Origin of the sequence: Micromonospora sp. NPDC047738, assembly GCF_040642675.1 — a bacterium.
Taxonomy (GTDB): Bacteria; Actinomycetota; Actinomycetes; order Mycobacteriales; family Micromonosporaceae; genus Micromonospora.
Map to the genome: position 1 here is coordinate 56,579 of NZ_JBEYSO010000019.1, position 92,763 is coordinate 149,341.

Genomic DNA, 92,763 nt, shown 5'->3' on the forward strand with positions numbered 1-92,763 from the left:
GGTGAGCACCTGGTAGGTGGCGATGGTGACCGGGCGGATCTCCTTGCGCTCGCCCGAGTACTCGCCGATCTCGTCCTCGGTGAGCGAGGTGCGGGCGATCAGCTCCCGCTTCCACTGCCGGCCGGCGACCGTGTTGGTGACCAGGATCAGGGTGGTCGCCTGCGCCTCGGCCATCGCCGCCGCCCCGACCAGCGTCTTGCCGGCGCCGCAGGGGAGCACCACCACCCCGGACCCGCCGGCCCAGAACGCCTCCACGGCCTCCCGCTGGTACGACCGCAACGTCCACGGCTTCCCGCCGTCCTTGCCAGCTTCGGCCAGCTCGATCGGGTGCGCCTCGCCGTCGACGTAACCGGCCAGGTCCTCGGCCGGCCAGCCGAGCTTGAGCAGCGCCTGCTTGAGCCGGCCCCGCTCGGACGGGTGCACCGCGATGGTGTCGTCGTCGAGCTTCGCACCGAGCATCCCGGCCAGCTTCTTGCTCTTGGCGACCTCGATCAGCACCACCCGGTCCAGCGCGCGCAGCACCAGGCCGTGCACCGGGTCGTTGACGAGCTGGAGCCGGCCGTACCGGTCCATCGTCTCGGCCACGTCGACCAGCAGCGCGTGTGGCACGGGGTAGCGGCTGTATTTGATCAGGGCGTCCACCACGCCCTCGGCGTCGTGGCCGGCGGCCCGGGCGTTCCACAGGCCCAGCGGGGTGAGCCGGTAGGTGTGCACGTGCTCGGGAGAGCGCTCCAGCTCGGCGAACGGCGCGATGGCCATCCGGCACGCCTGCGCGTCGGGGTGGTCGATCTCCAGCAGCAGGGTCTTGTCCGACTGCACGATCAGTGGTCCACCGCTCACGCCAGCGTCCTTTCGCTTGCCGGGATCTCCTCGCCCGCACGACGCTGACCTGCCGAAGGCGGACCATCCAGTGTTGCACGTCCGGAGGTGTCCGAAAAAAGTCACGCCGAGAAGGCAACGGGACATCCGTCTCGTACGTCTAGGAAGGGAACGCCTTGCCAGGGGAGGGCCCATGAAGCGTGTCCGGTTCGCTGCCCGGGTCGTCAGCCTGGCGGCGGTCGTGCTGGTCGGCGTCGGTGCGTGCGCGCTCGATCCGCAGGGCGACGACGGATCCGGGGCCGCGGCTCCGGCACCCGTCGCCGTGACGGAGAAGGCATCGGGGGCGAGCGGGCACGCACCGACACCGGGCCAGCCGTCGCCGTCCCCGTCGGTGTCGCCGAGCCGGACGGCCACGCCGAAGCCCAGCCGGTCGACGAAACCGAAACCGAGCGCCACGCCGAAGCCGGTCTGCCCGCAGGGCGAGCGCCAGCGGGAAGTGGAGACGTACCTGGCCAAGCTGGGTGGGTTCGGGACGGTGACCGTGGACGGGCAGCAGTCGGCCGCCGACTGCGCCGCGATCAAGAAGTTCCAGCGCCGGTACGGGATCAGCCCCGCCGCCGGTCGCGCTGGCGCCACCACCTACGACGTGGCGCGCCGCCTGGCCACCACCGACGTACACCGTTGCCGGGCCGGCTCCGGCCTCACCTTCTGCGTCGACCTGACCCGGCAGACGGTCTGGGCGATGCGGGGCGGCAAGGTGGTGATGGGCCCGACGGTCACCCGCACCGGCATGAGCGGGTACGCCACCCCGACCGGCACCTACCGGGTGGGCGGGCGGAACCTGAAGGAGTGGTCCAACCCGTACGAGGTGTGGCTGCCGTACTGGCAGCAGTTCAACGGTGGCATCGGCTTCCACGAGACCACGACGTACCTGCACAACGGGTCGATCGGTTCGCACGGCTGCGTGAACCTGCTGCACCAGGACGCGGTGCGGCTCTGGGAGCTGGGCTCGATCGGCACCCGGGTGGTCGTCTTCGGTCACCGTTCCGGCACCTGAGCAGGCCCGGCCGCCCGTACCCCTGACCCTCCCCGGGTGGAATGAGGGTTTTCTCCCCTGTTCGGTGGCCGATTCCGGTGCCACCCTGGAAATCGGGTCCGGCGGGGCGGGAGGGGCTGACGATGACGGTCGATCACGAGGCGCTCCCCGAGGACGACCGGGCGACGGGGGACGAGGTCTCCCCGGCGGCCCTGGTCGGGTATGCGGCCGCTGCCGTCGGCGTGGTCGGCTGGTTCTTCTTCGGTCTGCTGGTGCAGCGCCAGGGCTTCGTCGACTCGTTCGGCGAGTCGGCCGGCGCGGCGTTCGGCCTGCTGCTCGCGGTGTCGGTGATCGGCACGATCCGCCGCAACGGGCGCTGAGCGGGGCTCGGGTCGAGCCCCGGCCCGTTCAGTCCTCCCGCACCGCCGCAGTGATCCGGTGCAGGGCGAACGTGTGCAGCATCTCCGTGCGCTCGTCCTCGGCGCGCAGGTAGCCCGCGCCGATCGACACCGGCCGGACCAGGCGGGACGCGGTCGCCCCGTGCGCGTCGACGTAACCCACCCAGACCAGCGCCTTGTCGCGTACCGCCTGCTGGAGCACGGCCAGCGCGTCGCTGTGGCTGTGCGCCGGCACCGGACCTGTACGCGCCGCGCCGCCCCGGACCACCGCCGGCGCCCGCCGGGCCGCCCGCGCCGCCGCCTCGCCCCGCCGGATCTGCTCCACCACCCCGAGCAGCCGGGGCATGGGCAGCCGGGGCGCCGCCAGCGGGTCCAGGCTGCGGGTGGCGGCCGGCATCCGGGCCGGCGCCCGCCGGGTCTTCGGCCGGGCGAGCACCGTCGCGCCGCTGGCGTCCTCCGGCACCGGCGCGTAACCGGCGTCGCGCAGCGCGGTCAGCATCCGCCCCACCTGGTACGGGGTGGCGAGCACCGTCGGAGCCAGCCGGCGGAACGACAGCGCCTCCAGCCGCTTGTCGGACAGCACCTCGGTGAGCAGTGCCTCGTCGTCGCTGCGCACGTACCCACCGGCCGAGCCGACCCGCAGCCCGCCGTGCTTGCGCGCGACGTCGTCCACCAGGTAGCTCAGGCCCTGCGGCACCGGGGTACGCGACCGGCGGCGGAAGAGCGCGTGCAGGTCGTCGGCGGAGTAGCCGGCGTCCAGGGCGCGCCGGACACTGGCCGTGGTGACCCGGTGCACGCTCGCGCCGCCGGCCGACTCGTGCTCGGCCACGGCGTCCAGTTCGCCGGCGAGCGTCGGGTCGGGCGGGCCGGGCACCACCACAGTCAGGTCGGCCTGCACGAGGAAGTGGTCGACCGGGGCGGGGAGCAGCGCGTCCAGCGCGCGTACGGCGGTGGACGGCTCGCCCGACTCGGCCTCGGAGAGCAGCCCGAGCGGGTCATCCGCCCGTTCGTCGGCCTCGGTCACGTCGGCCAGCAACAGCCGCCCGTACGAGGTGAGCGCGCCGAGCCCGGTCACCCCGAGCTGGGCCGCCTCGGCGAGCACCTCCCGGTGCGCGGCCTCCCGGCCCCGGGCCCGCCGGGGCGCCCGCCAGTCCAGCAGCTCCAGCACCTCGTCCGGGGTCGGGGCGGTCGCCGGAGCCAGGTCGGCCAGGGTGGCGAGCACCGCGTGCCGGGCGGCCGGCGCGCCGGCCCGCTCCGCCTCGGCGGAGAGCACCGAGATCGGCCGGTCCCGGTCGTCCCGCTGGCCGACCAGGCCCACCTGGCGGGTCATGGTCAGCCAGGCCCGGGCCAGCTGCTCCCAGCGCTGGGCCAGGGAACTGGCCCGCCACACCTCGTACCCGCCGGTCGGCAGGATCTGCTGGTCGCCGCCGTACCGGGTGGTGGCGGCACCGGTCAGATCCAGCTCACCAACCAGCCCGGCCGCGTACGCCACCTCGAAGAGCAGGGCCGTGGTCTGGTCGTCCAGCCCGAGCCCGCGGGCCAGCCGGCGCAGGTCACGCACGCCGACGCCGCCGGAGCGCAGCACCGGGGCCGGCTCGGCGGCCAGGCTCTCCAGCAGCGCCTCGGTCTGGCGTACCACCTCCATGGTCTGCCCGGCCCCGGCGGAGTCCACGGCCTTTGCCTCCCGCGGCGGGCTGGCCACCACCGGCGGGCTGGTCCGTAGCGGGCCGAGCGGGCCGCTGTCCCGGCGCAGCAGCAGCCCCACCTCGCGGGGCAGCTCGACCGTGCCGGCGCCGCCCTTGCCGCCGGACATCCGAACCAGCAGCCGGTGCTCGACCAGCCAGCGAATCGGGGAGCCGGTCGGCGCGCCGCCGTTGACCAGGTCCGGCGGGAGCGTGTCCTCGGTGCCGGTGGCGGGGGCCGCCAGCGCGCCCGGGGGCACGGTGCCGACCGGCGGGCCGGCGGCCAGCCGGTCCAGGATCGCCCGGGCCGAGGGCGGCGCGGCCAGCAGCGTCCGCCGCAGCTTCGCCGGATCGGTGCACACGGCCGCCGCCCGCGGGTCCAGCTCCGACGCCGGTCGGCCCAGCCCCGCCGGGTACGGCGACACCTCGTCGACGCCGCCGACCACGTGCAGGTCGTGCTCGGGGCCGTACAGCAGGAAGAGCGCGCGGAGCCGGTCCACCGCGCTCCGGACGGCGGTCGGGGCGGGCGGGTGCGGGCCGGCGGTGGCCAGCGCCAGGATCTCTGCGGTGCTGGTGCCGCCCTCCTCGGGGTGCCGGGTGAGCCGGGCGGCGTCCAGGATCAGGAGGGTGAACTGGTCCAGCCCGTCGAGGGCCCGGGCCACGGATACCCGCGACTGGGCGCGGATGGCGAGGGCGGAGACGTCGGCCGGCACCGGTACGACGAGGTCCGGCCGCAGCCGGAGGAGGGCGGCCAGGGACTCGTCGGAGAGCGTCCGCAGCTGGTCGGCGAGTGAGGTGGTCATCGTCGTTCCACGCTAGCCCGGCCGGGGGGCCTCCCGCCCCTCGGACGTCCGGCTCGGCTCGGCGGCCGGGTAGGTTCGCGGCATGCCTCCACTGATGGTCGGCTTCGACCTCGACATGACCCTGGTCGACTCGCGCCCCGGCATCGCCGCCGCCTACCGGGCGTTGACCGCGCTGACCGGCGTGCCCGTTGACGCGGACCTGGCGGTGTCCCGGCTCGGCCCGCCGCTGCGTACGGAAATCGCCCACTGGTTCCCGCCGGAGCGGGTGGAGGAGGCGGTGGTCGCCTATCGCGAGCTCTACCCGGCGTACGCGATCACGCCGACGCTGCCGATGCCCGGCGCGGAGGCCGCGATCGACGCGGTGCATGCGCGCGGGGGCCGGGTGATGGTGGTGACTTCGAAGATCGGGCGGCTGGCGAAGCTGCACCTGGATCACCTCGGGCTGGCCGTCGACGAGCTGGCCGGGGACCTCTTCGCCGAGCAGAAGGCGACCGCGCTGCGGGAGCACGGTGCGACCCTCTACGTCGGGGATCACGTCGCCGACATGGCAGCCGCGCAGGCCGCGGGAATCCCGGGCGTGGGAGTGACAACCGGGCCCTGCTCGGGGAACGAACTGGGGGACGCGGGTGCCCACGTGGTGCTGGATGATCTCACCGGATTCCCGGCGGCGCTGGACCGGATCATCCGGCTAGCCTTGAAGGGGTAGTTATCTCGAGCGAAGCAGGGGTTGTCAGGTGCCGACGGGTCGAGTGAAGTGGTATGACGCGGCCAAGGGATACGGCTTTGTCACCAGTGACGAGGGTGGCGACGTGTTCCTGCCCAAGGGCGCGCTACCGGCCGGCGTCGCCGACCTCAAGGGTGGCCAGCGGGTCGATTTCAGCGTGGTCGACAGCCGCCGGGGCGCGCAGGCCATGGGCGTGAAGCTGCTGGAGGCGCCGCCGTCCGTGGCGGAGCTGCGCCGCCGGCCGGCCGAGGAGCTGCACGGCCTGGTCGAAGACATGATCAAGGTGCTGGAGGCGAAGGTCCAGCCGGACCTGCGCCGGGGTCGTTTCCCGGACCGGAAGACTGCGCAGAAGATCGCTCAGCTGGTCCACGCGGTGGCGCGCGAGCTGGAGGTCTGAGGGACGAGCCCGGCGTCGGCGGCCCGACCCAGCAGCGCCTCGACGGCGGCGAAGCCGGCGTCACCCAGGTCGGCGGTGAACTCGTTGACGTAGAGGGCGATGTGTCGGTCCACCACGTCGGGCTCCATCTCCTGCGCGTGGGAGAGGACGTACGCCCGGCTGGCCTCCGGGTCGGCCCAGGCCTGGCGGACCGACTCGCGGATCCAGGCGGCAGCCTCGACCGGGTCGACCGCGCCCTTGCGGGCCAGGATCGCGCCGAGCGGGATCGGCAGGCCGCTGTCGCCCTCCCACCACTCGCCGAGGTCGACCAGGGCGGTCAGCCCGTGCCGGGGGTACGTGAACCGGGCCTCGTGGATCACCAGGCCGGCGTCGTACCGGCCGGCGGCGACGCCCGGCATGATCTCGTGGAACGGCACCACCTCGATCCGCGCCGGCGGCCGTTCCGCCGACCAGAGCCGGAACAGCAGGTACGCCGTGGTCCGCTCGCCCGGCACCGCGACCGTCGCGCCGGTGAGGTCGGTCCGGTCGCCGCGGGTGAGCACCAGCGGGCCGCAGCCCCGGCCCAACGCGCCGCCGCAGGGCAGCAGATGGTAGTCGTCGAGCAGCCAGGGCAGCGCCGCGTAGCTCACCTTCACCAGGTCGAACGCCCCGCGTTCGGCGGCCGTGTTGGTCACGTCCACGTCGGCGTAGGTCACCTCGACGGGCGGCGCGCCCGGCACCCGGCCGTGCACCAGGGCGTCGAAGACGAAGGTGTCGTTGGGGCACGGGGAGATCGCCAGGGAGAGGGCCACGCCCCCACCGTAACTCCGCGCTGCGGACCACCCGCCACCCCGGTCCCGCCACCGTGACGCCGCAGTGGTGTGCCGTCCTTCGACGGCGGGTGGCCTGACCGGAACCGGGCGTTGCCTCGCGCTGGCGGAGACAAGACTCGCTGCTCGCTTTGGAGCTGACATCGCAGACGATTCACGGATGGTCGTCGGCCCCTCTTCAGCTATGGCTGGGCGGCGCGCGCTTCCGGCTCTGGCTGGGTGGCGAGCCGGCGATATCACCAGCGACTCGGCTCCAAAGCGCTTCGCTATCCACACCTCGCCACGTCACGAAGCGGATGTCCACAGGGTTATCCACAGGTGGGTATGCGCTGTTGAAAGGGCGCGTGAGGCTGGGGCACATTTCGGGTGTGGTGGAGTCGCATTCTTCGATCGAGCCGGGCATAGACCTGGGTGATCTGCTACGCCGGCTGCGGCGGCGGGCCGACCTGAGCCAGCGTGAACTGGCTGCCCAGGCACGCGTGCCTCAGGCTACGGTCGCGCGGATCGAGTCCGGCCGGGCCATCGACCCCCGGTACCGGACGGTGGAGCGGTTGATCAGGGCCGCCGGGGGTGAAGTCCAGTTCTCCTGCCACGAACCGACATCCGGCGACTCCACGGTCGCCGGACCCGCCGGACCACGCCAGCTGCCAGCGCCGGTGCCGCACGATGAGCTGCGTGACCAGGCCGGGCGCCGGTATCCGGCCCACCTCGACGTGTGGGAGGTCCGCGAGCCGAAGGACTGGCCCGGGGCGTGGTGGGCGGAGTGGTACAACCTGCCGCCGGAGAAGTGGCCGCTGCCGCTGCCACCGGCGACGTACGAGATGAACCGGGAGTACCGGGATCGGCGGCGCGAGGCGGAATGGGTGCGTGGGTCGGTGACGGTTCGGCGGGTGACCGGGACCCAGACGGCCACGTCCTGGCGGTTCGTGGCGGAGTTGCCCGGCGGCGACCTGGTCGGGGAGCTTCGGGCGCACGAGCAGAGCCCGCATCTCTACTGGGGCGGCGAGGAACGCCCGGGGGAACGGGAGGCCGTCCTGGATGGGCTGCTCGTCGCCGCCCGGCACCGTCGGCTCGGGATCGGCCGTCGGCTGTTGGAGGCGCTCGCCGGGGAGTTGGCGAGGGCCGGCATCGGGGTGGTGCGGGCGCTGACCCAGGAGCCCGGCATCAGCTTCCTGCTGAGGTGCGGGTTTGAGCTGGAGGCGAGCCGGCCGGCCGCGTTGCGGCTGGAGCGGCCGGTCAACGCAGGGCGGCCGCCGCCGCGGTGAGGGCGGCGAACGCCTCCCGCATCCGCCAGGAGCCCCGGTCCCGGGGCCCGATCGGGTTGGAGACCGTGCGCAGCTCGGCGAAGGGCAGGCCGGCCTGGGCGGCGGCGACGGCGACGCCGTACCCCTCCATGGCCTCGGCCACCGCGTAGGGGTGCCGGGCGGCGAGGGCGGCTGTGCTGGCGGCCGTGCCGGTCACCGTGCTGACCGTGAGCACCACGCCGACGGTGGCCTGCGGCAGGGCCGTACGCAGGGCACCCAGCAGCTCCGGGTCGGCGGGTACGCCACTCCCGACGCCGAGCAGCTCCGCCGACATGCCCAGCTCCTCGATCGGGAGGAAACCCTCCGGTGACTCGGCGCCCAGGTCCGCCGCGACGCTGCGGGTCGCCAGCACGGCGCCGCCGATCTCCACCCGGTCGACGAATCCGCCGGCGATGCCCGCGCTGACCACCGCCCGGTACGGCCGCCCGGCCGCCTCGGCGAGCGCCAGCAGCCGGGCGGTGGCGGCTCCGGCGACGGCCGGGCCCACCCCGACCGGGGTGACCGTGACCGCCGGGTCGGCCAGCCCGGCCCGGATCGCCTCCGCCTCGGCAGGTACGGCGGTCACCACCAGCAGTCCCCTCACGCCGCCGCCTCGCTCCGCTCGGCGGCGGCGCGAGACGCCACGCTGCTGAGCCGAATGGTTCGCTCGCTCCGCTTGCTCACGCCACCGGCCCTCGCGGACCCTGTCGGTTCTCCTCCTCGGCCCCGCCCGGCCCGCCGACCGGGGAGGAGGACGGGCGGTAGATGTGGAACCCGGGCGGCGCGAGCCCGTCGTCGTCGGCCGGGGCGGGCGTGGCGGCCTGGGCGGGGGCCGGCGAGGTGGGCGTGGAGTCGGCCACCCCCTCCGCCGGCTCGGCCTGCTCGGCGGCCAGCTCCTCGTCCCCGAGCGGCCGGCCGACCAGGCGCTCGTTACGCAGCCGGCTGGCCACCAGCACGCCGCGCGCGGCCACCAGCGCCGCCACGCCGGCGGCCACCGCGACCCCGACCCGGCCGGTGAAGGGGACCAGCCCGAGCCCACCGCCCGCCACGAAGGCGAGCATGAGCGCGGTCTCCGAGTGGGCGAAGGAGCTGGCCCGCAGCCGCTCCGGGATCCGCTCCTGGATCGACGCGTCGACCGCGAGCTTGGCGATCCCGCTCATCAGCGAGGCGACCAGGCAGAGCAGCGCCACCAGCGGCAGCGAGAACTTCAGCGCGGCCAGCACCCCCACCCCGGCCACGACGATCGTGCCGCTGGACTGGATCGCGGCCGGCCGGTGGATGCGCAGCCGGGTGCCGACCGCGGTGGCCAGGAAGGTGCCCACCGCCAGCGCGCCGCCGACCAGGCCCAGCGCACCCTGGGCGCCCAGGTCCCGGCCGAAGAAGTCGGTGGTCAGGTCGCCGGCCTTGATGGCGAACGCCAGGAAGAGCAGCAGGAAGCCGTACACCCCGCGCAGCGCGGCGGCGCCGATCAGGGTGGCGATCACCAGGCGGCCGGCCGGGCGGCCCCGACCCAGCGGTCGTTCCCCGTCCCGGCGGCGCAGTGCCCGGAACGGCTGCGGCACCCGCTCCGGCGGCTCCGAGTCCGCCCGCGGCGGCAGGCGCAACGCGATCACCATGCCGACCAGGAAGATCAGCGAGGCCACCCGGAGCGGCCACTGCGCCCCGAACCAGAACGTGGCCAGCCCGAGCGGGGCGACCAGGCCGCCCGCCACCGTCCCGTAGACGCTCGCCCGGGCACCCACCTGGGACAGCCCCAGCCCCTCGGGCAGCAGCCGGGGTACGGCCGCCGAGCGGGCCACCCCGTACGCCCGGGAGAGGGCGAGCACGCCGAACGCCGCCGGGTAGAGCCCGAAACTGCCGAGGTAGTCGGAGAGCAGCCAGGCGAGGAAGGCCCGGCCGAGCATGGTGGTCGCCAGGGCGTACCGGCGGCCGTGCCGGAAGTGGTCCAGCAGCGGCCCGACCACCGGGGCGAGCATGGCGAACGGCACCATGGTCACCAGCAGGTAGAGGGCGACCTTGTTCCGCGCCTCGCCGAGCGGCACGTCGAAGAAGATCGTCCCGGCCAGGCCGATGGCGATCAGCGTGTCCCCCGCGCAGGAGAGGGCGTGCAGGTCGAAGAGGCGGACCATGCCCACCTCGTTGCCGGCGCTGCGCGCCCGGGCCGAGCCGGCCCGCCGGGTCATCCACCGTCCGCCGTGCAGCGAGCCGCGGAGCAGCAGGCGGGTGGCACGGATGCCGGTGCCGACGGTCCGCCCGAGGAGGGACCGGCCGGAGCGGGAGGACAGCGGCATGTCTCCCATCCTGGCCCATCTGATCGGCCCGCGCCGCACCACCTGTGGAGAACGACTCCGGGGAGTGCCTGACAGCCGACCGTGGGCATGGGGAACAATGGGCGGGTGACCAGGCCCGCCTCCGCCCGCGCTCCCCGGCTCGACCAGGTCTGCGCCGCCGCCGTCGAGGTGGCCCGCGCCGCCATCACCGAGGTGGACCCCGCCGACGTCGGCGAGCACCTCCAGGCCGTCGCCGAAGGCGACCGGCTCGTCACCCACTACTTTGACTGCCGGCTGGCGGGATACCGCGGCTGGCGCTGGGCCGTCACGGTGACCCGGGTGCCGCGCAGCCGGCACGTCACGATCTGCGAGACGGTCCTGCTGCCCGGCCCCGACGCGCTGCTCGCCCCCGGCTGGGTGCCCTGGCAGGAGCGGCTCAAGCCGGGCGACCTGGGCCCGGGCGACCTGCTGCCCACCCCGCCGGACGACGAGCGCCTCGCCCCGGGCTACCTGCTCTCCGACGACCCGGCGGTCGAGGAGACCGCGTGGGAGCTGGGTCTGGGCCGGCCCCGGGTGCTGTCCCGGGAGGGCCGCTCGGACGCCGCCCAGCGCTGGTACGACGGCGACCACGGCCCGAACGCCGCGATCTCGGTGGCCGCGCCGGCCGCCGCCCGCTGCGGCACCTGCGGCTTCTACCTTCCCCTCGCCGGCGCGTTGCGGCAGTCCTTCGGCGCGTGCGGCAACTTCTACGCCCCCGACGACGGCCGGGTGGTGAGCGCCGACCACGGCTGCGGGGCGCACTCGGAGACGCTGGCAGAGACGGCCGAGACGCCGGTCGACGAGCTGCCCACGGTCTACGACGACAGCGCGGTCGAGGCGGTGTCGGTCAGCCGGGCTCCCGGCTCGGTGGAGGCGGCCGAGCCGGCGGAGCCGTACGGGCACCCCTGACGGGCTGTCCTGACCGCCGCCCGGGTCAGTCCCGGCGGGCGGTGGCCTCTCGGCGGCGGCGCCGGTTGGCGTCGTGCCGCATCATCACGGCGAGACCGGGAAAGCCCCACAGGAAGCCGGCCAGGCAGGTCCAGAGCCAGTTCTGGTGCCCGTGCTCGGTGAGCCAACCGCGGAAGAAGATCAGCAGCACCAGCCCGACCACCGCCCAGACGATCAGCCCGGCGACGGCGAACGGCACCATCGGCGGGTCGAGCGGTTCGGGCCGCGGCGGTTGCTCCTGAGGCACCGGCACAGCGTACGCGAGGCCACGGACATCCACCCCCTGTTGTACGCCGCGGCGTTGTTGTTCATCCTGTACTTCCCGCGTGGGCCGATCGGGTCCGCGGTGTTCTGACGCGGGGAAAAGTCGATCTTCTGGTGAGCCTGGTCATATCGCATGTCGTTAGCCAGGCTCATTAGTTAAGCTAACTAGTGTGACGGAGCGGACGGTGACGGCGAAACGCGTGCCACCGGCGCAGCTGGCCCCTCAGCTGCGTAATGCGATCACCCGACTCAACCGGCGGGTCCGGCAGGCCCGCCCGGTCGGCGACCTGACGGGCAGCCAACTCTCGGCGCTCACCAGCCTCAACCTGGCGGGTGCCCTGACGCCCCGGGAGTTGTCCGACGTCGAGCGGGTGCAGCCGCCGACGATGACCAAGATCGTCGCAAAGCTGGAGGAGCGCGGCCTCGTGCAGCGCACCCCCCACCCGACCGACGGCCGGCAGGTCATCCTCGCGGCGACCGAGGGGGGACGGGCCGTGCTCGAGCAGTTCGAGCGGGCCCGCAACCAGTGGCTGGCCGACCGGCTGGCCGAACTCACCGAGGAGGAACGCGACACGCTGCGGCGGGCCGCCGACATCCTCCAGGAGATCGCTCGCGCCTGAGCCGACCGCGTCGTGCGGTCCGCCCCGTCCGCCGTGGATGAGGCGTACCCGACGCGAGGAGGCGCACTTAGCGTGCAGGCCAGGCTGAGCACGATGTTCCAGTCCCTACGAGTCCGCAACTACCGACTCTTCGCCACCGGACAGCTGATCAAGTTGATCGGCGTCTGGATGATGTTCATTGCCCAGGACTGGCTCGTCCTCGAGCTCAGCGACAACTCGGCCACCGCGCTCGGCGTGGTCACCGCGTTGCAGTTCACCCCCGTCCTGCTGCTGACCCTGCTCTCCGGCCGTCTCGCCGACCGCTACGACAAGCGGCTGCTGCTCTTCATCGCCAACGCCTTCTGGACCGCGCTGGCGCTGGTGATGAGCCTGCTGGTGATCACCGGCCTGGTGCAGTTGTGGCACGTCTTCGCGTTCGCCGCCCTGCTCGGCGTCGCCAACGCGGTGGAAACCCCGGTCCGGCAGGCGTTCGTCTCCGAACTGGTCGGCGTACCGCTGCTGCCGAACGCGCTCTCGCTCAACGCGGCCACCTTCAACTCGGCCCGGATCATCGGCCCGGCCGTCGCCGGTCTGGCCATCGCCGCCTTCGACGTCGGACCGGTGTTCCTCTTCAGCGCGCTCAGCTCGATCGCCCCGCTGGTCAACGTGGTCCGGATGCGTACCTCCGAGCTGCACCGCAAGGACCTGCTGCCGGCCGGCCAGCGCGACCAGGCCCGGGTGGTGGACGGCCTGCGGTACGTCGCGCGCCGGCCGGACATCCTGCTGCCGATGGCGCTGATGTCGGTGATCGGGATGAGCCTGTTCAACTTCCAGCTCACCCTCGCCGCGCTGGCCAAGACCGTGTTCAACACCGGCGCCGCCTCGTTCGGCCTGTTCAGCACCGCGCTCGCGGTCGGTGCGCTGACCGGCGCGCTGGCCGGCACCGGGCGGCGCAGCCGCCCCTCGGTCTGGCTGGTGCTCGGCGCGGCGGTCGGCTGCGCCACCTTCGGCACCATGGTCGGGCTCGCGGGGGCGTACTGGCTGGTCGTGGCGCTGCTGCTGCCGACCGGGTTCTTCATGGTCTTCTTCGCCCAGGCCGCGAACCAGCGGGTCCAGCTCAGCGTCGACGCCGCGTTCCGGGGCCGGGTGATGGCGCTGTGGGTGCTGGTCTTCCTCGGCACCAACCCGGTCGGCGCGCCGATCATCGGCTGGGTGGCCGAGACCTTCGGCGCCGGGGCGAGCATCTGGATCGGCGGGCTGATCTCGCTGGCCGCCGCGCTCCTCGCGCTCACCTGGCAACTGCGCCGCTCCGGCGCCCGGCTGCGGATGCGGGTGCTGCCGATGCCCCGCTTCTACGTGGTCTCGCCCGGCGCCGAGTGACCCGGTGACCACCGGAAGGACCGGTTTCCGCCCCGGGGACCGGTCCTTCCGTTTGCGCATTCCGGCCCGATCTCGCCAAACGGGTAGCGGGCCGCCACGAGGCGGCTTAGCGTCGATATGTGGGAGTGGGGCGGGGACTTCTGTTGATGCTGGCGATCCTCGCCGTCTGCTGCCTGCCCGCCGTCTTCGCGCTGCTCTTCTGCGCCGACGAGATCATCGACCGGGTGGCCTGCGGCTGGGCCGAGTGGCGGGAGCAGCGCCGCGAACGCCGGACAATCGCCCGGCTGGACCGGGCCATCGAGGCGGACTCGCTCACCCGCGACATCGACCTCACCGAGTTCGACCGGGGGGACCGCCGCCCGCTGGAACAGCTCGCCGTTGACCTGCGCCGGCTCGGCGGCCACCGGCTCGCCGCCGCCGACCGCTCCGTGGTGTGGCACGGCGCGGTCATCGACGCGTACGACGAGCGGCTGCGCGCCGCCTGCCGGGCACTCGACATCACCGAGCATCTGGCCGACCTGGAGGGCGTCGACCGGGAGATCGAACGCGTCCGGGTGGAGGGACTGGTGCACGCGGCCGGGCTCACTCTGCCCGCGGCCCGGCCCGGGCACCATCAGCGGCACCGCTGACGCCGGTGCGGCTCTTCGTCGCGGTCTACCCGCCCCGGACGGCGGTCGACGACCTCGCCGCCCAGGTGGCCCGGCTGCGGGTCGGTGCCGCCACCGCCGCCGGCACCAACGTCCGACTGGCCGACCCGGCGAACGCCCACCTCACCCTGGCCTTCCTCGGCGACGTGCCGGACGACCGACTGGTCGACGTGGAGAGCGCGCTCGGGCTGGCCACCGAGACGTTCCGGGACGGCCGGGACAACTCACCCCGGCTTCGCCTGGGCGGTGGGGGCAGCTTCGGGCGCGGTCGGTTCACCGTGCTCTGGGTGGACGTCCGGGGCGACGTCGAGGGGCTGGCCGTGCTGGCCCGGCTGATCCGGTTCGGGCTGCGCCGCGCCGAGCTGCCGCACGACGAGAAACCGTTCCGGGCCCACCTGACGATCGCCCGGCCCGGGGACCGGATCGACCGCGCCGACATCCTGGCCGACCGGGAGGCGCTGCACGACTACCTCGGCCCGGAATGGCCGGCGGAGGAGCTGGTGCTGGTCCGCAGCCATCCCGGCCCCCGCCCCACCTACGACCGCCTGGCCGCCTGGCCGATCTGATCCAAGCCAGCGCCGCCGGGGGATCGCGCCAGGTCGGCGATCGGGCGGTGTCCTCGGTGCATCCACCCCGCCAGATCGCCGACCTCGCGGCGCAGGCACGCGCCCGGTCGGCCGGAACGCGTCCGGCCGGCCCGGGACGGGTCACCAGGCCCAGGCCTCCGGGCCGGGGCCGCCGTTGCCGAGCGGCGGGAAGAGCCCGTCCAGCCGCTGCAGGGTGGCCTCGTCGAGGTCTACGTCCAACGCGCCGAGGGTCCGGTCGAGTTGGTCCAGCGTGCGCGGACCGACGATCGGGGCGGTCACCCCGGGCCGGGAGAGCAGCCAGGCCAGCGCCACGTCGGCCGGGTCGTGGCCGAGGTCGGCACAGAGCTTCTCGTACGCCTCGATGGTGGACCGGTGCGCGGCGAGCGCGTCGGCCGACCGGCCGGTGGTGCCGCGCGCCGCGCCGCCCTCGGCCATCTTCCGGATGACCCCGGAGAGCAGCCCGCCGTGCAGTGGCGACCAGGGGATGATGCCCAGCCCGTACTCCTGCGCGGCCGGGATCACCTCCAGCTCGACGTGGCGGGTGAGCAGGTTGTAGATGCACTGCTCGGAGACGAGGCCGAGGAAGTTGCGCCGGCCCGCCGCCGCCTGCGCCCGGGCGATGTGCCAGCCGGCGAAGTTGGACGACCCGACGTAGAACACCTTGCCCTGGGCGACCAGGGTCTCCATGGCCTGCCAGATCTCCTCCCACGGCGTGGTCCGGGAGATGTGGTGCATCTGGTACAGGTCGATGGTGTCGGTCTGCAGCCGGCGCAGCGACTCCTCACAGGCCCGGATGATGTGCCGGGCGCTGAGGCCCTGCTCGTTGGGCCAGTCGCCCATCTTGCCGTACACCTTGGTGGCCAGGACGACCTTGTCGCGGCGCCCGCCGCCCTGGGCGAACCAGCGGCCGATGATCTGCTCGGTGACGCCCTCGCCGAGCTTCCAGCCGTAGACGTTCGCGGTGTCGAAGAAGTTGATCCCGTGTTCCAGAGCCCGGTCCATGATGGCGAAACTGTCCGGCTCGTCGGTCTGCGGACCGAAGTTCATGGTGCCGAGGCAGAGCCGGCTCACCGAGAGACCGGTGCGTCCCAGGTTCGTGTACTCCATGGGTCCACCCTGGCACGCGGGCACTTCGAGTGCCTTGCGACGACTCCAGCTCGGCTGGCGGCCATGATTCGGCCTCCGCGCCGCTTGGCGGCGCTCCGGACCGAATGAAGGCCGGTCTGACGCCGCGCTGCGACCTGGAGCCGTCGCGCGCCAGGGTGGACCGGGTGGATCAGGATGACTCGCGGGCCGCCGGGCCGCTGCCGAAGAGGACGTCGTCCCAGCTCGGCAGCCGCTTGCGCGGCTTGCCGCCGGCTTCCGCCGACTCGCCGCCGCCGGCCGCTGCCGCCGGGCCGGTGCGCCGCGGCCGGAGCACGGCCAGCGACGGTACGGCCGGGACCTCCTTCGGCGCGTCCGAATCGTCGTCGAAGGCCGAACCCGGACCGCCGCCGAGCAGCGCCGCGGCGCCACCGGAGACCGGCCGCTGGCGGGGCGCCTCCGGCCCGGCCAGGGCGGCCGGGGACCGGGTGTCGAGACCCCGCCCGGACGCACCGCCGAGCGGCCGGTCCAGCGAGGCGAGCAGGGCGTCCCGGCCGGCGCGGATCGGGTCCCGCCCCGGACGGGCGTGCTCGGCGGGCGCCGGCAGGCCGTGCCCGCCCCGGCTCGGCTCGCCGCGCGACGGGCCGGGCAGCGCGTGGCCGCCCCGCTCCGGTGCCGGCTCCTGGCCGAGGATCGGCGTGGGCCGCTCGGCGCAGAGGTATTGCGCCATGTCGTCGTGCGGGGTGACGTGCTGCCGGGTCTTGTCGAGATCCCAGACCGCCTGCGCGGTGGCCTTGCCCGACGGCCAGGTGGCGATGATTCGCCAGGTGCCGTCGTCCCGCCGGTACGCGTCCCAGGAGATCTTCTCGGTGTCGATCCCGTGCTGGCCCAGCCGGCCGTTGACCACCTCGGCCAGCGGGGTCGGCTTCTCCGCGCCCTTGAGCCTGGTCCGCCGGGCGTGCTGGGCGAGCATGGCCCGCTCCTGGAGCACCGGGCCGGCGTAGCGCAGGACGCGGTCGACCGGGACACCGGCGATCCGGGCGACGTCCTCGGCGGACTCGCCGGAGCGGATCCGGGCCTGGATGTCCCGCGGCGAGAGCGACGGCGTCGGGTCGGCGGCGGTCGCCACGACCGCGAGGGGCGCCGCGCCGGGATCGGGGTGCAGCACCGAGGCGACGCGTTCGTCGATCGGCAGGGCGAGCAGGCGCCCGACCTCGTCGGCGAGCACCAGAGCCTGGCCGTCCTCGGAGAGGGCGACGAAGCGTACTGGGCGCATGGGCTTGCCTCCGTCCCGCTTCGCTGGCCGTCACGCCACGAGCCGGCCACCCGGGCGTCTCGCACCACCGTACGCGCATCTACCCGAAGGTGGGGGATGTGACACCCCGGCATGTCGCGACTGACCTGCGGCGATGATCACGGTGGGTGGCCGTCGGGGCGTCGGCGGCCACCCAGCGTCACGAGGTGATCAGAGTCGCTCGACCACGTGGTCGACGCACGCGGTGAGCGCCTCGACGTCGGCCGGCTCGACGGCCGGGAACAGCGCGATCCGGAGCTGGTTGCGGCCCAGCTTCCGGTACGGCTCGGTGTCGACGATGCCGTTGGCGCGCAGCACCTTCGCGATCGCCGAGGCGTCCACCCCGTCGGCGAAGTCGATCGTGGCGACCACGTTGGAGCGCAGCGCCGGGTCGGCCACGAACGGCGTGGCGAACGCGGACCGCTCGGCCCAGCCGTACACGATGCCGGCGCTCTCGGCGGTGCGCTTGGCCGCCCAGGCCAGGCCGCCCTGGGCGTTCATCCAGTCGGTCTGCTCGGCGGCCAGGAAGATGGTGGCCAGCGCCGGGGTGTTGTACGTCTGCTCCAGCCGCGAGTTGTCGATCGCGGTGACCAGGTCGAGGAAGGCCGGGATGTAGCGACCCGACTCCTTGATCTCGGTGGCCCGGGCGAGCGCGGCCGGCGACATCAGGGCCAGCCAGAGACCGCCGTCGGAGCCGAAGCACTTCTGCGGGGCGAAGTAGTAGACGTCCGTCTCGCCGACGTTGACCTCCAGGCCGCCGGCGCCGGAGGTGGCGTCGACCAGCAGCAGCGCGCCCTCGTCGGCGCCCGGCACCCGGCTGATCGGCACGGCCACGCCGGTCGAGGTCTCGTTGTGCGGGGTGGCGTAGACGTCCACGCCGACCTCGGCGACCAGGGTCGGGGCGCTGCCCGGCTCGGACTTGCGGATCGTCGGCTCGCCCAGGAACGGGGCGTCCTTGACCGACTTGGCGAACTTGGCCCCGAACTCGCCGAAGCTGGCGAACTGGGCCCGGTCGCGGACCAGGCCGAAGGTGGCGACCTCCCAGAAGGCGGTGGTGCCGCCGTTGCCGATGACCACCTCATAGCCCTCGGGGAGGGAGAAGAACTCGGCGATGCCCCGGCGCAGCCGGGCCACCTGGTCCCGCACGGTCTGCTGCCGGTGGGAGGTGCCCAGGTAGCTGGTGGCGACGTCGGCGAGGGCGGAGACCGCCGCCGGACGGACCTTGGACGGCCCGCAGCCGAACCGCCCGTCGGCGGGCTTGATGTCGTCGGGAATCCGGATGGTCGGTGCGTCAGCCACGGTTGTCTCGATCCTTCCGCGTGGGCTGCGAGGAGGGGCCCTTCAGCGGGCGCGGACCGACGACGGCCGCGCGTGGGCGCGCGGGGGAGCCGGGATCCGAGCCCGGGCCGGCGGCACTGCCGGCCTTCATCCTCCCACCCGGGCCGGCCCGCCCGGCGGCTGGTCCCACACCCCGCGGTGAGGGATGCGCCACAGCGATGCGCGAAGGGCCCCGTCCGCGGCGGACGAGGCCCTTCGAGGGGTACGCGGGGGATCAGACGCCGTGCGGGATGGCGTCCCAGCCCTCGACCTCCTGTGGCTTGCGCGGGCCGTGGCCGACGTACCGGGCCGAGGGGCGGACCAGCCGCTGGAGCTTCTTCTGCTCCAGGATGTGCGCGGACCAACCGCCCATCCGGGCACAGGTGAACATCGAGGTGAACATGTGCGCCGGCACCTCGGCGAAGTCCAGCACCACGGCCGACCAGAACTCGACGTTGGTGGCGAGCACCCGGTCCGGGCGGCGGGCCTGCAGCTCGGCCAGCGCGGCCTTCTCCAGCGCCTCGGCGACCTCGAAGCGGGGTGCGCCCAGCTCCTTGGCGGTGCGCCGGAGCACCCGGGCGCGCGGGTCCTCGGCCCGGTAGACCCGGTGGCCGAAGCCCATCAGCCGCTCGCCCCGGTCGAGGACGCCCTTGACGTAACCCTCGGCGTCGCCGCTGCGCTCGACCGACTCCAGCATGCTGAGCACCCGCGACGGCGCGCCGCCGTGCAGCGGACCGGAGAGCGCGCCGATGCCGGAGGAGATGCAGGCGGCGGCGTCGGCACCGGTGGAGGCGACGATCCGGGCGGTGAAGGTGGAGGCGTTCAGGCCGTGCTCGGCGGCCGAGATGAAGTAGGCGTCGACGGCCTTGACGTGCCGCGGGTCGGGCTCACCCCGCCAGCGCTTCATGAAGCGCTCGACGATCGTCTCCGCCTTGTCGATCTCCTTCTGCGGCACGGCGGGCAGGCCGAGGCCGCGGGCGGACTGGGCGACGAAGGAGAGCGCGGTGACCGACACCCGGGCCAGGTCCTCGCGGGCCTGCTCGTCGGAGATGTCGAGCAGCTGGTCGAGGCCCCAGTACGGGGCGAGCATGGCGACCGCGGACTGCACGTCGACGCGGATGTCGCCGGAGTGCACCGGCACCGGGAACGGCTCGGCCGGCGGCAGGCCCGGGCCGAAGCGCCCGTCGACCAGCAGCGCCCAGACGTTGCCGAAGGAGACCTGGCCGATCAGATCCTCGATGTCCACGCCGCGATAGCGCAGCGAGCCACCCTCGCGGTCCGGTTCGGCGATCTCGGTCTCGAAGGCTACGACGCCTTCCAGGCCCGGTTTGAAGTCGGACATGTCGTCTCCTGGCTTCCGGCTCGGTGCGCCCGCGCGGGCTGATCCGGCCCCGCTCCTTAGGCGACCCTCAGGGATGTGTTCGTGCCATCTTGCCTGCTCGGTAACCAAGTGCGCGACCCGCGGCGACTGTGCTGCACGCCTCATCCCCGCGGGTGGACAAGCTCACGGTCTGGGCCAGACTGGGCGGTGGGGTCTGGCCAGCGTCGGGGGACGCGGTCGCCTCGACGAGGGGGAGACGGAGTGACGGGCGACACACCGGCCCCGGCGGGCATGCGTAACGAGTACGCCGCCGACCTGGGCCTTTCCGAATCGGACCTGGCACCGGACTGGCACACCCAGTTCGGCCGCTGGTTCGCCGACGCGGTGGCGTACCCGCTGCCCGAACCGAACGCGATGGTGGTCGCCACCGCCGACGCCGAGGGCCGCCCGAGCGCCCGCACCGTCCTGCTCAAGGGGTACGACCCGGACGGCTTCGTCTTCTACACCAACTACGGGTCCCGCAAGGCCGCCGAGGCGGCCGCCAACCCGTGGGCCAGCCTGGTCTTCCCCTGGTTCCCGATGCAGCGCCAGGTGGTGGTCACCGGGCGGGTGGCGCGGGTGGACCGGGCCGAGACCGAGGCGTACTTCGCCAGCCGGCCGCGCGGCTCCCAGCTCGGCGCCTGGGCCAGCAGCCAGTCCCAGGTCGTCCCGGAGCGGGCCGCGCTGGACGCGGCGTACCGGGCGGCGGCGGAGCGGTTCGCCGACGTGGACCCGATCCCCGCCCCGCCGCACTGGGGCGGGCTGCGGGTCCGGCCGGAGACGGTGGAGTTCTGGCACGGCCGGGTCAGCCGGCTGCACGACCGGCTGCGGTTCCGCCGTACCGAGGGCGGCGACTGGATCACCGAGCGGCTGGCGCCGTGACCGGAGTGAAGGAGGCCCGGCCGCGCGGATCGCGCCGCTGGGCGATCGACCTGCGTCCGCTGAGCGTGCCCGCGTACCGGCGGGTCTGGCTCGGCAACGGCGTGGCGATGTTCGGCTTCCAGTTCACCGCGGTCGCCGTACCGGTCGAGATGTTCGCCCTGACCGGCGGCTCGTTCTGGGTCGGGCTGCTCGGCGTGGCCGGGTTCCTGCCGCTGCTGGTCTTCGGGCTGTGGGGAGGGGCGGTCGCCGACGCCCGGGACCGGCGCCAGGTGCTGCTCGCCGCCGGCGGGCTGCTCTGGGCGTCGACCCTGGGCCTGCTGCTCCAGTCGGTGTTCCGGGTGGGCAGCCCGACGCTGCTGCTCGCCCTGGTCGCGGTGCAGTCGATCGCCTTCGCGATCACCTCACCGGCCCGCAGCGCGATCCTGCCCCGGCTGGTGCCGGCCGAGCTGGTGCCGGCGGCCAGCACGCTGAACTTCACCACGTTCACCGCGACCTCGGTCTTCGGGCCGCTCACGGCCGGCCTGATCTTCGCCACCTGGCGGATCGACGTCGGGCTGCCGATCGCGTACGCGGTGGACGCGCTGCTGTTCACCGTCTCGCTCTGGGCCACCCTGCGCCTGCCGGCGATGCCGCCCGAGCCCGACGCGGACGGCGACGGCACGCCGCGGAAGGCGGGACTGGCCAGCATCGTGGACGGGTTCCGCTACCTGGCCACCACGCCGGTGCTGCTGCTGTCGTTCGCCATCGACCTGATCGCGATGGTCCTGGCCATGCCGCGGGCGCTCTTCCCCGAGGTGGCGCAGGAGCGGCTCGGTGGTGCCGGAGCCGTCGGCTGGCTCTACAGCGCCATCGCCATCGGCGCGATGGTGGGCGGGCTGACCTCCGGCTGGATCGGCCGGCTGCGGCGGCAGGGGCTGGCGCTGGTGCTGGCCGTGGTGGGCTGGGGCATCGCGATCGCCCTGGCCGGGCTGGCCCGCCAGCTCTGGCTGGTGGTGCTGCTGCTCGGCCTGGCCGGGGCCGCCGACCTGGTCAGCTCGGTGTTGCGGCAGTCGATGCTGCTGATCTACGCGCCGGACCGGATGCGCGGCCGGCTCCAGGGCGTGAACACCGTGGTGGTCGCCGGTGGTCCACGCCTGGGCGACCTGCGCGCCGGCACGATGGCCGCCGGCTTCGGCGCCGGCGTCGCCTGGGTGGGCGGCGGCCTCGTCTCGGCCGTCCTCGCCGTGCTGCTGGTGGTGGCCTTCCCGGCCCTGCTCCGCTACCGGGCCGCCAGCACGGCGGAGGCCGAGCGGAAGTGAGCCGCCTCCCGTGCCGGCCGGCGGGCTGAGTCCGGCGCGGGTTGGGGCCGACGGGCTAAGGTCGCCGGCATGGAGAACGCCGTGAACCGGTCGCCCTCGGGGGCACAGTGGACCATCGCCGCCGACGGCCACGAGGCGGTCGTCGTCGAGGTGGGTGGCGGGCTGCGCGCGTACCGGCACGACGGGGTGGACTACCTCGACGGGTACGGGACGGACGAGCTCTGCCCCGGCGGGGCCGGCCAGGTGCTGGCCCCGTGGCCGAACCGGATCCGGGACGGCGCGTACACCTTCGCCGACCGGTCGCTGCAGCTCGACCTGAGCGAGCCGGCCCGCAACAACGCCCTCCACGGGCTGGTCAACTGGGCGTCCTGGCACCTGGTCGAGCAGGCGGCGGACAGCGTCACGGTCGGGTACGAACTGCCGGCGCGGCCCGGCTACCCGTGGCCGCTGCGGCTGCGTACCCGGTGGCGGGTCGGGACGGGCGGGCTGCGGGCCGAGCACGAGGTGACGAACCTGGCCGGCGAGCCGGCGCCGTTCGGCTTCTCGGTGCACCCCTACCTGCGGCTGCCGAAGACCGGCGTGGCGGAGTCGTCGCTGCGGGTGCCGGGGCGGATCCGGGTGCTGGTGGACAGCCGGCTGCTCCCGATCGGGGCGACCGGGGTGGCCGGCAGTGAATACGACTTCACCGCGCCCCGCCCGATCGGCGACGCGGTGCTCGACGTGGCCTTCGGCGACGTCGAGCGGGATGCCGACGGCGGCTCGGCGGTGACCCTCGCCACGCCGGACGGCTCGGCCCGGCTGCACGTCTGGGCGGACCGCGAGTTCGGCTGGTGGCAGGTCTTCACCGGCGACACGCTCAGCGGGGAGCGGCGCCGCCGCTCGGTCGCCATCGAGCCGATGACCTGCCCGCCGGACGCGTTCCGCTCCGGGCGGGACCTGATCGTGCTGGCTCCCGGCCAGACCTGGCGGGGTGCCTGGGGCGTCCGGCCCGAGGCCTGAGCATGGAGTTCGCCGACGTCGTCCGGCGCCGCCGGATGGTCCGCAACTACGACCCGGACCGGCCGGTCCCGCCGGAGGTGGTGGACCGGCTGCTGGCGCACGCGATCCGGGCGCCCTCGGCGGGCTTCGCCCAGGGCTGGGGCTTCCTGGTGCTGGAGGAGCCGGCGGACCGGGAGCGGTTCTGGGCGGCGGCCACCCCGGGCGGTGGCGGCCGGGAACGCTGGCTGGCCGGGATGCGCCGGGCCCCGCTGATCGTGGTGCCGCACGCCAACCGTTCCGCCTACCTGGATCGCTACGCCGAGCCGGACAAGGGGTGGGCGGACCGCGCCGAGGACCGCTGGCCGGTGCCCTACTGGTACGTGGACACCGGCTTCGCCGCGTTGCTGATGCTGCTCACCGCGGTGGACGAGGGCCTGGGGGCGTGCTTCTTCGGCATCCCGCCGCAGCGGATCGGGGCGTACCGGGAGGCGTTCAAGGTGCCGGACGACTACCAGCCGATCGGCGCGGTCACGATCGGTTACCAGGCGCCCGACCACCGGTCACCGTCGCTGCGCCGCGGACGGCGACCGGTGGACGAGGTGGTCCGGCGCGGCCGCTGGAGTTGAGCTGGTTCCCCGGTCCGGCGCGGGGTGTCGGCGGGGGAGAAACCGACATGAGGGAGTAAAACGCGGTGTGGCGGGTGCCGCTAGGCTGGCACGGACATCATCAGCTGCCCCGGAGCGCCCGCCGCGATCGGCGGGGCGTCGGGGTGGATCCGGCCTTGGGGGAGGGGAGCGTGCCGTGATCTTCAGAGCGGTCCGGGACGGGCGTCCCTACCCGGAGCACAACCTCACGCTCAAGCAGTGGGCGGAGATCCCGCCGCGCCCGCTCCGGCTGGACCAGCTCATCACCACCAAGCGGGAGTTGGCGCTGGACAAGCTCCTCGCCGAGGACTCCACCTTCTACGGCGACCTCTTCCCACACGTGGTGCAGTGGAACGGCGGCCTCTACCTGGAGGACGGCCTGCACCGGGCGCTGCGCGCGGCGCTCCAGCAGCGCAACCAGATCCACGCCCGGGTGCTGGTGCTCAGCGGCCAGCCCGAGTGACGGCTTCCTGAGTCTTCGTTAAGGTGGCGGCCATGAGCGAGCGCGAGCGAGCGAATCATCAAGCTCAGTTCCGGGCCGGTCATTCCGGCGCCGAGCGGAGCGAGGCGACGGCATGACCGTACTGGACCTGCTCGACGTCGACGCCTCGCTGAGCGAGGAGGAGCGGCAGATCCGCGCCGTCGTGCGCCAGGTCGTGGACGACCGGGTACGCCCGCACGTCGCCGGCTGGTACGAGGACGGCCAGGTGCCAGCCCGCGAGCTGGCCCGGGAGTTCGGCAAGCTCGGCCTGCTCGGCATGCACCTGACCGGGTACGGCTGCGCCGGCGCGTCGGCCGTCGCGTACGGGCTGGCCTGCCTGGAACTGGAGGCCGGCGACTCCGGGGTCCGCTCGCTGGTCTCGGTGCAGGGTTCGCTGGCCATGTACGCGATCTGGCGCTACGGCAGCGAGGAGCAGAAGCAGCGCTGGCTGCCGGCCATGGCGGCCGGCGAGGCGATCGGCTGCTTCGGGCTGACCGAGCCGGACCACGGCTCCGACCCGGCCTCGATGGCCACCCGGGCCCGGCGGGACGGCGACGACTGGATCCTCAACGGCACCAAGATGTGGATCACCAACGCGCCGATCGCCGACGTCGGGGTGATCTGGGCGCGCACCGACGACGGGGTGCGCGGCTTCGCCGTACCGATGGACACGCCCGGGGTGACGGCGCGCGAGATCCGGCACAAGATGTCGCTGCGCGCTTCGCTGACCGGGGAGGTCGTCCTCGACGACGTCCGGCTCCCGGCGGACGCCCGGCTGCCCGAGGCGATCGGGCTGAAGGCGCCGCTGAGCTGCCTCACCGAGGCCCGGCACGGCATCGTCTGGGGGGCGCTCGGCGCGGCCCGCGACTGCCTGGAGACCGCCCTGTCGTATGCGACCACCCGGACCCAGTTCGGCCGGCCGCTGGCCGGTTTCCAGCTCACCCAGGCCAAGCTCGCCGACATGGCCGTCGAGTGGAACAAGGGCCTGCTGCTGGCGCTGCACCTGGGCCGGCTCGCCGACGCCGGGAAGCTCCGCCCGGAGCAGGTCAGCGTCGGCAAGCTGAACAACGTCCGGGAGGCGTTGGCGATCGCCCGGCAGTGCCGGACCATCCTCGGCGCCAACGGGATCTCCGGCGAGTACCCGGTCATGCGGCATGCCAACAACCTGGAGAGCGTGCTGACCTACGAGGGCACCTCGGAGATCCACCAACTGGTCATCGGGCAGCGCCTGACCGGGCTCTCCGCGTTCGCCTGACCTGCGGTTTTCGATTGCGCCCCCGCTCGGCGGGCGGGTGTCGTACCGGGGCCTTACCGTCATTCTCAGACACTGTGTCTGACGAGGACGGTGAGGGCGATGGCCCGCGACGGTGACATCAACGAGCCCACCAGGGAGTTCCCCGGCTACCCGACCAGTGACGATCTCAGGGCCCGGTCGGACGGCACACCCGATCCCGCTCCGGGCGTCCCGCCGTCGGCGGGTGGCCCGGTCCGTGGCCTGCTCTGGGTGCTCGGCGCGGCTGCGCTGGCCGTGGTGGTGCTGCTCGGCGTGCAGGCCACCGGGATCCTGCCGGAGTTCCGCAACCCGTTCGCCAAGGAGCAGACCGACCGCAGCCAGCCGCCGCTGCTCAAGTCGATCCGGGATCTCAGCCGGTACGTCGCCGCCGAGGGCGACTTCCAGGTCGTGGTCGACCTGCAGAACGACCGGAGGAACGTGCCGGACTTCCTGCTCAACGAGCGGACCCTGTTCGTCGGGGCGGGCCGGGTCGAGGCGTACGTCGACTTCTCGAAGATCGCCGAGGGGGCGATCGTGGAGTCCGCCGACAAGAAGTCGGTGGAGATCAAGCTGCCCGCGCCGCAGCTCGGGGAGACCAACCTCGACCTGGAGAAGAGCTACGTCTTCGCCGAGCAGCGTGGCCTGATCAACCGGCTCAACGACCTGGTGGCCGGCAACCCCAACCGGCAGCAGCAGGTCTACCAGCTGGCCGAGGACCGGATCACCGCCGCCGCCCGGGACAGCGGGCTCACCGCCCGGGCCGAGGAGAACACCCGCAAGATGCTGGAGGGCCTGCTCCGCTCCCTCGGCTACCAGAAGATCACGGTCACCTACACGGCCCCCTGACCCTTCCGACGTCGACACCCGCCCCGGGATTCGGGGCGGGTGCCCCGCTGTCCCCTGCCCCCCGACACGCGCACCGCGCTGCCCGCCCGTCCAGGCGCGCCCGCAACGGCGGCAGTTTCGGGAAGTTGCTGCCTCAGGCGTGGGCGGAGCCAGCAACTTCCCCGATGTTGCTGGCCGGGCCGCCCTCCCGGGCGGGCGGTGGCGGGGTGGGGTGGGGTGGGGTGGGGTGTCAGTGGCGGGTGGGGGCGAGGTAGCGGTCCTCGTTGGGCATCAGGATCCAGAGGATCAGGTAGATGATCACCTGGGTGCCGGGCAGCAGCAGGGACAGCAGGAACAGCAGCCGGACCAACCCGGCCGACATGCCGAACCGCTGCGCCAGGCCGGCGCAGACACCGGCGAGCATGCGCCCCTGGCGGGGCCGGACCAGTTTGCGACTCATCGTCGTACTCCCACTCTGCGGCGGATCCGCCGCGCTGATTCCACGCTAGGAACGGGTGGGAGCCGCGCCCTCGGCCCCGAGGAGGATCGGTGGCCTGGGCACCCGTAGGTGCTTACCCCGCCGGGTCCCGCCGACCCACGCCGGGCAAGGACCTCGCTGGCGGGTCCACCACTCACGTCTGGCCGAGCGTGCTACGCCGGGCGGCCACTGCCTGCGCTCGCTGGCGGCGCGGCACCGCACACCGCGCGTGGATCGCTGAAGATCGTGCTCGATCCTGGATCGAGTGCCATCCCGGTTGCGCCGAGGCCACTACTTCCTGGATCGAGCACGATCTCGGCGCGGTGCGCGGTGCGCGGTGCGCGGTGCGCGGTGCGCGGTGCGCGGTGCGCGGGGCGCGAGGGCGCGAGGGCGCGGTGACGCGGGGGAGACGAGCCGGGGTGCAGGGTGGCGGTGTGCGGGGTCGCGGGCGGGGGCTGACCTGGGCGGGTAGGCTCGCCGGTCGGGCGCCCACACCCCGGGTGCCGCCCGCCGTCCCCGGACCGGGGTCGGCACCACCGGGCCGGACCCGCACCCGGGTACGACGGCGAGGAAAGTGCAGCCATGATCAGTGTTTTCGACCTCTTCAGTGTCGGCATCGGGCCGTCCAGCTCGCACACCGTGGGGCCGATGCGCGCCGCCCGCACGTTCGTGGCCGGGCTCAAGGCGGACGGGCTGCTCACCGACACCGCCCGGGTGCAGGCCGAACTCTTCGGCTCGCTGGGCGCCACCGGACACGGCCACGGCAGTGACCGCGCGGTGCTGCTCGGGCTGGAGGGCGAGGCGCCGGAGACGGTCGACACGGACGCGGTCGGGCCGCGGGTCGAGCGGATCCGGGCCGAGCGCCGGCTCAGCCTGCTCGGCACCCACGAGATCGACTTCGACCCGGACCGGGACCTGGTGCTGCACCGCCGCCGCTCGCTCCCGTACCACCCGAACGGGATGACCTTCGTGGCGTACGACGCGGCCGACGCGGCGATCAGGGCCCGGACCTACTACTCCGTCGGCGGCGGGTTCGTGGTCGACGAGGCGGCCGCCGGGGCGGACCGGATCAAGCCGGACAGCACCCGCGTCCGGTACCCGTTCCTGACCGGCGCGGAGCTGCTGGCGGTCACCACCGGCAACGGTCTGTCGATCAGCGAGGTGATGCTCGCCAACGAGCTGTCCTGGCGCAGCGAGGCGGACGTCCGGGCCGGGTTGCTGGAGATCTGGCGGGTGATGCGGGACTGCGTCACCCGCGGCTGCGAGCGGGACGGCGTCCTGCCGGGCGGGCTGAAGGTCCGCCGCCGGGCGGCCGAGCTGCGCCGGAGCCTGGAGGCGGAGGCCGACGCCACCGATCCGCTGCGCGCGATGGACTGGGTCACCCTGTTCGCGCTCGCGGTGAACGAGGAGAACGCGGCCGGCGGGCGGGTGGTGACCGCCCCGACCAACGGCGCCGCCGGGATCATCCCGGCCGTGCTGCACTACTACACCCGGTTCGTGCCGGGCGCCTCCGAGGACGGCGTGGTCCGCTTCCTGCTCGCGGCCGGCGCGATCGGGGTGCTGTTCAAGGAGAACGCGTCGATCTCCGGGGCCGAGGTCGGCTGCCAGGGCGAGGTCGGCTCGGCCTGCTCGATGGCCGCCGCCGGGCTGGCCGAGGCGCTGGGCGGCACTCCCGCCCAGGTGGAGAACGCGGCCGAGATCGGTATGGAGCACAACCTCGGGCTCACCTGCGACCCGGTCGGCGGCCTGGTGCAGATCCCGTGCATCGAGCGGAACGCGGTGGCCAGCATCAAGGCGATCACGGCCACCCGGCTGGCGCTGCGCGGTGACGGGGTGCACGCCGTCTCGCTGGACAAGGTCATCAAGACCATGCGGGAGACGGGCGCGGACATGAAGGTCAAGTACAAGGAGACGGCGCGGGGTGGCCTCGCGGTCAACGTGATCGAGTGCTGAACCCGAAGGGGTGACCCGACCGGTAGCCCTGCCGGCGGACGCCGGTGAGGGTGACGATGGGACGGTGACGACAGGCGTCGCCGCGCTCTGGTCGGCCCGCAACTCGCTGCGCATCCTGGTCAAGCGGGACCTCGCGGTGAAGTACCAGCAGTCCGTGCTGGGCTACTTCTGGTCGCTCATCGAGCCGCTCGGCATGGGCCTGATCTACTGGTTCGTCTTCGGCGTGCTCTATTCCGGCGCCACCCGGGGGCACCTGGGCGACGCGGCCGGGTCGTACCCGCTCTTCCTGGTCACCGGGATCTTCGCCTGGATGTGGGCCAGTTCGGCGCTCACCGAGGCGACGAACGCGCTGACCGGACAGGCTCGGCTGATCACCACGATGAATCTGCCTCGGCAGGTCTTCCCGATCGGCCGGGTCACCGGCCGGTTCGCCGAGTACGCCGCCGGCCTGCCCATCCTGGCCGGCATCGCGGCGGTCTACGCGATGCACGGGAAGATCCACGTCGGGTGGACGCTGCTCGCCCTGCCGCTGGCCGTGTCGGTGCAGTTCGTGCTGCTGGCGGGGGTCGCGTTGCTGCTGTCGGCGCTCAACGTGCTGATGCGCGACATCGAGCGCTTCATGCGGCTGATCATCCGGGTGCTCTTCTACGCCACCCCGATCATCTACCCGCTCGGCCTGGTCCGCGGCTCGGGCATGCCGGCCTGGATCAAGCTCCTCTACGAGTTGAACCCGCTGGTCGGCATCTTCCAGTTGCACCACGCGATCTGGTATCCGGACCAGTTCCCCGACGCCCGGCTGCTCACCATCACCGTGGTGGGCAGCGTGCTGGTGCTGGCGGTCGGCTGGTGGTCGTTCCGCCGGCTGGAACCGGCCGTGCTCAAGGAACTCTGAATGACGGCCCGCATCGAGGCGACATGACGGCCATCATCGAGGCGGCGGGGCTGGGCATCCGGTTCGTCCGGAACCGGCGCCGCCAGCTGCGGCTGCGGGAGCTGCTGATCCACCGGGGCGGGCGGAACTCGGACGCCGGCCAGTTCTGGCCGCTGCGCGACGTGTCGTTCCGGATCCAGCCGGGCGAGACGGTCGGCGTGGTCGGTCGCAACGGCACCGGCAAGAGCACCCTGCTGCGGCTGATCGCCGGGGTGCTGATCCCGGACGAGGGCCGGATCCGGGTACGCGGCGAGGTGGCCCCGCTGCTGGAGCTGTCCGCGGGCTTCTCCAACGACCTGACCGGCCGGGAGAACCTGTATCTGGTGGGCGGGCTGCACGGGCTGTCGACGGGCTACCTGCGGCGCCACTTCGACGAGATCGTGTCGTTCGCCGGGGAGCAGGTCGAGCGGTCCATCGACACCTCGGTCCGGCACTACTCGTCGGGGATGAAGGTGCGGCTGGGCTTCGCGGTCATCGCCCACCTGCCCCACCCCATCCTGTTGGTGGACGAGGTGACCGCGGTCGGGGACGCGGAGTTCCGCGCGAAGTGCTATGCGACCATCGAGCGACTTCTCGCGGAAGGGCGCACGCTGGTGCTGGTGTCACACAACGAAAAGGACCTCACCCGGTTCTGCCGTCGGGGGCTCTACCTCGACGCGGGGCGGCTGACCGTCGACGGGACCATCGACGAGGCGCTGCACGCGTACGCCAGCGCCGCGCAGCGGTGACCCTCGCGATCGTGCTCGCCGCCGACCCGGCGGCGGGCCTGACCACCGAGGCCGGGGAGCGCCTCGTCGACCGGCTGGCCGGGCAGTGGCGGCGGGCCGGGGCGAGCGACGTGCGGGTGGCCACCGACCTGCTCGAGCTGGCCTCGCTGGTGGCCGGCGCGAGCGGCCCGGTGCTGGTCAGCGGGGCCGACCTGGTGGCGCACACGGCCGTGCTCCGGCACCTGGCGACCAGCCCGGTGGGGCCCGCAGTGGCGCTGGTGCTCACCGACCCGCCCGGGGACGGGCAGGTGACGGTCCGGGAGGAGCGCGGCCAGGTGGTGGCGGCCGGCGACCTGGCGGACGCGACCGGTGTGTTCGGCGGCGCGCTGCGGGTCGGCCCGAACGACCTGCCGGCCCTCGCCGCCGCCGCGCAGGCGGTCGCCGGTGCCGAGGGCGGACCGGCGCCCGCGGTGGACCGGCTCTTCGCCGAACTCACGGCGTGCGGCCCGCTGATCTTCGCCCATCGGGTACGCCTGCTCGTGGCGCACCGGGTCGGCACCGCCGCGGAGCTGCGCGCGGCCGAGGTGGCCGTGCAGGCGGTCGACGAGGACCGGGCCGAGCTGCGGCTGTCGGTGAAGGAGCGGGACGACTTCTTCACCACGTTCTTCGTCAGCACCTGGTCCCCGTACGTGACGAAGGCCGCCGCCCGGCTGCGGCTCAGCCCGACCGCGGTGACCATGATCTCGGTGGTCTTCGCGGTGGCCGCCGCGGTGCTCTTCGGCGTCGGCGGGCGGCCCGCGCTGGTCGCCGGGGCGGTCCTGCTCTACCTGGGCTTCGTGCTCGACTGCGTGGACGGCCAGTTGGCCCGCTACACCCGGCAGTTCAGTGCCTGGGGCGGCTGGCTGGACACCATGGCCGACCGGGCGAAGGAGTATGTGGTCTACGCCGGCCTCGGCTACGGCGCCACCCACGCCGGCTTCCGGTACGGCTGGGCCCTCGCGATCGCCGCGATGACCCTGCAGACCGTGCGGCACATGACCGACACCTGGTACGGCGTGCTGCACGACGAGGCGGCCCGGCGGCCCCGCCCGGCGACCGGGGAGGCCGGCGGCATCGGCGGCAAGCTGAACGCCGCCTCGACGAAGGTGCAGGCGGACACCGGGTCGGTGTCGTACTGGCTGAAGCGGACGGTGGTCTTCCCGATCGGCGAGCGGTGGGCGCTGATGGCGGTGACCGCCGCGCTCTTCGGCCCGCTGGTCGCGCTCTGCGCGGTGCTGGCCTGGGGGACGTTGGCGTTCGCGTACACCGGGGCGTTGCGGACCCTGCGGGCCCGCTGGATGCGGGTGCCGGTGATGGCGACGGTCGACCGCACCCTGCACCGCGACGACGGGCCGCTGGCCCGGACGCTGCCGGTGGTGCGCGGTCCGCTGGTGGTGGCGGTGCTCGGCGCGCTCGGCGCGGCGGCGCTGCTGCTCTGGGCGCTGTCGACCGTCCACGCCGGCCACCGGTTGCCGGGTTGGGCGGTGCCGGTCGGGCTGCTGGTGCTGCTGGTCGCCGGGTTCGGTGCCCGGGCGGCGCACGACGGGCCGCTGGACTGGCTGGTCCCGGCCGCGCTGCGGGCCGGGGAGTACCTGTTCGCGATCGCCGTCGGTGTGGCCGGCCGCGCGCCCGCCTGGCTGATCTTCGGGTACGTCTTCGTGCTCACCCTGCACCACTACGACCTGACCGCCCGGCTGGAGAAGCGGCAGGTGGCGCCGCCGCTGCATCCCGCCACGTTCGGCTGGGAGGGGCGGTCGGCGCTGCTGACGGTGGCGGCGTTCGTCGGATACGCGAGTATCGGTCTGGTTACACTCGGTACGTACCTTCTCGTGGTTTTTGTCGCGAGCGTGGTCCTCGCCTGGGCGGTCCTGCCGGCCCGCGCCCGACGCACGCCGGTCCCGGTGGGTGGGGGTGACCGCTCGCCGGGCTGACGGAGGGCCGGCCGGGATGACTCTGCTCAGCTTCGTCGTACCGGCCTTCCGGGTGCAGGGCTACCTGCGGGAGTGTCTCGACTCGATCCTCGACCAGCCGTACGACGATCTCGAGGTGATCGGGGTCGACGACGCCTCGCCGGACCACACCGGCGAGATCCTGGCCGAGTACGCGGAGCGCGATCCCCGGGTCCGGCCGGTCCGGCTCGCCGAGAACGCCGGGCTCGGTCCGGCCCGCAACGCCGGGCTGGACCGGGCCACCGGCACGTACGTCTGGTTCATCGACGGCGACGACTGGCTGGTCCCCGGCTGCCTGCCGCACGTGGCCGACCGGCTGCTGGCCACCCGTCCGGACGTGCTGATCGTCGACCACGTCCGGGCGCACTGGAACAACCTCGGCACCCGCAGCGCGATGGCCGAGGTGTTCCCCGAGCCGCCCGGCGAGGCGACGTTCCGGCTGCGCGACCGGCCGGAGACGCTGGGCCTGCTGCACACCGCCTGGAACAAGCTGGTCCGGCGGGAGCTCCTGGTCGAGCGGGGGCTGCGCTTCGCGCCCGGCTGGTACGAGGACGTCTCGTTCAGCTACCCGGTGCTGATGGCGGCCGAGCGGATCGGCGTGCTGGACCGGGTCTGCCTCAACTACCGGCAGCGCCGGACCGGGGCGATCACCCGTACCCGGGGCGACCGGCACTTCGAGGTGTTCGCCCAGTGGCATCGGGTGTTCCGGCTGATGGACCGGTGGGGGCCGGACATGGAACCGCTGCGCCCCGCGGTCTTCGAGCGGATGATCTGGCACTACCTGACCGTGCTGGGCAACGGCGCGCGGATCGCCCCCGAGCTGCGGCCCGCCTTCTTCACCCAGATCCACGAGGATTACGTGCGCCTCCGGCCGCCCGGCGGCTACCCGGTGCCACCCGGCGTGGACGGGCTCAAGCACCGACTGGTGGCGGCCGGGCGATGGCGTACGTTCAGCGCGCTGCGCGGTGCCCACCAGGCCGAGGAGACCGCGCGGCGCTCGGCGCGCCGGGCCCGGCGGCGGGTGCTGCCGGTGGCGCGGCGGACCGCCGGCCGGGCCCGGGACGCCGCGCTGGGCGAGTACTACCGGGTCGAGTTACGCCGGCCGCTCGACCCGAGCCTCGCCGTCTACGCCGCGTACTGGTACCGGGGGTACGCCTGCAACCCGGCCGCGATCTACGCCGCCGCGCGCCGCCTCGCCCCCCAGGTACGCGGCGTGTGGATCGTCCGGCGGGACCGGGTCGACACCCTCCCGCCCGGGGTGGAGTACGTGGTCGCCGGCACCCGGGCCTACTACCGGGTGCTGGCCCGGGCCCGCTGGCTGGTCAACAACGTGAACTTCCCGGACTTCGTCCGGAAGCGACCGGGCTCGGTGCACCTGCAGACGCACCACGGCACCCCGGTCAAGGTGATGGGGCTGGACCAGCAGCGGTACCCGATGGGCGCGATGGAGATGGACTTCGCCGACCTGCTGCGCCGGGTGGACCGCTGGGACTACAGCGTCAGCTCGAACAGCTTCTCGACGCAGATGTGGGAGCGGGCCTACCCGGCCGGGTACACCACGCTGGAGGTCGGCTACCCGCGCAACGACCGGCTGGCCACGGCCACCCCGGCGGAGTGCCGCCGGGCCCGGGCCGGGCTGGGCATCGGCCCCGATGAGTTCGTGGTGCTCTACGCGCCGACACACCGGGAGCACCTGCCCGGCTGGCGGCCGCCGTTCGACCCGGACCGGATGCGCGCCGTGCTCGGCCCGTCCGGTCGGTTGCTGATGCGCAGCCACTACTTCCACGACCGGGACCGGCGTCCGCGCGGCCGGTTCGCCGGCGGGGTGCTGGACGTGAGCGACCACGGCCGGGTGGAGGACCTGTATCTCACCGCGGACGTGCTGGTCACCGACTACTCCTCGGCGATGTTCGACTACGCCGTGCTGGACCGGCCGATCGTCGTCTACGCCCCCGACTGGGACGCGTATCGGGTGGCCCGGGGGGTCTACCTCGACGTGCTCGTCGAGCCGCCGGGCGCGGTGGCCCTCGACTTCCCGGCCCTGCTCGACGTGTTCCGCTCCGGCGCGGTACGCGGCGCGGCGGCCGAGCAGGCCCGGCAGCGGTTCCGGGCCCGGTTCTGCGCGCTGGACGACGGCCACGCCGCCGAGCGGGTGGTCCGCCGGGTCTTCCTCGACGAGCCGGCCTGAAACCGCTCCGAACGCCTTAATAGGACGGTCACGAGTCGAACATCACACGTTTACCCGATGTGCGGATTCGATGATTTTGGTCACAGTCATTCCCGGGTTCGGCCCGACGAGCTGGGGAGGAGACGGTGACCACCGTCGCGCTCAAGGATGTCACCAAGGTGTTCCAGGACGGGACAGTCGCGGTCGACACCATCAATCTGGACGTCAATGGCGGCGAGTTCATGGTGCTGCTCGGCCCCTCCGGCTGCGGCAAGTCCACGGTCCTGCGGATGGTGGCCGGCCTGGAGGACCCGACCTCGGGCGCGGTGATGCTCGACGGCGAGGTCGCCAACGACCTGCCGCCCCGGGACCGGAAGATCGCCATGGTCTTCCAGGACTTCGCGCTCTACCCGCACATGACCGTCGGCGACAACATCGGCTTCCCGCTGCGGCTGGCCGGCGTCGACCAGGCCCCGCGGGGGGAGCGGATCCAGGACGTGGCGAGCGCGCTCGGCATCGCGGACGTGCTCGGCCGCAAGCCCAGCCAGCTCTCCGGCGGCCAGCGGCAGCGGGTGGCGATGGGCCGGGCGATCGTCCGCCGCCCCGGGCTGTTCCTGATGGACGAGCCACTCTCCAACCTGGACAGCGGCCTGCGGGCCGAGCTGCGCGCCGAGATCTCCGGGCTGACCCGCGAGCTGGGCGTCACCACCATCTACGTCACGCACGACCAGGCCGAGGCGCTGACCATGGCCGACCGGGTCGCCATCATGCGCAAGGGCGTGCTCCAGGACGTGGGCACCCCCACCCAGGTGTACGGCCGGCCGGCCACCCTCTACGTGGCCGCGTTCCTCGGCAGCCCCCGGATGAACCTGTTGGAGGCGTCGGTCTATGTCCATCTCGACCGGTACGTGGCGTTGAGCCTGGGCGAGCAGTCGCTCTACCTGCCCTGGGACGACATCCGCTCCCGGGCGGTGGCGCACTATCACGGCGAGCGGATCGTCGTCGGGCTGCGGGCCGAGGGGCTCACCCCGGTCGCCCCCGGCACCGCCGGCCACGTGCTCCAGGGCCGGATCCGCTACCTGGAGCACCACGGCCACGAGTCGCTGGCCTTCCTCGACATCGGTGCCACCGCGATCGTGGTGGACGAGATGGGCACCCCGGTGGAGACCGGCGAGCCGGGCCAGCGGGGGCTGCGCCGCTTCGGTCAGGTGATGCAGCGCCTCACCGGACGGGCCGGCGACGCGCCGATCTCCGCGCCGCCGAGCGGCGTGAACCGGGCCAGCGTGCTCACCGACCCCGGCCGGCACCACCGCCGCCCGGCGGAACTGGCGGTCCGGCTGGCCCCGTACCCGGCGGTGTCGGCCGGGCACCCGCTGGCGGTCCAGGTACGGATGGACGCGCTGCACTTCTTCGACGAGCGCGGCGACCGCATCGACGTCGGCTGGCGCTGAGCGGGGCGGCCGAATTGAGTTGACCGCTTCTCCGCGCGGCTCGACGGTGTCGGGATGGGGATTGCCATCCGCAACGTCGCGTTCGACTGTGCCGACCCGTACGAGCTGGCGCAGTTCTGGGCCAAGGTCTTCGACTGCCCCCTCGACCCCCAGTTCGAGCCCGACGACGAGGAGCTCGTCATCGAGCCACCCGATGGCCCGAGGCTCTATTTCCAGCGGGTGCCGGAGCCGAAGACCGTGAAGAACCGCGTGCACATCTGCCTGCAACCGGACGTCCTGCGCGACCGGGAGGTCGAGCGGGTCCGTGGGCTCGGTGCCACCGTCGTCGTCGATCGACGTGAGCCGGACGGCAGCGGCTGGGTCGTGCTGGCCGACCCCGAGGGGAACGAGTTCTGTGTGGTGCGCAGCGAGGCCGAGCGGCATCCCACCGCATAGACCGGGGCTCGGTCGCTCTTGCCGGCGAAGTTACCGACGAGTAGCGTGCGGGCATGTCCATCGACTCTCGCCAGGTGGCGGCCGGTCTGCTGGAGGCCGTGCCGTTCGCCCGCACGCTCGGTATCGAGTTCATCGAGGTGGCGCCGGAGGCGGACGGCGGGGTACGCGCAACGGTCCGGCTCCCCGACGCCCCTGAGCACCGCAACCACGTCGGCGGCCCGCACGCCGGGGCCATGTTCACCCTCGGGGAGACCGCCTCCGGCGCGGTGGTGCTCGCCGCGTTCGGGCAGGTGCTCGACCGGGCGGTGCCGCTGGCCGTGACGGCGACCATCGCGTACCAGAAGGTCGCCCTGGGGCCGGTGCTGGCCACCGCGCGGCTGGGACGCACCCCGGCGGAGGTGCTCGCCGAGCTGGACGCGGGACAGCGGCCGGAGTTCCCGGTCGAGGTGGAGATCGGCACCGAGGACGGCACCACCACCTCGGTGCTGACCGTGACCTGGACGCTCCGTCCGAACCGCTGACGCCCGAATCGGGTTTGCCTGGCCGGTTCGGTGGATAGATTCGTACCGTGCTGGGCCTACCCGCCAACGTGACCGCCTGTCTCTTCGACCTGGACGGTGTGCTCACGCAGACCGCCAAGGTGCACAACGCAGCCTGGGCGGAGACCTTCGACGCGTTCCTGCGGCAACGCTCCGCGGCCACCGGGGAGCCGTTCCGTCCGTTCGACCCCGGGCCGGACTACAACCGGTACGTCGACGGCAGACAGCGGGCCGACGGTGTGCGCTCCTTCCTGGCCTCCCGCGGGATCAGCCTGCCCGAGGGCACGCCGGACGACCCGCCGGAGGCGGACACGGTCAACGGGGTCGGCAACCGTAAGAACGTCATCCTGCTCAAGCGGCTGCGCACCGACGGGGTCGAGGTGTACGAGGGCTCGGTGCGCTACCTGGAGGCGGCGGCCCGGGCCGGGCTCCGCCGGGCGGTCGTCTCGGCCAGCGCCAACTGCCAGGCCGTGGTGGCGGCGGCCGGGCTGGACCGGCTGCTGGAGGCGCGGGTGGACGGGCTGGTCGCCCGCCAGCGGGGGCTGCGCGGCAAGCCGTACCCCGACACGTTCCTGGCTGGGGCGGAACTGCTCGGCGTGCCACCGGCGAACGCGGCCGTGTTCGAGGACGCGCTGGCCGGCGTGGCCGCCGGCCGGGCCGGCGACTTCGGATACGTGGTCGGCGTCGACCGGGTCGGCCAGGCCGACGAGCTGCGCGCCCACGGCGCCGACGTCGTGGTGACCGACCTGGCCGAGCTGATGACGGAGCCGGTCCGATGATCCGGGAGCGCGCGTATCCGGTCGAGCCGTGGCACGTCCGCGAGGTGCGGCTCGACATGGACGTGCTGGCCCAGTCCGAGTCGGTCTTCGCCCTGTCCAACGGGCACGTGGGGCTGCGCGGCAACCTGGACGAGGGCGAGCCGCACGGACTGCCCGGCACCTACCTCAACTCCTTCTACGAGCTGCGGCCGCTGCCGTACGCGGAGGCCGGTTTCGGCTTTCCCGAGTCCGGTCAGACCATCGTCAACGTCACCAACGGCAAGCTGATCCGGCTGCTCGTCGACGACGAACCGCTCGACGTCCGCTACGGCGAACTCCTCTCCCATGAGCGGATCCTCGACCTGCGGGCCGGCACCCTGCACCGCGAGCTGCACTGGCGGTCGCCGGCCGGGCGGGAGGTCAAGGTCCGCAGCACCCGGCTGGTGTCGTTCACCCAGCGCTCGGTCGCCGCGATCAACTACGAGGTCGAGGCGGTCGGGGAGCCGATGCGGCTGATCCTCCAGTCCGAGCTGGTGGCCAACGAGACCCTGCCGCCGCAGAGCCGCGACCCGCGGGTGGCCGCCGTGCTGGAGTCGCCGTTGCAGGCCGAGGAGGAGCTGACCACCGACGACGGCGGCCTGCTGATCCACCGCACCAAGGTCAGTGGGCTGCGGGTGGCCGCCCAGATGGCGCACGACGTGAGCGGCCCGGAGCGCACCACGATCGAGTCCGAGGGGTACGAGGACTGGGTCCGCACCACCATCGGCTGTGTGCTCAGGCCGGGCGAGACGCTGCGGGTGGTCAAGTACCTGACGTACGGCTGGTCCAGCAAGCGGTCGTTGCCCGGGCTGCGCGACCAGGTCGGGGCGGCCCTGGCGGCCGCCCGGCTGGACCGCTGGGACGGGCTGCGCCGGGCGCAGCGGGAATACCTGGACGAATTCTGGGACGCCGCCGACGTGCGGGTGGAGGGCGACCCGGAGGTGCAGCAGGCGGTCCGGTTCGGGCTCTTCCACGTGCTCCAGGCCGGTGCCCGGGCCGAACGCCGGCCGATCTCCGCGAAGGGACTCACCGGCCCCGGGTACGACGGGCACGCGTTCTGGGACACCGAGATGTTCGTGCTGCCGGTGCTCACGTACACCCAGCCGAACGCGGTGCGGGACGCGCTCTACTGGCGCCACTCGACGCTGCCGCAGGCCCACGAGCGGGCCCGCACCTTGAACCTCAAGGGGGCGGCGTTCCCCTGGCGGACCATCGAGGGACCGGAGTCGTCGGCGTACTGGCCGGCCGGGACGGCCGCGTTCCACATCGCCGCGGACGTCGCCGACGCGCTGCGCCGCTACGTGCTCGCCACCGGCGACGACGGCACGGAACGGGAGATCGGGCTGGAGTTGCTGGTGGAGACCGCCCGATTGTGGCGTTCGCTGGGCCACCACGACCGGTACGGGCGGTTCCACATCGACGGGGTGACCGGCCCCGACGAGTACACCGCCGTCAAGAACGACAACATCTACACCAACCTGATGGCGCAGCGGAACCTGCTCACCGCCGCCGACTGCGCGATGCGCCACCGGGACCAGGCGTTCGACCTCGGGGTCACCGACGAGGAGGCGGCCGCCTGGCGGGACGCCGCGAACGCCATGCAGCTGCCGTACGACGACGAACTCCAGGTGCACGAGCAGGTGGAGGGCTTCACCCGGTTGCAGGAGTGGGACTTCGAGCACACCCCGCCGGAGAAGTACCCGCTGCTGCTGCACTACCCGTACTTCGACCTCTACCGCAAGCAGGTCATCAAGCAGGCGGATCTCGTGCTCGCCATGCACTGGCGGGGTGACGCGTTCACCGGCGAGGAGAAGGTACGCAACTTCCTCTACTACGAGCGGCGGACGGTCCGGGACTCCTCACTGAGCGCCTGCACCCAGGCGGTGATGGCGGCCGAGGTGGGCCACCCGGAGCTGGCCCACCGCTACCTGCGCGAGGCCGCGTTGATGGATCTGCACGACCTCAACGAGAACACCCGCGACGGGGTGCACATGGCCTCGCTGGCCGGGGCCTGGATCGCCCTGGTGGCGGGCTTCGGCGGGCTGCGCGACCACGACGGGACGCTGTCGTTCTCGCCCCGGCTGTCCAGCCGGCTCAGCCGCCTGGAGTTTTCCATGCAGTGGCGGTCGATCCGGTTGCGGGTGGACGTCCGGCCGCACCAGACGACGTACTCGCTGCGGCACGCCGGCCCGGACACCGTGCTGGAGCTGCGCCACCACGGCGAGACGATCCAGGTCACCGGCGATCAGCCGGTCACCGTGCCGGTGCCGCCGGCTCACCCGTCCGGTCCGCCGCCGGAGCAGCCGCCGGGCCGGGCGCCCCTGCTGCACCTGCCGGAACACTTCGCCTGAGACGTCCCGTCCCCCGCATTGCGGGGGCCGGGACACTGCTCCAGGTCGCGGCCGGGCGTCAGGCGCACCGCGACCTCGTCGAACTCGGGTACGTCAAAACTGGCGGCCGTTGGACGGCCGGCCGGCGGCGTCCCGGGGTGACATCGCCCGCGGGTCGTCGGCGGTACGCGCCTGCGCCGCCTCGTCCGCCCACTCCCGGGTGCGCTGGGCGTCCTGTTCGCGGCGTTTCTGTTCGGCGGCCTGCTGCCGGGACCTGTCCTGCTGTGCCATGACGATCCTCGCGATCGGTCGGGGCGCGGCTGCGCCGGTCCGTGGTCACTGCGCGCCTTCCCGATCGGTCCGGCGGCAAACGGCGGCTCAGGCCGGCGGCTGCCAGCCCGCCACGTGCCGGCCGAAGCTCAGCCGCAGGTGGTTCTTGGGCCGGGCACCGACGATCGAGCCGACCACCTGCCCGTCCCGGAAGACCAGCATGGTGGGCAACGACATCACCTGGTACGCGCGCGTGGTTTCCGGGTTCTCGTCCGAGTTGAGCGTGACGAAGTGCAGCGCGTCGCCGAACTCCTCGGCCAGCTCGGCGAGGTGCCGGGAGACCGTCCGGCACGGTGGGCACCACTCGGCCCAGAAGTCGACCACCACCGGCCGGTCGCCGGGCAGCACCGTGGCCGCGAACGTCTCGTCGGTGACCGTGGTCAGTCGGCCCTGGGCCGTGTCCTGAGGCATGTTTCCTCCCGCTGGGCGATCGCATGGGCGAGCTGGTCGTGCAGCTGTCGGCGGACCGCGCCGAGCCGGTCGAGATAGTCGTCCACCTCGGCGAGTTTGCGCCGCAGCACGGCCACCGAATCCGGGCAGACGTCACCGGAGCTGTTGCCGGCTCGCAGGCAGGCCACGAAGGGGCGGATGTCGTCCAGGCCGAAGCCCACCGCCAGCAGCGTCCGGATCTCGTGGACGACGCGCAGCTCCGCCTCGTCGTAGATCCGGTAGCCGTTGGCGGAGCGGCGTGGCCGCACCAGCCCCCGGGTCTCGTAGTACCGCAGGGTCCGGGTGCTCGTACCGGCACGTTCCGCCAGCTCACCGATGCGCATCCGACCTCCCTCGCCCGCCGTGTTCGCCACGCTAAACCTTGCCGCCAACGTCAAGGCAACACCGCTACCCCCACCGCTTGATCATGAGGTTGACGGTGGCGGGGAGCGCTTTCTCGGCGGCCAACCTCATGATCGCGGTGGGTGGCGGGTGGTGGGCGCGGCAGGGTGGGAGGTGAGGGCGGGGCGGGTGGGGGTATGCGGGTGGCGGAGGTGGGGCATGGAGACGCGCGAGGTGACGATCCCGGTGGTTGAGGGCGGGCTGCCGGCGGACGTGATCCTGCCGTCCGGCGCGGTCGGGGTGGTGCTCTTCGCGCACGGTAGCGGCAGCTCGCGGCACAGCCCGCGCAACACGGCCGTGGCGCACACGCTCAACGACCGGTCGCTCGCCACCGTACTGGTCGACCTGCTCACCCCCGACGAGGACGTACTGGACGCGCGGACCGCCGAGCTGCGCTTCGACATCGGGCTGCTCGCCGGGCGGCTGGCCGCCATCGTCGACTGGATGGGCGCCGAGCCGACGCTGGGCCGGCTGCCGATCGGGCTCTTCGGCGCCAGCACCGGCGCGGCCGCCGCCCTGGTCGCCGCGGCGGCGCGCCCGGAGCAGGTGGGCGCGGTGGTCTCCCGCGGCGGTCGGCCCGATCTGGCCGGCGGCTCCCTGCCGGCGGTGCGCGCCCCGACCCTGCTGCTGGTCGGCGGTCTGGACGAGCAGGTGATCGTGCTCAACGAGCAGGCGCAGGCCCAGCTGGGGGAGGTGGCCGAACTCCGCATCGTCCCCGGCGCCACCCACCTGTTCGAGGAGCCCGGCACCCTGGAACAGGTGGCCGACCAGGCCGGTACCTGGTTCACCACCCACCTCCGCACCCCGCACCCCGCCTGACGGGCAGCGCGGGCACCCGTTTGTGCCTCCGGTCGCCGGGAAGGCATGGACGGGAGGAGAGGAGATTCGGACATGCGTGACTTCATGGACAAGGCCCAGGACGAGGCCAAGAAGCATCCGAAGCAAGCCGACGAGGCTGTCCAGAAGGCCGGCCAGGAGGCCGACCAGCGCACCGGCGACCGGTACGACAAGCAGGTCCAGCAGGGCGAGCAGGCGGCGGAGCGGCGCATCAACCAGGGCGACCCCAACCGCTGACCGCGTCCCCGCTCCCGGGCCGTCCAGGGGATGGTCCGGGAGTGGCGTGTCCGGGCCGGTGGGAAAACCTCGCTGGCCTTCATCGACCAATCTCGCTACCATCCGCAGTCGGGGCATGACTCAGCGTGGAGTCGTGCGGAGTCGACCCGCACCGCACGGCGGTGCCGTGGACGAGAGCGAGTCAGCCGGTGACCGACACTTCCGAGGCGACCATCCCGCAGCGCTACCCGTTCAACGCCCCTGACCGACTCAACCTGGACCCCCGCTACGCCGAGCTGCGCGAGCAGCCGCTCATCCGGGTCCAACTGCCGTACGGCGAGCCGGCCTGGCTGGCCACCCGGCACGCCGACGTACGTACCGTGCTCGGCGACCCTCGGTTCAGCCGGGCGGCGGCCACCGGCCGCGACGAGCCCCGCAACACGCCGCACCAGCAGCAGACCGGCATCCTGTCGATGGACCCGCCGGACCACACCCGGGTGCGCCGGTTGGTGGCCAAGGCGTTCACCGCGCGCCGGGTGGACGAGCTGCGCCCGCGTACCCGGGCGGTGGCGGAGGAACTGGTCGACGGGATGCTCGCCGCCGGGCAGCCGGCCGACCTGGTCGAATACCTGGCCACCCCGCTGCCGATCCGGGTCATCTGCGACCTGCTCGGCGTGCCGGTGTCCGATCAGGACAAGTTCCACACCTGGTCCGAGGCGATCGTCTCCACCACCTCGCTGGAGCCGGGCCTCGTCCAGCACTACCTCGACAGCCTGCTCGCGTACATGGCGGGGCTGGTCGCGCGGCGGCGGGTCGAGCCGGCGGACGACCTGCTCAGCGCCATGGTGCGGGCCCGCGACGAGCACGCGGACCGGCTCAGCGAGGAGGAGATGGTGATGCTCGCCGCGGGGCTGCTCGCCGCCGGGCACGAGACCACCGTCACCCAGATCCCCAACATGATGTACGTCCTGCTGACCACCCCCGGTGCGTGGGACACGCTGCGTGGGCGGACGGAGCTGGTGGCGACGGCCGTCGAGGAGCTGATGCGGTTCATCCCGCTCGGCGCGACCGCCGCCTTCGCCCGGTACGCCACCGAGGACGTCGAGCTCGGCGGGGTGCTGGTGCGGGCGGGCGAGCCGGTCGTGGTCTCCATCCCGTCGGCCAACCGCGACGGGACCGTCTTCCCCGACGCCGACCGGCTCGACCTGGCCCGGGAGGTCAACCCGCACCTCGGCTTCGGGCACGGCGTGCACCACTGCCTCGGCGCCCAGCTGGCCCGGATGGAGCTGCGGGTGGTCCTGGAGACCCTGCTCGACCGGACGCCGGGGCTCCGGCTGGCCGTACCCGAGGAGGAGCTGACCTGGAAGAGCGGCCTGCTGGTACGTGGCCTGGTGGCGATGCCGGTGGGCTGGTGAGCAAAGCGACGACGGCGAAGGGGGAGGGACCGTGAGCGAGGTGGGGCCCGTGCCGGAGACGGAGTGGCGACTGCACGTGGATCCCAGCCGGTGCATCGGGTCGGGGATCTGCGCGGGAGTGGCTCCCCAGCATTTCGTCCTGGTCGACGGATTGTCCCGGCCGCTGGCCGAGCGGATCGTCCCCGCGGACGCGGTGCTCGACGCGGCCGAGTCCTGCCCGATGGAGGCGATCGTGGTGTCCGATGTGGAGAACTTCCGGCGGATCGCCCCAGAGGGCTGATCAGCCCCGCAGCAGGGCGGTCAGCTCGCCCAGGGTGGCCAGGGCGTGCCCGTCCCAGGTCGGGTCGGTGTCGTTGTGTTCGGTCGTCCGGATCACCGTCATGCCGACCGCCGCCGCCCCGGCCAACTCGCCGTCCGCCCCGTCGCCGACGAAGACGCAGTCGGTCGGGTTGACGCCCAGCCGCTCGGCCGTCGTCCGGTAGATCGTCGGGTCGGGCTTGGCCACGCCCAGCTCGCACGAGAAGACCGCGACGTCGAAGCGGCGGGCCAGCGCGCTCGACGGCCACGCCTCGGCGGTCTCGGCGGTGGCGTTGCTGATCAGGCCGAGCGGGTGGCCGTCGGCGCGCAGCGCGTCCAGCACGGCGAGGGTCTCCGGCGCGACCCGGGCCAGCACCCGGGTGGCCAGCTTCCGGCGATGCGCGGCGGCGCGGGCGACCTGGTCCTCGGTCGGCGTCCCGCCGAGCCGCCCGGCGAGGATCCGGACCGTCTCCGCGACGTCCCATCGGGTCATCCGGTCCCGCCAGGTGGCGTGGTACGCGGCCACGAGTGCCTCCGGCGGCACCCCCACCATCAGGCCCATCTCGCCGACCACCCGGTCCCGTTCGGAGTTCGCCCCGTCAACGAGGGTGTGGAAGAGGTCGAAGATCACCGGCCGCACGGCCACATGCTATTGGCGTGTGCCGGCCGGGCCCGAGCCGGTCTCGTGCGCCGGTGGTGAGCACGATGAAGGGCCGGCCTCCCGGGTTGGGGAGACCGGCCCTTCATGCCGCTCGATCAGGAGCTGTAGCCGCGGCTGGCGATCCAGTTGGCCAGGTCGGCGACGTTCATCCAGTACTCCGGCTCGCCCGGGCTGGCCGGGTCGGCGATCAGCACGGTGTTGCCGTCGTCCTTGTACTCCACCACCGTCAGGTAGTGGCCGGTGTAGCTGTGCGCGACCCCGTCGACGTCCACGGCGCTGCCGATGATGTTGGCGACCACCGGACGGCCCTGGTCTACTGCGGCCTTGACGTCGGCCCGCAACTGCTCGGCCTGATCCTTGGTGGCCGAGTTGTCCCGGATCTCGGTGGTCTTGTACTTGCCGCCGGTGTACTCGTTGAGCACCCGGGTGATGTCGATCGCCGAGTCGGTGCCGTTCACGGTCGTACCCAGCTTCTGGGCCAGCTCGTCCTGGCTGATCGACTTGCCCTCGGCCGACAGCGCGATCCGGGTCGACGCCGGGCCGCAGTAGTAGAAGTTGGGCTGCGCCTGGTACTCGTACCCGGCGCGGCGCTCGCCCTTGCCCTTGCCCTTGTCCGCGCTCGCCGCGCTGATGGGCTTGGCCTGCGCCGGAGCGGCGTGGGCGGCCACGGCCGGACCGGCCACGATCCCGCCGGACATGACGAGACCGGCGACGGACAGCATGCTGTTACGGAAGATCGAGTTCATGTCGAAGCTCCATTCGGGGGGTTGACGTCTCCGGGGAGACGCAGCACCAGGAGTGGCGCTCGGCTGTTCTCGGGGAAGCCGGCGTGCCGGGGTCCCACGGCCCACGGCGTTGACCGGGGGCGCACACGACCGCGGGCCCCGGGTCCTCCGTCCGTCGGGCCGTCCTGCTCGGTCGTACGGGAGATGCAACGAGCAGCAGAGGCAGGCGATTCCGCCATCCAGGTGGCCCTGCTCACCACCGAACCGGACAGGCCGCCCAGTCGGGGCGGATCCGGGCGGGACCGTGGTCCGGGTGGCTGGCGGGCGGCCCCGGTCAGGTGGTGGCCGGGAGGCTGCCGAGCAGGCGGGTCACGGCGATCTCGATGACCACCCGCTGCGGATTGGGCCGCGGCGGGCGGTAGCGCTCGGCGTACCGGCGCTCGGCCTCGGCCACGGATGCGGGGTCGCGGCGCAGCACCGCCCGCCCCTCGACGGTCAGCCACCAGCGGCCCGCCACCTGGCAGACCGCCACCGGCACCCCCGCCGTGCCGGCTGCCGCCACGTGCCGCGCCTTGGCCGAGGTGCCCGAGGTGATGACCCGGGCCAGCCCGGCGATCGGGTCGAAGGTGACCCCCACCGGCACGACGTGCGGTGTGCCGTCCGCCCGCAGCGTGGTCAGCGTGGCGAGGTGCCGGTCCTGGAAGAACCTCGTCACGCGCTCGTCGTCCGGGTTCAACCGGTGTTCACCCGCCATGCCCCAGTCCTCGGTGCGCCGAACCTGGGCCGACCGCCGGCCCGGTGCCGATCATGACACGGGGCGGCGCAGGCGACCCGGTCCCGGCGGGGACGGCGGCTGCTCGGGCAGCCCGCGCTGCGCCGCGCGGTGCCGGGCGGCCAGCCGGCCCAGATAGAACAGGGCACCCGCCAGCACGCCCATGTCGTCCAGGTAGATCGGGTCGGGTAGCAGGTCCACCGGCAGGATCGCGTAGATCAGCGCGCCGTAGAAGGCGACCTTGCCGCCGACGCCGAGCGCGCCGAGCAGCCGGCGGGTGCGGACCACCCGGACGGCGAGCAGTATCGCGCCGACCAGCGTGGCCAGCGCCACGAGACCGGCGAGGACGACCAGCACCCAGCTCTCACGGGACACGAGGTCACGCTAGCCGAGCCGGGCCAGCTCCGCCCGGCGGTCAGTACGCCGCGACCGCCGCCCGCCCGCGGGCCACCGATCCGGCCCCGCGGGCCGGCTCCCCGCCCCGTGCCGCGGGCAACTCCCGGGTGATCTCCACCGCGGTGAGGTCCACGGTGGAGATCAGCGACTGGGGTTCCGGGGCGGGGCCGGTCGCCGCGTACGCCTCGTCGCGCAGGCTCCGCACGGCGGCGGCAGCCAGCTCGGCGGCCCGCCAGGCGGCCTGCTCCCGCTCCCGGGCGGCCTGGTGCCGGGCGCGGAGGTTGTCCCGGATCAGCCGGCGCAGCAGCAGTTCCTGCTCCACCGGATGACGGCGCGGGTCCCAGCCGTGGTGTCCGAGGATGTCGCTGAGCTGCTCCACCGTGATCTCCTTGCGCCACTGCGCGTCCAGTGCCGCCCGGTGCAGCCAGCGCTCCCGGTCCGCGTACTCGGCCGGGGTCCGGTCGGTCCGCGGCAGGGGCAGGGTGGCCGCGGCGGCCAGCCGGCGGACGTCCCGCTCCGCCGCCTCGTACGCCCGCCACGCCTCCTCGACCTCCTCCTGGGCGGCCAGCCACTCGGCGCGCCGCCGCTCGGCGGTGGTCGCCGCCCGTTCCGCAGCCACCCTCACCTCCTGCGCGTACCGGGCCCGCTCGCGGGCCTCCTCGGCCAGCTCCAGGCTGCTCGGCATGGCTGCCGCGCTGATCCGGTCGCCGAGCGCCGAGCGGAACCGGTCCGGGCGGACGATCAGGGCGGCGACCACGATCGCCGCCACGGCGAGCAGGGCCAGCCAGATTCCGGCGGCCTGGGGAACGTCGGGCAGGACGGTGGAGAAGACGGTCTGCATCACCAGCACCTCGTGGTGGAACTCGAAATTCAGGATCTGGGCCCGGGGGCCGGGCGGAGGAACGCCGTTGGCGCGGGAAAGGGCGCGCTGCGGCCGTACCCGTTGGGGGTGGTGGGGACTCATCGAGGGCCGCGCGGGCGGCCGGTGGGATCACGCGCGGGGTGGGCCGCGCCGGGCGATCGGCTCGCGGTCGGGGTCCGCGGCGGCCACGGCGACGGGCGGGCGCGGCGCCGCGGCATCGCCGTCAACGAGCCGTGCCGCCACGCCGGGAGCCGGCGGGGCCGCCGCCGCGAGTGGGTGACCGGCCGAGGAGTGCGGCGCGGGGGCCGGCCTGGTGTCGACGGCCCACGCGCCGGTCGCGGCCGCCCCGGCATCGACGAGGATTCCCGGGGTGGGCGCGTCGACCGGCTCCAGGTGGGTGCTGAGGCTGGCCGCCGGACGGTGTGTCGCGTCTGGACCGACGGGGCCGGTGGCCGCGGCAGCGGCGGCCGGACCGGTGAGGCCGGCGACCAGCGCCAGTGCGGTCACCGCCACCTGGGTCAGCTCGCGCAGGGTGCGCAGCGTCGCCGCCCAGAGGGACGGGGCGAACGCTACGACCGGCACCAGTTCAACCTATCTGTCAGATTCGCCTCGTGCAGCTCAACGGGCGTACGGATGACGTGACCCGGCCCACCATGGACAGAGGCGGTCAACGCGAACGGCGCGGCGCCCCTGGTGAGGGGCGCCGCGCCGTTCGTCAGCGTGCGATCAGTTGGTGCCGAGCACCGGCGGCGGGGCCGACTTGCCGTCGCCCCAGACCATCTCGTCCTCGGTCAGCCAGGTCAGCCGCTCCTCCGACTCGTCCTCGTCGGAGGTGCCGCGCCCGCCGAGGACGCCGTTGCGCCCGGCCAGCGCGGGCCGCGCGTTGGTGCCCCGGCCACCGTTGGAGCGGCCGTCCGCGTTGATCGTGACGCCCCGCCCCGAGGCGAGCCGCCCGGTGCCGGCTGCGGACCGGTTCTCGGCCCCGGGCATGCCCCCGACCCTGGCCGTGCCGGGACCCGAACTGGCCAGCGCGCCCGTGCCTCCGTTCGGCAGCCCGTAGAGCGGGCCCCCGCCGCCGCTCGGGACGTTGGTGGTGGGGGCGCTGGCGGTGCCGGTGCCGGGGAGGCCGGGGGTCGTCGGGCTGGTGACCATTTGGCCGGCGCCGGCGAGTGAGGTGCCGGCGGGGTCGACGACGCCCACCGAGCCGATCGTGCCGGGGCTGCCCCCGCCCGGGTGCCCGGTCGGGCCGTCGCCCACCGTGCCGCTGCTGGGGCCCGTGTGGTGCACGCCCGACGTGGTCGCGGTGGCTCCGGCGGTGGGCCCGAAGGTGCCGGAGGTCGGGCCGGCGGAGGGGGTGCCCACGGAGGGGCCGTTCTTCAGCGTCGGGTTCGTCGGGTCGCCGTCGCCGGGCAGGCCCGGGTCCGGCGGCTCCGGCACGACGATCCGGCCGTAGGCGGAGAAGTCGTAACCCTCGGCGAGGTTGGCGACGACCTGCACCATCCGCTGGTGGGCCTTCTCCTGCTCCTCCTTGTCCTGCTGGTGACCGACGATGCCGCCGATCACCGCGCCCGGCAGCCCACCGACCAGGAAGCCCTTGCCGGCGCCGGAGAGCAGCTTGTCGTTGTCGTCGGTCTCCTCCGGGCTCTCCGCCTTCGACTGGGCGGTGCGCAGCTCGGTGGCCATCATGTCGAGCGCCTGCCGGATGTCGGCCATGCCCTGGGCCAGGTTGCTGGAGTAGCCGACGACCAGGTTCAGCCGCCGGTGGAACTCCCGGGCGGCGTCGCCCGTCCAGGTCTTGGCCAGCGCGTCCAGGTCACTGGTCAGGTCCCGGCCGAGGCCCTCCAGGGTGTCCTTCAGCGAGCTCCACTGGGCGCTGAGCCCGTCGACCTGCTTCGGGTCGCCCGCGGTGACGCCCTGGTAGAGCTCCTGGTGGCTGACGTGCTCGTAACGCTGAACGTACTCAGACACGCGGATCCTCTCCCTTCGCCGGCCTCATCGCCGCATCCAGGCCGGAGAGGGCGGCGACGATGTCGGCCGCGGCGGCCGCGTTGCGTGCCTCGGCGGTCTTGTAGTTGGTCATGATCGCCTTGGTCGCCTTCTGGGCGGCCTCGATCGCCTGGCGCAGCCGCTCGACGTGGTTGGCGAAGCTCGTGTGCGTCTCGGAGTAGCGACGGGCGTTGCCGGTCGCGTCGGTGAAGGTGCCCAGCGCGGGTGGCCGGCACTGCATCTCCGTGTTGAGCTTCTTCAGCACCGACTCGGCCTCGCTGAGTCGCCGCCCCAGTCGCTGGTGAAAATCCTCCAGGGACAGTACGTCCACTGTCGTGCGCCCGGTCATGGCTGCATCCCCGTAGTCATCGTCGATAACCGTTGGTCACGCTCAGGTTAGTCGACCCGGCCCAGCCCGGGCGACCCGTGGTCGCCCCTATTCCACATCGGACGGCGGCCCGGGGTCAGCCGCCCTGGGCCGGGCCCGCCCCCGACTGCTGGTTGCCGCCCGGGCCGGTCGTCGCGGAGCCAGCCGGCACCGCGCCCGGATCGAAGAAGGCCAGTGCGTCCTGCCGCCCCAGCGTCGGCCCGGTCGGCACCAGCGCCAGCAGGGACGCCGGCACCGCCGTCGGCGTCGCGTCGCCGTACCCGAGCGCGACCTTCGCGTTGGGCCCGAGCGGATAGCGGACCCCCTGCGCCGTGATCAGGTAGACCGTGGCGCCGGCCGCCGCCTTCCCGCTCTCCCCGGCCGTGGCCTGCACCAGCACGCCCTTGCCACCCGGCAGCAGCACGCTCTCGGCGGTCCGCACAGCGTCCCGGGAGGTCTGCCGGGCGGCCACCCCGGTCGCCGCCGTCAGCTCGGCCGGCGGCTGGTCGAAGACCTCCAGGGTGGTGACCGGCGGCTGGCCGGACGCCCCGGCCCGGTAGGTGGCGCACAGTACCGTCCGGCCGGCGCGGACCTCGTGCAGGACGGGCAGCTTGTCCGGCAGGCCCTCGGGCTCCAGTCGCTGGTCGGTGAGGAGTTGGCCGGCCTGGTCCGGCGTGATGTCGGTGATCTGACCGCCGCCGCCGAGCAGCAGCAGCGCGGTCATCTCCTTGATCGCCACCAGTCCCTGCCGGGTCAGCACGTAGTGGTTGCCGGCGGCCCGGTAGACCTGGCCGACCTTCGCCGGGCGGTCACCCACCGTCAGGCCGCTGGAGCTGCCGTCCCCGTCGATGGTCGGCTTGCGCAGCGCCGGCCCCACCGGCACCGCGTTGAGCAGCTGCTGCCCCACGGTGAGGGTGGCCGCGCCGGCCATCTTCAACGCGACCAGCGCCTGCTCGTCACCGACCACTCGCAGCCGGGAACCGCCCGTGAGCAGGTACCGCGCCTCGTTCACCCGAACCAGGACCGCCCGGTCGGTGAGGGAGGTGCCGCCCGGCAGCGGCCGGTCGATCACCAGCCGGGTGGTGGAGCGCTGTGGATCGGCCGGGTCGGGCACGTCGCAGACCGACCAGGGGAGACCGACGAGCGACTTGCGGTCCGGCACGTCGTCCGGGGCGCCCACGATGCCGACCGCCCGCCCCCGCGGGCGCTCCTTGATCGACGCCTGCGACATGGTGCGGACCGCCGGGTCGGCCTCGTCGAGGATGAGCCGGGCGGAGGCGTAGTTCAGCGTCGGGTGCAGCACCCCGTCGGTGAAGACGTAGGTGGCTCCGGTCTCCCGCTCGATCACCAGCGTGTTCGACTCCAGCGGCGCGGCGTTGCCGGTGAGCTGGCCGTACGCGCCCGCACCGCCGAGCACGACGGCGGCGGCGATGACACTGCCGAACACCGCCATGCCGAGCCGGCGCATCGGCAGGTCATTGGTCTCCGGGTCGCCGGAGAGCAGCGCGGAGACGATGCGGCGGGTGACGAAGCGGTACGCCTGCACCTGATCGCGGCGGGTCCGCATGACTAACCTCCGGCAGGGGTGGGTCCGCGACGATCAGGTCCGAACGTCGCCGCGGGCTTCCCTACGATAAGGGGCCGGCGGCGGTTCACCGGGACCCCGCCCGTCCTCCGGCGACGCAACGCCGGGGCGGAAGCCCAGAATGTCCAGAAGGGACGCTCACCGATGACGCAGGTCCAGGCGCCACCCGGTCGTACGGCCACCGCCCCCGCCGCCCCGGCGGACCGCCCGATCATCCCGGCCGACCAGCGTCGACGAGGTCGGCTCGGCCCGCTCGTCGTCGGTCAGCTCGTGGTGCTGGAGTGCGCCGCGCTGGCCGTCTGGTTCGCCACCGGTGGCCCCGCCTGGCTGCTCGCGTCGGTCGGCGTGCTGGCCGTGCTGGCCGTCGTCGCCGCGTTCGCCCGCCGGGGCGGCCGCTGGTGGTACGAGGATCTGATGCTCCGCCGCCGGCTGCGCCGCCGCCGCGGGCGGGCCCGGAGCGCCACGCCGTCCGGTGACCCGCGACTGGCCGCGCTCGCCCCGGAGTTGACCGTCGTCGAGCTCACCGAGCGCGGCACCCGGCTCGGCATCGGCCAGGACGACCGGGGCTGGTTCGCCGCGGTCGCGCTGACCGGCCGGCCCGGCGCGCCCGCCGGGTCGGTGGAGGCGGCGACGATGGACCGCGCCCTCGCGGTGCTCGCCGACTTCACCGGGCCGGTCACACAGACCCAGGTCGTCTCGCACACCCTGGTCTGGTATCCCGCGCCGGGGGCCCCGCCGGCGGCGCACCGCACGATCTGGGTGGCGCTCCGCCTGTCGGTGTCCGACGCCCGCGCGGAAGCGGTGAGCCGGGGCGGCGGCATTCGCGGTGTGCACCGGACCGTGGCGGCCGGGATCGGCCGGCTCGGCAAGACGCTGAACGCCGCCGGCCTCGGCCACCGGGTGCTGGGCCGGGACGAGCTGCACACCGCGGTGGTCTCCGGCGCCGGGCTGGACCTGGCCCCGGAGGCGCCGGTGGAGAGCTGGACCAGCCTGCGCGGCGGCGGCTGGACCCAGCGCTGCCTGGCGCTGCGGGTCCGCCCCAACGGATCGCTCGGCGCGCTGGTGGACGCCGTCACCGCCACCTCCGCGCCGTCGCACACGGTCGCGGCGGTGGTGCTGCCGGGTGGCCGCCGGGTGCCTCCGCTGCTGCGGGTGGCGGCGATGGACGGGCATGCCGAGGCGCTGGTGAAGGTGGTCCGGGACGTGGCGAAGCGCAGCGGCGTGCCGGCCCGCCCACTGGACGGGCAGCACGGGCCCGGCGTCTACGCCACCGCCCCGGTCGCCACCGCGATGGGCACGGTCACGGTCGAAGGTTGACGATCCAGCCGTAGAGGCCGCAGACCCAGACGGCCAGCGGCACCACGGCGATGATCAGCAGGATCTCGACGATGTCGAGGAGGCGACCCCAGACCGGCGAGATCCGCTTGCCCGCCACGGTGAGGCCGTAGATCAGGCCGATCACCGTGGTCAGCAGCAGCCCGCCCAGGATCAACCCCAGCCGGACCGGCAGCGACCCGGCGCCGAAGGTGGCCGCCGCGGCCAGTCCGAGACCGATGGTGCCCGCGAGCAGCACCGGGGTGCGCTGCGCGCGGCCGATGAACGGGCGGGCCCGCAGCAGCGACAGCAGGGCCAGCACCAGGCAGAGCAGCACCGCCGGCAGCCGGCCGTTGTCGGCGAGCACCACCTGACCGCCGAGCACCAGCACCGAGACCGTCCAGAGCAGGCCGGTGAGGAACGCGTCGGCGCGCTCGCTGTTGCTCAGCACCTGCGGGCCGTCGACGGACTCGCTGTCGCTCTTCAGGTCGTCCGGCCCGGTCGGGATCGACGGCACCGGCAGCCGGGCCAGCCGGTAGGCCATCATCGGCAGCGCCGGCAGGGCGGCGAACGCGACGGTCGCCACCACCGCCGCGGCGGCCGCCGCGCCGATGCCGAAGGCCAGGCAGAGCGCCGCGCCGATGCCGACGGCCACCCCCACCGCGACCGCGCCGAGGAACAGCGGCAGCCGGTCGCCGACGGCCAGCGCGGCCAGTGCGCCGAACAGCACCGCGGCGGTCGCGGCCAGCAGCACGTGCGGGCTGGCCAGGTCGGCCAGCGCCCGGTCCCCGGCGAGCACCAGCAGGCCGCCGATCGCCGCGTAGCCGAGGCCGCCCATGGCCAGTATCGCGCCGGTACGGCTGTCACCGGCCGCCCGGGACAGCACCGCGGCGCTCACCAGCAGGGCGACCGCGACCACCAGGGCGGCCAGCGCGCCGGGCAGCTGCGGCGGCCCGGCGAACAGCGCCGCCGCGGCACCGGCCGTCAGCGCGGCCCCGGCGAGGAGCACCGCGAACGAGCGGGTGGTGCCGACCTGCCAGGTGCCGGGGCGCTGGTTGGTGGCCGTGGCGACGGCATCCACCACGTCGTCGAAGACGATCTCCGGCGCGGCGGCGGCCCGAGGGTTGAAGTAGAGCACCTCGCCGTCCCGGACGCCGAGCTGCGCGGCGGTACGCCCACCGTCCAGCGGCTGCCCGCCGAGCCGGGACAGACTCCATCCGCCGTGCCGCACGCCCTCGTCGGCGAGGTCCTCACCGGCGTACCGGAGCAGCGTGGGCAGCAGGTCGGCCAACGGGACGTCCGACGGCAACGCCAGATCCATCCTGGTGCGCGGCGCCACGATGGTGATCCGGCTCAGCCCGCCGGTCGCGGTCTTCGTCGCCACTGTGGCCTCCTCGTACTCGCCTACGATCCACCTCGGCCGGCGGCGTCGCCCCGACACGGGTCCACGACGCCTCCGGGAGATTACCTACGATGGCGGTCGCACAGGTTGCCCACCCGACGACTCGGGCCGTTGGCAGACCACGATCAGGGCCGATTCTGGGGAGGAGACGCCGTGAGCACGGTGGTGTTCCGCCGACTGCCGCGTCAACCGGGGCCCGCGCTGCCGCGCGGCGAGGTGCTGCTGGAGTCTCCGCCCGAGCTGCCTGAGCAGCAGTCGCGGGGCATGGGGCAGGTGTTGATGATCCTGCCGATGCTCTGCGGCGTCGGCGCGATGGCCTTCCTGTACGCCGGCCGCGGCGGCGGCATGATGACGTACGTCGCGGGGGGCCTCTTCGGGGTGTCCATGCTCGGCATGGCGATCGGCACGCTGGGCAACGGCGGCAACAACAAGGCCGAGCTGAATGCCCAGCGCCGCGACTACATGCGGTACCTGGCCCAGATGCGCAAGCGCACCCGGCGGGCCGCCGAGCAGCAACGCGCCGCGATGACCTGGCGGCACCCGGAGCCGGACGCGCTCTGGTCGATCGCCGCCTCGCGCCGGCTGTGGGAGCGGCGGATCACCGAGGACGACTTCGGTGAGGCCCGGATCGCGCTCGGCCCGCAGCGGTTGGCGGTGGAGATCGTGCCGCCGGAGACCAAGCCGGTGGAGGACCTGGAGCCGATGAGCGCGATCGCGCTGCGCCGGTTCGTCCGGGCCCACTCCACCGTGCCGGACCTGCCCACCGCGCTGTCGCTGCGCGCGTTCAGCCGGATCGTGCTGCGCGGCGACCGGGAGCCGGTGCTCGACCTGGCCCGGGCCGCCCTGGGCCAGCTGGTCACCTTCCACGCCCCGGACGACCTCATCGTGGCGGTGGTGGCCGCGCCCGACCGGCAGCCGGTGTGGGACTGGGTGAAGTGGCTGCCGCACGCCCAGCACCCGGGGCGTACGGACGCGGCGGGCGCGCGCCGGATGGTGTTCGCCAGCCTCGCCGAGGCGGAGGCGGCGCTCGCCAACGAGCTGGGCGGCCGGCCCCGTTTCGCCCCGGAGGCGAAGCCGCTCACCACCGCCCCGCACCTGGTGGTGGTGCTCGACGGCGGGGAGGTCTCGCCGACCTGCGCGTTGATGGGTCCCGGCCTGCTCGGTGCCACGGTCATCGACCTGTCCGGCACGGTGCCCCGGGACGCCGGCCGCTGGCTGCTCTGCCTCGACACCGGTGACGGCAGCGGACTGGACCTGGTCCGCGGTGCCACGACGTCGCGGCTCGGCCGGCCGGACCGGCTCAGCATGGCGGGTGCCGAGGGGCTGGCCCGGCAGGTCGCCCCCTACCGGCTCTCCCAGCAGCAGGGCGCCAGCACCGAGGAGCCGCTGGCCCGCAGCATGGAGTTGCCGGACCTGCTCGGCGTCGGCGATGCGGCGGCGGTGGACGTGCAGCAGACCTGGCGGCCGCGCAGCCACCGCGACCGGCTGCGGATCCCGCTCGGCCTCGGGCCGGACGGCAACGTGGTGGAGCTGGACTTCAAGGAGTCCGCGCACGAGGGTATGGGCCCGCACGGCCTGGTCATCGGCGCGACCGGCTCCGGCAAGAGCGAGCTGCTGCGGACGGTGGTGGGGGCGCTGGCCGTGACGCACTCGTCCGAGGAGCTCAACTTCGTCCTGGTCGACTTCAAGGGTGGCGCCACCTTCGCCTCGCTGGACGCGTTGCCGCACACCAGCGCGGTGATCACCAACCTCTCCGACGAGCTGCCGCTGGTCGACCGCATGCGGGATGCCCTGGCCGGCGAGATGAACCGGCGCCAGGAGGTGCTCCGGGCGGCCGGCAACTACGTCTCCCGGTACGACTACGAGAAGGCCCGGGCGGCCGGCGAGCCGCTGGAGCCGATGCCCAGCCTGCTGATCATCTGTGACGAGTTCAGCGAGCTGCTCGCCGCCAAGCCGGACTTCATCGACCTGTTCGTCATGATCGGCCGGCTCGGCCGGTCGCTCGGCGTGCACCTCCTGCTGGCCTCCCAGCGGCTGGAGGAGGGGAAGCTGCGCGGCCTGGACACCCACCTGTCGTACCGGATCGGTCTGCGTACCTTCTCGGCGGTCGAGAGCCGCATCGTGCTCGGCGTGCCCGACGCGTACGAGCTGCCGAGCGCGCCCGGTCACGGTTACCTGAAGACCGACACCAGCACCATGCTCCGGTTCCGGGCGGCGTACGTCTCCGGGCCGTACCGGGCGCCGGGGCAGGTGCAGCGGTCCACCCGGGCACAGGTGCAGCGCCGGATCGTGCCGTACGGCATCGACTACGTGCCGGTGCCGGCCCTGCCGAGCCCGGCGGAGACCGCGCCGGAGCCGGAGCAGGCGGCCGACGGCAAGGCGGTGGCCATGCTGGACGTGCTGATCGACCGGCTCAAGGGGCGGGGGCGTCCGGCGCACCAGGTCTGGTTGCCGCCGCTGGCCGAGCCGCCCGGCCTGGCCGAGCTGCTGCCGCCGTTGAGCGTGCACCCGACGTTCGGCCTCACCACGGCGAACTGGCCGGGGCGTGGGCGGCTCACCGTGCCGGTCGGCATCGTCGACCGCCCGTACGAGCAGCGACGCGACCCGATGATGATCGACCTGTCCGGCGCGGGCGGCAACGTGGTGATCGTCGGTGCCTCGCTGAGCGGCAAGAGCACCATGCTGCGCTCCATGCTCGCCTCGCTGGCGCTCACCCACACGCCGCGCGAGGTGCAGTTCTTCTGCCTCGACTTCGGCGGCGGCGCGCTGCGCAGCCTGGAGCGGCTGCCGCACATGTCCGGGGTGGCCGGACGGCGGGACACCGAGGCGGTCCGGCGGACCGTGGCCGAGGTGGTCGCGATCATCGACGACCGGGAGCTGCGCTTCACCCAGCACGGCATCGACTCGATGGCCAGCTACCGCCGCCGCCGGGCGGCCGGGGAGTTCGCCGACGACCCGTTCGGCGACATTTTTCTGGTGGTCGACGGCTGGAACACGCTGCGCCAGGAGTACGAGGAGCTGGAGCAGACCATCACCAACCTGGCCAACCGGGGGCTGGGTTTCGGCGTACACGTGGTTGTCACGGCCGTGCGGTGGGCGGAGATCCGGATCAACATGCGGGACCTGCTCGGCACGAAGCTGGAGCTGCGGCTCGGCGACCCGTCCGAGTCGGAGATCGACCGGCGGGCCGCGCAGAACGTGCCGGTCGGCACGCCGGGCCGCGGTCTGACCCACGACAAGCTGCACTTCCTCAGCGGGATCTCGCGGATCGACGGCAAGCGCGACATCGAGGACCTGACCGAGGCGTCGGTCGCCCTGGCCGGGCACGTCGCGGCCAACTGGTCGGGCCGCCCGGCGCCCAAGGTGCGGCTGCTGCCGCGCAAGCTGCCGGTCGGCGAGCTGGCGAAGGTCATCGACCGGTCGGTCCCGGGCATCCCGATCGGCGTCAACGAGTCGGCGCTCGCCCCGGTCTACCTGGACCTGGCGGGCGAGCCGCACCTGACCGTGTTCGGCGACGCCGAGTGTGGCAAGACGAACCTGCTGCGGCTGATCGCCCGGGGCATCGCCGAGCGGTACACCCCGGCCCAGGCCCGGCTGGTCATCGCCGACTACCGCCGCGGCCTGCTGGGCGCGGTGGAGGGCGACCACCTGCTCGACTACGCACCGTCCAACCAGGTGTTCAGCCAGGGGCTGGGCTCGATCCGCAGCGCGCTGCAGAACCGCCTGCCCGGTCCGGACGTGACCACCGCCCAGCTGCGCGACCGGAGCTGGTGGAAGGGCCCCGACCTCTACGTCCTGGTGGACGACTACGACCTGGTCGCCTCTGGCGGCAGCAACCCGCTCAGCGCGCTGCACGAGCTGTTGCCGCAGGCCCGGGACATCGGCCTGCACCTGATCATCACCCGCCGGGTGGGCGGCGTGGCGCGCGCCCTGTACGAGCCGGTGCTGCAGCGCCTGCGCGAGCTGGACTCGCCGGGCCTGCTGATGTCCGGCAGCCGGGAGGAGGGTGCGGTCTTCGGCAACCTGCGGCCGAGCCCGCAGCCGCCGGGCCGGGGCACCCTGGTCCGCCGCCGGGACGGCCAGCAGCTGATCCAGACCGCCTGGACGGAGCCGGCCTAGGGGCGGACGCCAGGCAAACCTTCCGATAGCGTCGGCCGGACCGTCGCGCGTGCAGAGAGGGACCCGTCGTGAGCACCCCGTGGGGTTACGGTGGCGCCGGTGGCGCCGTGGAGAACATGCTGCGCCAGGCGCAGGAGCAGCAGCGCCGGCTGGCCGAGTTCCAGCAGCAGCGAGCGGACCTGCGGATGACCGGGGAGAGCCCGGACGGCCTGGTCCGGGTGACCGTGGACGGCGAGATGAAGGTCGGCGACATCGAGCTCAACGCGCGGGCGATGCGGCTGGACAGCTGCACACTGGCGGAGTCGCTCCAGGCCGCCATCGACGCGGCGTACGCAGCCTTCAACGAGCGCCAGCAGGAGTTGCTGACCGAGATGCTCGGCGGCTCCGAGCTGGTCCGCCGGGCCCAGGAGGGCTCCCTGACCCCGGAGGACTGGTTCCGCCAGTTCGGTGTGGACCTGTCCGACCCGACCCGCGGCCTGCGTCGCTGAGCTGGGAGGAGGCGCGATGGCCAACAAGGTCGACGTCGACGCGATCCGGAAGGCGAGCAAGCTGCTCGACGCTCCGGACGGCCCGATCCAGTACCTGCGCAACGTGCAGGCGTTGCTGGAGGAGGTGAAGCTGCCGGGCGGCGCGCTGAGCCTCTTCGGCCACGGGACGGTGACCCAGCACAACGCCTCGGTCGACGGGCACCTCGACAACGTCAAGACCGGTATCGACCACCTGCACAAGGCCGCGGAGCAGCTCGAGCAGAGCGCGAAGAACTGGGAGAAGTCGGACCAGCCCTGGGTGGTCAAGTGACCGGCCGGGCCAGCCACGGGGGGAGCAGCTGATGCCACCGGAGATCTTCATCGCCAACGCCTCCGGCACGGTGACCGGCACCGTCTCGGTCGCCGAGACGACGGCGCCGGTGCGTACGGCGGCGGCCGTCGCGCGCGGCAACTGGATGTGGATCGTCTTCTCGGGGATCCTGATCGGCTCGATCCTCTACCTGGAGACGTTCGACAACCAGGAGGTCAACGAGGCCATCAAGAAGTGGAGCGACGCCGCGCGCCTGCTCGGCTCGGAGCAGTTCGGCGCGGCGCTCGCGGCGGTCCCGCCGGACCCGAAGGAGTGGGACTTCGACGACCGGGACGCGTTCGACCTCTTCATGCGCAAGCTGGGGGCGGAGATCAACTCGTTGGCCGAGGCGTTCAACGCCAACAAGGACACCCTCACCTCGGCGCGGGACGCCTACAACGACGCGGTCTCCGGGATGGCCCAGGCGCTCATGCCGATCCTGGTCGCGGTGATCGCCTCGATCGTGTTCCAGTTCTTCCCCGGCACCACCGCGCTGGCCCAGGCGATCGGCATCGCCGGACTGACGGCTGCCTCCGCCATCCTGGTGATGGTCTTCGGGGACATCGGCGCGCTCCTGCACGCCGTGATGGCCGGCTTCAACACCAACAGCCGGTTCGCGTTCGTGTCGGACTCCCGCCCCGGCTGGGCGCCCACGGGATCCGACCCGGACATCAAGGACATCAAGATCGACTGGGTCAAGGATTCCAAGTTCTACCAGTGACGAGAGGGGTCGGGGTGTTCGCGGCGCTCTACTGGCTGTTCATGTACTTCCTGCTGACCATCCCGGTCTTCCTCGGCCTTGCCCTGGCGGCCCGGCTCACGGGCTCGGCGGGGGTCCGGCGAGCCGCTGAAGTGGTGATGCTCACCGGTGGCGTGGCGCTGCTTCCGGTGGTGCTCCAGCGCGCCTTCGAGCGGCCGGTGCTGTGGGCCGTGGTGGTGCTGCTGGCGGTCCTGCTGGTGTTCGGGGTGATGATGCACGTCAAGTCGTACCGCCAGCCGTCCTGAGGCCGGTGCGGATCGAGGTGGTCGTCCGTCCATATCGTACGGTCCGCCCGGGAATGTGTTGTGGATCCTGGCTTGCCGGGAGACGACGATACGGGGACAGGGCTGCGCGGGTTGGACGTCGTCCGCTACGGTTCGGTTGAAGTGTCCGTCGGTGGGGTGTGTACGCCTTGCCGCGGGGGAGGGGCGCGGCGGATCCGCCGCCACGAAGATGACGGAAGGGTGTGAAGCATGGCGTTCGAGGTCAGTGCAGCGACTCTGCACACCGCCGCGAGTGACGTGCGGTCCACGCGCAGCGACGTCGACGGTGAGCTCAAGAAGCTGTGGAATGTCGTCGACGACCTGGCGATGGCCTGGAAGGGCCAGGCGTCCACGGGTTTCCAGAGCCTGATGACGCAGTGGAACGAGGACACGAACAAGCTCTTGACCGCGATGGACAACATCGCCGACCTGCTCGACAAGTCGGGTACGACGCACCAGGTCAACGACGAAGAGCAGCAGCAGATGCTGGACAAGTTCCACGCTGCTCTCAACCCGTGATCCGCGTAGTAGCCAGGTAGAGGAGGAACGATGAGCATCAAGGTCGACTACGCCGTCCTCGAGAGCAGCAACCAGCAGATGCAGGCCATCTCGCGGACCATCGACGAGAAGCTGGACACGCTGCGCTCGATGCTGACCAGGCTCGAGTGGGAGGGCCAGGACCGCGTCGCCTACCAGCAGCACCAGGCCCAGTGGGACGCCGCCGTGCGGGACATCAACAAGGTCCTGAACGACATCGGCCAGGCGGTCGGCATCGCCCGCGAGAACTACATGACCACCGAGATGAGCAACTCCAAGGTCTGGGGCAACTGACCCGACCGGCCCCGCTGCGGCCCCGCTCCGGCTCTGTCCGGGGTCGGGGCCGCAGTGCTTCTCCCGCGCCACCAGCGGCACGCTGACCGCCGCTGTTGCGCGGGGCGGTGTCCGGGGGCCGGGTGGGCGGGTTCAGGCGTCCAGGGCCGCAGGACGGCGTCCAGGGCGCCAGCCGCGCCGGCGGCCGTGGATCAGGATCGGCCGGAGCGCCAGCAGGGCGACGGCCAGCAGCCCGCCGACCGCGGCCACCCAGATCGCCACGGTCCGCTGCCACGCGAGCGGGTCGGCCGGCGGCGCCGGCTTCGGCAGCGCGCCGAGCGGCGGGTCGGTCCGGCTCCCCAGCAGGCTGGTCACCGCCCGGTACGGGTTGACCATCCCGTACCCGACCTCGGCGTTGTGCCCGTCCGGCGGGTTGTCGGCCGTCTGGGTCAGCCGGAAGGCGATCTCCTTCGGGGAAAGGGCCGGGTGGGCGGCGCGGACCAGCGCGGCCACCCCCGAGACGTACGCGGTCGCGAAGCTGGTGCCGCCCTGCGGCTCCGCCCGGTATCCCGACCCCTGTGGCGCCGGGCCGACGATCTTCAGCCCGGGGCCGGCGATGTCCACGTAGTCGCCGGTGACCGAGCTGCCGACGTGCTCGCCCGCGTCGTCGATGCCGGCGACGGCGATGACCCCCGGGTACGCGGCCGGGTAACCCGGCTGGTCCTGCTGGTTCTCCTGCCGGTTACCGGCGGCGGCCACCACGACGACCCCCTTGTCGAGGGCGTAGTCCACGGCGTCCTTCAGCCGGGCGTCGTCCAGCGTCACCAGGGACAGGTTGATCACGTCGGCCTTGTGGTCGACCGCCCACTTGATCGCCCGACCGATCTCGGCCGGGATCGACTCGTCGAAGGTGCGCTGGTTGTCGGCCAGCACCCGGATCGGCAGGATCTTGGCCTCGGGCGCGATCCCGCTGTACGGCACGCCGGTGCCCTCCTTGCCGGCGATGATGCCGGCCACCAGGGTGCCGTGGCCGACGAGGTCGCACTGTCCCTTGAGGTGGACCAGGTTGTTGAAGTCCTCGCCGGGCAGCACCCGGCCGCGCAGCAGGGGGTGGCTGGGGGAGACGCCGGAGTCGATGACCGCCACGGTGACGCCCTGGCCCCGGGTGACCCGCCAGGCCGCCGCCGGGTCGAGCCGCTCCAGCGCCCAGGACGCCTCGGTCGGGGCGGGGCCGCCGGGCGGGCCGCACTTCGGGGCCGCCGAGGCGGGCCCGGGCGCCACCAGGACGGCGCCGAGCAGGGCGGCCGCTCCCGCTCCACAGAGGATGGACCGGATCCGGTGCCCGGTACGGACGCGCACCGTCGTCCCGTCCGGCCGCAAGCTCTCGCGCACGCGCTGAGATTACCGTCGGCGCGCCGGCCGTGCGGTGACGGGAGCCGCCGGGGTCGGTCACGCCTCGGCGGCGCGCCTGTCGGCCGGTTCGGCGGTGAAGAGGGCGAGCAGGGCACCGACCTGCTGGTCGGCCTCCGCCGGGTGCCGGAAGTGGCCGCTCGGGTTGATCGTGTACTCGTTGCGCCGGCCGACCCGGGTGCGCCGCAGGTAGCCGCCGGCCGCCAGGTCGGCGACGATCGCCTGGGCGGCCCGCTCGGTCACCCCCACCTCGTCGGCCACGTCACGCAGCCGCGCGGTGGGGTTGCGCGCGATGGCCAGCAGCACGTGCCCGTGGTTGGTGAGGAAGGTCCAGTTCCGGCCGCTCCCGTTCTCGCCCGCTGTCGTCGCCATGGTGGTCATGGTATGGCCCCGCGCCGGTGTCGACCGGCCCCGGGCGGCGGCGGGCCGCTGGCGGCCGCCCGTCAAGTGACCGGTGACGTATGAAATCCGTATCACGTAAATCTTGACGTGTCTTGGCTCGGGTGTGACCGTGGTGGTCGAGGCCGCCTCTGCCGCCGGCCGGGCTGACCAGGTCGTTTCGCGCGAGGACGAGGTGAGTGCAGTGCTGCCGACCAATCCCGAACAGGCGCTCGCCGAGCTGTTCGCCGGCAACCAGCGGTTCGTCACCGGCGTACCCCGTCATCCCAACCAGGACGCCGAGCACCGCGCCGCCGTCGCCGACGGCCAGCACCCGTTCGCGGTGATCGTGGGCTGCGCCGACTCCCGGCTCGCCGCCGAGATCATCTTCGACCGTGGCCTCGGTGACCTGTTCGTGGTGCGGACCGCCGGCCACACCGTCGGCCCCGAGGTGCTCGGCAGCGTCGAGTACGCGGTCACCGTGCTGGGCACCCCGCTGGTGGTGGTGCTCGGCCACGACTCGTGCGGCGCGGTGCAGGCCGCCCGCGAGGTGGTCGCCACCGGCACGCCCCCCGCCGGCCACCTCGGCGCGTTGGTGGACGCCGTCGTGCCCAGCCTGGCCCGGGCCGCCCGGGAGGGTGTCGAGGACCTCGACGAGATCGTCGACATCCACATCGCGCGGACCGTGGAGGCGCTGCTGGCCCGGTCCGCCGTGCTCGCCGAGCGGGTGGCGGCCGGGCGGTGCGGGGTGGTCGGCATGTCGTACCGGCTCAGCGCGGGCGAGGTGCGGACGGTGGCCGAGGTGCCGGCCGGCAAGCCGAGCGCGACGCTGCCGGGCGCGGCCACGCCCGCGGACCCGGCGCCCACCGCCGTCGCCGGTTGAGCCCTACCTGACGCCGAGGGGCCGCCCCGCGGTCGCGGGACGGCCCCTCGGCGTGGTACTCCGGCTACAGCAGCGACACGTGCACGTGGTCGGTGTGGTTGGAGGGCCCGCTGTAGGACTTCCAACCGGTCGCCGGGAACCAGATCTGCCGGTTCCAGATCACGTAGTAGACGCCCAGCCGGTCGGCGTTGCGGATCAGGAACGCGGCGAGGTTGTTGCCGTACATCCGCATGTCGTTGTTGTGCCAGGGGGAGAAGCCGCTGCGCTGTAGCGACCAGTCGCAGGCCCGGCCCTTGGGGTGCTCCCAGGGACCGCCCGGGCGGTAACAGCCCACGAAGCGGTCGAAGCCGGCCCGCTTGACCTCCTTGTACATGTGCAGCGTGCGCGGGGTGATGTAGCCCGAGGTGGTCGGGTCCTTCACGCTGCGTGACTCGGGCTTCCACCCCCCGTCAGCCGTCCGGCCGGGAGCGATCCGGGCGACCGGGGAGGTGGCCGCGACCAGGCCGGCGGTGAAATCCCGCCCGCCGACCAGCCGCAGGGCCTTCTCCGCCTCGGCCTTCTCGCGCCGCATCGCGTTGGTCTGCTTCTGCTGCTCGCGGATCTCCGCATCGAGCGCGATCTTGGCCTGTTCCGCGCGGTTCTTCGCGGCGTTGACCTCGGCGAGCTTCTGCGCGTTCATCAGGTTCAGCTCGTCGAGGGCGGAGGCCCGCTGGACGAACGAGTCGGGCGCGTTGCTCTCCAGTAGCAGGGCCATCGCGCCGATCCGGCCGGTCCGATAGGACTGCGTGGCGATCTGGCTCACCTGCGGCCGCAGCGCGTCCAGGTCGGCCTGCGCCGCCCGGATCTCGAGGGCCAACTGGAGTTGGCGCTGCTTCGACTTGTCCAGCTTCGCCTTGGCCTGCAGGAAGCCGCGATTGGCGGCATCGATGACCTCGGTGATGAGCGGAGGATCGTTGTCCTCCTCGTGGCCCGATGGGTTGGGGGTGTTGGGTGCGGCCAGCGCCGGGGTGGGCCCGGCGACGATGGCGAACGCGGTGAGCACGGCCACCACAGGTGTCAACCAGCGGCGCAGGGGTGCCGTCAACAGGGTTCCCTTCCGTCGACCGCCGACCGGGTTAGCTGTCGGGTTCGGGACGGAAGTGGCCCCTACCGCTCGCGCGGATTCACCCCAGGTACCTGGTTCCCCGGTTCGCCACAGGGCGATTGGGCGGTGGTACCGCTGGCGCCGGTGCGCGCCTTCGGCGGTTACCGGCAGCGAGGTTACCCGAGAGCCCGGTCGGGGATCTACGTCCGGAAGCCGACCAATCGCACGTTTTCGTCGTCGCCCTGCGTGACCAGCGTCGCGTTCGCGCCGGCCGGTCACGCTGCGGAGTATCACCATGCGGCTTCCGTGCTCCTCTCCGGTCCGGATCGTCCGGCGGCCGCACCGCCGAGGGCCTCCAGCGCGTCGTGCCGCTCGGCCGGCGGCCGGGACGACGGCGGGCGGGCTCCGGCGTCCGTCGCGACGCCGGCCCGTCCGGCGGTCCGGACCACCGCCGCCAGACCGGTGGTCAGCGGTACGGCGGCGATCAGGCCGAGCGTGGCCACCGCGCTCCGGACGATCTCCTGCGCCATGAACTCGCTGGTGAGGATCTCGCCCACCGGTCGCGAGTCGGCGACCAGCAGGAGTAGCAGCGGCAGCGACGCGCCCGCGTACGCCAGCACGATGGTGTTGACGGTGGAGGCGATGTGCGCGCGGCCCACCCGGGTGGCCGCCCGGTAGAGCTGCATCCGGGACAGCCCCGGGTTCGCGTTCGCCAGCTCGGTGACCGTGGCCGCCTGGGTGACGGTGACGTCGTCCAGCACGCCCAGCGAGCCGATGATGATGCCGGCCAGGAGCAACCCGTGCAGGTCGACGTTCTGCTGGAACATCGACAGCGTGGTGGCGTCCTCGCTGCCGTAGCCGGTCAGGTGGGTGGCCGCGGTGGCCAGGGTGCCGAGGACGCCGGTCAGCACCAGGCTGCCCAGGGTGCCGAGCACCGCCACCGAGGTTTCGGCGGTGATCCCGTGGGTCAGGTAGAGCACCACGAACATGATCAGCGCGGCGCCGACGATCGCCACCAGCAGCGGCGGCTGGCCGGCGCCGATCCCGGGCAGCACGAAGCCGAGCAGCACGGCGAAGCTCGCCACCAGGCCGCCCAGCGCGGCCAGTCCGCGCCAGCGCCCGAACGCCACGATGGCGACGGCGAACAGCACGGCCAGCCAGACCAGCGGCGTGCCGCGCTGGTGCTCGGCGATGTTGTAGGTCTTGATCGTCGGATCGGCCGGGTCCATCAGCTCGACGAGGATGATCTTGTCGCCGACCTCGACCCGGGGTGCCCCGGGACCGGACGGGAGGGGTGCCTCGACCTGCCGGCCGGCGTCCGGGCCCTGTTCGGCGGCGACCGTCGCGGTTCCGCACGGCCCCGTGGGCTGGCCGGTGCCGCCCTCCGGCGTCGGCGGGCACGGCTCGGTCACCACCCGGGTCACCGTGCCGTGGTAACGCGGCAGGTCCGGGCCACCCGTCGGCTCCCGGCTGTCCCGCGGCCACAGCACCAGCGCGGCGACCACGGTCACCAGGAACAGCGGCACCACCGTCGCGACGAGGATCCGTCGCACCCCGGGCGGGGCGGGCGGAGCGGGACGGGTGTGGTCGGCGCCCATGGCGTGTCTCCCAACGAGTCACAGCGCGATACGTGTCACCGGGCTGGTCGGTTCACCGGGCCGGCGCTGGCGCCGACGGGGAGTGCAGGCCGGTCGCCGCCGGGAATGGTAGCCAGGCCCGGGGGCGGGACGCAGGCGATGAGCGACCTCCAGTGGTTCCTGCCGGCCCGGCCCGCCGCACCCACTAGCGTGGTTCTCGTGCGTACGGCGCCAGCGGTGACGACCGGACCGTGGGTCCGGCTCCTGCTGCTGCTCTGCACCCTGGTCGGGCTGACCGCCATGCACACTCTCGGCCACGGCACGCACGCCCCCGGCGGCCCGGGGGACCACGCGGCGGCCGACCACGCCGCCCCGCCGGCCGCGGCGGCCGGCCACGGCGCCCCGCCGGCTGCGGTGGCCGGTCCCGTCACTCTGCCGGCCGCGGTGGCCGGCATGGCCGGCGACTGCCCGGGTGACGGCTGCGGCCCGGCCCGGATGCTCCAGCTGACGGACGCCCAGGCCCGGCTGCTCCCGCTGGGTGATCCCGGCGGCGACCGGCCCGGCTGGAGCATCTGCCTGGCCGTGCTCGGCGCGTTCGCCGTCACGCTGCTGGTCGCCCTGCTGCTGCGGGCCGGGTCCCGGACCTACGGGCCGGCCGCCAGGGTGGCCCTCCGGGCCGCCCCAGGACCGCGCGCCCCGCCGCCCCGACCGTATGGGCTGCGCCTCGCGACGGTGTCGGTGCTGCGCAGATAGGACGCCCCGGCGCGGGTGGACCGGAAGACCGGTCACCCGCGTCCGCCGTCCGCTGCGTACGTTTCGACACCGAAAGGTCGTTCCATGTCCACTCGTACCCTCGCGCGTCGGGCCGCCCTGGCCGGCGCGACCGTAGCCGCCGCGCTCGCCCTCACCGGCTGTGGCGGTGGCGACCACCCGACCGCCGGCACCGGCCACGACACGCCCGCCACGGGATCGCCCTCCCCCGGGGCCTCCTTCGGCGACGCGGACGTGACGTTCGCCCAGATGATGATCCCGCACCACCGGCAGGCCGTGGCGATGGCCGAGCTGGCCGACGACCGGGCCGCCGACTCCGAGGTGCGGAGGTTGGCCGGGCAGATCAAGGCGGCCCAGGCGCCGGAGATCGCCAGCATGACCGACTGGCTTACCGCGTGGGGCCGGCCGGTGCCGCCGGCCAGTGCCGGCCACGGCATGCCGGGGATGGACCACGGCATGCCCGGGATGATGTCCGACGCCGACCTGGCGACGCTGAAGGCGTCGTCCGGGGCCGACTTCGACCGGCAGTTCCTGACCATGATGATCGCCCACCACGAGGGCGCGCTCACGATGGCGCAGGCGGAGCTGACCGGGGGCGCCAACCCCGAGGCCAGGGCGCTCGCCCAGCGGATCGTCGACGCCCAGCGGGCCGAGATCGACAGCATGCGGAAGCTGCTCGACGGGCGCTGACGCACAGCCGTTGGGGGCCGGACGCGCCGTCCGGCCCCCAACGGGCCTGGTCAGCCGCGCTTCATCAGCCGGCCGACGGCGGCCATCATCTCGGTGGCCATCTCGTCGGCGCGGCCCTCGGCCGCACCCTCGTGCATGCAGTGCCGCGCGTGCCCGTCGAGCAGGCCGAGGCCGACCTTGTCCAGGGCGGCCTGGATGGCGGAGATCTGGGTCAGCACGTCGATGCAGTAGCGGTCGTCCTCGACCATCTTCTCGATGCCGCGGACCTGGCCCTCGATACGGCGGAGCCGCGCGAGCAGCTGGTCCTTGCTGGCGGTGTAGCCCCGGGTCGGGGTCGTCGGTGCGGTCATGGCATCCAGGATAGCGTACCCCTCGGGGGTATGGTACGGTCCTCTCCGTTGGCTGATACCCCCACCGGGTAGCGGTAACAGAAGAGCGGCAGCGGTCTCTCTACCAATTACCCCCAGGGGGTATAGGGTGGGGGCGGCGAGAGGGGAGTTGCGATGGTCACCACCACGTACCAGGTGCAGGGCATGACCTGCGGGCACTGCGTCAACTCGGTCAGCACCGAGGTGAGCGCCATCCCGGGCGTCACGGACGTCCAGGTCGACCTGGCCTCCGGCCAGGTCACCGTCACCAGTGAGAGCCCGTTGGCCACGGACGCCGTCCGCGCCGCCGTGGACGAGGCCGGCTACGACCTCGTCGGGGCGTGACGGGTCCGCGGACCCGAAGGAACCGAGGTATCCCATGAACACGACGACGAAGCTGAGCGGCTTCGCCCTCGGCCTCGCGGCGGTGTTCGGCGCGGCGTACGGGGTCGGTCACCTGGCCGGCCCCGTCGACCCGCCCGCCGCGACCCCGCACGACACCACCGACGGCGATCACGGTGACGGAGGTCACGGCGACGCCGGCCCCGCGGCGGCCGCCACCGATCACCTGCCCGGCGGGCTGCTCGTCTCCGACCGCGGCTACACGCTGCAGCCGGTGAGCGCCCCGGCCGGCGAGTTCGCCTTCCGGATCACCGGCCCCGACGGCCGGCCGGTCACCCGCTACGACGTGGCGCACGACAAGCGCATGCACCTGATCGTCGCCCGGCGTGACCTCTCCGGGTTCCGGCACGTCCACCCCGAGCTGGCCGCCGACGGCACCTGGCGGGTCGCCTCGCCGCTCGCCGGCGCCGGCACCTGGCGGGCGTTCGCCGACTTCACCCCGACCGGCGGCATGCCGCTGACGCTCGGGGTCGACGTCACGGTCCCCGGCACGCTGGCCGACCGGCCGCTGCCGGCGCCCGCCACCAGCACCACCGTCGACGGCTACACCGTCACCCTCGGCGGCACCCCGCAGCCGGGCCGCACCAGCCAGCTCACCCTGACCGTGAGCCGGGACGGCCGGCCGGTCACCGACCTCCAGCCCTACCTCGGGGCGTACGGGCACCTGGTGGCGCTGCGGCAGGGCGACCTGGCCTACCTGCACGTGCACCCGGAAGGCGCGCCCGGTGACGGGCGGACCCCGGCCGGGCCGGCGGTCACCTTCTCCGCCGAGGTGCCCTCGGCCGGGACGTACCGCCTCTACCTGGACTTCCGGCACGGCGACGCGGTGCACACCGCGGAGTTCACCGTCGTGGCCGGCGACCCGGGCACGCCGGCGACGGGCGCGCCGGCCCCGACCACCACACCGACCCCGGAGGCCGACCACGGCACCCCGGGTCACGGGCACAATTGACCGGAGGTGCCGCGATGACATCGACCGCCAAGAGCGCGGGCTCTTCGTCCCTGCGGGTCGCGCCGAACCAGATCGAACTCGCGATCGGCGGCATGACCTGCGCCTCCTGCGCAGCCCGCATCGAGAAGAAGCTCAACCGGATGGACGGCGTCGAGGCCACGGTCAACTACGCCACCGAGAAGGCCACCGTCCGGTACGCCGACGACGTGACGCCGGACGACCTGATCGCCACGGTGGAGAAGACCGGCTACACGGCAGCCGTACCGCCCCCGCCGGCCCAGGCCCGGGCCGAGGCGACCGCCGAGCCGGTGGACGAGCTGCGCGGGCTGCGTACCCGGCTGTGGGTCTCGGTCGCGCTGGCCGTGCCGGTGATCCTGCTCGCCATGGTGCCCGCCTGGCAGTTCACCTACTGGCAGTGGCTGTCGTTGACCCTGGCCGCCCCGGTCGTGGTCTACGGCGGGCTGCCGTTCCACCGGGCCGCCTGGATCAACCTGCGGCACGGCGCGGCGACCATGGACACCCTGGTGTCGCTCGGCACCCTCGCCGCGTTCGGCTGGTCGCTCTGGGCGCTCTTCCTGGGTGACGCCGGGATGCCCGGGATGGTGCACCCGTTCCGCTTCGACATCACCCGCGGCGACGGCGCCGGCAACATCTACCTGGAGGCGGCAGCCGGGGTCACCGCCTTCATCCTCGCCGGCCGTTACTTCGAGGCCCGGTCCAAGCGGACCGCCGGCGCCGCCCTGCGCGCCCTGCTCGAGCTGGGCGCCAAGGACGTCGCGGTGCTTCGCGGCGACCGGGAGACCCGGATCCCGGTGGATCAGCTCGTGGTCGGGGACCGGTTCGTGGTCCGGCCCGGCGAGAAGATCGCCACCGACGGCATGGTCGAGGAGGGCACCTCGGCCGTCGACGCCAGCATGCTCACCGGCGAGTCGGTCCCGGTCGAGGTCGGGCCCGGCGCCACCGTCGTCGGCGCCACCGTCAACGCCGGCGGCCGGCTGGTCGTGCGGGCCACCCGGATCGGCGGAGACACCCAGCTCGCCCAGATGGCCAAGCTGGTCGAGGCGGCGCAGACCGGCAAGGCGGCCGTGCAGCGGCTCGCCGACCGGATCTCCGGGATCTTCGTGCCGATCGTGATCGCCCTGGCCGCCGGCACGCTGGGCTGGTGGTTCGGCACCGGGGCGGGGACGACGGCGGCGTTCACCGCCGCGGTGGCCGTCCTGATCATCGCCTGCCCGTGCGCCCTCGGCCTGGCCACCCCGACCGCGCTGCTGGTCGGCACCGGGCGGGGTGCCCAACTCGGCATCCTGATCAAGGGCCCCGAGGTGCTGGAGTCGACCCGCCAGGTCGACACGGTGGTGCTGGACAAGACCGGCACGGTGACCACCGGCAGGATGACCCTGGTCGACGTGCTCCCGGCCGCCGGTCAGGACGCCGACGAGCTGCTCCAGTTGGCCGGTGCGCTGGAGGCCGCCTCCGAGCACCCGATCGCCCGGGCGATCGCCGACGGTGCCGCGGGGGCCGGCCCGGTGCCCCCGGTCACCGGCTTCGCCAACGCGGAAGGGCTCGGCGTTGCCGGCTCGGTCGACGGCCGGGACGTGGTCGTCGGGCGGCTCCGGCTGCTGCGGGAGCGGGGTCTGGACGTACCCGAGGAGGTCGTGCGGGCGGCGACCGAGGCGGAGGCCGCCGGCCGGACGGCGGTCCTGGCCGGCTGGGACGGCCGGGCCCGTGGCGTGCTGGCGGTGGCCGACGTGGTGAAGCCGACCAGCGCGGTGGCCATCGCCCGGCTGCGCGAACTCGGGCTCACCCCGGTACTGCTCACCGGCGACAACACCACCGTCGCGAAGGCGGTGGCCGCCGAGGTCGGCATCGACCAGGTGATCGCCGAGGTGCTGCCGGCCGACAAGGTCGAGGTGGTGCAGCGCCTCCAGGCCGAGGGGCGGACGGTCGCGATGGTGGGGGACGGCATCAACGACGCCGCCGCCCTGGCCCAGGCCGACCTCGGGCTGGCCATGGGCACCGGCACCGACGTGGCGATCGAGGCGTCCGACCTGACCCTGGTCCGGGGTGACCTGATGGCGGCCGTGGACGCCATCCGGCTCTCCCGGCGGACCCTCGGCATCATCAAGGGCAACCTGTTCTGGGCCTTCGCCTACAACGTGGCGGCTCTGCCGCTGGCCGCCGCCGGCCTGCTCAACCCGATGATCGCCGGTGCCGCGATGGCCTTCTCGTCGGTCTTCGTGGTGGCGAACAGCCTCCGGCTGCGGCGCTTCCGGCCGGTCGGCTGACCTCCGCGCCCGCCGCCGGTCCCGGTCCGCCCGGGGCCGGCGGCCGGCGCCTCGCTCACCGGCATCTCGCCGGCCCGGCGAGCCGCGGGCGGACGGCGTCGGGCGGTCGCGCCGGATCCTTGGCACACTCGATCCGTCGCCGCTCGATCTGGCCGGGGCGCGGGCGGCGGCCCAGGACGGAGCCCCGGTTGACCACGCGCCGTCACCGACGGCCGACCACCGTACGGGGAGAACCATGTCGGGTACCGCCGCCATCCGTGCCGCCGCCCTGGTGACCATGACGGCCCTCGCCACGGCCTGCCAGCCGTCCTCGGAGGGGGACACCGGGGCGTCGACGGGCAACTGGGCGGGCCCGCCGACCGCCTCCGCCACCGCACCGGCCCCGACCGCCACCGCGTCGCCGTCGCCGGTGACCGCGGCCAACACCGCCGCGGTCTGTGCCGAGGTCGACAAGCTCATCATCGCCAAGAGCAAGGAGATCGCCGCCGACTCCGCCGCGGCCACCCGCCGGGACCTCACCCCCGAGCAGATCAACGACCAGGTCAAGGCGAATCTGGCCGACCTGGCCGACGACGTACGCCGGCAGGCCGCCCGGGCGCAGGACCCGGAGATCAAGGCGCTCGTGACCGACGCCGCGCGGCGGATCGACGTCGGGGCGAAGTCGTCCGCGCCGGTCACGTGGCTGAGCGCCAGCTTCGTCGAGATCCCGCAGCGGCTGGCCCGGGAGTGCCGCGCCTGACCGGTGTGCTGGGCCGGGGGCGGCTGTTCCGATCAGCGCTCCACGGCCAGGCGCGCGGCGCGTACCTCCAGGTAGCGCTGCTCGGGCAGACTGGTCGTCGCGCGCGCGGCGGCCAGATAAGCCGCCCGCGCCTCGTCCCGGTCGCCGGCCATTTCCAGCAGGTGGGCGCGGACCGCGGCGAGCCGGTGGTGCCCGGCCGTGCGGTCGTCCGAGTCCAGCGGGGCCAGCAGGGCGAGCCCGGCCCGGGGACCGTCCACCATGGCCACCGCGGCGGCCTGGTTGAGGGTGACCATCGGGTTCGGCGCGATCCGGGCGAGTACCCGGTAGAGCACGACGATCTGCGGCCAGTCCGTCTCCGCCGCCGACGGCGCCTCGGCGTGCACCGCCGCGATCGCCGCCTGCACCTGGTACGGACCCGGTGGCGACCAGGTCAGCGCCTCGGTCACCAGGGCGATGCCCTCCTCGATCTCGCTCCGGTCCCAGCGGGAGCGGTCCTGCTCGGCCAGCGGCACCAGTTCCCCGCCCGGGCCGGTCCGGGCGGCCCGGTGTGCGTCGGTGAGCAGCATCAGCGCGAGCAGCCCGGTGACCTCGCCGTCGTCCGGGAGCAGCCGGTGCAAGTCCCGGGCCAGCCGGATCGCCTCGCCGGTCAGCTCCGCCCGGTGCAGTTCGCCGCCGCTGGAGGCGGTGTACCCCTCATTGAAGACCAGGTAGAGCACGTGCAGCACGGCCCGCAACCGCTCGTCGCGGTCGGCGGCCGAGGGCAGCGCGAAGCGGGCACCGGCCGCCTCGATCCGCTGCTTGGCCCGGCGGATCCGCTGGCTCATCGTGGCCTCCGGCACCAGGTACGCCCGGGCGATCTCGGCCGTGCTCAGCCCGCCCACCGCCCGTAGCGTGAGTGCCACCTGGGCGGAGCCGGTGAGCGCCGGATGGCAGCAGAGAAAGAGCAGCTTCAGCGTGTCGTCCGCACTCGGCGGCTCCTCGTCGGCGGCCGGCGCGACCGCCGCGTACGCCGGCTCGCGGACCGCCACCGCGACCTCGCGGTCCCGGCGAGCCCGCTCGCTGCGCCACTCGTCCGTGAGCCGACGGGTCGCCACGGTGACCAGCCACGAGCGGGGGTGGTCCGGCACGCCCTGCTCCGGCCACTGCGTGGCGGCGGCGAGCAGCGCCTCCTGCACGGCGTCCTCGCAGGCGTAGAACTGGCCGTGCCGGCGCACGAGCACGCCGAGGACCTGCGGCGCGAGGGTGCGCAGCAGGTCCTCGACGACGGGGGACGTCACATCTCCGTCCCGGCCTGGTCCATCACCGCACGAACCTCCAGCACCCCGAATCCGCGCCGCACGTCCGGCCAGTTCGCGGCGATCTCGGCGGCCCGCTCCGGGGTCTCGCAGTCGACCATCAGGTAGCCGGCGAACTGTTCCTTGCTCTCCACGAACGGCCCGTCGGTGATCTCGACGCCGGCGGCGCCGGTCCGGACCGTACGGGTCTGCGACGGGTGGGCCAGGGCCTCCCCGCCGACCAGTTCACCGGACTCGGTCAGCCGCTTCATGATGTCGTCGACCTCGCCGAAGATCGCGTTCCGATCCGCCTCGGACAGCTCCTCGACGAAGCCGGGCCGGTTCCAGATCAGCAGCATGTACTTCACGGTCCACTCCTCGGGTTAGGGCCACCGGCGGTGGCGCCTCTCGCAGACGGGTCGGAGCCGGGACGTCCGATCCGACATCTTCCCCGAAAAAATCAGCGGCCCCGCCGTACCGCCCGGCGTGCCGGGGTGCCGACCTCCAGCGAGGCCCGGTCGGCGGCCGAGGTGCCCGAGGTCCAGCCCTCGGCGTCGCGTACCTGGAGCCGGTGCCGGGTGACGCCGGGAAAGAGCTGGTCGACGCGCTCCTGGACGGCGTCCGAGCGGGCGGCGAGCACCGGGAGCAGCCGGTCCCCGCCGCGCTCCCCGGCCGCCTCCCGGTCCGCCGCCGCGGTGACCGCCCGCAGCCGCTCCCCGATCCGCAGCGCGAACGCGTTGAGGAAGGACTCGTCGTAGCCCTTGGTGCGCCGGCCGCGGCCCGCGCGGCGCTCGCCCCGGCCGCGCAGCATCGCCGCGGTGGCCTGCACCAGCAGCGAGGTGTGCAGCAGCTCGACCGCCGCCAGGTCGGCCGGGAAGCCGAGCACGGTGGCGAAGCCGAGGTCGTCGGACCACACCGACTCGCACCGGTTCGCCGCCGCCACCTCCTGGATCAGCAGCGCCTTCGCCGCCGCGTATGGGGCCTCGGTGCCGAGCCGGACGCCGCTGGGCTGGTCCGGCCGCTCGGCGGTCGCGTCGAGCAGGGCGGCGTCGATGCTGTGCCGGGCCATCAGCTCCTGCGCCTTCCCGGTGAGCGCCTCCGCCTCGGCCGGGAAGGAGGTCGACTCGGCCTTGGCCAGCAGGGCGCGTACCCGGTCCAGCATCCGCGAGCCGGTGGCCGGCGTGGTGGTCCGCGAGGTGGCGGCCGGACCGCCCGGTGGCGGGCGGAGCACCGCGACCGGCGGCAGCGCCTCGACCAGCCCGACCGCGTCGACCGCGTCCCGCAGCGCGGTGATCCGGTCGCCGCCGGCTCGGCGGTCCAGCCAGCCGGCGTCACCGTCCCAGCGCGCGTCCAGCTCGGCGAGCTGGTCGTCGAACCACTGCGGGACCGGGCCTGGCTGCTCCCGCCGTTGGGCGGCCAGCACGCCCCGGAGCAGTTGCGCGCCCCGGGGTGCCAGCCGCCGGGCCGCGATGCGGTCCAGGTCGACCGGCTGCCAGCCCCGCGGCCAGAGCCGCCCGACGCCCCGGGCCAGCCGGGCGAGCAGCACCGCGTCCACCGCCGGGCCGTCGCCGACCACCAGCCGGTCGAGGGCGCGTTCAGCCGCCCGTACGTCGGTGCCGCGCGCCGCCGCGAGGGCGTCGGCGAGCAGCTGCTCGGCGTCCGGCACGCTGGGCCCTCCTCTTCTCGGGGTCGCCCGGCGGGCGCGTCGTGATCCACTCGGGGTGCGGCAGTTCGGGCCGCCACCGCAGCTGGGACAGCGCGGCGTGCCGCAACTCGCCGGCGGTGCGGTGGGCCGCGCGCCCGAGGAGGAACGGTACCGGCGGACCCGGTGCCGCCGCCCGTGAGTGCCCTCACCTCGGGCCGTCAACCGTCCGGTCCTGGCGTCCGTGGTCCCGCCCCCGACCGGAGCGATGCGACGGACGGAGATCGACGCGGGTGCTCAGCGGGGAAACGAGGCCCAGATGTTCTTGGTGTCCCCGGTCGCGTACCACCCGACGGCGAGGGATACCGACTGGGCCAGCAGCAGCCCGCGACCGCCCGAGTCGAGCGGGCTGGTGTCGCTCAGGTCGGGGCTCGTGCTGAGGTCGTGGTCGGCCACGTCGAGGATGAAACAGTCGTCGGCGGCGAGCAGGGTGACGATGGTCGGCGGTATGCCGTGCCGCAGAGCGTTGGTTGCCAGTTCGGTGGCGACCAGCACCACGAGGTGCGGGATCTCGTCGAGATCCTCACCTTGGGTGAGGCCGTGCCGGGTCAGCGCGTCGCGCAGCGAGGCCCGCAGGTCGCGCAGCTCGGTCGGGGTGCCGAGGCTCCACCGCTCCAGTTCGGTGGCCCGTGGCGGCGGCGGCGACGTGCGCAGCTGTCCCATGATCCTGCCTTACCCTGGTGGCCGCCCGCTAAGCCGCCCGAGCCGGTCCGGCCGCCGAACGGCGGCGGAACGTCGTCCCGGGCCGGCTCCCCGCGCGGGGGAACCGACCCGGGTGCGATCACCGCGGGAGCAGGGCGAAGACTCCCCAACCCAGGTACTCCCGCTGGTAGCGGACGTACCGCAGGGGGTCCTCGGTCAGTTCCCGGCGCAGTTCCCCGGCCAGTTCGTCGTCCGGGTTGGCGTCCAGCCAGCGGCGCAGGTTGAGCCAGTGCGCCGCCGCGTACCGGTCCCAGCTGTCCTGGTCGGCGAGGACCATCTCGACCAGGTCCCAGCCGCACTCGCCGAAGAGCCGGACCAGCCCAGGCAGGTCCTGGAACTCGTCCCGGGACCGGGCGTGGGAGCCGGCCACGGCCTCCTCGTCCGGCGGGTCGAGCCGCCAGTACGGCTCCCCGACCAGCGCCATCCCGCCGGGGCGCAGGCTGCGCCGGAGAATCTCCAGGGTGCCGGGCACCCCGTCGCCGATCCAGGTGGCGCCGACGCAGGCAGCCAGGTCGACCGGCTCCGCCGCGACGTACGTCGCGGCCTCGCCGTGCACGAACCGGACCCGGTCGGCGACGCCCAGCTCGGCGGCGCGCTCCCGGGCGGCTGCGGTGAAGGCGGTGCTGATGTCCACGCCGGTGCCGGTCACCGCGTGGTCGCGGGCCCAGGTGCAGAGCAGCTCGCCCTTGCCGCTGCACAGATCCAGGATCGACGTGCCGGGTGCGAGCTTGATCGCCCGGCCCAGGGTGGCGAGTTTGCCGGCGTCGAACGGGTTGAGAATCCGGAGGTCGCCCTCGCGGATGGTGAAGCTACGTGGCAGATCCAATGTCGTCACTCCAGAAGGTGGGTGCGTGGGTCAGGTCGATTCGCTTGATCGCGCTCAGCACGGGCACCAAAACACCCTCTTCGAGAAGTCGGAGTGACGTCGCGGCGACGCTAACCCTCATCCCGCCGACCGCCAACCGAAATATCCCGGTGGGGCGCCCACACCGCCGCCGGCCCGGAGGTGTCGGCCGTGCGGATATCTGCTGTGGTCAATGTCACGTTAGCGTTCCGGCATGCCGGCCGTCCCGCCGGCGCTCCGACGGGAGAACGCCATGAAGACACCGTGGAAAGTCGCTACCACGCTCGCCGCGGCCCTGCTCCTGATCCTGCCCGGGGGCACCGCCGCCCGGGCCGCGGGCACCCCGTACACCAAGACCCCGGTCGCCGGCTCGCTCCGCAGCTATCCGGTCTCCGCCGTGTACGTCGCCGGGGTCTCCTCCGGCGGGTACCTGGCCACCCAGCTCCAGGTCGCGTACTCGGCGCGGATCCGGGGCGCGGCCGTCTTCGCCGCCGGCCCGTACTACTGCGCCCAGAACAACGTGGCCCAGGCGCTCTACGGCTGCGGCGACAACATCTACCCGACGTACGTGTCCACCCTGGAGGGCTACACCCGCACCTGGGCGTCGTACGGCTGGATCGACGGGACCGGCAACCTCTCCGGCCAGCCGGTGTACGTCTACCACGGCGGCAACGACAACACCGTGAAGAAGTCCGTCACCGACGACCTGGTCCGCTACTACCAGGACTTCGGCGCCAGCGTCCGCTACGACAGCGGCAGCGCCGCGGGCCACGCCTGGGTCACCCCGTACGGCACGGTCGGCTGCACGGCGACCGCCTCGCCGTTCCTCAACGACTGCGGCACCGACCCGGAGGGCAGCTTCCTCGGCAAGCTGCTCGGCGCGGTGTCCGCCCCGAACACCGGGCCGCTCGGCGGCACGCTCATCCGCTTCAGCCAGGACACCTTCGCGACCAACGGCTGGGCCAACGGGCTGAGCATGGACGCCAACGGCTTCGCGTACGTGCCGAGCGCCTGCGCCGCCGGCCAGACCTGCCGGCTGCTGGTCGCCCTGCACGGCTGTGCCCAGGGGTACGCCAAGATCGGCACCGCCTTCGTCGACCGGGCGAACCTCAACCAGTACGCCGACACCAACCGGCTGATCGTGCTCTACCCGCAGGCCATCGCGACCGGAGCCAATCCGAACGGCTGCTGGGACTGGTGGGGCTACCTCGGCGCCACCAACTACCCGATCAAGGGCGGCTACCAGGTCGAAACGACCATGAACATGGTCCGCCGCCTCGACGGCTGACGGATTCACGGTCCGGAGACCACCCACCGCCTCCGCCACCTGTGGTGGCTGCCGCAGGTGGCGCTGGCGCTGGCGATGTTCGGTGCCAGCGCGGCGAAGCTGGCCGCCGAGGTGGCGACCGCCCGCTGGCGGCGCGCCGGCCGGTTTCCGGGCCGGCCGGAGGCGTGAAACGGCGCTGATCCCCGCCGCTGCGGATGTTCGTGCCGCCCGGCCTGGCCGAGTGATCGAGTTCACCGCCGGGACGGGCGCCGTGAAAAGCGTGTCAAGAAACCGCGGGCCGCCGTCACGGTCCCGTTATGGCCCCTGTCGGTTCGCTGGCCGGGGCGTTGTGATTGCCCGGCGCGGCCGGGAGTCGACCGCGGGGGACGTCCGTAAGAGGAGTCAGCCGTGTCTGACCTGGTGTTCGTGCTGATCACGGTGGGGCTGTTCGCAGCGCTCGCCCTCGTCGTGCGAGGGGTGGAGAAGCTGTGAGCGCGGTGAACGCCGTCGGTCTGGTGCTGGCGATCGGCCTGGGCGCGTTCATGGTCGTCGCCCTGCTGTTCCCGGAACGCTTCTGATGACCATGACAACAGCCGGCATCGTCTTCCTGCTGTCCCTGGTGGCGGCGCTCGTCGCGGTCCACAAGCCGTTCGGCGACTACCTGTACCGGGTGGTCTCCGGCACCCGGCAGTCGCGTGTCGAGCGGGTGGTCTACCGCCTGGTCGGGGTGAACCCCGCCGCCGAGCAGACCTGGGCCGTGTACGCCCGCAGCGTGCTGGCCTTCTCGGCCGTGTCGATCCTGTTCCTGTACGGGTTCCAGCGCCTGCAGAACCACCTTTGGCTCTCGCTGGGCTTCGATCCGGTGGTCCCGCACGGCGCCTGGAACACCGCGGTCTCCTTCGCGACCAACACGAACTGGCAGTGGTACTCGGGTGAGTCGACCATGGGCCACCTGGTGCAGATGGCCGGCCTGGCCGTGCAGAACTTCGTCTCCGCCTCGGTCGGCATTGCCGTGGCGATCGCCCTGGTCCGCGGTTTCGCCCGCAGCCGGTCCGGCGAACTGGGCAACTTCTGGGTCGACCTGACCCGGATCACGCTGCGGGTCCTGCTGCCGATCGCCGTGCTCGGCGCGCTGGCGCTGATGGTCGGCGGGGTGGTGCAGAACCTGTCCGGCGGCACCGACGTCACCACGCTGACCGGCGGCAGCCAGACGATCACCGGCGGGCCGGTGGCCAGCCAGGAAGTGATCAAACTGCTGGGCACCAACGGTGGCGGCTTCTACAACACGAACAGCGCCCACCCGTTCGAGAACCCGACGACCTGGACGAACTGGCTGGAGATCTTCCTGATCCTGGTCATCCCGTTCAGCCTGCCCCGGGTCTTCGGCCGGATGGTCGGGCAGCACCGCCAGGGCTACGCGATCGCCGCGGTCATGGCGATCCTGGCGCTGGCCAGCGTCGCCCTGACCAACGTCTTCGAGTTGGCCGGGCACGGCACCGTGCCGCAGGCGGTCGCCGCCGCCATCGAGGGCAAGGACGTCCGGTTCGGCGTGTTGGACTCGGCGACCTTCGCCGCCGCCACCACGCTCACCTCGACCGGCGCGGTGAACTCGTTCCACGACTCGTACACCGCCCTCGGCGGGATGATGCCGATGATCAACATGATGCTCGGCGAGGTGGCCCCGGGCGGGGTCGGCTCCGGCCTCTACGGCCTGCTGATCCTCGCCATGGTCACCGTGTTCGTGGCCGGACTGATGGTGGGCCGCACCCCGGAGTACCTGGGCAAGAAGATCGGCTCCCGCGAGATCAAGCTCGCCTCGCTGTACTTCCTGATCACTCCGGCCCTGGTGCTGATCGGTACCGCGGCCGCCTTCGCCACGGGCAACAACTCGACCGCGTTGAACGTCGGCCCGCACGGCCTCTCCGAGGTGCTCTACGCGTTCACCTCGGCGAGCAACAACAACGGCTCCGCGTTCGCCGGCATCACCGTGAACACGCCCTGGTGGAACACCGCGCTCGGGCTGTGCATGCTGCTCGGCCGGTTCCTGCCGATCATCTTCGTGCTCGCGCTGGCCGGTTCGCTGGCGCGCCAGAAACCCACCCCCGCCTCCGAGGGCACCCTGCCGACCCACCGACCCCTCTTCGTCGGGATGGTCGTCGGCGTCACGGTGATCCTCGTGGCGCTGACCTTCCTGCCCGCGCTCGCGCTCGGCCCCCTCGCAGAGGGGCTGTGACCATCATGAGGAACGAGGACATGCCCGTCACGCCCGTGACACACGGCGCCGGCGAGCAGCCGGTCGCCGGCACCCCGGCCACCCAGGGCAACCGGGTCGGCGGGGGCCTGCTGGACCCGAGGCAGCTGATCCGGTCCCTGCCGGACGCGCTGCGCAAGCTGGACCCGCGCACCCTGTGGCGCAACCCGGTGATGCTGATCGTCGAGATCGGCGCGGTCTTCACCACCGTGCTGGCCGTCGCCGGCCCATCGGTGTTCGCCTGGGCCATCACGGCCTGGCTCTGGCTCACCGTGATCTTCGCCAACCTGGCCGAGGCGGTGGCTGAGGGCCGCGGCAAGGCCCAGGCCGCGACGCTGCGGCAGGCGAAGAAGGACACCATGGCCACCCGGCTGATCGGCTGGACCCCGGGCGCCCCGGCCAACCGGTACCGGGACGAGGCGGTGCCCGCGCCGGAGTTGAAGCAGGGCGACATCGTGCTGGTCGAGGCGGGCCAGGTCATCCCGGGTGACGGCGACGTGGTCGAGGGCATCGCCAGCGTCGACGAGTCCGCCATCACCGGCGAGTCGGCGCCCGTCATCCGCGAGTCCGGCGGCGACCGCAGCGCGGTCACCGGCGGCACCAGGGTGCTCTCCGACCGGATCGTCGTCAAGATCACCCAAAAGCCGGGCGAGAGCTTCATCGACCGGATGATCGCCCTGGTCGAGGGTGCCAACCGGCAGAAGACCCCGAACGAGATCGCGCTGAACATCCTGCTCGCCGCGCTCACGATCATCTTCCTGCTGGCCGTGGTGACGCTCCAGCCGCTGGCGATCTTCGCCAAGGGCTTCCAGGCGGCCGCCCCCGACACCGGTGCGATCACCGACGCCGGGGTCACCGGGGTGGTCCTGGTGTCCCTGCTGGTCTGCCTGATCCCGACCACCATCGGGGCGCTGCTCTCGGCCATCGGCATCGCCGGCATGGACCGCCTGATCCAGCGCAACGTCCTGGCCATGAGCGGCCGGGCCGTCGAGGCGGCCGGCGACGTGAACACCCTGCTGCTCGACAAGACCGGCACCATCACCCTCGGCAACCGGCAGGCGGACGAGTTCCTCCCGGTCACGGGCGTGACCGTGGGCGAGGTTGCCGACGCGGCGCAGCTGTCCAGCCTCGCCGACGAGACGCCCGAGGGCCGCTCGATCGTGGTGCTCGCGAAGAACGAGTTCGGGCTGCGTGAGCGTGAGCCGGGCCTGATGCCGCACGCCACCTTCGTGCCGTTCACGGCGCAGACCCGGATGAGCGGCGTCGACCTCACCCCCGACAGCACCGCCGAGGGCGGTGCCAGCGCGCCGGCCCGGCGGATCCGCAAGGGCGCCGCCGCAGCGGTGATGAAGTGGGTCCGGGAGAACGGCGGCCACCCCACCGAGCAGGTGGGGCAGCTCGTCGACGAGATCAGCGGGATCGGTGGCACGCCGCTCGTCGTCGCCGAGCACGTCGAGGGCGAACCGGCCCGGGCGCTCGGCGTCATCCACCTGAAGGACATCGTCAAGACGGGGATGCGCGAGCGCTTCGACGAGATGCGCCGGATGGGCATCCGCACCGTCATGATCACCGGCGACAACCCGCGTACCGCCAAGGCCATCGCGGACGAGGCCGGGGTGGACGACTTTCTCGCCGAGGCCACTCCGGAGGACAAGCTCGCCCTGATCAAGAAGGAGCAGGAGGGCGGCCGGCTGGTCGCGATGACCGGCGACGGCACCAACGACGCGCCCGCCCTCGCCCAGGCCGACGTCGGCGTGGCCATGAACACCGGCACGTCGGCCGCCAAGGAGGCCGGCAACATGGTCGACCTCGACTCCGACCCGACCAAACTGATCGAGATCGTGGAGATCGGGAAGCAGTTGCTGATCACCCGAGGGTCACTGACCACCTTCAGCCTCGCCAACGACGTGGCGAAGTACTTCGCGATCATCCCGGCCATCTTCGCCGGCATCTACCCGAGCCTGGCCGCGCTGAACATCATGCGGCTGGCCAGCCCGGAGTCGGCGATCCTGTCCGCGGTCATCTTCAACGCGATCGTCATCGTCGCGCTGATCCCGCTGGCCCTGCGCGGCGTGCGCTACCGGCCGGCCAGCGCGTCGAAGCTGCTGAGCCGCAACCTGCTGGTGTACGGCCTGGGCGGCATCCTCGTGCCGTTCCTCGGCATCAAGCTCATCGACCTGCTCATCCAGTTCGTCCCGGGGATCTCGTGATGCGCCTCCCTACCTGGCTCGCTCAACACCTGGCCGCGCTGCGCGCGCTGCTCGTGTTCACCGTCCTGCTCGGCCTCGCGTACCCGCTGGCCATGGTCGCCGTCGGCCGGATCCCCGGACTCGACGGCAAGGCCGACGGCTCGCTGGTGAGCGTGAACGGCACGACCGTGGGCAGCTCGCTCATCGGGCAGTCGTTCACCGACCGGGACGGCAACCCCGTCCCGCGCTACTTCCAGTCCCGGCCGTCGGCGGCCGGCTACGATCCCACCGCCACCGCTGCCAGCAACCTGGGCCCGGAGAGCGTGGTCGACACCATCGCCAGCACCCCCGACGACTCGAAGCAGAGCCTGCTCACCCAGGTCTGCGCCCGGAGCAGGGCCATCGGCCAGTTCGACGGCGTCGACGGGCGGCGGCCCTACTGCACCCCGGACGGCGTGGGCGCGGTGCTGGCGGTGTTCCGCACCGACGGGCTGACCGGCCGGATCACCCGAGTGGTCAGCGTCAACCAGGTCGCCCCGGCCACCCCTTTCCTCCGTAGCTACCAGGGGGTGCCGGTGGAGCTGGCCCAGCCCGGCCACGACTACGTCGCCGGGGGCGGGGTGGTCACCCCGATCCGGGGTGACGCTCCCGCCGAGCCGGCGGTGCCGGCCGACGCGGTCACCGCCAGCGCCAGTGGCCTCGACCCGCACATCAGCCCGGCGTACGCGGAGATCCAGGTGGCCCGCGTGGCGCGCGCGCGGGACGCGGACCCGGCCGCCGTCCGCCGCCTGGTGTCTGCGCACACCACCGGCCGGGCGCTCGGCTTCATGGGCGAGCCCGCGGTCAACGTGCTCGAGCTCAACCTCGCGCTCGACCGAGAGTTCCCCGTCCGCTGACAGGGTCAAGAAGGACCCCCTTCGCCGCGCCAGGCGCCAAGGAGGGGCGCCGCCTTCCAGCAATCAGGGAGGATCGTTTCCGTGGCAAGGGGAGAGCTCCGCATCTACCTCGGGGCCGCCCCCGGCGTCGGCAAGACGTACGCGATGCTGGAGGAGGCCCAGCGGCGGGCCGAGCGGGGCACCGACGTGGTGATCGGCCTGGTCGAGGCGCACGGCCGGCCGCACACCGCAGCGATGATCGGGGACCTCGAGGTGGTGCCCCGACACACGGTGACCTACCGGGGTGTCGAGTTCACCGAGATGGACCTCGACGCGGTGCTGGCCCGCCGGCCCGAGGTCGCCGTGGTCGACGAGCTTGCGCACACCAACGTGCCCGGCTGCCGGCACGAGAAGCGCTGGCAGGACGTCCAGGAGCTGCTCGACGCCGGGATCAGCGTGCTGTCGACCGTCAACATCCAGCACCTCGAGTCGCTCAACGACGTGGTCGCGCAGATCACCGGTGTCACCCAGCGGGAGACGCTGCCGGACCAGGTGGTGCGGGCCGCCGAGCAGGTCGAGCTGGTCGACATGACCCCGGAGGCGCTGCGTCGCCGGATGGCCCACGGCAACATCTACCGCCCCGACAAGATCGACGCGGCGCTGGGCAACTACTTCCGGGTCGGCAACCTGACCGCGCTGCGCGAACTGGCGCTGCTCTGGCTCGCCGACAAGGTTGACGAGCAGCTCGACGCGTACCGCGCCCAGCAGGGCATCTCGGCCACCTGGGAGGCCCGGGAGCGGGTGGTGGTGGCGCTCACCGGCGGCCCCGAGGGGGAGACGCTGATCCGCCGCGCGGCCCGGATCGCCGCCCGCAGCAAGGGCGCCGACCTGCTCGCCGTGCATGTGGCCCGCAGCGACGGCCTGGCCGGCGCGGACCCGGCCCAGCTGGCCCGGCAGCGGGTGCTGGTGGAGAGCCTGGGCGGGACGTACCACCAGGTGCTCGGCACCGACATCCCGGCGGCGCTGCTGGACTTCGCCCGCGGCGTCAACGCCACCCAGCTCGTGCTCGGCGCCAGCCGGCGGGGACGCTTCGCCCAACTGCTGTCCCGGGGGGTCGGCGTCACCACCACCGCGCTGTCCGGGGCGATCGACGTACACCTGGTCACGCACGCCGAGGTCGGGCGGGGGCGGCGCGGTGCAGCGGTGCCCGCCGCGCTGTCCCGGCGGCGCCGGCTGCTCGGGTTCGCGCTCGCCGTGCTCGGCATGCCCGCCCTGACCGGGCTGCTGCGGGTGCTGCCCGACCTCATGCTGACCAACGACATCCTGCTCTTCCTCGCCAGCGTGGTCGGCGTCGCGCTGGTGGGAGGACTGTGGCCGGCGCTGGTCGCCGCGCTGGGTGGTTCCCTGCTGCTGAACTGGTTCTTCACCCCGCCCTACTACACGCTGACCATCGCCGAGGCGGACAACCTCCTCGCGCTCGGCGTCTTCGTCGGCGTCGCGGTCGCGGTGAGCTGGGTGGTCGACGTGGCCGCCCGGCGGACCCGGGAGGCGGCGCGCGCCTCCGCCGACGCGCAGACCCTGGCCACCGTCGCCGGCGGGGTGCTGCGCGGCGAGCGGCCGCTGCGCGCGCTCCTGGACCGGCTGCGGGAGACCTTCGCGCTGCGCGCGGTGAGCGTGCTGGAACTGGTGGCCGAGGCCGAGGGACGCCCCGGCCGGGCCCAGGAGGAGGCGGCCTGGCGGGTGGTGGCCACCGTCGGCGACCGGCCGCCGGGCAGCCCGGGCGCCGGGGAGACCGCCGTGCCGGTGGACGAGCGGCTCACCGTGGTTCTCGCCGGACGGCGGCTGGAGGCCGCCGACCGGCGGGTGGTCGAGGCGTTCGCCGCCCAGGCCGCCATCGCGCTGCGCCAGGAACGCCTCGCCGAGGAGGCCGCCACCGCCCGGCCGCTCGCCGAGGCCGACCGGATGCGCACGGCGCTGCTCGCCGCGGTCAGCCACGACCTGCGTACGCCGCTGGCCTCGGCTAAGGCGGCGGTGAGCAGCCTGCGCAGTCACGACGTGGAGTTCGGCGCGGACGACCGGGAGGAACTGCTGGCCACCGCCGACGAGTCCCTGGACCGGCTCGGCCGGTTGGTGGCGAACCTGCTCGACATGAGCCGGCTCCAGGCCGGCGTACTCGGCGTGACCGCCGCCGCGGTCGGGCTGGAGGACGTCGTACCCCGGGCCCTGGACGAACTCGGACCGGCGGCTGCCGACGTCTCCACCGACATCCCCGCCGACCTGCCGGCGGCCACCGCCGACCCGGGCCTGCTGGAACGGGTGCTGGTCAACATCGTGGCCAACGCCCTGCGGCACAGCCCGCCCGGGCAGCCGCCCACCATCACCGCCAGCGTCCACGCCGGGCAGGTGGAGCTGCGGGTCATCGACACCGGCCCGGGCATCCCCGAGGACCAGTGGGAGCACGTCTTCCTGCCGTTCCAGCGCCTCGGCGACCGGGACAACCAGACCGGGGTGGGCCTCGGGCTCGCACTGTCCCGCGGACTCGCCGAGGCGATGGGTGGCAGCATCACCCCCGAGACCACCCCGGGTGGGGGGCTGACCATGGTGCTGCGGCTGCCCGCCGCCGAGGAGAGGGGGGTCCGGTGACCCGCATCCTGGTCGTGGACGACGAACCGCAGATCCTGCGCGCTCTGCGGATCAACCTGCGCGCCCGCGGCTACGACGTCCAGGTCGCCGAGACCGGCGCCGCCGCGCTCAAGGCCGCCGCCAGCCACCCGCCGGACCTGGTGGTGCTCGACCTCGGGCTGCCCGATCTGGACGGCGTCGACGTGATCCGCGGCCTGCGCGGCTGGACCGCCGTGCCGATCATCGTGCTCTCCGGCCGGGCCGGCAGCGAGGACAAGGTCTCCGCCCTCGACGCCGGCGCGGACGACTACGTCACCAAGCCGTTCGGCGTGGACGAACTGCTCGCCCGCATCCGGGCCGTCACCCGCCGGCTCGGCGGCGCCACCCCGGCCGCCCCCGCTCTCCGGATCGGCCAGCACACCGTCGACCTGGCCGACCGGACGGTCACCCGGGACGACGGCGCCGAGGTCAAGCTCACCCCCACACAGTGGGCCATGCTGGAGAAGCTGCTCCGCAACCCGGGCAAGCTGATCAGCCAGCGGCAGCTGCTGCACGACGTCTGGGGCCCGGAGTACCACCATGAGACCAACTACCTGCGGCAGTTCATGGCACAGCTGCGCCGCAAGCTGGAGGACGACCCGGCCCGGCCCCGGCACCTGATCACGGAGCCGGGCATGGGCTACCGCTACCGCCCCTGATCCGGCTCTCCGTGCGGTCCGTCGCCGCCGCTCACCGGAGGGCCGCGACGGCGGCGTCGGCGCCGTTGCGCCAGTGCACACCGGCCTCGGTGAACCCCGCCGCCCGGAGGGCGTCGAGGTGCCAGGCGGCCGGCGGCGTCCACTCGGGACTGTGTCCGGTCGGGTAGATCTGCCGGCGCTTCTCGGCGAGCGGGGCGAGACCGGGGTCGGCACCGACCTGATCCCACCAGGCCGACCAGGAGAGGGCCGTCCCGGCCGCGTGCCGCGCCTCGCGTTGGGCGTGGGCGCGTGCGGCCAGGCGGGTGCTGAGCGCCGGCAGGGCGTCGTCGGGCATGTGGTCGGCGTTGACGAACACGCCGCCGGGCCGGAGCAGCCCGTGGAGTTCGCCGTACAGGGAGGCCAGGCGCGGGGCGTCGAGCCAGTGCAGGGCGGTGGCCGTGAGGACCGCGTCGAACTCGCGGTGCGGCAGGGTCGCCACCCAGTCGGGGGTGTTGAGGTCGGCCGTGACGACCGTGGCCCGCCCGGCCAGGGACGCCTCGGCGATGGCCAGCAGCACGGGGTCGAGGTCGACGAGGGTGACCTCGGCCCGGGGGAAGCGGGCCAGCGTCCGCAGGCTGATCGAGCCGGTGCCGCCGGCCAGGTCGAGCAGCCGTGGGCGGTCGCCGTCCACCACGGCGTCGACCGCGTCGAGCATCGCGGTGATCCGGTGTTCCCGGTCCGGCAGGTACGCCTCCTGCTGCCGGTCCCAGCTCTCCTGCCAGGCGCGCGGATCAAACTCGTAAGGACTCATAGTGCCGACGCTAGTTACCGGAACGGCGGGTTGTCCAGAGCTGTGGCGGAGTTGTTGCAAACAATTGGCAACTACAGAGACATTGCTACAAGCCCCAGCCCGTGTTGCGGGGGTCGCCGCCACCCGGTGTGTTCGCGTAGCCCGGGACGGAGCGTCCTCCGGTGCCTTTCGTCGGCCTGCGCGATCCGATCGCCTGAGCCGGTGTGGATCCGACGGTGGTGGGGCCATCGGTGAGACCGGAATTGATGTCGAGCTCGTTCTGCGGCCGCTCCAGGTACCGACGCGGCACGGAGGTGCCGCCCCGGTTGGGCAACCTGGATCGGGTCCGGACGTGCCGGACGGCGGAGAAGGCGGTCGTTGACCAAGGCGATGCTGGTGCCCCCGGCAGGATTCGAACCTGCGACACACGGTTTAGGAAACCGTTGCTCTATCCCCTGAGCTACGAGGGCGCGAGCGCTCAGTCTAGCGACCTGCGCGTCGACCCGGGATGCCAGGGAGCCGCCCAGGTTGACCAGCCCGCTGCGCTGGTTGATGACCGAGCATCGAGCCAGGTGGGGGCGGGCCGGGCAATGAGCCATCGTTGGCTGCGGCTTGTCGGGCGAGTCGAATTCCCTTCACATACTTCAATGAACGTCGATTTAACCGGTGTGTCGGCGGGTGCTGGTGTGGCGATGAAGGCCAGAATTGAGGGCCTTGGCACAAGGATGAGGCGTTCCGTTCGGAGGTGTCCGTTGATGTGGTGTCGCGGCCGACTGGCCCGGTGGACGCTGCGCGGGGCACTCCTGGTCGGTGGCGCGTTCGGCGTGTGGGCTGTTCACGATGCGATTGCGGATGGCGTGGCTCATGCACGCGCCAGCGCTGATGTGACGGTTGCGAACCTGGGCCAGCCGCTGACAGCCGTGGTGACACCGGCACGAGTACCTGCGGGCAAACCCGACCGAGCGGAGGATGCTGCGGCACTGCCGGGCCTGGAGAGGGGCGTCGAGGCGGTCATCGGGGTGACGCGTCCGGTCGTGGACCTGGCGTCGCCGGTGGCCGCGGGGATCTCCGACACACGGCTGCTGGAGCCGGTCCGGGAGGCCGTCAGGCCGGTAGCCGAGCCGATCGTTGACGTTCTGCCTCCCGCCCTGGCCCCGGTGCTCGGGCTGACCCAGCCGATCATCGGCGCACCCGCTGCGCCTCCGCCTTCTTCCGGTCCTCCGGCCGACGGGGCGCCGACACCGGCCCGGCAGGCGTCGACCGCCCGCGCCACGATCGCCCGCCCTGTGCTGCCGGTCGTTGCGACCCACCCGGAAGCTCCGTCACTGGAGGTTCCGGCCAAGCCGCCAAGTCGGGATGAGCTGCCAGCGAGCGATGGCGAGATGGTTCAGGTGTCCTGGCCGGGCGACCCGGAGGGAACCCCCGGAGTGACGCCTGCCGCCCCCGTCAGCACAGCCGGAACCGGCTCCGCTGCTGCCGGGACGGGCATCCCCGCCGACGCGTCACCTCGTTGCTGGTCGCCGGACCTACAACTTGTCGGCTGCCGCCTCTGCCGGTGCGACAAGCTGGCGTACCGGTCGAGTCAACCGGACACCAGACCCGCCTGAGAGCCCCGGCCGCCTGGGCGAGCGGCGGAACAGCCACGGCTGGTGTGAACGGTGCGGCCTGCCCCGGCAGGCCCGGCGCCGGTATTCCCATCGCGTGCAGGAGCGCCGCGATGACCACTCACGCCGCTGGCGGGAACCGCCACCGCCGCTGCCGTCGGAGGCCCGGCACCCGCCCGCATGGCGACGCGGTGCCCTGGCCGAAGGCGCTGCTCCACGCCTGATCCTGGCCGGCGTCGTCCCTGCCGCCCCGGCCGTCGTCCGCCGACCAGTCACACCCACCAACAGGAGAGGTCCGTGAGCAACACCCTGCCCGTTTGCCGTGCCCGATGGGGAGACATCCCCGAGATCGTCGATCTTGTCGTCGGCCCCTTCGCCGAGAGCGCCGTCGGCGCATGGCTCGTACCCGAGAGGCACCGCCGGCGTGACGTGCTCGCCGCCGTCATCCGGGTCTGGGCCGAACACGCTCTGCTCTTCGGCGAGGCCTACCTCCTGAAGGATCATTCCGCCGCCGCCGTGTGGCTGCACCGGTACGGTCCCGTCCCACCGCCGAATGACTACGGGGAGCGGCTCGCCGTCGCCTGCGGCGACTACCTGGACCGCTTCCTTCACCTCGATGACGTCCTGCGCGCCCACCGACCTGTCGATCCGCACAACCACCTGGCGTTCTTCAGCGTGGCACCCGTTCCCCACCGCAACCGGCGCGCCGCCACCCTGCTCGCCACCAGCAACGCCCGCATGGGCCAAGGCCTGCTCCCCACATACGCCGAGGCGACAACCACCGCCGAGCGGGACCTGTACGCCCGGCACGGCTACGTTCCCCACGAGCCGTTCAGCCTGCCCGACGGCACCATCACCTATCCCATGTGGCGCTACCCGGGACAGCGGCGGCCCGGCCACCACTCATCCCCCCGAACCAGGCGCCCGGACCAGCCCGCCCGCACCCATCCGCTGAACGACCTTTCCATCCGGGTCATCCTCGACACATCCGCGATAATCGCGTTCGCCAAGGGCTCGATGGCCGTCGGCGAAGCGATCGCAGCGGTTGCCGATGAGGGTGGCCTCTTCGGGCTACCCGTGATGTGCCTGGCTGAGGCATCGAGATCAGGGGCTGACCCCATCCGGCTGGACCTCCTGGTCAACCATCCGGCTGCGGCGGTGCTCACCGTTGATCCGCTCAAATGGAGGGCATTCGCCGTGATCTGTCGCAGGACCGGCCAGCTCGACACAGCGACCGCGCTGCTCGCCGCCGCCGACCACGACTGCGCCGTCCTGAGCGAACACCCCTGATCCCCTGCACAGCAACCGGCCATGGCGACCGTCATGCGAGCGACAGACAAGGGAGCCTCGGCGGCTGATGATTCGCCTCAGCGATCGCCTTCGTGCTGTCAGCTGATGGGCAGCGCTGCCCGATCGGTTGGGGCAGGCACGGTGTAGGGTGCCGGCGGCATGTTCGGTCGAGCCCGGTCCCGGTGACTGTTCGTAACGGGTCAAGGACTGGGCGTTTTCGTCGGCATTTGTATTACTCGGACACGCCGCTGGCGGATATTGACGCTCGTCACGATGGCTTGTCCGGTTTGCGCCTTGCAGACCGATGAATCGCTTCCCTAGCCTGAGCGCGCTCATGGGTTCAACGGGGGAGCGCGGCATGCAACTACGGATTCGGCTTCTAGGCCCGGTGGAAGTCCTCATGGACGGCGAGGACATCACTCCTAGCGGAGCCAATCGGCGGGCGGTTCTGGCCGGGCTGGCCCTCGATGCGAACCGGCCCGTCGCGCTCAGTCGGCTGGCCGGCATGGTCTGGTCCGATGCCCCGCCGGCTTCCGCCGTGGCTAACCTGCGGTCGCACGTCGCCGTGTTACGGCGCATGTTGGGTGCCCGCCTCGTCGCGCATCGAAATGCGTATGAGCTGCGGCTGGCGGCGGATGAGCTGGATGTGACCGAGTTCCAGCGGCTGGCGGAGGAGGGGCGCAGCATGCTGGCTACGCCCGACCCGCTCGGCGCCATCGGGACGCTGGCCAGCGCGCTGGCGCAATGGCGTGGCGCCTCCGGTGACGGAGTGCCGCGTGGCACGGCCTTGGACAACCGCTGGGCCAGTCTCGATGAGCAGCGGTTGCAGGTGTTCGAGGAGCTGGCGGAGGCCCGACTCGCCGCCGGCCAGCATGCACTACTGCTTGCCGACCTGCGTCGTCACCTCGCCGCGCATCCGCTGCGGGAGCGGGCCTGGGGGCAGCTCATGCTCGCCCTCTACCGTTGTGGGGAGGTGCCCGCGGCGCTCGTTGTCTATCGGGATGCGCGGGCCGTCCTCAACGAACAGCTCGGCATCGAGCCCGGTGAGGCGCTGATGAACCTGCATCGAGCGATGCTCGATCGGGCGCCCGAGCTGTCGCCGGCGACACCCGCTGGGCCCCTGGTCATGTCGGCCGTCGAGACGCGGTCCGCTGCCGGCTGGGCAGTGCCGCGGGAGCTCCCGGCGGACCTGGTCACCGTCGTCGCCCGGGTCCGGGAGACCGCCGACGTGGTCGCCGCGCTGCGCGGTCCGACACCGGCCGCGGTGATCGTCACCGGCGCGGCGGGCAGCGGCAAGACCACGCTGGCGATCCGCGCCGCGCACCAGGTGGCCGCCAACTTCCCGGACGGACAGGTCTTCGTCGACCTCGGCCACCGCAGTGCAGTGACTCCGGGTGAGGTACTGGCCCGGGTGCTGCGGGCGTTGGGGGTCGCCCCCGCCGACGTGCCCGAGGACGGCGACGAGCGGGCTGGCTGGTTCCGTTCTCTGGTCGCCGGGCGCCGGCTGCTGATGGTCGTTGACGGCGTCACGAGGGCGGCCCAGGTGCGACCGTTGATTCCCGCCGGTCCGGGGCCCGCCCTGATCGCCGTCAGTTCGCGGCAGCTCGGCAGCCTGGACGGCATCCGGCGGGTAGCGCTGCGGCCGCTGGGTGCTGGGCAGGCACGAGACCTGCTGGCCAGCATTGTGGGGCGGCAACGGTTGGCGGCGGATGGAGCGGCCACGGCGGAACTGGTCCGACTGTGCGCCGGCTCGGTGCTGGCGTTGCGGATCGCCGGCGCCCGCTTGGCGCGGTGGCCCACCATGCCGATGGCCACTCTGGCCGCCCAACTCGGCGACGACCGCCACCGGCTGGACCTGCTCGCTGACGGGGACCTGTCGGTGCGGGCCAGCCTGGCCAGCATCGTCGCTGTTGTCCGTGCCGAGGACGAGGTGGCCGGGCAGCTCTTGGAACTGCTCGGTGCCCACCCCGATGCGCCAGAACTGGCGGATCGAGCTGCCGCCCAGCTCGGGGTCAGCACTCAGCGAATCCGACGGGCCTTGGACAGCCTCGTCGACGCCCACCTGCTCCACCCGGGCGGCCCCGCTGGCAACCACCTGCCGGCGCTGGTTCGTGAATACCTCACCGAGCTGGCCGCCGTGCCGCTCGCGCCGGCGCATGTCCTGCGCGCCGGCGAATCGACCCGGCCACGGTCCGCCTGGCGGGATCTCGGTTGGCAGGGAATTGCCTCTTTTGTCGCGATGGTACCGGTCAACGCCGTGCTGTGACCGTCTTCCGTCCGGTCCCTCAGGCGCAAACGCAGGTCAAGCGGGGAATGTCGTCCATCTATATCGGCCGGTATATCGATCATCTTTAGCCTTCACTCGTCGTGTCTCTGATGGACCGGAGGGTGATGGTGAAGAGACGATCGCGGGGCTTCCTGATCGGGGGGCTGGTGGTGGCCTTGGTGGCCACGTT

Annotated in this window: 90 protein-coding genes, 1 tRNA gene and 1 riboswitch (1 of these 92 running past the window's edge); of the genes, 55 read left to right on the forward strand and 36 right to left on the reverse strand. The window is 73.2% G+C overall.

The window, feature by feature from the left end; all coding sequences use genetic code 11:
* Positions 1–840, reverse strand: partial view of a DNA repair helicase XPB gene (locus ABZ783_RS25380; RefSeq protein WP_357442174.1) — the 5' portion only. 840 nt of this gene lie to the left of the window's left edge; only the first 840 of its 1,680 coding nucleotides appear in the window; the start codon lies at positions 838–840; its stop codon lies off the left edge, out of view.
* Between the two features lie 172 nt (positions 841–1,012).
* Between ABZ783_RS25380 and ABZ783_RS25385 the strand changes: the two genes are divergently transcribed.
* Together ABZ783_RS25385 and ABZ783_RS25390 are read left to right on the forward strand one after the other, a co-directional pair.
* Positions 1,013–1,876: a L,D-transpeptidase family protein gene (locus tag ABZ783_RS25385; protein ID WP_357442175.1), complete on the forward strand. Its 864-nt coding sequence runs from the start codon at positions 1,013–1,015 to the stop codon at positions 1,874–1,876.
* A 122-nt stretch (positions 1,877–1,998) separates the two neighbouring features.
* Entirely contained in the window at positions 1,999–2,235 is a 237-nt protein-coding gene (locus ABZ783_RS25390; RefSeq protein ID WP_357442176.1) for a hypothetical protein, read from the forward strand.
* Positions 2,236–2,263: 28 nt separating this feature from the next.
* Here ABZ783_RS25390 and ABZ783_RS25395 read toward each other — a convergent pair whose 3' ends face one another.
* The gene (locus ABZ783_RS25395; protein WP_357442177.1) at positions 2,264–4,738 is read right to left on the reverse strand and encodes a helicase-associated domain-containing protein; all 2,475 of its coding nucleotides are present in this window, start codon (positions 4,736–4,738) and stop codon (positions 2,264–2,266) included.
* A gap of 82 nt (positions 4,739–4,820) precedes the next feature.
* On the opposite strand from ABZ783_RS25395, the gene ABZ783_RS25400 reads away from it, so the two are divergent.
* Together ABZ783_RS25400 and ABZ783_RS25405 are read left to right on the forward strand one after the other, a co-directional pair.
* Positions 4,821–5,444: an HAD hydrolase-like protein gene (locus ABZ783_RS25400; protein ID WP_357442178.1), complete on the forward strand. Its 624-nt coding sequence runs from the start codon at positions 4,821–4,823 to the stop codon at positions 5,442–5,444.
* 28 nt (positions 5,445–5,472) lie between these two features.
* Positions 5,473–5,859: a cold shock domain-containing protein gene (locus tag ABZ783_RS25405; RefSeq protein ID WP_026267952.1), complete on the forward strand. Its 387-nt coding sequence runs from the start codon at positions 5,473–5,475 to the stop codon at positions 5,857–5,859.
* On the opposite strand, the gene ABZ783_RS25410 is transcribed toward ABZ783_RS25405, so the two are convergent.
* Positions 5,820–6,650: a 1,4-dihydroxy-6-naphthoate synthase gene (locus ABZ783_RS25410; protein WP_357442179.1), complete on the reverse strand. Its 831-nt coding sequence runs from the start codon at positions 6,648–6,650 to the stop codon at positions 5,820–5,822. The two genes, ABZ783_RS25405 and ABZ783_RS25410, sit on opposite strands and share 40 nt — an antisense overlap.
* A gap of 389 nt (positions 6,651–7,039) precedes the next feature.
* Between ABZ783_RS25410 and ABZ783_RS25415 the strand changes: the two genes are divergently transcribed.
* Positions 7,040–7,933, forward strand: coding sequence for a GNAT family N-acetyltransferase (locus ABZ783_RS25415; RefSeq protein WP_357442180.1), 894 nt, complete (start codon positions 7,040–7,042; stop codon positions 7,931–7,933).
* Here the strand turns inward: ABZ783_RS25415 and ABZ783_RS25420 are convergent.
* Both ABZ783_RS25420 and ABZ783_RS25425 read right to left on the reverse strand, forming a co-directional pair.
* Positions 7,905–8,555 carry a futalosine hydrolase gene (locus ABZ783_RS25420; protein WP_357442181.1) on the reverse strand — a complete coding sequence of 217 codons (651 nt, stop codon included), beginning with the start codon at positions 8,553–8,555 and terminating at the stop codon, positions 7,905–7,907. The genes ABZ783_RS25415 and ABZ783_RS25420 overlap by 29 nt on opposite strands.
* A gap of 76 nt (positions 8,556–8,631) precedes the next feature.
* Positions 8,632–10,242: an MFS transporter gene (locus tag ABZ783_RS25425; protein ID WP_357442182.1), complete on the reverse strand. Its 1,611-nt coding sequence runs from the start codon at positions 10,240–10,242 to the stop codon at positions 8,632–8,634.
* Between the two features lie 87 nt (positions 10,243–10,329).
* Between ABZ783_RS25425 and ABZ783_RS25430 the strand changes: the two genes are divergently transcribed.
* The gene (locus ABZ783_RS25430) at positions 10,330–11,169 is read left to right on the forward strand and encodes a DUF3027 domain-containing protein (RefSeq protein WP_357442183.1); all 840 of its coding nucleotides are present in this window, start codon (positions 10,330–10,332) and stop codon (positions 11,167–11,169) included.
* Positions 11,170–11,194: 25 nt separating this feature from the next.
* Here the strand turns inward: ABZ783_RS25430 and ABZ783_RS25435 are convergent, their stop codons facing one another.
* Complete coding sequence (locus tag ABZ783_RS25435; RefSeq protein WP_357442184.1) at positions 11,195–11,455, reverse strand: DUF2530 domain-containing protein; 261 nt, start codon at positions 11,453–11,455, stop codon at positions 11,195–11,197.
* Positions 11,456–11,642: 187 nt separating this feature from the next.
* Here ABZ783_RS25435 and ABZ783_RS25440 point away from each other — a divergent pair, with 187 nt between their 5' ends.
* The 4 genes from ABZ783_RS25440 (at position 11,643) to thpR (ending at position 14,664) form a co-directional block, all read left to right on the forward strand.
* Positions 11,643–12,092 (forward strand): MarR family transcriptional regulator, encoded by a 450-nt coding sequence (locus tag ABZ783_RS25440; protein WP_357442185.1) that lies wholly within the window; start codon positions 11,643–11,645, stop codon positions 12,090–12,092.
* A 72-nt stretch (positions 12,093–12,164) separates the two neighbouring features.
* On the forward strand, positions 12,165–13,451 hold the full coding sequence (locus tag ABZ783_RS25445) for an MFS transporter (protein WP_357442186.1): 1,287 nt from the start codon (positions 12,165–12,167) through the stop codon (positions 13,449–13,451).
* A gap of 119 nt (positions 13,452–13,570) precedes the next feature.
* Positions 13,571–14,080, forward strand: coding sequence for a hypothetical protein (locus tag ABZ783_RS25450; protein ID WP_357442187.1), 510 nt, complete (start codon positions 13,571–13,573; stop codon positions 14,078–14,080).
* A gap of 5 nt (positions 14,081–14,085) precedes the next feature.
* Positions 14,086–14,664 carry an RNA 2',3'-cyclic phosphodiesterase gene (gene thpR / locus ABZ783_RS25455; RefSeq protein ID WP_357442188.1) on the forward strand — a complete coding sequence of 193 codons (579 nt, stop codon included), beginning with the start codon at positions 14,086–14,088 and terminating at the stop codon, positions 14,662–14,664.
* 141 nt (positions 14,665–14,805) lie between these two features.
* On the opposite strand, the gene ABZ783_RS25460 is transcribed toward thpR, so the two are convergent.
* The 4 genes from ABZ783_RS25460 to ABZ783_RS25475 form a co-directional block, all read right to left on the reverse strand.
* Positions 14,806–15,792, reverse strand: a complete 987-nt coding sequence (locus tag ABZ783_RS25460) for an aldo/keto reductase (protein ID WP_357442189.1) — start codon at positions 15,790–15,792, stop codon at positions 14,806–14,808.
* 169 nt (positions 15,793–15,961) lie between these two features.
* Positions 15,962–17,044: a septation protein SepH gene (gene sepH / locus ABZ783_RS25465; RefSeq protein WP_357442190.1), complete on the reverse strand. Its 1,083-nt coding sequence runs from the start codon at positions 17,042–17,044 to the stop codon at positions 15,962–15,964.
* 189 nt (positions 17,045–17,233) lie between these two features.
* Positions 17,234–18,361 carry a phosphoserine transaminase gene (gene serC / locus ABZ783_RS25470; protein ID WP_357442191.1) on the reverse strand — a complete coding sequence of 376 codons (1,128 nt, stop codon included), beginning with the start codon at positions 18,359–18,361 and terminating at the stop codon, positions 17,234–17,236.
* 253 nt (positions 18,362–18,614) lie between these two features.
* Complete coding sequence (locus ABZ783_RS25475; protein WP_357442192.1) at positions 18,615–19,721, reverse strand: citrate synthase 2; 1,107 nt, start codon at positions 19,719–19,721, stop codon at positions 18,615–18,617.
* Positions 19,722–19,991: 270 nt separating this feature from the next.
* Here ABZ783_RS25475 and pdxH point away from each other — a divergent pair, with 270 nt between their 5' ends.
* The 7 genes from pdxH (at position 19,992) to ABZ783_RS25510 (ending at position 26,141) form a co-directional block, all read left to right on the forward strand.
* Positions 19,992–20,621, forward strand: a complete 630-nt coding sequence (gene pdxH, locus ABZ783_RS25480) for a pyridoxamine 5'-phosphate oxidase (protein WP_357442308.1) — start codon at positions 19,992–19,994, stop codon at positions 20,619–20,621.
* Complete coding sequence (locus ABZ783_RS25485) at positions 20,618–21,919, forward strand: MFS transporter (RefSeq protein ID WP_357442193.1); 1,302 nt, start codon at positions 20,618–20,620, stop codon at positions 21,917–21,919. Before pdxH ends, ABZ783_RS25485 begins: the two co-directional genes overlap by 4 nt.
* 69 nt (positions 21,920–21,988) lie before the next feature.
* Entirely contained in the window at positions 21,989–22,918 is a 930-nt protein-coding gene (locus ABZ783_RS25490) for an aldose 1-epimerase family protein (RefSeq protein ID WP_357442194.1), read from the forward strand.
* Between the two features lie 2 nt (positions 22,919–22,920).
* Positions 22,921–23,523 carry a nitroreductase family protein gene (locus ABZ783_RS25495; protein ID WP_357442195.1) on the forward strand — a complete coding sequence of 201 codons (603 nt, stop codon included), beginning with the start codon at positions 22,921–22,923 and terminating at the stop codon, positions 23,521–23,523.
* Between the two features lie 175 nt (positions 23,524–23,698).
* Positions 23,699–24,004 (forward strand): type II toxin-antitoxin system VapB family antitoxin, encoded by a 306-nt coding sequence (locus ABZ783_RS25500; protein ID WP_073839113.1) that lies wholly within the window; start codon positions 23,699–23,701, stop codon positions 24,002–24,004.
* A 112-nt stretch (positions 24,005–24,116) separates the two neighbouring features.
* Positions 24,117–25,277, forward strand: coding sequence for an acyl-CoA dehydrogenase family protein (locus ABZ783_RS25505; RefSeq protein ID WP_357442196.1), 1,161 nt, complete (start codon positions 24,117–24,119; stop codon positions 25,275–25,277).
* 99 nt (positions 25,278–25,376) lie between these two features.
* The gene (locus ABZ783_RS25510; protein ID WP_357442197.1) at positions 25,377–26,141 is read left to right on the forward strand and encodes a DUF4230 domain-containing protein; all 765 of its coding nucleotides are present in this window, start codon (positions 25,377–25,379) and stop codon (positions 26,139–26,141) included.
* 229 nt (positions 26,142–26,370) lie between these two features.
* Here ABZ783_RS25510 and ABZ783_RS25515 read toward each other — a convergent pair whose 3' ends face one another.
* On the reverse strand, positions 26,371–26,580 hold the full coding sequence (locus ABZ783_RS25515; protein WP_073839116.1) for a PspC domain-containing protein: 210 nt from the start codon (positions 26,578–26,580) through the stop codon (positions 26,371–26,373).
* A 600-nt stretch (positions 26,581–27,180) separates the two neighbouring features.
* On the opposite strand from ABZ783_RS25515, the gene ABZ783_RS25520 reads away from it, so the two are divergent.
* The 10 genes from ABZ783_RS25520 to ABZ783_RS25565 all read left to right on the forward strand — a co-directional run bounded on the left by ABZ783_RS25520 (position 27,181) and on the right by ABZ783_RS25565 (position 39,917).
* On the forward strand, positions 27,181–28,551 hold the full coding sequence (locus ABZ783_RS25520) for an L-serine ammonia-lyase (RefSeq protein ID WP_357442198.1): 1,371 nt from the start codon (positions 27,181–27,183) through the stop codon (positions 28,549–28,551).
* A gap of 64 nt (positions 28,552–28,615) precedes the next feature.
* Positions 28,616–29,443 (forward strand): ABC transporter permease, encoded by an 828-nt coding sequence (locus ABZ783_RS25525; RefSeq protein ID WP_357442199.1) that lies wholly within the window; start codon positions 28,616–28,618, stop codon positions 29,441–29,443.
* A gap of 23 nt (positions 29,444–29,466) precedes the next feature.
* A complete protein-coding gene (locus ABZ783_RS25530) occupies positions 29,467–30,210 on the forward strand; it encodes an ABC transporter ATP-binding protein (protein WP_073839119.1) in 744 nt (247 codons plus the stop codon).
* Complete coding sequence (locus tag ABZ783_RS25535; RefSeq protein ID WP_357442200.1) at positions 30,207–32,159, forward strand: DUF5941 domain-containing protein; 1,953 nt, start codon at positions 30,207–30,209, stop codon at positions 32,157–32,159. The genes ABZ783_RS25530 and ABZ783_RS25535 overlap by 4 nt, the downstream gene beginning before the upstream one ends.
* A 16-nt stretch (positions 32,160–32,175) precedes the next feature.
* Positions 32,176–34,365 (forward strand): bifunctional glycosyltransferase family 2 protein/CDP-glycerol:glycerophosphate glycerophosphotransferase, encoded by a 2,190-nt coding sequence (locus tag ABZ783_RS25540; RefSeq protein ID WP_357442201.1) that lies wholly within the window; start codon positions 32,176–32,178, stop codon positions 34,363–34,365.
* Positions 34,366–34,490: 125 nt separating this feature from the next.
* Positions 34,491–35,795 carry an ABC transporter ATP-binding protein gene (locus ABZ783_RS25545; protein WP_357442202.1) on the forward strand — a complete coding sequence of 435 codons (1,305 nt, stop codon included), beginning with the start codon at positions 34,491–34,493 and terminating at the stop codon, positions 35,793–35,795.
* 54 nt (positions 35,796–35,849) lie between these two features.
* A complete protein-coding gene (locus tag ABZ783_RS25550; RefSeq protein ID WP_357442203.1) occupies positions 35,850–36,230 on the forward strand; it encodes a VOC family protein in 381 nt (126 codons plus the stop codon).
* A gap of 53 nt (positions 36,231–36,283) precedes the next feature.
* Positions 36,284–36,751, forward strand: a complete 468-nt coding sequence (locus tag ABZ783_RS25555) for a DUF4442 domain-containing protein (RefSeq protein WP_357442204.1) — start codon at positions 36,284–36,286, stop codon at positions 36,749–36,751.
* A 47-nt stretch (positions 36,752–36,798) separates the two neighbouring features.
* Complete coding sequence (locus tag ABZ783_RS25560; protein ID WP_357442205.1) at positions 36,799–37,548, forward strand: beta-phosphoglucomutase family hydrolase; 750 nt, start codon at positions 36,799–36,801, stop codon at positions 37,546–37,548.
* The gene (locus ABZ783_RS25565; protein ID WP_357442206.1) at positions 37,545–39,917 is read left to right on the forward strand and encodes a glycosyl hydrolase family 65 protein; all 2,373 of its coding nucleotides are present in this window, start codon (positions 37,545–37,547) and stop codon (positions 39,915–39,917) included. The genes ABZ783_RS25560 and ABZ783_RS25565 overlap by 4 nt, the downstream gene beginning before the upstream one ends.
* Positions 39,918–40,010: 93 nt before the next feature.
* Here ABZ783_RS25565 and ABZ783_RS25570 read toward each other — a convergent pair whose 3' ends face one another.
* From ABZ783_RS25570 to ABZ783_RS25580, 3 genes are all read right to left on the reverse strand, one after another.
* Entirely contained in the window at positions 40,011–40,187 is a 177-nt protein-coding gene (locus tag ABZ783_RS25570) for a hypothetical protein (protein WP_357442208.1), read from the reverse strand.
* Between the two features lie 87 nt (positions 40,188–40,274).
* Positions 40,275–40,637 (reverse strand): thioredoxin, encoded by a 363-nt coding sequence (gene trxA / locus ABZ783_RS25575; protein WP_357442209.1) that lies wholly within the window; start codon positions 40,635–40,637, stop codon positions 40,275–40,277.
* Positions 40,607–40,999, reverse strand: a complete 393-nt coding sequence (locus ABZ783_RS25580) for a MerR family transcriptional regulator (RefSeq protein ID WP_357442211.1) — start codon at positions 40,997–40,999, stop codon at positions 40,607–40,609. The genes trxA and ABZ783_RS25580 overlap by 31 nt, the downstream gene beginning before the upstream one ends.
* 217 nt (positions 41,000–41,216) lie before the next feature.
* Here ABZ783_RS25580 and ABZ783_RS25585 point away from each other — a divergent pair, with 217 nt between their 5' ends.
* The 4 genes from ABZ783_RS25585 to ABZ783_RS25600 all read left to right on the forward strand — a co-directional run bounded on the left by ABZ783_RS25585 (position 41,217) and on the right by ABZ783_RS25600 (position 43,805).
* A complete protein-coding gene (locus tag ABZ783_RS25585; RefSeq protein WP_357442213.1) occupies positions 41,217–41,876 on the forward strand; it encodes a hydrolase in 660 nt (219 codons plus the stop codon).
* 72 nt (positions 41,877–41,948) lie between these two features.
* Entirely contained in the window at positions 41,949–42,131 is a 183-nt protein-coding gene (locus ABZ783_RS25590) for an antitoxin (protein WP_357442215.1), read from the forward strand.
* Positions 42,132–42,319: 188 nt separating this feature from the next.
* A complete protein-coding gene (locus tag ABZ783_RS25595) occupies positions 42,320–43,525 on the forward strand; it encodes a cytochrome P450 (RefSeq protein ID WP_357442217.1) in 1,206 nt (401 codons plus the stop codon).
* Between the two features lie 31 nt (positions 43,526–43,556).
* Positions 43,557–43,805, forward strand: coding sequence for a ferredoxin (locus tag ABZ783_RS25600; RefSeq protein ID WP_357442219.1), 249 nt, complete (start codon positions 43,557–43,559; stop codon positions 43,803–43,805).
* Here the strand turns inward: ABZ783_RS25600 and ABZ783_RS25605 are convergent, their stop codons facing one another.
* The 9 genes from ABZ783_RS25605 to eccB form a co-directional block, all read right to left on the reverse strand.
* On the reverse strand, positions 43,806–44,462 hold the full coding sequence (locus ABZ783_RS25605) for an HAD-IA family hydrolase (RefSeq protein WP_357442221.1): 657 nt from the start codon (positions 44,460–44,462) through the stop codon (positions 43,806–43,808).
* Between the two features lie 116 nt (positions 44,463–44,578).
* Positions 44,579–45,229, reverse strand: coding sequence for a C39 family peptidase (locus ABZ783_RS25610; RefSeq protein ID WP_357442223.1), 651 nt, complete (start codon positions 45,227–45,229; stop codon positions 44,579–44,581).
* A gap of 313 nt (positions 45,230–45,542) precedes the next feature.
* Positions 45,543–45,962 carry a TIGR03618 family F420-dependent PPOX class oxidoreductase gene (locus tag ABZ783_RS25615; protein WP_357442225.1) on the reverse strand — a complete coding sequence of 140 codons (420 nt, stop codon included), beginning with the start codon at positions 45,960–45,962 and terminating at the stop codon, positions 45,543–45,545.
* Positions 45,963–46,013: 51 nt separating this feature from the next.
* Positions 46,014–46,355 carry a YkvA family protein gene (locus tag ABZ783_RS25620; protein WP_073839134.1) on the reverse strand — a complete coding sequence of 114 codons (342 nt, stop codon included), beginning with the start codon at positions 46,353–46,355 and terminating at the stop codon, positions 46,014–46,016.
* A gap of 40 nt (positions 46,356–46,395) precedes the next feature.
* A complete protein-coding gene (locus ABZ783_RS25625) occupies positions 46,396–47,340 on the reverse strand; it encodes a hypothetical protein (protein ID WP_357442227.1) in 945 nt (314 codons plus the stop codon).
* 27 nt (positions 47,341–47,367) lie between these two features.
* On the reverse strand, positions 47,368–47,820 hold the full coding sequence (locus ABZ783_RS25630) for a hypothetical protein (RefSeq protein WP_357442229.1): 453 nt from the start codon (positions 47,818–47,820) through the stop codon (positions 47,368–47,370).
* A 144-nt stretch (positions 47,821–47,964) separates the two neighbouring features.
* Entirely contained in the window at positions 47,965–49,206 is a 1,242-nt protein-coding gene (locus tag ABZ783_RS25635; protein ID WP_357442231.1) for a WXG100 family type VII secretion target, read from the reverse strand.
* Positions 49,199–49,573: a hypothetical protein gene (locus ABZ783_RS25640; protein WP_357442233.1), complete on the reverse strand. Its 375-nt coding sequence runs from the start codon at positions 49,571–49,573 to the stop codon at positions 49,199–49,201. The genes ABZ783_RS25635 and ABZ783_RS25640 overlap by 8 nt, the downstream gene beginning before the upstream one ends.
* Positions 49,574–49,688: 115 nt before the next feature.
* On the reverse strand, positions 49,689–51,158 hold the full coding sequence (eccB, locus tag ABZ783_RS25645) for a type VII secretion protein EccB (RefSeq protein ID WP_357442235.1): 1,470 nt from the start codon (positions 51,156–51,158) through the stop codon (positions 49,689–49,691).
* A 162-nt stretch (positions 51,159–51,320) separates the two neighbouring features.
* Here eccB and ABZ783_RS25650 point away from each other — a divergent pair, with 162 nt between their 5' ends.
* Entirely contained in the window at positions 51,321–52,493 is a 1,173-nt protein-coding gene (locus tag ABZ783_RS25650; protein WP_357442237.1) for a type VII secretion protein EccE, read from the forward strand.
* On the opposite strand, the gene eccD is transcribed toward ABZ783_RS25650, so the two are convergent.
* Positions 52,477–53,874: a type VII secretion integral membrane protein EccD gene (eccD, locus tag ABZ783_RS25655; protein ID WP_357442239.1), complete on the reverse strand. Its 1,398-nt coding sequence runs from the start codon at positions 53,872–53,874 to the stop codon at positions 52,477–52,479. The two genes, ABZ783_RS25650 and eccD, sit on opposite strands and share 17 nt — an antisense overlap.
* Positions 53,875–54,045: 171 nt before the next feature.
* Between eccD and eccCa the strand changes: the two genes are divergently transcribed.
* From eccCa to ABZ783_RS25690, 7 genes are all read left to right on the forward strand, one after another.
* Positions 54,046–58,011 (forward strand): type VII secretion protein EccCa, encoded by a 3,966-nt coding sequence (eccCa, locus tag ABZ783_RS25660; protein ID WP_357442241.1) that lies wholly within the window; start codon positions 54,046–54,048, stop codon positions 58,009–58,011.
* A gap of 68 nt (positions 58,012–58,079) precedes the next feature.
* On the forward strand, positions 58,080–58,499 hold the full coding sequence (locus tag ABZ783_RS25665; protein ID WP_357442243.1) for a YbaB/EbfC family nucleoid-associated protein: 420 nt from the start codon (positions 58,080–58,082) through the stop codon (positions 58,497–58,499).
* A 16-nt stretch (positions 58,500–58,515) separates the two neighbouring features.
* Positions 58,516–58,809 (forward strand): hypothetical protein, encoded by a 294-nt coding sequence (locus ABZ783_RS25670; RefSeq protein ID WP_357442245.1) that lies wholly within the window; start codon positions 58,516–58,518, stop codon positions 58,807–58,809.
* A gap of 31 nt (positions 58,810–58,840) precedes the next feature.
* Positions 58,841–59,569 (forward strand): hypothetical protein, encoded by a 729-nt coding sequence (locus ABZ783_RS25675; protein WP_357442247.1) that lies wholly within the window; start codon positions 58,841–58,843, stop codon positions 59,567–59,569.
* A complete protein-coding gene (locus ABZ783_RS25680; protein WP_357442249.1) occupies positions 59,566–59,853 on the forward strand; it encodes a hypothetical protein in 288 nt (95 codons plus the stop codon). The genes ABZ783_RS25675 and ABZ783_RS25680 overlap by 4 nt, the downstream gene beginning before the upstream one ends.
* A gap of 228 nt (positions 59,854–60,081) precedes the next feature.
* Positions 60,082–60,390 (forward strand): WXG100 family type VII secretion target, encoded by a 309-nt coding sequence (locus tag ABZ783_RS25685; RefSeq protein ID WP_357442251.1) that lies wholly within the window; start codon positions 60,082–60,084, stop codon positions 60,388–60,390.
* A 30-nt stretch (positions 60,391–60,420) separates the two neighbouring features.
* The gene (locus tag ABZ783_RS25690; protein ID WP_073839147.1) at positions 60,421–60,702 is read left to right on the forward strand and encodes a WXG100 family type VII secretion target; all 282 of its coding nucleotides are present in this window, start codon (positions 60,421–60,423) and stop codon (positions 60,700–60,702) included.
* A gap of 132 nt (positions 60,703–60,834) precedes the next feature.
* Here the strand turns inward: ABZ783_RS25690 and mycP are convergent, their stop codons facing one another.
* Positions 60,835–62,073 carry a type VII secretion-associated serine protease mycosin gene (mycP, locus tag ABZ783_RS25695; protein WP_357442254.1) on the reverse strand — a complete coding sequence of 413 codons (1,239 nt, stop codon included), beginning with the start codon at positions 62,071–62,073 and terminating at the stop codon, positions 60,835–60,837.
* Positions 62,074–62,130: 57 nt separating this feature from the next.
* Positions 62,131–62,472: a helix-turn-helix domain-containing protein gene (locus tag ABZ783_RS25700; protein WP_357442256.1), complete on the reverse strand. Its 342-nt coding sequence runs from the start codon at positions 62,470–62,472 to the stop codon at positions 62,131–62,133.
* Positions 62,473–62,674: 202 nt separating this feature from the next.
* Here ABZ783_RS25700 and ABZ783_RS25705 point away from each other — a divergent pair, with 202 nt between their 5' ends.
* The gene (locus ABZ783_RS25705; protein ID WP_357442310.1) at positions 62,675–63,352 is read left to right on the forward strand and encodes a carbonic anhydrase; all 678 of its coding nucleotides are present in this window, start codon (positions 62,675–62,677) and stop codon (positions 63,350–63,352) included.
* A 64-nt stretch (positions 63,353–63,416) separates the two neighbouring features.
* Here ABZ783_RS25705 and ABZ783_RS25710 read toward each other — a convergent pair whose 3' ends face one another.
* Positions 63,417–64,436 (reverse strand): hypothetical protein, encoded by a 1,020-nt coding sequence (locus ABZ783_RS25710; protein ID WP_357442258.1) that lies wholly within the window; start codon positions 64,434–64,436, stop codon positions 63,417–63,419.
* Positions 64,437–64,441: 5 nt separating this feature from the next.
* Positions 64,442–64,572: riboswitch (cyclic di-AMP (ydaO/yuaA leader) on the reverse strand.
* A 154-nt stretch (positions 64,573–64,726) separates the two neighbouring features.
* Positions 64,727–66,034: a YibE/F family protein gene (locus ABZ783_RS25715; RefSeq protein ID WP_357442260.1), complete on the reverse strand. Its 1,308-nt coding sequence runs from the start codon at positions 66,032–66,034 to the stop codon at positions 64,727–64,729.
* Between the two features lie 198 nt (positions 66,035–66,232).
* On the opposite strand from ABZ783_RS25715, the gene ABZ783_RS25720 reads away from it, so the two are divergent.
* Together ABZ783_RS25720 and ABZ783_RS25725 are read left to right on the forward strand one after the other, a co-directional pair.
* Complete coding sequence (locus tag ABZ783_RS25720; RefSeq protein WP_357442262.1) at positions 66,233–66,766, forward strand: hypothetical protein; 534 nt, start codon at positions 66,233–66,235, stop codon at positions 66,764–66,766.
* 84 nt (positions 66,767–66,850) lie between these two features.
* Positions 66,851–67,474, forward strand: coding sequence for a DUF305 domain-containing protein (locus tag ABZ783_RS25725; protein WP_357442264.1), 624 nt, complete (start codon positions 66,851–66,853; stop codon positions 67,472–67,474).
* A 50-nt stretch (positions 67,475–67,524) separates the two neighbouring features.
* Here the strand turns inward: ABZ783_RS25725 and ABZ783_RS25730 are convergent, their stop codons facing one another.
* Positions 67,525–67,824, reverse strand: a complete 300-nt coding sequence (locus ABZ783_RS25730; RefSeq protein WP_046568942.1) for a metal-sensitive transcriptional regulator — start codon at positions 67,822–67,824, stop codon at positions 67,525–67,527.
* 153 nt (positions 67,825–67,977) lie between these two features.
* Between ABZ783_RS25730 and ABZ783_RS25735 the strand changes: the two genes are divergently transcribed.
* The 4 genes from ABZ783_RS25735 (at position 67,978) to ABZ783_RS25750 (ending at position 72,220) form a co-directional block, all read left to right on the forward strand.
* Complete coding sequence (locus ABZ783_RS25735) at positions 67,978–68,187, forward strand: cation transporter (RefSeq protein WP_073839153.1); 210 nt, start codon at positions 67,978–67,980, stop codon at positions 68,185–68,187.
* Positions 68,188–68,221: 34 nt separating this feature from the next.
* Entirely contained in the window at positions 68,222–69,196 is a 975-nt protein-coding gene (locus ABZ783_RS25740) for a hypothetical protein (RefSeq protein ID WP_357442266.1), read from the forward strand.
* 14 nt (positions 69,197–69,210) lie between these two features.
* Positions 69,211–71,481 carry a heavy metal translocating P-type ATPase gene (locus ABZ783_RS25745; protein WP_357442268.1) on the forward strand — a complete coding sequence of 757 codons (2,271 nt, stop codon included), beginning with the start codon at positions 69,211–69,213 and terminating at the stop codon, positions 71,479–71,481.
* Positions 71,482–71,716: 235 nt separating this feature from the next.
* Positions 71,717–72,220, forward strand: coding sequence for a hypothetical protein (locus ABZ783_RS25750; protein WP_357442270.1), 504 nt, complete (start codon positions 71,717–71,719; stop codon positions 72,218–72,220).
* 32 nt (positions 72,221–72,252) lie between these two features.
* Here ABZ783_RS25750 and ABZ783_RS25755 read toward each other — a convergent pair whose 3' ends face one another.
* The 5 genes from ABZ783_RS25755 to ABZ783_RS25775 form a co-directional block, all read right to left on the reverse strand.
* Positions 72,253–73,497, reverse strand: a complete 1,245-nt coding sequence (locus ABZ783_RS25755) for a sigma-70 family RNA polymerase sigma factor (RefSeq protein ID WP_357442272.1) — start codon at positions 73,495–73,497, stop codon at positions 72,253–72,255.
* Positions 73,494–73,853: a YciI family protein gene (locus ABZ783_RS25760; protein WP_357442312.1), complete on the reverse strand. Its 360-nt coding sequence runs from the start codon at positions 73,851–73,853 to the stop codon at positions 73,494–73,496. Before ABZ783_RS25760 ends, ABZ783_RS25755 begins: the two co-directional genes overlap by 4 nt.
* 101 nt (positions 73,854–73,954) lie before the next feature.
* Positions 73,955–75,160: a DUF2786 domain-containing protein gene (locus ABZ783_RS25765; RefSeq protein ID WP_357442274.1), complete on the reverse strand. Its 1,206-nt coding sequence runs from the start codon at positions 75,158–75,160 to the stop codon at positions 73,955–73,957.
* Between the two features lie 273 nt (positions 75,161–75,433).
* Positions 75,434–75,859 carry an ATP-binding protein gene (locus ABZ783_RS25770; RefSeq protein ID WP_357442276.1) on the reverse strand — a complete coding sequence of 142 codons (426 nt, stop codon included), beginning with the start codon at positions 75,857–75,859 and terminating at the stop codon, positions 75,434–75,436.
* Between the two features lie 118 nt (positions 75,860–75,977).
* Positions 75,978–76,733 (reverse strand): methyltransferase domain-containing protein, encoded by a 756-nt coding sequence (locus tag ABZ783_RS25775; protein ID WP_357442278.1) that lies wholly within the window; start codon positions 76,731–76,733, stop codon positions 75,978–75,980.
* A gap of 223 nt (positions 76,734–76,956) precedes the next feature.
* On the opposite strand from ABZ783_RS25775, the gene ABZ783_RS25780 reads away from it, so the two are divergent.
* The 7 genes from ABZ783_RS25780 to ABZ783_RS25810 all read left to right on the forward strand — a co-directional run bounded on the left by ABZ783_RS25780 (position 76,957) and on the right by ABZ783_RS25810 (position 86,644).
* On the forward strand, positions 76,957–78,030 hold the full coding sequence (locus ABZ783_RS25780) for a PHB depolymerase family esterase (protein WP_357442280.1): 1,074 nt from the start codon (positions 76,957–76,959) through the stop codon (positions 78,028–78,030).
* A gap of 467 nt (positions 78,031–78,497) precedes the next feature.
* Positions 78,498–78,587 (forward strand): K(+)-transporting ATPase subunit F, encoded by a 90-nt coding sequence (gene kdpF, locus ABZ783_RS25785; RefSeq protein ID WP_357442282.1) that lies wholly within the window; start codon positions 78,498–78,500, stop codon positions 78,585–78,587.
* The gene (gene kdpA / locus ABZ783_RS25790; protein WP_357442284.1) at positions 78,587–80,242 is read left to right on the forward strand and encodes a potassium-transporting ATPase subunit KdpA; all 1,656 of its coding nucleotides are present in this window, start codon (positions 78,587–78,589) and stop codon (positions 80,240–80,242) included. The genes kdpF and kdpA overlap by 1 nt, the downstream gene beginning before the upstream one ends.
* Positions 80,243–80,262: 20 nt before the next feature.
* On the forward strand, positions 80,263–82,470 hold the full coding sequence (gene kdpB, locus ABZ783_RS25795) for a potassium-transporting ATPase subunit KdpB (RefSeq protein ID WP_357442286.1): 2,208 nt from the start codon (positions 80,263–80,265) through the stop codon (positions 82,468–82,470).
* Complete coding sequence (locus ABZ783_RS25800; RefSeq protein ID WP_357442288.1) at positions 82,470–83,345, forward strand: potassium-transporting ATPase subunit C; 876 nt, start codon at positions 82,470–82,472, stop codon at positions 83,343–83,345. The genes kdpB and ABZ783_RS25800 overlap by 1 nt, the downstream gene beginning before the upstream one ends.
* An 81-nt stretch (positions 83,346–83,426) precedes the next feature.
* Entirely contained in the window at positions 83,427–85,967 is a 2,541-nt protein-coding gene (locus ABZ783_RS25805; protein WP_357442290.1) for a DUF4118 domain-containing protein, read from the forward strand.
* Complete coding sequence (locus tag ABZ783_RS25810) at positions 85,964–86,644, forward strand: response regulator (RefSeq protein ID WP_357442292.1); 681 nt, start codon at positions 85,964–85,966, stop codon at positions 86,642–86,644. Before ABZ783_RS25805 ends, ABZ783_RS25810 begins: the two co-directional genes overlap by 4 nt.
* Before the next feature lie 31 nt (positions 86,645–86,675).
* Here ABZ783_RS25810 and ABZ783_RS25815 read toward each other — a convergent pair whose 3' ends face one another.
* Positions 86,676–87,434 (reverse strand): class I SAM-dependent methyltransferase, encoded by a 759-nt coding sequence (locus ABZ783_RS25815; protein WP_357442294.1) that lies wholly within the window; start codon positions 87,432–87,434, stop codon positions 86,676–86,678.
* Between the two features lie 373 nt (positions 87,435–87,807).
* Positions 87,808–87,883 (reverse strand) — tRNA-Arg (locus tag ABZ783_RS25820).
* 1,431 nt (positions 87,884–89,314) lie between these two features.
* Here ABZ783_RS25820 and ABZ783_RS25825 point away from each other — a divergent pair.
* On the forward strand, positions 89,315–90,307 hold the full coding sequence (locus ABZ783_RS25825; protein ID WP_357442296.1) for a hypothetical protein: 993 nt from the start codon (positions 89,315–89,317) through the stop codon (positions 90,305–90,307).
* 358 nt (positions 90,308–90,665) lie between these two features.
* A complete protein-coding gene (locus ABZ783_RS25830; RefSeq protein ID WP_357442298.1) occupies positions 90,666–92,573 on the forward strand; it encodes a BTAD domain-containing putative transcriptional regulator in 1,908 nt (635 codons plus the stop codon).
* The last annotated feature ends 190 nt before the right edge of the window (positions 92,574–92,763 follow it).

Bases quoted from the DNA above. Each gene is read 5' to 3' on its own strand.
- ABZ783_RS25690 (WP_073839147.1), top strand. From the start codon at position 60,421: ATGAGCATCAAGGTCGACTACGCCGTCCTCGAGAGCAGCAACCAGCAG.
- ABZ783_RS25540 (WP_357442201.1), top strand. From the start codon at position 32,176: ATGACTCTGCTCAGCTTCGTCGTACCGGCCTTCCGGGTGCAGGGCTAC.
- trxA (WP_357442209.1), bottom strand. From the start codon at position 40,637: ATGCCTCAGGACACGGCCCAGGGCCGACTGACCACGGTCACCGACGAG.
- ABZ783_RS25490 (WP_357442194.1), top strand. From the start codon at position 21,989: ATGGAGAACGCCGTGAACCGGTCGCCCTCGGGGGCACAGTGGACCATC.
- pdxH (WP_357442308.1), top strand. From the start codon at position 19,992: ATGCGTAACGAGTACGCCGCCGACCTGGGCCTTTCCGAATCGGACCTG.
- ABZ783_RS25425 (WP_357442182.1), bottom strand. From the start codon at position 10,242: ATGCCGCTGTCCTCCCGCTCCGGCCGGTCCCTCCTCGGGCGGACCGTC.
- ABZ783_RS25730 (WP_046568942.1), bottom strand. From the start codon at position 67,824: ATGACCGCACCGACGACCCCGACCCGGGGCTACACCGCCAGCAAGGAC.
- ABZ783_RS25815 (WP_357442294.1), bottom strand. From the start codon at position 87,434: ATGAGTCCTTACGAGTTTGATCCGCGCGCCTGGCAGGAGAGCTGGGAC.
- ABZ783_RS25430 (WP_357442183.1), top strand. From the start codon at position 10,330: ATGGGGAACAATGGGCGGGTGACCAGGCCCGCCTCCGCCCGCGCTCCC.
- ABZ783_RS25475 (WP_357442192.1), bottom strand. From the start codon at position 19,721: ATGTCCGACTTCAAACCGGGCCTGGAAGGCGTCGTAGCCTTCGAGACC.
- ABZ783_RS25640 (WP_357442233.1), bottom strand. From the start codon at position 49,573: ATGACCGGGCGCACGACAGTGGACGTACTGTCCCTGGAGGATTTTCAC.
- ABZ783_RS25610 (WP_357442223.1), bottom strand. From the start codon at position 45,229: ATGAACTCGATCTTCCGTAACAGCATGCTGTCCGTCGCCGGTCTCGTC.
- ABZ783_RS25460 (WP_357442189.1), bottom strand. From the start codon at position 15,792: ATGGAGTACACGAACCTGGGACGCACCGGTCTCTCGGTGAGCCGGCTC.
- ABZ783_RS25585 (WP_357442213.1), top strand. From the start codon at position 41,217: ATGGAGACGCGCGAGGTGACGATCCCGGTGGTTGAGGGCGGGCTGCCG.
- ABZ783_RS25670 (WP_357442245.1), top strand. From the start codon at position 58,516: ATGGCCAACAAGGTCGACGTCGACGCGATCCGGAAGGCGAGCAAGCTG.
- ABZ783_RS25700 (WP_357442256.1), bottom strand. From the start codon at position 62,472: ATGACCACCATGGCGACGACAGCGGGCGAGAACGGGAGCGGCCGGAAC.
- ABZ783_RS25530 (WP_073839119.1), top strand. From the start codon at position 29,467: ATGACGGCCATCATCGAGGCGGCGGGGCTGGGCATCCGGTTCGTCCGG.
- ABZ783_RS25555 (WP_357442204.1), top strand. From the start codon at position 36,284: ATGTCCATCGACTCTCGCCAGGTGGCGGCCGGTCTGCTGGAGGCCGTG.
- ABZ783_RS25725 (WP_357442264.1), top strand. From the start codon at position 66,851: ATGTCCACTCGTACCCTCGCGCGTCGGGCCGCCCTGGCCGGCGCGACC.
- ABZ783_RS25735 (WP_073839153.1), top strand. From the start codon at position 67,978: ATGGTCACCACCACGTACCAGGTGCAGGGCATGACCTGCGGGCACTGC.
- kdpA (WP_357442284.1), top strand. From the start codon at position 78,587: ATGACCATGACAACAGCCGGCATCGTCTTCCTGCTGTCCCTGGTGGCG.
- ABZ783_RS25495 (WP_357442195.1), top strand. From the start codon at position 22,921: ATGGAGTTCGCCGACGTCGTCCGGCGCCGCCGGATGGTCCGCAACTAC.
- ABZ783_RS25740 (WP_357442266.1), top strand. From the start codon at position 68,222: ATGAACACGACGACGAAGCTGAGCGGCTTCGCCCTCGGCCTCGCGGCG.
- ABZ783_RS25770 (WP_357442276.1), bottom strand. From the start codon at position 75,859: ATGGGACAGCTGCGCACGTCGCCGCCGCCGCCACGGGCCACCGAACTG.
- ABZ783_RS25685 (WP_357442251.1), top strand. From the start codon at position 60,082: ATGGCGTTCGAGGTCAGTGCAGCGACTCTGCACACCGCCGCGAGTGAC.
- ABZ783_RS25590 (WP_357442215.1), top strand. From the start codon at position 41,949: ATGCGTGACTTCATGGACAAGGCCCAGGACGAGGCCAAGAAGCATCCG.
- ABZ783_RS25625 (WP_357442227.1), bottom strand. From the start codon at position 47,340: ATGAGTCCCCACCACCCCCAACGGGTACGGCCGCAGCGCGCCCTTTCC.
- ABZ783_RS25800 (WP_357442288.1), top strand. From the start codon at position 82,470: ATGCGCCTCCCTACCTGGCTCGCTCAACACCTGGCCGCGCTGCGCGCG.
- kdpB (WP_357442286.1), top strand. From the start codon at position 80,263: ATGCCCGTCACGCCCGTGACACACGGCGCCGGCGAGCAGCCGGTCGCC.
- ABZ783_RS25390 (WP_357442176.1), top strand. From the start codon at position 1,999: ATGACGGTCGATCACGAGGCGCTCCCCGAGGACGACCGGGCGACGGGG.
- ABZ783_RS25550 (WP_357442203.1), top strand. From the start codon at position 35,850: ATGGGGATTGCCATCCGCAACGTCGCGTTCGACTGTGCCGACCCGTAC.
- ABZ783_RS25505 (WP_357442196.1), top strand. From the start codon at position 24,117: ATGACCGTACTGGACCTGCTCGACGTCGACGCCTCGCTGAGCGAGGAG.
- ABZ783_RS25400 (WP_357442178.1), top strand. From the start codon at position 4,821: ATGCCTCCACTGATGGTCGGCTTCGACCTCGACATGACCCTGGTCGAC.
- ABZ783_RS25515 (WP_073839116.1), bottom strand. From the start codon at position 26,580: ATGAGTCGCAAACTGGTCCGGCCCCGCCAGGGGCGCATGCTCGCCGGT.
- ABZ783_RS25570 (WP_357442208.1), bottom strand. From the start codon at position 40,187: ATGGCACAGCAGGACAGGTCCCGGCAGCAGGCCGCCGAACAGAAACGC.
- ABZ783_RS25750 (WP_357442270.1), top strand. From the start codon at position 71,717: ATGTCGGGTACCGCCGCCATCCGTGCCGCCGCCCTGGTGACCATGACG.
- ABZ783_RS25830 (WP_357442298.1), top strand. From the start codon at position 90,666: ATGCAACTACGGATTCGGCTTCTAGGCCCGGTGGAAGTCCTCATGGAC.
- ABZ783_RS25520 (WP_357442198.1), top strand. From the start codon at position 27,181: ATGATCAGTGTTTTCGACCTCTTCAGTGTCGGCATCGGGCCGTCCAGC.
- ABZ783_RS25745 (WP_357442268.1), top strand. From the start codon at position 69,211: ATGACATCGACCGCCAAGAGCGCGGGCTCTTCGTCCCTGCGGGTCGCG.
- ABZ783_RS25650 (WP_357442237.1), top strand. From the start codon at position 51,321: ATGACGCAGGTCCAGGCGCCACCCGGTCGTACGGCCACCGCCCCCGCC.
- eccB (WP_357442235.1), bottom strand. From the start codon at position 51,158: ATGCGGACCCGCCGCGATCAGGTGCAGGCGTACCGCTTCGTCACCCGC.
- ABZ783_RS25395 (WP_357442177.1), bottom strand. From the start codon at position 4,738: ATGACCACCTCACTCGCCGACCAGCTGCGGACGCTCTCCGACGAGTCC.
- ABZ783_RS25760 (WP_357442312.1), bottom strand. From the start codon at position 73,853: ATGCTGCTGATCTGGAACCGGCCCGGCTTCGTCGAGGAGCTGTCCGAG.
- ABZ783_RS25565 (WP_357442206.1), top strand. From the start codon at position 37,545: ATGATCCGGGAGCGCGCGTATCCGGTCGAGCCGTGGCACGTCCGCGAG.
- ABZ783_RS25510 (WP_357442197.1), top strand. From the start codon at position 25,377: ATGGCCCGCGACGGTGACATCAACGAGCCCACCAGGGAGTTCCCCGGC.
- sepH (WP_357442190.1), bottom strand. From the start codon at position 17,044: ATGCGCCCAGTACGCTTCGTCGCCCTCTCCGAGGACGGCCAGGCTCTG.
- ABZ783_RS25615 (WP_357442225.1), bottom strand. From the start codon at position 45,962: ATGGCGGGTGAACACCGGTTGAACCCGGACGACGAGCGCGTGACGAGG.
- ABZ783_RS25580 (WP_357442211.1), bottom strand. From the start codon at position 40,999: ATGCGCATCGGTGAGCTGGCGGAACGTGCCGGTACGAGCACCCGGACC.
- ABZ783_RS25780 (WP_357442280.1), top strand. From the start codon at position 76,957: ATGCCGGCCGTCCCGCCGGCGCTCCGACGGGAGAACGCCATGAAGACA.
- ABZ783_RS25385 (WP_357442175.1), top strand. From the start codon at position 1,013: ATGAAGCGTGTCCGGTTCGCTGCCCGGGTCGTCAGCCTGGCGGCGGTC.
- ABZ783_RS25675 (WP_357442247.1), top strand. From the start codon at position 58,841: ATGCCACCGGAGATCTTCATCGCCAACGCCTCCGGCACGGTGACCGGC.
- ABZ783_RS25715 (WP_357442260.1), bottom strand. From the start codon at position 66,034: ATGGGCGCCGACCACACCCGTCCCGCTCCGCCCGCCCCGCCCGGGGTG.